Here is a 111191-nt window from a genome sequence, read left to right as displayed (position 1 = left end):
GTCGAGTCGGTTGCCATGTGCTACGAGCTTGCGCGCGCCGGCGTCGGCTACACCATGCTGCCCTATTCGTCCATTTACGAACACAAGCGCGACGACAAGGTTTCGATGGCGGTGATCCAGGGCTTCGATGTCACCTGGGCACTCGCGGTCAACCGATATCGCGTGCATTCCGCCGCCGTCAGCCAGGTGGCCGAGGACCTGCTTGTTTTTGCCCGGGGGCGCGCGGCCGATCCCGCCTGGAAGTTCGCAACGGCGATCTGAGGACGCCCACCGAAACAGCTGCCGGGCAGTCGTGACGAAGCAAATATTCATGCGCTTCGGAACAAGGCGGAGCTGCGAAAGCACGTCAGAACATTAGTCCGAACAGACGATGCAGAGCATTTGAACGCGGCCACCCTTTATTGGGCGAGGACCTATCATCTACAAAATGGGAGAGAGAAATGTTGCGTCGTGGCGCACTTCTGACATTTTTTGCATCGTCTCTTGCATCACAGACAATGGCAGCAGATTGGCGAATTCTTGCACAGTTCAACGATGCGCCCGAAGGGCTCGTCGGCGACACCAACGGCAATTTCTATGTCAGCCTGTTTCATTCCGCGCTGGTCATGAAGGTCGCAACCGACGGCACCTCGACCAAGATCGCCGATCTGAGGACGGTGATCGGAGATGCCAAAGGAAGCACCGTCGGCATCGACTGGGACGGCAAAGATCACCTCTACGTCGCCTTTTCCGAATACTCCAAACGCTTTCCGTGGCCTGCCAAGGCCGATTTGGCGGTCGAGGGGTGCGGCGATGCAACGGTCACCAAGTCCGGCCTGTACCAGGTCACGATCTCGACGGGCAAGGTCGAGCCGGTGGTGACACGGGCCGACGGATATCCGTTCTGCTTCCCCGACGACCCGGTCATAGCATCGGACGGCAAGATCTACTTGTCAGATCTCAGCCTCCAGGCCATCTGGAAAATAGACCCCGAGCAGAAATCAGCTGAGTTGTGGTCGAAGGACCCACTGTTCAGTCCGGGAGACCGCTCTCTCAGCGGCTATCCGGTGGGCGTCAATGGCATAGCGCTGGCGCCGGACGGCAAGTCGCTCTACGGCGTGACAGGCGGCATCCCGCTGCTGGTCAAGGTGCCTATCCAGGATGACGGCAGTGCCGGAAAGGCTGAAATGCTCGCCTTCGGCTACGACAACATGGATGGCCTGGAGGTCGACAAGGACGGCAATTTCTACCTGACTGAGACCACGCGCAGCGAAGTCTGGAAGGTCAGTGCCGACGCCAAGAAGCGGCAGCAGCTGGGCAACCCGCTCCAGGCGCCTCTCGGGGCACCCGCAAGCATCGCCTTCGGCAATGGCGACATCTGCGTGACCAACCTGAATTTCTTCAAGCATCTGCCTGAAAGCCAGGCAAACTCCATAGCCTGCACGAAGCTGGATAAGCCGCTCTGGTAGTCAGAGCATGACAAGCGCACTCCAGCGGGGCTGGCGCCCCCTGGCTGCGCGGGCATCGCAATTGCACCTGCAGCCGTTCCGTTGATCCGCCAGGCAGCATCGACGGGCTGGACGCAGCCTTGACTAACTTGGGCCAAGCCCGTTCGCCTCGGCCCCCGCCTGCCGACAGCGCGGTGCGAGTTCGCCTCGTATGCGTTGTCGGCTCTTTTCGCAGTGTTGATGGATACAACGGCGGTATCGCTGGTCGGAATGGGGTTGGCCTTGATCAACAGCGCCACTGCGCGGCCACCATGGGGCCGACTGCGGTATGCCCTACGATGAACGCCCGGCAGAGCAGCCTCCTTGCAGCGGCTGGCGCACACATCCAACTCTTCCTCATTTGCCGAATCTGCGCGCCCCGAAGACGCAGCAGATGACAGCGACGGTGACGACCAACATCACGGGGGTCACGGGCTCGCGGAGCAATGTGGCGGCAAGCACGAGGCCAAAGAATGGCTGCAGGAGCTGAAGTTGTCCGACCGAGGCGATGCCGCCAAGCGCAAGGCCGCGATACCAGAAGACGAAGCCGATGAGCATGCTGAACAGGGAAACGTAGGCCAGGCTTGTCCATGCCGGAATCGTCACGTTCTCAAATGTGGCAGGCCAATAGATCGCCGTGAGCATCAGCATCACCGGAAGGGATATCACCAGCGCCCAGCAGATGACCTGCCATCCACCGAGCTTGCGCGAGAGCGTCGCCCCTTCGGCGTAACCGAGCCCGCAAGCGATGATCGCGGCCAGCATGAGCGCGTCGCCGACAGGCGAGGCAGACAGCCCCTGGCTAATCGCAAACCCGGCGACCAATGCGCTTCCGAGAACCGAGAAGAGCCAGAAGATCGGCTTGGGTCGCTCATTGCCGCGGATCACGGCGAAGATCGCAGTGCAGAGCGGAAGGAGGCCGATGAACACGATCGAGTGGGCCGACGTGACATGCTGAAGGGCAAAAGCCGTCAAAAGCGGAAAACCAACCACCACGCCGAGGGCAACGACCACCAGGGAAACAAGATCGCGACGTTCCGGGCGGCGCTCCCTGAAGGCGGCTAGTAAGACAACTCCGAGAATGCCGGCAATTGCCGCACGAGCAACCGTCAGAAAAACCGGATCAAGAGACTGCACGGCAACGCGCGTGGCGGGCAGTGACCCGCTGAAGATGATCACACCTATCAATCCGTACAACCAACCGCTTGTCGACCGTTCCATGGCACCCCCTTTGTCCATGGACCTATGCAGGCAGCCGCTTGCAACCGCCAGATACGGTAAGGTACAGTTTGACATTACTGTTATGGCCACAAAGGCAATACAGATGGACACAACCCGTATCGAAATGGTGATGGAGCAGATCAGGCGTCGAATCGCCGGACGCAGCCTCTTGCCAGGCAGCAAGCTTCCGTCCGTACGGGCACACGCCAAGACGTCAGGCGTCTCGGTTTCGACAGTCGTAGAAGCCTATGACCGCCTCGTTGCCGAGGGGGTGGTGCTATCCCGTCCTGGTTCCGGTTTCTACGTGGCGACACAGACCGCCCCACTGTTGCTGTCCGAGGTTGGTCCGAAGCTCGACCGAGCTATCGATCCGTTCTGGGTGTCCCGCCAATCGCTGGAAGCCACCGACAATACCGAGAAGCCGGGCTGCGGGTGGCTGCCCCCTGACTGGCTTCCCGAGGCTGGCCTCCGGCGCGGTCTACGCGCACTTTCCAGGGCTTCGGGGATTGCCCTGGCCGAATATGGATCGCCATTGGGCTTGCCACCCCTTCGGCAATTGATCACCCGGCGAATGGCAGAGAAGGGCATTGAGGCGCCACCGGACCAGGTCATCCTGACCGAAAGCGGCACCCAGGCCATCGACCTTCTCTGTCGCTATCTCATCGACCCTGGCGATACCGTGCTTCTCGACGATCCCTGCTACTTCAACTTCCAGGCGCTGTTGAGAGCGCACCGGGTTCAGGTCGTCAGCGTTCCCTACACCCCAAATGGGCCCGATATCGAGGTGTTCGCGTCCGTGCTCGCAGAGCATCGGCCACGCCTCTACATCACGAACTCGGCGGTCCATAATCCGACGGGAGCGACGCTTTCTCCTGTTATCGCCCATCGTGTCCTGATGCTGGCCGAACAGCATGGTCTGACAATCGTCGAGGACGACATATTCGCCGACTTTGAGCACGTGCCCGGACCGCGGCTCGCCGCGTTCGACGGCTTGAACCGAGTCATCCACATCGGCAGCTTCTCGAAAACCCTCTCTGCTTCAGCCCGATGCGGGTTCATTGCCGCGAAAAAGGATTGGATAGACGGGATCGTCGACCTGAAAATTGCGACAACATTCGGCGGCGGGCGTCTCAACGCGGAGCTCGTCCTCAGCGTGCTCAGTGACGGTGGCCATCGTAAGTATCTCGAGGGACTGCGGATGCGCCTTGCTCGAGCACGCCACGAAGTCGGAGCGAAGTTGCGGGAGATAGGCATCGTGCCCTTGCTGGAACCGCAGGCGGGGATGTTTCTCTGGTGTAGAGTTCCTGGTCCTCGATCGTCGGCACAAGTGGCAAGGGCAGCACTTGTCGATGGTGTCGTCCTGGCGCCCGGGAACGCTTTCAGCCCTGCCCAGACGGCAGGAGACCTGATGAGGTTCAACGTCTCACAAATCGGCAACAGCAGGGTTTTCGAGACGATACAGCGGTCGCTATCCCAATCTTGTTCGGGGGATCGCTAGATCACGCAAGTCTCTTTCGTACTTATGTTGCTCCGCACCCCGGCTGCGATTGCTGGATGCTTGCAGGACAAGAGGACTTCGCATCGGAATGATCAGATTGGGCCGGGAGGGGACTGGAAGCTTCCATTCGAAGACCAAGCGTTAGCTGTCGTTTGAGGGCTCTGTTTGACCAACGGGAGTGCGGGTGCAAGCGCGGGAAGAAGCGATAATTGCGCCTTCTGGCGCCACGCACGCCCTCCGGCCCACTCGGCTCAGGCCAGGAGCAGTTCAGCGCTTCTGTCGGCATTGCCTGCTTTGGCGGTAACGCGGCGAGCAAGAGTGTCACCGGCAACAAGGAACTGCCCTTGCTCGACGTGGCCAGCAACAGGACGTTCCTGATCACCGACTAACGAAAACGCTCCAAGCTCTTCGGGCTCAGGCTCCTCGGCAACGCTACCTCTCGCGCTGAAGCGAAAGTAGCGCCACACGATGCGCGGATAAGACTGTGGGATGCTAGCCATCAACGGCGCACATCCCTTTCAGCCATAGACTCGGCCCCGCTCGACAGCGCGATCAGCGTGGTCAGACAGGGCTGCGCCGCACGCTGCGAGATCAGGTCGGTGCAGCGTCCGCCCCGTCACCTCTCCATCGACACGACGACGAAGGCCATAAGTGCGGCGAGCCAATGCGCGAGGCCGAAGAGGCAGGGATGGAGGGGTGTCGGCATGGGCATAAGTCGGCACCACCATGGTTACGCGATAAGCAGAAGGGAACGGCGCGTCTGTCAACGAAAAGGTTACCTTATCAAGCGATGGCGCGATGCCCTGCTTGGCGCTAATACCAGTCGGTCCGGTTGCGGCGAGTTGGGGCGCAATGCTGGCACATCAGGTAGCCGGCAGGGGCTCACTTGACCGTCGATCACCGGCGTGGGGGTCAACACGAGGCTCGCGGTCGGTCGCCCGATCGCATTTGAAGACCTCCTACCCTTGTTGGATGCGCATCCCAATTCTCCCTTCAAACGCCGCAGAATTGCGCCATCGTGCGGCTATGTCGATGAGTTGGCCGCGACGACAAGCGCATCGACAGCCACAGCCCGGTCCGGCAGCACGATAACCGGATTCAGGTCAAGCTCGGCTATCGCGGAACCGGCGGCCAGCCCCAGTTGCGCCAGCTTGAAAACCAGATCGACAAGGGCTTCCTTGTCCGAGGGTTCCGCGCTGCGGGCGCCATCGAGCAAAGGGGAGAGCCTCAGGCTGGCGATCATGTCGCTGATATCGTCCTTGTCGACAGGCAACGGTCGCGTAGCCGCATCCTTCAGGATTTCGGCATAGATGCCCCCGGCGCCGACGGTGATGGTTGGGCCAAGATCGCGATCCTGCGTCAGTCCGACGATCATCTCGACGCCGGTGCCGATCAGTTCCTGCATCAGCACACCCTCGATCCGAGCCGCCGGAAAATGGGTCTTCGCCTTTGCCACCAGGCTCTCGTAAGTGCTTGCGGCAGTCACAGCGTCACCGATGTCGAGCAGCACCAAACCCGCATCTGACTTATGGGCGATGTCGGGCGAAGCCAGCTTCATGACGACGCGCCCTCCCCAGGCCGCGAACGCTTCTGCTGCCTCGGAGGACGAGGTAACCAGGCGCTCGCCAGCACGGCAGATGCCTGAGCCGTCGAGCAATGCGGCCACCTGTCCGCTGTCGAGAATTCCATCCTGCTTCAGCGCGCCTTGCTGGCTGGCCGACAATGCTGCTGCATCCCAGGAGCGGCTGCGGAACGCCGCCTTTGCGGCCTCGTAGTCAGCGTGCGCGCGCATGGCGCGGAAGCATTTGCGGAATGAGCGGAAGATCGGCACGCCTGACTTGACCAGGTCGCGATAGCCGGGACTGTCGGTCAGCACCGACCCCCACACCGCGACCACAGGCTTGGGCGAACGTGGTGCGAAAGCCAGCACGTCGGCGGCAAAGCTGTCGGACAGCAGGCCAAGGGCCGCCGTCAGCCCGACCACGATGACATCGACGTTTGCGTCGGCGGCAATGGCTTCAAGCACCTCGATACGCTGCTGCTGCGGGGCAGCGATGACAAAGCCGCCGCCATTGTCGATCGGATTGGAGACGGTGACGTAGTTGGGCAGGTAGGCGTAGAGCTTTTCGATCGTCGCCTGCGACAGATCGGGAAAGCTCACGCCATAGCTGTCGGCCAGCTCGGCCATCAGCGTCGTCGAGCCTCCCGAAACCGAGTAGAGCGCACAGTTCGGGCCGGTGCCCGCCGGCAGCTTGGCGAGCAGGTTGGCCGTCTCGAGCAACTCGTCGAGATCGCGGACTCGGATCACCCCATACTGCCGGAACAAGCCGTTGATGACCGCATCCGCTCCAGCGAGGTGGCCTGTATGCGACGCGGCCATGCGCGCACCACGCTCGGTCGATCCCATCTTGAGCATGACCACTGGCTTCTTCATTGCATTGGCAGCCTCAAGCGCCAGCCTGAGCTTAGCGATCGACTTGAAGCCTTCGACATAGGCTGCGATGACGGACGTCTGCGGATCATGGGCAAAGTAGTTGATGAAGTCGGCAACCTCGAGATCGACCTCGTTGCCCACCGTCACCCAACGCCGGAAGGCAGCACCCATGGCGATGCCCTCGACGATGGGCCGGCCGTTGAAGCCGCTCTGGGTGACCAACCCGACGAGGCCGCCGCGATGATGCTCCGGCACGGGAAACTGCTCGAATGTGTTGTCGTTGGTGTTCGGCCCGATGACACGCACGCCATGTTCACGTGCGACCTCGGCGACCTTGGCCTCGAGCGCGGCACCCTCGGCACCCACTTCTGAAAAACCGGAGCTGAAGACGATGACATCGCGCACGCCGCGACGACCGCAATCGGCGATTACCTGCGGAACGATCGCCGGCGCCACCTTGACCACGGCGAGGTCGATATGATCAGGCACCTCCGCCATCGACGTGAAGACAGGCACACCACCGGCCTCACCGCCGCGCGGATTGACGTAGCAAAACCGCACGTCATCGCCGAAGCGGCGAAACCAGCTATGCGCTTGCGGCGACGCGTCGACACGGCCGACATAGGCAATGCCGCTCTTCTTGCGAAACATGCGCTGGAGATCGACCAGGCTGCGGTCGAGTTCTTCGCGGGCGTGCTGGATTGCCTTTGGGATGGTCTGCATGATGTCGGGTCTTTCGGTTTGTCGGATTTCCGGGCGATTGGCCTAGGCCAAATGGCCGAATTCAGCTTCTCGGCAAGGTGCCAAACTGGCGGCGAAACGCTCTGTGCCGGCACGCCGGCGCAAGGAGAGGAGAGCGCCATGGGAACCGCGGCCAACACGGCGAGACGGGCGGAGTTGGGATTCGAGGAGCCCAACGAATTGCTGCGGGGCGTCACCAATGACCGCTCTGGCGGCGTGGTGAAATCCAGCCTGCGCGTGCTGTCCGTGCTCGAATACTTCCAGGCCAATCCGCGGCCGGCGCGTACGACCGAGATCAGCCGTGCGCTTGCCATTCCCAATTCCAGCGCCGACGACATTCTGAAGACGCTGGTGCGCACCGGCTACCTCGCCTTCGACCCGCGTCAGAAGGTTTACCTGCCTTCCTACCGGATCGTCACTCTGGCCCGGCGCATCGAAGGTTCCTTCTTCGGCGGCACGGCAGTCTCCGACCTGATGGACGAAGTGCATCGCCACACCGGCCTGACGGTATGGCTGTGCATGCAGAACGATCGCTGGGTCCAGTGCTCGGCGATCATCGCCGGCTCTGACTTTCACGCCGGCGTCCATGTCGAAGGCTTCACCGACTACGACTGGTCGACAGCGGCCGGCATGGCGCTTTTGTCTGGCAAGCCGCAGGAGGTGGTGGTGGAGATTGCCAAGCGCATGTTTCGCACCGAACCGCCGGCAAGGCGCGTGGCCAGTGTGGCCACGTTGCTCGACAAGGTCAGATCGGTTCGCAAACAAGGCTATGCCACCTCCCGCGGCTTCTCGGCGGAAGGGGCTACCGCAGTGGCTGCACCCTTCCAGTCGAAGTTCATGCGTGTTCCGGTCGCCGTCGGGCTCGTCAGTGCCGATCCCGAGGAAAGTCCCGCCACGGCGGCCTTGGGATCCGCCCTCCGGCAGATAGCTTCCCGGCATCAACGCCTTGCGGAATTGCACCGGGCCAATGACGACCTGCCTATTTCGCCGGAATGGGAATTCCCGCGGCAGCAATGAAGCCTTGGTCGACGACACGGTCTTCCGGCACCAATTCGGTGTAGGACAGCACCTCGGGAATGAGCGCGTAGGTCTTCTGCAGGCGCGCGGCGAGATCGGCCGGCATGTACAGATTGGGATCGAAGGTCAGCGATACGCCCTTCTTCAGCGTCTCCTCGGGCAGTTGCAGTTCCTCGAGCATGATCTTCATGACCGCGGGATTGGCGTGGTAGTCGCCCTGCAGGTAGGTGCGCGTCGTGCGCACCAGTGCCCGCATCACCGCCTCGCCCACGTCGCGCCGCTCCTTGAGCAGGCGCGGACCGAAGCTCCACGAGCCTGCTGACATCTCAGGCCCCTGGACGAAGGCCAAAGACACTTTGGATTCGTCGGCCTTCTGCCAGATGGAATCGATCAGGTAGCCAAAATTGACGGCACCGTTTTCCAGGGCCACGAGAATGTCGGCAGAAGCCATGGTCTGGAATTTCACGTCCTTGAGCGACAGGCCGACCTTTTCCAGCTCTGTCTGCAGGAAGTAGGAGGCCGTCGAGCCGAGGCCGATGGCGCTGGCAACCGTCTGATCCTTGAACAGGTCGACGGTGAATTTGCGGCCGTTGAGAAAGGCATTATTGGCCCAGATGCCCTGTTTCGAGCCGGGCGACTGGACGAAGAGCGGCGCCACGACACGAATGTCTGCGCCACTGGCAATGGCGTTGAAGATGGCCGCACTCGGCTGGCCGCCGAGCACGTCTGCGCGCCCCGTGGACAGGAGCACGATGCCGTCGCTCGACTTGGCGAAGGTGTATTCGATGTCGATGTTCTCCTTGTCGAACTCCCCCATCCGGTCGGCAAGCAGCATCGGTATGTAGGCCTCGACCTTGGCGGTCATGGCGACGATCACCTTCTCACGCTGCGGTAGTGGCTTCGGCGCGTCGGAGCCTTCGGCACGGGCGCCGAAGCTTGCCCCGATCACGGCGGCGGCGAGTGCCAGTTTCTTCCATAGAGATTTCATTGCTTCCTCCCTGTTGCTTCTTTTCGCCGCCGGTCCTCCACCGGTCGGCAACCTCCTGGAGCGTCGTGCGTCCGAACGGACGCAAGAGGACGCCCTGATCCATTGCCCCTGCACCTCGTGCTCTCCGGAAAGCGTTCCGGATTCGGACCGATGCGCTTGTCAGCCCGCGTCGTAGACCAGCTTCCAGCTCGACCCGGCGAGTTGCCTTATGCGCGGACCACCAAACTGGAATGCCGGGTCATCAGGCGGCTCGGCGAATGAGATGACCGCGGTATCCGGAGCCGGCGGCAGTGCTGCCCAGATCCGTCTGCCCGCCGTGTCTATGTCGACGCGATTTGGAATGTTGCGCTTGAGGCTCGCCACGCGCGGATAGAGTTCGGGATCGACTTCGGCTGCCGCGCGCAGGGCCGGCGTATCGACGCCGCCCGGCCGTACCGCCACCACCCATGGCCCGGTTCCGCCGCGGCTTTCGCGTTCGCGTGCGACGACTTCGACCCAGTGTTCGACCGCAACCTTGGACGCACAGTAGGTGGCCAGCCCTTCGAGCGCTGCCACTGCGGCTCCGGAAGAGAGCATCACCAGCCCTGCCTCATAGCCGGGACGACAAGCGTCGAGAAACGCTTCAGCAAGCACGAAGGGTGCAGCGAGATTGGCAAGAACGCCCTTCTCGTATGTCTCAGAGGAGACCTTGCCGACCACGCCGATCGCTTCGGAATAGTATGCGTTGTGAATGAATATGGCGCGCTTGCCGCGAAAGGCAGCCAGCTCCCGGATGAAATGCCCACGGACGCGATCCCATGACGCGGGGTCGGTCAGGTCGAAGGTGACGCTCTCATAGTCGGGGTGCTTCCGACGCGACAGATTGATGACGCGGGCATTCTTGAACGGAACGTTGCGAGCAAGCCCGAGGCCCACACCCTGCGTCGCGCCGCTGATCCAGACAATGGTATCGTGCATCAATGCCCCCCTCTCAGTTGCGCAACACGACCGCACAGGTCGGGCCCAGATCGCTCGAGCTCACGAAGCAGCAGTCGGCTTGCTCGACCTGACCGGTGGAGGTGCCGCGCATCTGCTTCACGCCTTCGGTGATCATGTTGAAACCATGCAGATAGACCTCGGAGAGGCTGCCGCCGCCGGTGTTTACCGGCAGGCGTCCACCGAGCGCGACGCCCCCATCCTCGGTGAAGGCAGCGCCTTCACCTCGCCCACAGAAGCCGTAGCCTTCGAGGGTGAAGAACACCTCCGGCGTGAAGGCGTCGTAGAACTGCGCCACCTTGATGTCGGCAGCGCGGAAGTCGCTCTGGCGCCACAGGGACTTCGCGCAGGTCGCAGCCTGCGAGCGCATCGGATCGGCCGTGAAGTAGTTGGCAAGGATGGCGCTGCCGCCATCGAACCCCTGGGCTGCGGCGTGGACGTAGACGGGCCTGTTGCGGCAATCCCTGGCGCGATCCACTGCTGTGACGACGAAGGCGATCGCGCCGTCCGTCTCGAGGCAGCAATCGAATAGGCAAAGCGGCTCGCTGATCCAGCGCGCTGCGAAATAGTCTTCGCGGCTCATCGGCTTGGCATGCATGAAGGCCTTGGGATTGCGGTTGGCATGGCTTCGGAACGCCAATGCGACATTGGCGAGATGATCGCGGGTGGCGCCGAATTCGTGCATATAGCGGGTGTACATCACGCCGACCTCGTCGACAGGCCGGATGATGCCCCAGGGTCTCAGCCAGGTGTCACGGCTGCCCTGAATGCGCTGCTCCAGTTGCGCCCAGACACGGCTTGCACGGCCGCTCCGCTTGCGCGAGCGCCAGCCGACGACCACCTTGGCCTGGCCGGTGGCAATCGCCATGGCCGCATGGCCGACGGTACCGCAGCCGCCATGTCCGCCGGCGGGCATCTGCGAATAATAGGTCACCTCCTTCATGCCGAGATCACGCGCGATGTCGTGCTGGAAGACGTTCTCCATATTGAGCGAGCAGAGGCCGTCGACCTCCGACGGCGAGATGCCGGCGTCGTCGAGCGCCGCCTTGATCGCCATGCAGGCAAGCTGCTCCTCGCTTTGCACCATGGCCTTGCCAAAGGCGGTCTCGCCAATACCGACAATCGCAGTCCGGTCCTTGAGGGAGATCATATCGCTCATGGCTTCAGGCTCTCGGAAACGCGCGGCATCCAGCGCGGCAGGGTGATGTCGTCGGAGACGGCAGCAAAGGTGACGTCGACTGGCATGCCGATGCGGATTGCCGAAACTGGTACGCTGTTGATGGCAGCGTTGGGTGCCGCAACCAGGCTGCCGACCATGCGGATTTGCGGATGGTCTTCGAATTCGACGACGATCATTGGATACGGCACCACATCCTGGAAACCAGGCAGCGTCGGACCATGCGCAACACCGTACGACCAGACAGAACCTCGACCGGACGTTTCGGCCCATTCCGTCTCGGCATGGGCGCAGGCGGCGCAGAACGGATGTGGTGGAAATTGACAATGGCCGCAGGCCTTGCAGCGCTGGACGACGAGGCGACTCTCGCGTGCCGCGTCCCAGAAGCCCGCCGTGTCGGGATCGTCAGCATAGGGCAAAGGGATGGCTGTCATGGTCTTGTCTCTGTCGGATTGCGGGGAAACGGCAATTCAATCGCCTCAAGCACCGGATCGCCTGAAAGCGCGACCTGGACGTCGACCTGTCGGGCGCAACCGGGACAATAGAAATGGCGGATGCGGAAGCGTTCGCTGCCGGGATAGCGGTCGGTGATGGCTGATCGCTCGCCGGCGACGGCTTCATGGACGGCAAGGGATGCGTAGATGTCCTCGCCAGCGTCGCAGATACCATGGCCGCAGACGGCGCATACGACCTGCTCGCCACCGGAGACTGCGACGGCCCGGAAATGGCTGGACAGGCGACGTCCGCTGACCGGACCTTCAATCGTGCGCGGATCGCGACCGCCGAGCCGAACCTTGAGCCGTGCTTTTCGCGCGGCCTCTGACGCGTCACGGTCGATCTCTACCTGGTCGCCGTCGAGACGCAGGACCACGCCAAAGTCGCGCAAGGCATTGCCCACACTGACGAGACCATCGAGCACATCCATGGCAACCGCAGCCGGATCGCGTTCGAGCGGATCGCCAAAGCCGCCGCCCCCTTGCGAGGACGTGACCAATATCTGATCCGGATAGAGCCTGGTTGCAGCATCGGGCAGCCGAAAATCAGTGGCATCAGCAAGCTCCGCCCAGCCGCTTGAAACGGCCACCGGCACGTCACAACTCATGATGGCGAAGCCGCTGGGCAAACCGGGTTCACCGCCTGCTGCGCCCATTGTCGCCGGATGCTGCAAGCCTTGCGCCATGGACAAGAGTGCGATCGATCGGTCGGTCTGGTGCGGGCGATAGGCATGCATTGCGCCGACGCCACCGCGTCGCATGCCGGGACCGCCGGAATCGGCCAACTCGCGGCGCGTCAGATAGAGCACGGGATAGTATGCTTCGTTGGTTTCGAGGTTCGACGGCGTCGCGCCCGGCGACGTCGCCGTACCCGACGTGTCGCTCCCGTCGGCACGGACGGTGGCGCCGCCGCCGCCGCTCAGCTCATCCAGAAACAGCGTGGTGAACGGGGTGCCGTCGCGCCGGTGTCCCGAAATCGACATGCCGCCGGCGCCCGAGGACTGCGACGAGGCCATGGCCATGTGCGCATGCGCCGCCGATCCGTCGAGCAGGCGCGCGAGGCAACCGCTGACGCAGTTGCGGATCGCTTGTGCCGAGGTGCCTGTGCTCATCGCGACGCCGGCCGGCCACTCGGCATCAACGATCGAAGCCTTTCGAGTATGTATGTCGATGGTGCGCCATATGGCGCCGGGCATCCAGGGCAGGCCCTGGCAGATGTGGACGAGCACCGCCGCCATGGTGAAGTTGGCCAGCGTCGGATAGGTGGAGTTGACCGCGCCAGGAGCCTGGTCGTCGCTGGCGGTGAAGTCGAAGCTGAGCTTGTCGCCTGCCTTGGCCATGGCGAGGCGGACGGCGTAGACTTGGTTCGGCAAATAGTCGGCGCCGCTACGCTGCTCATGCTGAATGAACGAGTTCTCGCGCCAAATGCCATCTGGCAGCTCAATGAGGCGGCGCCGGAAGGCTGCCTCCGTCGAAGCAAGCAGCCTGTCCATCGCGTGCACGAGACCATCGGTGCCATAGGCGGCGCAGAGTTCCAGCACCTGACGTTCGGATGCGCGGTTCGCCGCGATCTGGCCGAGCAAATCGAGCGCGTTGAGCTCGGGTGTTCGGGTGCGGGCAAGGTAGTCGCGCTCGATGTCGCGGCGGACGCTGCCTGCCTCGACGATCTTGACCGGCGGGATCGGGATCGCTTCGTCGAAGATCGAGCGGGCTGCATAGTTGAAGCCGCCACTGACCGGGCCGCCGACATCCGGTTCGTGCACCGTCGACCCCGCCCAGGCAATCAGCCTGTCGCCGTGAAAGATCGGTGCCACCAGCGTCACATCGGGCTGATGCAGCGTCCCGAGATAGGGATCGTTGGTAAGAAACTGGTCACCGCGACCAATACCCGGGTTTTCGCCATAGCGATCGAGGATGTCGCGAACGATAAGGTTGAGCGATGTCGACTGCACCAGAATGAACTTGCTGCACGAGATCACGGTGCCGTCGGCCGTCATGATCGCGGTGTTGAAATCACTCGCCTCGGAGGCGATCTGCGAACCCGAGACACGGACCAGCGTCTCGCCTGCATCCGCGTTGATGGCTTCAAGTCGGTGGCGGATGATTTCGAGCTCGATCGGACCGATTGTCATGCGAATTCCCCGATGCTGGGCGAAGGCGAGCGCTTGTGCACCGCAGGCACGGTCATGGTTAGGTTGCCGTCCACGTCGGTCGTCACCGTCTGGCCGGGATAGATGACTGCCGTTGTCTGGTCGGATTCGATGAAGGCAGGTCCCGATATCACGACACCCACGCCAAGCTCGGCCCACAGGAAGACCGGCGTCTCCTGCTCACGCCCCCCGAACCAGGCCCGCCGTTGCCGGCTGGGCCGGAGCGCGCCGCGCATCCCCGTCGGGGCGCTGTCGGGCATGACGATCGGCATACGCGCTTCAACGACGACGGCCGCAAGTTCGATCGTGCTTTTTGCATGGGCCGAACCCCGACCAACGATCTGCTCGTAGCGGGACCGGAACGCGGCCTCGGCAGCGGCAATCTCGGCTCTACCAAGCCGTGACGACGGCACTTCGATGTCGATCCGGTGCAGCTGGCGAGAAAATTTCAGACCGATCTTGCGCCGTATCTCAACGGCACCTGCCAGGCTCGCCTCCGCCAGCCCCTCGAATTCGCCTCGGGCGCGCTGCTCAAGCCGACCGAAGGCGTCGATCTCGCCATCACGGAAGTCCTGCAGCGGCCGGGCGGGCAGCTCGATTTCATAGGAGGTCCGCATGTCGCTGGAGGCTGCCCCCCAGGCGGAGAACTCCGGCGCCAGCCGCGGTATGACGATTGCCTTCACACCGATCTCGGCGGCATAGCGCCCGACATGCTGAGGTGCTGCCCCGCCATAGGCATAAAGCACGAAGTTGCGAGGATCATGGCCGCGTTGCACGCTGGCGCGGCGGACGAGATCGGCCATCTGTGCATTGGCGACGCGCAAGATCCCCTCGGCCGCCTCTTCGATTTCAAGGCCGAGCTTGCCGGCAAGCGGCGCAAGCGCCGACCGCGCAGCGTCGCGATCCAGGATGAGCGCGCCGCCGAGGTGATCGAGATGGCCCAAAACGACAGCGGCATCCGTCACTGTAGGCTGCGTGCCGCCGCGGCCGTAGCAGGCCGGGCCGGGCATCGAACCGGCGCTTTGCGGTCCGACCCGCAACACGCCGAGTTCGGGATCGGCATAGGCAATGCTGCCTCCACCCGTTCCGATAGAGGCCAGGTCTATGACGGGAACGGCCAGGCTATGCCGGTCGATGCGTGGTCGGGAAGCGGTCGGCAGGGCACCACCGACGACGAGGCCGACATCGAAGCTCGTGCCGCCGACGTCGGTGGCAAGCACGTCGACATGCCCAAGCCGCGCGCCGATCTGGCGGGCGGCCATGATGCCGCCGACGGGTCCGGATTGAAGCAGATGTATCGGGGCGTCGTGCAGCGAACTCGCGCGACGCGCGCCGCCGCCCATGGTCACGATCAGGAACAGGCCCGAAAATCCCTCATCGCGCAACGCCTCGTCGAGCGAGGTCAGGTAGTCGCCGACAAGAGGTGCGACATAGGCATTCATGGCAACGGTCGCGGTGCGCTCATATTCGCCGATGCGCGGCGCAAGCTCGCTCGACAGCGTCACATGCAGGCCTGGGGCCTCCTCGGCGACCAGTTCGGCGAGACGGCGCTCGTGGCTGCCATTGACCGGCGACCACATCAGCGCGATGCCGATCGCCTCGGCACCGCGCGCGACCAGTTGGCGGATCGACTGCCGGGCCTGCTCTTCATCCAGCGGCACGATGATGTTGCCATCGACGTCGATGCGTTCGCGTACACCGATGATGCGGCGGCGGGGAACGAGCAGATCCGGCTTGCGCCATTTGAGCGCATTGATGCTGTCCTCGTCGGGCAGGCCGTGCACCTTGTTGGAACGCGCCATCGGCAGTGTCGCCTCAAAGCCTGAGGTCACAAGCAGGCCAACCTTGGCGCCGGCGTTGGTGAGCAGGGCATTGAGGCCGACGGTGGTGCCGTGCGACAGGATGTCGGTCACCTCGAGGATTTCGCGCAGGCTCTTGCCAAGCGAGCGGGAGGCGACAGCAAGCGAGGCGATCACACCTTCCATCAGGCGGCCGTGCGTCGTCAGTGCCTTGCCGACCCCGATCCTGCCGTCGCCGGTAAGAATGACCGTATCGGTAAAGGTGCCGCCAGTGTCGATGCCGACGATCTGCATATGCAAACTCGCAAATCACTCTTCAGGTCGCAGTCCACCGTCCGTCGAACGCATGGCGCTCGCCGTTGGTGGCCTGCCGTGAACGCCGGAAATCCGGCACGGAATTGAAACAATCCTGCGGGGAACGAAAGCCGCCGCCGCTCTCCAAGGCGGCAACGATTTCCGCCACTTGAGACACGTCGATAAGGCGTCGAACGGAACAAGCTGTCAAATGCAACCGGCACTTTTCCGGCTATCCGGAAAATCTGCGGAAGCGATTGTTTTGATTTCGCCTATCGGCCTAGCCTCCCGTCCGCGGATGCCCTTGGCGCTCGCTGGATTGTACTTCCTCACGGAGCGACAGATGAACTCATTGCGCAGAACCGACATATCAGCTGCCATGCCATTGGTCGCCGAGGCCCCTGCCAAGATAGAAGTGCGAGGGGTGCGCAAGCGTTATGACGCCAACGGCAATGTCGAAGCGCTTGCCGGTGTCGATCTCAAGGTGAGGAGTGGCGAGTTTGTCTGCCTCGTCGGTCCGTCGGGTTGCGGCAAGTCGACGGTACTCAGGATGATTGCCGGCCTGCACAGGCCGAGCGAGGGCGAGGTCCTCGTCCATGCCAGTGGCACGCGCGCGGTTCCCACCGCCATGGTGTTCCAGAGTTACAATGTGTTTCCGTGGAAGACGATCCAGGCCAATGTCCGCTTCGGTCTGGAGATGACAGGCATGTCTGGCGCCGAGGCCGACAGGCGCGCGACGGCCTGGCTCGGCAAGATGGGCCTCGCCGACTTCGCCAATGCATATCCGCCGGCTCTTTCCGGCGGCATGTTGCAACGTGTCGCCATCGCTCGCGCCATGGCGGTCGAGCCTGAAATCCTTCTGATGGATGAACCTTTCGCCGCGCTCGACGCCCAGCACCGTCGCATCCTGCAGGACGAGTTGCTGACGCTCTGGCAAGAAGACAGACGCACAGTCGTCTTCGTCACCCACAGCCTTGAAGAAGCGTTGCTGCTCGGCGACCGGGTCGTGGTGATGTCGGCGCGGCCAGGTCGCATCATCGCCGAACTCGAGGTGCCTTTCGCCCGACCACGCGCGCCGGAAATCCGCGGAGAGCCCATGTTCGCCAAGCTCGAGCAGGAAATCTGGAACCTGCTGCGAGAGCAGGTCGGCAAGCACGCTGCCTGAAACAAACATCGACGCGGAGGAAGCGACGAGCATGGAAAAGACCATCGCTATCAGACCGGGCGAAGCCGAGCGCGACCCACGTGGTTATGCGCTGCGGGCGCGAAGGCAGGAAAAGGTGCTGGCGATGGCGACGCCCGTCGTGTTCTTCATCCTGTGGGAGATCTGCGCCCGCGCCGGCCTTCTCGATTCGCGCTTTTTTCCCGCCCCGAGCGCGATCTTCCTGTCAGCGGTCGAAATGCTGCGCACAGGAATGCTGCAGCAGGATGTGATCGCGAGTGCTCTGCGTGTGCTCGCCGGCTTCGCCATCGGCGTCACATCAGGCCTTGGCGCCGCCCTGTTGCTCGGCCTGTCGCGCCTGACACGCGCCGCGCTGGAGCCGTTCCTTACCGCGCTCTACACGGTGCCAAAGCTCGCCCTGCTGCCGTTGCTACTGCTGATCTTCGGACTTGGCGAACTGCCGAGCGTGCTGCTTGTCGGCATGACCGTGTTCTTCCTGGTCTGGATCCAGTGCATGGAGGCAGTGCTTGCCATCCCCGAGAACTATCACGAGGCCGCCCGCTCCTTCGGCGCCAAGGGCTGGAATATGTTCAGGCACGTCACCTGGCCGGCACTTTTGCCACAGCTGTTCATTTCCATGCGCATCGCCATCGGCACGGCGGTGCTGGTCATCGTCGGCGTCGAGTTCGTCCAGGCAAGCCAGGGCATAGGCTATCGCATCTGGCATTCGTGGTCGCTGTTTCAGGCCAACCGGATGTATGTCGGTATCTGCACCGTAGCCCTCATGGGTTTCCTGTTCAGCTCGCTGGTCCGCTGGCTCGGACGGTTGATGCTGCCCTGGACGGCGTCCTCGACCAAAGGATCCCGCTAGATCCAACGCAGCATCCGAACTGCCCCGAAATGCGATAGCGCGCTTCGGGGGCGTTCGGCGAGATGGGCATCATTCTTCGTCTGCCCTTGTAGTGCCACCCGGCAGGGCGTGGCAGCTAGCTGACCTTTGGGAGGCCCGAATGAATCCCAAAATCTACATCCACGAATATGTCGACATCATCGGCGCCAACCGGGCCAACTATTTCAGGCACATGACGACAGGCTGGGGCCGGCACAGCGCCGAACGGCTGCAGAAATGCTTCGGCGTCTGGGGCACGCTCGGCAGCACCGGCCGTTGGCCGCAAGTGGTCAATCTGTGGGAATATGACGGCTGGGACAGCCTGGCTGCCAGCTTCGCCCATGAGACCGGCACCGAGACGATGCAGGACAAGGCGCTCGAGACGTGGTGGCAAACGGCGAGAGAATACCGCAGCGGCGGCTTCGACCGCCTGTTGATCGCAGCCCCTTACTCACCCGACATAGAGCAACTTTGTGCCGACGGCAGTGTGGTCGGCGCCAAGGTATTCCTGCACGAGACAGTCAATATCAAGCCAGGCCTGGCGCAGGATTATTTGCGGCTGGTGTCGGAGCATTGGCTTGGCCAGGCAATGGAATTGGGGCTGCAGCTTGTCGGCGCCTTTCGCACCGCCATGCGCAATGATTCCGAGGTCTTGCTGATCTGGGCCATGCGGGATTGGAGCGACTGGGCTCGCGTCGGCATGGCCGAAGACGGCGAGCCTTTCCGGACATGGCGCACCAGGACCAAAGACATTGCGATCGACTGGGTCGGCCACCTGATGTGTTCGGCACCCGCCTCTCCACTCAAGACTGGAGTCCAGCCCTAGCAGGCGGGACGCCCGGCATTCCAGCGCCACTGCGTGCTTGCCGCGTCGGCGGGATTGATTGCGAGCACTCCTAGTCTACCAAATGCTGTTGGCTTTGAACCATCCCAATGGCTGCTTTCCACACCGACCTGGTGGTGTGCCAAGGCTGTCAGCCGATGACAGGAAATTGCAGCGTCTGCCTGAACGGCGAGAATGGGCGCAGGTCATTCACGAGCTAGCCTGTGTGGATCAGTCGACAGTCTTTCTTCCCATCTCGTTCGCGGCGGCTTACCATGCCTTTTGGCATAGGAGGCTTCGATGACATCAAGCTTCAACGTGCAGGATGCGGCCGGCTATGAGCAGTTGATGGGCCGCTGGAGCCAGAAACTCGCAATCCCCTTCATCGACTTTGCCGGCCTCGCCGATGGCGAGAAAGTGCTCGACGTCGGCTGCGGTACCGGCAGCCTGACCTTCGTGCTGGCCAAGGCGGCAAATCTCGGGGAAATCGAAGCCATCGACTTCTCGCCGGTCTTTGTCGCGGCGGCTCAGGCGCGCAATACGGATCCGCGCATAACGATCAGTCAGGCCGACGCCTGCGGCCTGCCCTTCCCGGACAACAGCTTCGACCGGACGCTGGCGCTTCTGGTGCTGCATTTCGTGCCCGAGGCGCCCAAGGCGATCGCCGAGATGGCCAGGGTGACACGGCCGGGCGGGGTGGTCGCGGCCACGGTGTGGGATCATTATGGCGGCATGCCCGGCATGCGTATGGTCGTCGACACGCTGGCGGCGCTCAGTGAAACCGGCCGGCAACTGCGCGCCCGCTACTGCTTCCAGCCGATGATGCAGCAGGGCGAAATGAAAGCCGCCTTCGCCGCTCAGGGGCTGTCAGGCGTCGAGGAGACCCAGCTTTTGCTGCGCATGGACTATGCGGACTTCGACGATCTCTGGGCACCCATCGGCGCAGGCGAAGGTCCGATCGGCAAGTTTATCGCCACGCTCGACCAGGCGGACAAGGCGAGCGCCGAAGCTGCCGTCCGCGATGCCTACGAGGCCGGCCGCCCCGACGGCCCGCGCTCCTTTGCCAACATCGCCTGGGCCGTGCGCGGGATTGTGAGCTGAATCGACGCCGGCAGATACAACGGGGCGACAGAGGCTTTCCTCAGTCCTTAAAGTACTGTCGCACCACAAGGCTGCCTTGCCGACACGGAACCACCTGGTTCGGCGGACTGACCATGAGGGTAGGGCAAACACCGACGATGTGCTGGTCGCTCTTGGGAACGCAGGGCGTCGCCGCCTCCCGACCAAAGGGAGGGCGAAGCCCCTTCACCCGACATCCAGCACGATCTTGCCGATGTGCTCGCCCTCTTCCATGCGTTCATGCGCCCGCCAGGCTTCCTTGAGCGGGAAGATCATGTCCATGACAGGCGCGACGCGGCGAACGGCCAGCAGCGGCCAAACCTGGGCTTCGAGAGTTGCGGCGATGCCGGCCTTGAACTCGGTCGTGCGCGGCCTCAGCGTCGATCCGGTATGGGTCAGCCTTTTGACCATCAGTTTCGAGAAATCGGCGCTCGCCACCGCCCCGCCTTGCGTCGCGATCTGGACAATGCGGCCGTCGACGGCCGCAGCATTGTAATTGCGGCCGACATAGTCGCCACCGACCATGTCGAGGATGACGTCGGCACCCTTGCCGCCGGTGGCATCCTTCACCGCCTCGACGAAATCCTCGTTGCGGTAGTTGATCGCCCGGTCGGCCCCGAGCTTGAGGCAGGCGGCGCATTTGTCGTCAGAGCCGGCGGTGACGATGACATAAGCGCCGAAGGCCGAAGCGAGCTGGATCGCGGTGGTGCCAATGCCCGACGAGCCGCCATGGATCAAAAGCGTCTCACCCGCCTTCAGCGCACCACGCTCGAACACGTTGTGCCAGACGGTGAAGAAGGTTTCGGGCACGGCCGCAGCTTCGGTGAAGGTGAAGCCGGCAGGCACGGGCAGCGCATTGGTCTCGTGCACCCTGGCATATTCGGCATAACCACCGCCCGGCGTCAGCGCACAGACCGCGTCGCCGATGCGCCAGCGCGTGGCGCCCTCGCCAAGTGCAGCCACCTCACCCGACACTTCGAGCCCGGGCAGGTCGGAGGCGCCCGGCGGCGCGGGATAGGCGCCCTTGCGCTGCTGGACGTCGGGTCGGTTGACGCCCGCCGCATGCACCCGGATCAGAATCTCGCCGGCCGCCAATTCCGGCAGGTCGCGCTTCTCGGCCTTGAGCACGCGAGGCCCGCCCGGCTGGCTGATCGCCACGGCCAGCATCTTTTCGGGAAGTTTGGCAGGCTTGGCCATGTCTTTCGGTCTCCGCTGGTCCGGCGCGCCCCGGACTTTACATGTGGTTGAACGCACTATGTATTCTGATTGGCAAATCAGGCAAACGCCTGTCTGCGATGGAGGAGTGCGAGATGGCGCTGTTCGACGACGAGCCGGTGAAGAAAAAGACTGTGCATGAGATCGGCCAGGATCTGTCGCTGCTGTCGGTCGGCGAGCTCAACGAGCGCATATCGGCGCTGCGCGCCGAGATCGGCCGGCTCGAGGCCGAGCTCACCGTCAAGGGCTCGACCAAATCGGCCGCCGAGGCGCTGTTTAAGCGCGGCTGAACCGCGCACCGCCACCGATATGCCCCAAACGGGTTATCATCAGGTGCCAATGCCTTCTTGATTCGTGGTGGGATATCTGATGCTCGCAACCTACCGGCCGATCCTGTCTTTGCTCCGCGGCACTGCCTTCCTGCTCGCTGCCTCGGGCCTGCACGGGCTATTGCTGCCGTTGCGCGGCCAGGAAGAAGGTTTCTCCACCACCGCGCTCGGCCTGATGGGTACGGCCTGGGCCGGTGGTTTCGTCGCCGGCTGCTATTTTGCCCCGCGTGTCGTCCGCCGCGCCGGCCATGTCCGCGCCTTCGGCACCTTTGCCGCATCCGCCGCCATCATCGCGCTGCTCACCGGCCTGATCGTCAACGAATATGTCTGGATCCTGCTGCGCGCCTTTACCGGCTTCGCGATGGCCGGCGCCTTCATGGTCATCGAGAGCTGGCTCAACGAGCGCGCCACCAACGAGAACCGTGGTACCGTCTTCGGCCTCTACATGATGGTCACCTACGCCTCGATCATGGCCGGTCAGATGATGGTCGCCGGCGGCGACGTTACCAGCGCCTCGCTGTTCATGGTCACCGGCATCCTGTTCTGCCTGTCGCTGATCCCGACAGCCGTCTCCAGCGCCGCCCACCCCAAGCCGCTGCAGGACGTCTCGCTCGACATCAAGGGGCTTTACGCCAATTCGCCGGTCGCCTCCGTCGCCTGCTTCCTCATTGGCGTCGCCAATGGCGACTGGGGCACGCTCGGCGCCGTCTATGGCGCGCGCATCGGCATTTCGACGCCCGAGATCGCGCTGATGATGAGCCTGGTGGTCGTCGCCGGCGCCGCACTGCAGATCCCGATCGGCAAGGTCTCCGACCGCACCGACCGTCGCTATGTGCTGATCGGCGCCTCGCTCGCCTCGGCGGTGGCCGCCGTGCTGATCTTCCTCGTCGCGCCGCGCTCCGGCGCCTTCGTCATCGCCATGACCGCCTGCTACGGCGCGTTTGCCTATACGCTCTATTCGCTGGCGGTGGCGCATGCCAACGACCACGCCAAGCCTGAGGATTTCGTCAAGGTTTCGGGCGGACTGTTGCTACTCTACGGCTTCGGCACCATGGTCGGCCCGTTGCTTGGCGCCGGCTTGATGGATGTGATGCGGCCCGAGGCACTCTTCCTCGCCACCGCCGCAGCCCACTTCCTGCTTGCCGGCTACACCGCGCTGCGTATCAGGCGGCGCGCGCCGGTACCGATCGAGGATCGCGAAGCCTTCAAGACCCAACCGGCCGACCGCAGCGCGACCCCGGAATCGCTGCGCCTCGACCCCAGGCACGAGGACGCGGCCTGACGGGCAGAGCGCTGCGACGACGGGCCCGCATGGCGATTGCGACCGGTAGTTGAGATTTCGCTGATGTTGCGGCACAAATGGGCCATGACAACTGACGCACCCTTCCTCGCCATCTCGGATGCCAACCGGCGCCATCTGCTGGAAGAATTGCGTCGCGGTCCCAAGACGGTCAGTGAGCTTGCCGCCGGGCTGCCGGTTTCGCGGCCCGCGGTGTCGCAGCACCTCAAGGTTTTGCTCGATGCAGGCCTCGTCAGCGCCCGCGCCGAAGGCACGCGCCGCGTCTACGCGGTCAGCGTCAGCGGCTTCCGCAAGCTCAACATCTGGCTGGACCAGTTCTGGGACGCTTGAAGTCCTGACGCCGGCGACCACCTCGGGCGAAACAATGCCTAGCTGGCCCCGCTAGGCCGGATGCGCGCCGACCAAAGCCACAACATAATCACACCGCCCCCCGACGCACAAAAGCGGCCGGCTTCGGTTCAGCAATCTTGGGATCAAGCGGCTTATCCGGCTGAAAAACATCGCGCTGTCCCGGCGGCGATGTTGTTCGCCGCCGGCGTCGGACCCTTGCCGAAAATCAGGGCCTTGTTGGAGACCTCGTGACTGAGCCTAGTGCTGCGTCGGGTCACCTTTCAGCTTTTCAATCTCGTCCTTGAGAGCCAGCTTGCGACGCTTCAGCGCTACGATTTGCAGGTCGTCCATGGATGGATGATTCATTGCTTCGCCGAGCTGGCGCTCGACGTCACCATGTTTGCGCTGAAGTTCTTCAAGATGGGAAGCAAGAGACATGATTGGTTCTCCCTTTCATGGTTTCCTCGATGCTCCGGGCACAGCCCTGCCCACCGCAGACAGTGCTCTGTGACGGAACCATGACACTCTGCCATCCCCGGCCGGCGATGTCGAATAAAGCGTGGTAGCATTTCCTGACAGCTTGAAATGTGATAAGGGCTTCGCGCCGGTGACAAGGAGTCGCCGACCCCGCCTTAGGAGCGCCCCGGGTGCGCCAGTGACTTTGCAGACGGTAGACATGTCGGAACAGGAACAAGCCGAGGTTCGTCTCGAGTTTGCACGCTTGAAGCAGGACCATGCGGATTTTGATGCCGCGATCAACGCGATGATCGCGATGGGTTGCGACCCCTTGCAGATCCAGCGGATGAAGAAAAAGAAACTGGTCCTCAAGGACAAGATCGCCCAGATCGAAGACCGCATCATCCCCGACATCATCGCCTGAGAAACCGCCATTTTCGGGCGGCCTTTTGGTTGCGATGGCGGTGCATTTCGGTTAAGCGCAGGCTTATCAAGCAGGGGTGCCGCGCGTGAGCAAAGACAGGGTCGACGTCGCCATCATCATGGGGAGCCAGTCCGACTGGGCGACCATGCGCCATGCCGCCGAATTGCTCGATGTGCTCGGCATTGATTTTGAGGCGCGCATCGTCTCGGCCCACCGCACCCCCGACCGTCTCTATGAATTCGCCAAGGGCGCCAAGGCAGCCGGTTTCCGCGTCATCATTGCCGGTGCCGGCGGCGCCGCCCATCTTCCCGGCATGACGGCGGCGATGACTTCGCTGCCCGTGTTCGGCGTACCGGTCGAATCGAAGGCTCTGTCAGGCCAGGATTCGCTGCTCTCCATCGTTCAGATGCCGGCCGGCATCCCCGTCGGCACGCTGGCCATCGGCAAGGCGGGTGCTGCCAATGCAGCGCTGCTTGCCGCGGCCGTACTTGCCCTTTCCGACGACGCGCTTGCCACCCGGCTTGACGAGTGGCGCGCCGCCCAGACCGCACGGGTCGCCGAACAACCGACGGACGACGCGTGAGCGCCCCTCTTCCCCTCGGCGCCACCATCGGCATCATCGGCGGTGGCCAGCTCGGCCGCATGCTGGCCATGGCGGCGGCTCGCCTCGGCTACCAGACGATCGTCCTGGAGCCCCAAGCCGACTGCCCGGCGGCACAGGTCGCCAACCGCCAGATCGTCGCGGCCTATGACGACCCCGCCGCCCTCGACGAGTTGGCGCGCGCAAGTGCCGTCGTCACCTATGAATTCGAAAACGTGCCGGTTGTCGCTGCCGAACGGCTCGGCCGCTCGGTCGCCGTCTATCCGCCGGCGCGCGCCCTTGAGGTGGCGCAGGACCGGCTCGTCGAAAAGACGTTTCTCAATGGCATCGGGATATCCACCGCCGGCTTCCGCCCTGTGGGCAACGATGCCGAGCTGGCGGAAGCGCTGAAGGCCTTCGACGGCAGTGGCGTGTTGAAAACCTGCCGAATGGGTTATGACGGCAAGGGCCAGATGGTCTTCCGCAACATGACGACGGGCGGCTTCGACGGCGCCTGTGCCTCGCTTGGCAATGTACCGCTGGTGCTCGAATCCTTCGTCGCCTTCGAACGCGAAATCTCGATCATCGCGGCGCGCGGCACCGACGGCAGCATCGCCGTCTTCGATCCGGCCGAGAACGTACATCGCAACGGCATCCTGGCGACCTCGACCGTACCGGCGGCGATCGACAGCGACACCGCCATGGCAGCACGCGACGCGGCGCGGAAAATCCTGGCAGCACTCGATTATGTCGGCGTCATCGGCGTCGAGTTCTTCGTGCTTGCCGACGGTTCGCTTTTGGTCAACGAGATGGCGCCACGGGTGCACAATTCCGGCCACTGGACCGAAGCCGCCTGCGTGGTCTCGCAGTTCGAGCAGCACATGCGCGCCGTCGCCGGCCTGCCACTCGGCGACGCCAACCGGCACTCCGACTGCGTCATGGAAAACCTGATCGGCGACGATATCGAAAAGGTCCCGGCGCTGCTCGCCGAACCCGATGTATCGGTCCACCTCTATGGCAAGGCCGAGGCCCGCCCCGGCCGCAAGATGGGCCATTTCACCAGGCTGTTGCCGCACCGCTAGGAGACGACGGCAAGGGCGAACTGCGGCGCGGAATCAGACGGCCGACTTAACCAACGAGCCAAAGAAGCCGATGATGCGTGTTATGCGCTTCTGGTCGGCATCGACGAAGGCGATGTCCAGGCCTTCGGGCGGCGATTTCCCGTCCGGCAGCACGAATTTCCAGGCGAAGCGCGCGACGCCATGATGAATGTCCACGTCGCTGGTGCGCAGGATGCGGGCTCCGGGATACCTCGCCTGTATTCCCGCGATATGCGCAAGCAACTCCTCTGCGCCAACGGCATAGACTGTCGGATCGGTGTAGCTCGCGCCGTCGCTCCAGACTGACAGCAGCAAATCGCGCCGCTGCGCGGCGCTCTCGCTGGACCAGGCTGCGCAATAGGTGTCGACGAGAAGCGTCAGGGACATTCGGTTTCCTTCATATCAAGCGTCGGGTGTGAGGCTGACCGGCAAGGCGGCCAGCCTCCTCGTTGCCGCAGCCCTCAGGCGACCTTGCCCATAAACTGCGACAACGCCGCGAAATCTCCGTGCAACTGGTCGGCTGCAATCGCCCGCTGGAAGATGGAGCCATAGCCGTCAACCACGGCGCGGTCGATTCCGCGCGCGTCCATCAGCTCCATCAAATGCTGGAACGCACTGTGATGGATGGCGATCGACGACAGCGTCTCCGCGTCGCTGGCAAAACGCCCTGCATCGGTGCGTTTGATGAGGTCAGTGACAAGCCCTTCGACAACAGGCGCTGTCGCCGCCCACTGTCCGCCCAGTTCGCCCAGATCGATCCCTTCGGCCTGGCTCACGGCGATTGCGTTGAGCGCTCCGAACAATGCGCCCCACATCAAGGCCAGCAAAGCGCTATCAAGCGCATTGGCACGTCCTGGATCTTGTCCGACATGCTGGACGTTACCGCCCAATGCGCGAAAGACGGCGGCGTTGTCATGAAAGGCCTGGCCTTGCCCTGAGACCAGGATCGTGCCCGCATCCGTACCGATGAAGTCAGGCGTCGCCATGATCGCGCCGTCGAGATAGAAGGCGCCGTGCCGGGCGCACCATTCGGCGACGTCGCGCGCCCCGTGCGGCGTACCCGACGTCAGTTCGACGATCAGCTTGCCGCGGATGGCGGACGTGACGGCGGCGTCGCGTAGGATCGCTGCAGACGCCGCGTAGTCGCTGACATTCACTATGATGACTTCAGCTGCAGTGACGGCCTCCAGCACCGACGGCGCAACGGTGGCGCCAAGCAAGGCCAGCGGTTCGGCCTTCTCCCTTGTCCGGTTCCAGACCGTCGTGCGATGGCCTGATGCAAGCAGGGCGCGGACGAGCGCCGAACCCATGCGGCCTGTTCCGACAACCGCGATTGAACGCTTCATTCCAACTCTCCATATCCAGTGGCGACGCCACGATGCGACTTCGGTCGCGACGTCGTGGAGATATGGCGAGATGGGCGGCACACAATACGAACCGGGACGTAAGTGGTCACCTGGCGGTAAGGAGAACTGCATGGACAAGATGACGGACAATGGCTTTGCCGCGGCTGTCAGGATGACCGAAGGCAAATGGAAGATCGACATCCTTTGCCAGCTCGGAACGGCATCGCGGCGGTTTGGCCGGCTGAGGCGGTCGATCCCCGGAATCAGCGAAAAGATGCTGGCGCAGCAATTGCGCGAAATGGAGGCGGACGGCCTTGTCGACCGGAAGGTCTATTCGGAACTGCCGGCCAAGGTTGTCTATTCGCTCACCGAACGCGGCGCAGCACTCAATGCGGCAGCAGACTCGCTATGCCGCTGGGGCGCGCAATTCGGCCTTCCCTGCAATATCAAGGACAAGGCGGAATATGCCTGAGGCTTGTCTTGCTTTTCCTACTGCCCCGGCACCGGGCAGCTGAGGTCGCCCTCTTCGCATTTGAGGTAGGTGCCGAGCTGCGCCACGCGCGCGTCGGTCAGGCCCTGCAGGCAGCCGGAATGGATCATCGGCTGGACCGATCCGCCTTCGACGCCGGAGGACGCGAACTTGCACTCGGCATCGCGAAAGGCGATCCAGGCGCGCTGGGAGTCCTGCAGCAGCTTGCGCGCGCCTGAATTGTCGGACAGGCGCTTCATGATGTCGCCATAGGCGACGTTGAGCTTGGCGTCGGAGGCCGCGTAGTCTTGGGCCGCGCAGATGTTCATGCCCAACTGGGTCTGGTCGTTGCGGTTGCACTCCGCAGCCGACACTGCGGACGCGACCATCGCGCCAACCATCGAGATCAAGAGAATCGAAAGCCGCATCTGCCCCTCCGTTGCCTGGACGAAGCGGAGGATTCCAGCGAGGCTGTCGACTGGCAAGTCCCCGCTTTGGCATCGCCATGATCATTGCCGGCAAAAAAGCCGATCAATCCGTCATGCTGTGCCCTCTCGCGGTTGACTGGCCAAGACTCCTCGTCTAAGAGCCACTCACACAAATTGGGCGTGCACTTTGGGCGCGCTTTTGGTTTCGGCCCGGAAGATGGGCCCCATCTGACGGGTTAGTGACATGAAGATCAAGAATTCGCTCAAGGCGCTCAAGGGCCGCCATCGTGACTGCCAGCTGGTTCGTCGCAAGGGCCGCATCTACATCATCAACAAGACTGCGCCGCGCTACAAGGCCCGCCAGGGCTGATGCACGCACGGCCGCTCGCGGCCGGCGCATCACGGCAATTTCAGTTTGACGTTCCCATGCGGGGGTCTAGAATTTCCGCATGCGGAGCGTTTTTGCCTTTTTTGTCCTGACCATCGCGGCAACGCCGCTGCCGCTCCAGGCGTTTGCCCAGTCGAGCGGCGATACCGTCGTCGCCAAAGCCGACACCCAGCTCGATTCGCTGTTCTCCGACCTCAAGCGCGAGCGCAACGAAAAGGCCGCCGAACGCCTCGCCAACCGGATCTGGGAAGCCTGGTACAGGTCCGGCAGCACCTCCGTCGACCTCATGATGCTCTGGGCGCAGCAGGCGCTGGAAGCCAAGAAGTTCGACGTCGCCCTCGATTTCCTCGACCAGGTCGTGACCCTGCAGCCCCAATATGCCGAGGGCTGGAACCGTCGCGCCACCGTGCATTTCATGATGGGAAATTTCCGCAAGTCGATGACCGACATCGAACGCACGCTGGAGCTCGAGCCGCGCCATTTCGGCGCCCTCTCCGGCATGGCCCAGATCATGGCCGCCACCAACCACAACGAGCTGGCGCTGCAGGCCTGGCAGCGCGTTCTGGTCATCTACCCGATGCTGCGAAATGCCCAGAACGAGGTGTCGCGGCTGTCGGAAGAGCTGGCGGGCGAAGGGATTTGAGCAATTAGGGGATAAGGGATTAGGGTAATAGGTAAACATCGCCAACGTCCTGCCGCATCCCCCTTGTTTTCTTATTTTCTTGTTTTCTTACTCCCCTACTATCCCATTCCCTTACTCCCCTCCCTCCCCCCTCCCCGAGCCGCATGAACATCCTCGCCTTCGTCCTGGTCCTGCTCGTTGCGGTCGTGCTTGCGCTGGCCGGCTTTACCGGCGCGGCCGCATGGCTGATCGAGCGCCGCAACCCACCTGTTGGCAGCTTCATCGACATCAATGGCGCCAACATCCACTTTGTCCATGTGCCGGCGGCTGCCGGGGCCGACCTGCCGCCGCTGGTCTTCATCCACGGTGCGTCCGCAAACCTGAAGGATCAGATGCTGCCGCTCAGGCCGCAGTTCGAAGGCCGCGTCGAGATGCTGTTCCTCGACCGCCCCGGCCATGGTTGGTCAGAACGCGGGCCCGGCAACAACGAGACGCAGGAAGGGCAGGCCGCGACGATTGCTGCCCTGATGGACAGGCTCGGCATCAAGGACGCGATCATTGTCGGCCATTCGTTCGGCGGCTCGATCGCGGCAACCTTTGCGCTTGAGCATCCCCAGAAGACGCGCGGGCTGCTGTTCCTGTCCGCGGCAACACACCCTTGGCCAGGCGGCGAAACCTCCTGGTACTACAGCCTGAGCGCTAGGCCGGTGGCCGGGTGGCTGTTTGCCGCGACGGTTGCCAATCCGGCAGGGCTGATGCGCATCAATGCGGCGACGACCTGCGTCTTCTCGCCCAACAAGGTGCCTGATGGTTATGTCGACGAGGCCTCGATCAAGCTGGTGCTGCGGCCGCAGCCGTTTCGCGCCAATGCCATCGATGTCGAGGCCTTGTACCGGCACGCGCTGAAGACGGCGCCGCGCTATTCAGAGATCAAGGCACCGACGGTGGTGATATCGGGCGATGCCGACACGGTCGTCTATGAGGAGATCCATTCGATCGGCCTCGCCCGCGACATTCCTGGCGCCGAACTGGTCTGGATCCGCAACCTCGGCCATAAGCCGGACTGGGTGACGCCCGATCTGGTGGCGGCTGCGGTGGAAAAGCTCGCCGGCCAGCCGCACGGCCTGCAGGCCATGGCGCGACAGATCGAGGCCCGCATCGCTGGCGACGCGTTCGGCACGGACATCTGCGTGAACGAGAAGGCGCCGAGTTAAGGGAGTAGGGAGCATGGGGGAACGAGGACGGCTTGAGCCGCCTATTTCCCTACTTCCTTACTCCCCTACTCCCATAAATTACCTGCTGCCTTTGCCTTCCGGTCCGACATAGGCGATGCGCAGCATGTTGGTCGAACCGGGGGTACGCAGCGGCACGCCGGCGGTGATGATGATGCGGTCGCCGCCAGCGGCAAAGCCTTCGTTGAAGGCGACGTTGCAGGCGCGGTCGACCATGTCGTCGAGATCCACCGCATCCGGAGAGACGACGCAATGCGTGCCCCACAGCAGCGACAGGCGGCGGGCGGTGGCGAGGATCGGCGACAGCGCGATCACGGGCACCTGGGGCCGCTCACGCGCGGCGCGCAGCCCGGTGGTGCCCGAGGCGGTGTAGGTGACGATTGCCGACAGTTTCAGCGTCTCGGCGATTTCACGCGCCGCAAGCGAGATCGCGTCGGCGCCGGTGGCCTCCGGCTGCGAACGCTGGGCGTTGATGATACCGGGATAGGTCGGATCCTTTTCGACCTGCTGGGCGATCCGGTCCATGGTCGCGACCGACTCGACCGGGTACTGACCAGCAGCCGACTCGGCCGACAGCATGACGGCGTCCGCACCTTCGAACACCGCCGTCGCAACGTCGGAGACTTCGGCACGGGTCGGCACCGGTGCCGTGATCATCGATTCCAGCATCTGGGTGGCGACAACCACCGGCTTGCCGGCGCGGCGGGCCGCGCGGGTGATCTGCTTCTGGATGCCGGGCACGGATTCGATCGGCATCTCGACGCCGAGATCGCCACGGGCGACCATCAAGGCATCGGACAGCTCGATGATTTCGGCAAGACGGGCAACCGCCTGCGGCTTCTCGATCTTGGACAGCAGCAGCGCACGCCCTTGGGCGATCTTGCGCGCCTCGGCCAGATCCTCGGGACGCTGGATGAAGGACAGCGCGACCCAGTCGACGCCGGTCTCGAGCACCGCGTCGAGATCCTTGCGATCCTTTTCGGTCAGCGCGCCGACCGGCAGGTCGGTGTCGGGCAGGCTGACGCCCTTCTTGTCGGAAATCTTGGTGCCGGCAACGACCGTGCAGACGATCGACTTACCGTTGACCTTGGTTGCCCTAAGCTCCAGCTTGCCGTCGTCGATCAGCAGACGGTGGCCGGCCTGGACCGACTTGAGGATTTCAGGATGCGGCAGGTGGACGCGGCTCGACGTGCCGAGGTCGGGGTTGTCGTCGAGGGTAAAGGTCTGGCCGACTGACAGCTCTTCCTTGCCATTGGCGAACTTGCCGACGCGGAGCTTGGGTCCCTGCAGGTCGGCGAGAATGCCGATCGGCCGACCAACCGCCTCTTCAACCGCGCGGATGCGGCCAACGAGGGTGCGCATCGAATCGTGGTCGGTATGGCTCATATTGATGCGGAAGACGTCGGCGCCCGCATCGAAGAGCTTCCGGATCATGACCTCGTCGGAGGAGGCCGGACCGAGTGTGGCGAGTATTTTGACCTTGCGGCTACGTCTCATTGACCGTTCGTTCCCGAGGCGGCCGCATCGCCGCCCGTTGCGGGCTCGTCGGTGAGCTGGACCATCCAGTTCGCCTGCTCGCCCGTGTCGTATTCCTGGAAGCCGGCACGCTGGAAACCGCGCGCTACGCAGTCGGTGACCCCGGCGACCTTGAACTCTTTTTCAGCCACGCACATGTTGATGGGGCCGTCCCAGCGTCCGCCCCGCTCGGCATCTTCTGCATAGAGATAATAAAACCTCGATGACAGTGGGCCTTCGATCAGCGTCTTGCAGGTCTGCCCTTCGATGTGCCACCAGCCTTCGGTGATCCAGCCCGCCTTGGCGCGATAGCCGATGCCGACGCCGACGAGGCTCTGGGTCGCGTTGCAAACCCTGAAATCGGCGCGTGCAGGCGTAGCAGCAACGGAGGCAAACAGGGGAACCGCCAGGAAAAGGAAAAGCATTGCGAAGGCTGAGCGTGCGCGCGGCCTCCCGGCAAGTTCCATCCCCAAGCCCCTCTTCGACGTATTTTTCATTTTCTGGTGCCCTTTTCGGCAATGTGCAAGCGCATGTCAACGCATGGCACGGCGCTTATCCAATCGATTTAGATGCGCTCGGCCGCCGTGATTTGCCGCCCCATCTGGCATATTCGAAAAAAGGTTGGCAAAACAACGGCGTTAGCACATATCCCCACAGCAGCAGCGGCGTCAAAACCTAAACCGAAGCCGTGCCGAAGGACAATTTGCCTCCGATGACGCGAAACACTCTCTTTGCCCCGTTCGAAATCATCGAAGGCGACCGCGCCCAGGGGCTGGTACTTTTGTGCGACCATGCCCGGCGCGACCTGCCGCAGGAATATGGCGACCTCGGCCTGCGGCCCGCGGAATTCGAGCGCCACATCGCTTACGACATCGGCGCCGAACAGGTGACCCGCAAGCTGGCGGCGATGATGGGCGCTCCGGCAGTGTTGGCCAACTTTTCGCGCCTTCTGATCGACCCCAACCGCGGCGAGGACGACCCGACGCTGATCCGCCAGCTCTATGACGGCTCGGTCATCCCGGGCAATTATCCGATGTCCGGGGACGAGCGCGAGCGCCGCCTCGACACCTTCTACCGACCCTATCATGACGCTGTCGGCGCCATGATCGCCTCGGTGCACAAGGAGACCGGGACCACACCCTTCATCCTGTCGGTGCATTCCTTCACCCCTGTCATGCAGGGCCGTGCCAGGCCGTGGCATGCCGGCGTGCTGTGGGACATGGACCATCGCGCCGCCTGGCCGTTGATCGAGATGCTGGCCGAGGACAAGGACATCGTCGTCGGCGACAACGAGCCCTATGATGGGGCGCTGCGCGGCGACACCATGTACAAGCACTGCATCGTCAACGGCTTTGCCCATGCGCTGATCGAAATCAGGCAGGACCTGATCGGCGACGAGGCCGGAACCAGCGCCTGGGCAAATCGGCTGGCGCCAATCGTTGACGCGATCAACCGTCGTGCCGACATACACGAAGTCAGACAATTCGGCTCGCGCACCGGGCCACTGTGATGGAGGTTACCATGGCCGAACTCAGCGAAACGCAGCAGCGCGAATTCGAGGCGGCTGCCTTTCGCCGCCTGCTCGAACATTTGCGCGAGCGCTCCGACGTGCAGAACATCGACATGATGAATCTCGCCGGCTTCTGTCGCAATTGCCTGTCCAACTGGTATCGCGACGCGGCCTCAGGCGCCGGCGTCGAGTTGTCCAAGGAGGCATCGCGCGAGATCGTCTACGGCATGCCTTATGCCGAGTGGCAGGCCAAGTACCAGCGCGACGCCAGCGACGCGCAAAAGACGGCCTTCGAGGCCAGCCGACCCAAGGATCACTAGGCGATTTTACGTCGCGTCGTGTCAGCTGCGCGACTGCGTCCCCTTGACCCTCCTCCCGTCATCGGGCATCGAACCGGGCCGAAATGCCCCATGGCGCGCCGAGTCGCGCTGTTCCAATCACAATTGCGGAGTGCCCCATGGCCGACGAAATCACCGATACCAGCCAGACCGTTGCCGCCGGCCAGTTGCGCGCCTTCATCGAGCGCATCGAGCGGCTTGAGGAAGAAAAGAAGACCATCTCCGACGACATCAAGGACGTCTACGCCGAAGCCAAGGGTACCGGCTTCGACACCAAGGCGCTGCGCACCCTGATCCGCCTGCGCAAGCAGGACCAGGCCGAGCGCGACGAGGCAGAGGCGATCCTTGACCTGTACAAGGCTGCTCTCGGCATGAGCTGAGGCCAATATGGCTGCGGCGCATCCATGCGACCCCGCCGCAGCCATCGTGGCAAGCAATCTACGCCACGTTCCGGGACTGCAACGGCGCAGCCATACTGGCTTTCCCCACGCCAAACGCGTCCGCAAAGTTCAAGACCTGATTGACCATCAGCGCGATCTGGTCTCCACAATCACAGTCCGGTAGCGACGAATTGGCAATGACGCCCAACGGCGTCGGCCAACCGCGCAGGGCGTGCACGATCGAGCGCAGATGCTGCAGCGTTGAGCCGCCAGCCTGCCAGCCGGCGGCTGCGGCGATCAGCCCAACGGGCCGCCCTTCGAGATACGGCCTGATATCGCCATGCAACTCCTCGACGTAATCCAGCGCATTCTTGACCATGCCCGACACCGAGCCGTGATAGCCCGGTGATGCAACGACGACGCCGTCCGCGCGGCGCAGGGCTTCGACGAACGCCAGCTCGGCCGCGCCGGGCGTGACAGTGCCATAGATCGGAAACACCAGCCCTTCGCCGCTGAAGGCCAGCGTATCGGCACCTGCCGCCTGCGCCGCTGCCAGCGCCCGGTGCAGCAGCCGCTCCGAAGACGAGCCGTTGCGTGTCGTTCCGCCGATCCCGACGATTAGGGGTCTCGCAGCCATTCTGTCCTCCCGAGGCATCTCTGTTTCGGCCTTCAGGAGACAGGCAACGGCATTTAGCGGCAAATGACCTTTTCGGACGAGGCGATCTCGTTTCGGCATCGGCACAATCGGTACGACCAAACATTTGCGCGTGGTGCCCAGATGACCGGCAGTGCAGACGAGCCAAAGGCTCAGACCCCCAACGACAGCCTCAGCTTCGGCCGGCTCGGCATACGCCGGGCCCAGCTCCTGAAGAACCTGCAGCACTTCGTCGTCGCCGCCGAACTCGGCAGCTTCCACAAGGCGGCCGATAGGCTGGCGATCGTGCAGTCGGCGCTGTCGCGGCGCATCGGCGATCTGGAGGCGCAGCTCGGCGGCAGGCTGTTCGAACGCGAGCCGACCGGCGTGCGGCTGACCTTGGCCGGCGCAGCGCTGCTGGAAGACGCATCGCGCATCCTGCGCGAGGTCGACCTCGCCATCCGCCGCTTCGACCTCATCGACAGCGGCCAGGTGTCGCTGCTGCGCGTCGGCTTCAATGGTGCTGCGATGATGTTTGCGCCGGTCCCCGACGGTCTGCAGGCGTTCCGCAGCACCAATCCGACGGTCGAACTCCGACTGACGCCAATGCTGTCCGAGCAGGCATTCCAAGCGCTGGCGGCGGGAACAATCGACCTCGGCCTGGCCTATGATCTCGGCTACCCGCACAGCCTGAAGTCGCGACAGCTTGTGTTGGACGACCTGGCGCTCGCTTTGCCCGAGCATCATCCGCTCGCCTCACGGCCAAAGGTTGTGGTCGAAGACCTCGAGGGTGCCTACTTCATCGGCATGGACCTCGCCCAGTCTGGCCTGATGGCGGAGAAGGTCGCGCTGGCACTGCACTCACGCGGCGTCACCATCCGCGTGTTGATGGAGACCGGCAGCACCGAGGCAACGCTGAGCCTGGTCGCCGCGGGGCTCGGCATCGCCTTCGTCAACCGCTCGCAGGCAGGGCGGCATCCGCCGAATGTCATCATTCGTGACGTCGCCGGATTTTCGGTGCCGCTGCCGCTGAAGCTGTTCTGGCGGGAGGAGATCGAGACGCCGGTGCTGCTGCGTTTTGCCAAGACACTGGCGGCGCAGTTCGGGACCGCGGGAGGTGTGGCCTGATTTCGAGATCGCCTCGTCGAAAACGGTCATTTGATCCAGTCTCTCGCCTCCGGGAAGTTGTGCCACAAACGCAAGTGGAGAACACCGCCGCATGACCCGGGAAATCAGGCTCAACGCGCTCGACCAGTGCAATCCGAGCTTCCTCGCCTTCGGCCTGTGGAGCCATCCGCGCGACAAGGCCCTCGACTTCACCAGCATCGACTATTGGGCCGACTATGCCCGCCTGCTGGAACGAGGCTTGTTCGACGCGCTGTTCCTGGCCGACTCGCTTGGCGTGCCCGACACCTACAAGCAGAGTTTCGCATCGGCTTTCCGCAGCGGCGCGCTGGCGCCGAGCCTCGATCCCGCGGTGATCGTACCGGCCATGGCTCTGGTGACCAAAAACCTCGGCTTCGCCATCACCGGCAGCGCCTCCTACGAGACGCCCTATCTGTTTGCCCGGCGCATGACGACCCTGGACCACATGACACGCGGACGCATCGGCTGGAACATCGTCACCTCCTTCCTGCGCAGCGGCGCACTCGCCATGGGCCGCGACGAACTGGCCGAGCACGACGCGCGCTACGACGCCGCCGACGAATTCATGGAAGTGATGTACGGGCTGTGGGAAGGCTCGTGGGCCGACGATGCGCTGAAGCGCGACAAGGCGAGCAGCATCTATGCCGATCCGGCATTGATCTCCGAGCTCGATCACGACGGCCCGCATCACAGAATCCGGGCGGTGAGTGCTGCCGAACCCTCGCCGCAGCGCACGCCGATGCTGTTCCAGGCGGGTGGCTCGCCGCGCGGCCGCCACTTTGCAGCAACCCATGCCGAGGGCATCTTCATCAACGGGCCGAAGCTGGAGCTTGTGGCGCCGCAGGTGACCGACATGCGCAAGCGCGCCGCTGCGCTCGGCCGCGATCCCAGGAGTCTGAAATTCTTCGCCGGCGCCACCATCATCGTCGACGAAACCGAAGCGCTCGCCCGCGCCCGCTATGAGGACTACAAGCGCCACACCAGCGTCGAAGGCATGCTGAGCCAGTTGTCGGCAGCACTCGGCATCGACCTGTCTAAATATCCGTTGGACGAGCCGATCCGCTACGAAAAGACGGACGCGGCGCATTCGCAGCTGGAGATCCTGACGCGCAAGGGCAGCTGGACGGTGCGCCAGGCAGCCGAAAGCATGGTGGTCAGTGGCCGCAATCTCTTGGTGGTCGGCACACCCGGACAAGTCGTCGACGAGCTCGCCAGATGGGTCGAGCACGCCGATGTCGACGGCTTCAACATCGCCCGCATCCTGGCGCACGAGACGATGGAGAACTTCATCGGCATGGTGGTTCCCGAACTGCAGCGGCGCGGCATGTTCAAGACCGAATACGCAAAAGGCACCCTGCGCGAAAAGGTGACGGGCGCGGGTCCGCGCACGGCCCACGATCATCCAGCTTCAACGCATCGCAGATAGGATATTGGCTATGAGACGATTTTCGATGTCGTATCTGACGGCCCCAGTCGTCTCGCCGCTCGAGTCGATCCGCATCGCGTCTGACGTTGGCTACGATCATCTGGGGTTGCGCATCCATCCGACAGCGGCGGCCGACGCGCCATCGCCCTTGCTCGGCAACAAGGCGCTGGCCGCCGAGTGCAGGCGGCGGCTCGACAATAGCGGGCTGACGGTGACGGAGGTCGAAAGCTGGATGATCCGCCGAGGCTTCGACCTGTCGCACAGTGCCGGCGCCATGGAGGCTGCAGCGGAACTCGGTTCACCACGCCTGATCGCCGTAGCTGACATGCGCGGCGCGATCGAACAGGCCGAGATCGAAGATAGGTTCGCAGGTCTCGCCGAAATGGCCTCGGGCTTTGGGCTCGGCGTCGACTTCGAGCCGATTGCCCATCGCGCGGCGGGAACGCTCGACGAGGCGCTGGCGGTGATAGCGGCGGGTGCACCCCATGGTGCCGGGCTGATCCTCGACATGCTGCATATCGACCGCATGGGCATTTCGCCAGCTGAGCTGGCGATGCTCGACCGTAGCCTGCTGCACAACGTCCATCTGTGCGACGCCCCGCCCAAACCAGCAGATCTTGAAACGATGGTGCGCCATTCGGCCTTCGACCGCGACCTGCCTGGCGAAGGGGCATTGCCGCTCAGGGCCTATCTCGCCGCTCTGCCAACTGACCGGCCACTCAGCATCGAGATCCCGATGCTGCGGCTGGCGAACACGGTTTTGCCGCAGGAGAGGGCGAGGCGCGGCCTGGCCACATCGAAGCGACTGCTTGCAGAGATTGAGGCGGCCGGCTGAGGAACTTGCAGCCGTCGTACGGCGTTCACCTTGTTGTGAAACGAGACTATCGGCGCACTTGTAAACACGGCAGATTTGATGCCCTATTTGTGAGCTAGACTGTCACATCAGCGGCAATGGCGCGGGGTCACCAGCGATGACACAGACCGGGCACTTCCACCCCTCCGACAATCCCCTGGGCGGACAGAGCGGACTTTCCGCATTCTTTTCGCGCCGCTGGAACGGCGACGTGCCGCTCGGCCAGCTGTTCTGGTGGGACATGGTGGTGGTTGGCAGCATCATCAACGTCGCCACGACGATCGTCGCGCTGCTGATCCTGGCCGCAAAAATGTCAGCGCTGCTCGCAGTCGCCGTCCACCTGATCCCGCTGCCCTACAATCTGTTCCTCTATGGCAGCGTACTGAGGACGGCTGACATGGCTGGCACGCCGAATGCCAATGCTGTCAAGCTGAGCGCCACATTGTGGATCATCCTCGCCAGCCTGCTCTGAGCAGCACTGGTGCTGCCATCAGACGATCGCGCCGCGGTCAGCACCCGCGGCGTCTCTTGTCAAAAGAGCGAATTAAGCTGCCGGCTCGAAATTCAGCGCCACGCCGTTGATGCAGTAGCGCAGGCCGGTGGGCGGCGGGCCGTCGGGGAAGACGTGGCCGAGGTGGCTGCCGCAATTGGCGCAATGCACCTCGGTGCGAACCATGCCGTAACCGCGATCGACGGTGGTTTCGACCGAACCCTCGACCGGGTCGTTGAAGCTCGGCCAACCGGTGCCGCTCTCGAACTTCAGCTTGGATTCGAACAGCGGCTGATCGCAGCCGGCGCAGGCAAAGGTGCCGGCGCGCTTTTCGTAGAGGAGCGCACAACTGCCCGGCCGCTCGGTGCCGTGGTGGCGCATCACCTGGTATTGCTCGGGCGTCAGCATCGCGCGCCATTCGGCGTCGGTACGGGTAACGGGATAGGTCTTGGCATCCATTCCGGGGATCTCCCTCGATTGTTCTTCTTGTTCGCGGTCTTCGCACAGATAGTTACGAAAGGTGCCGACTGACAGGGCATCAAATCCTGTTGAAGCGGCTCAGTGCTTGCGCGACAGCTGCTTGGTCGCTGCTTCCAGACCGGCCAGCGTCAGCGGGTACATGCGGTTGGCGAAGATCTCCGAGATCATCTTGATCGAGCTGGTGTAGCCCCAGTGCTTTTCCTGGGTCGGATTGAGCCAGACGGCGTTCGGCCACTGGTCGAGCACGCGGCGCAGCCAGATAGCACCCGACTCCGGGTTCCAGTGCTCGACCGAACCGCCGGCATAAGCGATCTCGTAGGGGCTCATCGAAGCGTCGCCGACAAAGATGACCTTGTAGTCGTGGCCATATTTGTGGAGCACGTCGAGCGTTGGCATGACCTCGGCATGGCGGCGGCGGTTGTCCTTCCAGACGCCTTCGTAGAGGCAATTGTGGAAGTAGAAATATTCGAGCTGGCGAAACTCGACGCGCGCCGCCGAAAACAGCTCCTCGACCACCTTGATGTGGTCGTCCATCGAGCCGCCGACGTCGAAGAACATCAAAAGCTTCACCGCATTGCGCCGCTCGGGCCTGGTCTTGACGTCGAGATAACCGTGGTCGGCGGTGGCGTGGATAGTGCCGGGCAGGTCGAGCTCTTCTTCGGCGCCCTCGCGCACCCAACGGCGCAGGCGCTTCAGCGCCACCTTGATGTTGCGGGTGCCGAGCTCGACGCTATCGTCGAAATTGCGGAACTCGCGCTTGTCCCACACTTTCACCGCGCGGCGATGGCGGCTCGTCTCCTGGCCGATGCGCACGCCCTCGGGATTGTAGCCATAGGCGCCGAAGGGCGAAGTGCCCGCGGTACCGATCCATTTCGAGCCGCCCTGGTGGCGCCCCTTCTGCTCCTCGAGCCGCTGCTTCAGCGTCTCCATCAATTTCTCGAAGCCGCCCAGCGCCTCGACAAGTTTTTTCTCCTCGTCGGTCAGCGTCTTTTCCGCCAAGCGGCGCAGCCATTCCTCGGGGATGTTGGCAACGTCGACCCCGCCCTCGCCCGCAACGGTCTCGACGCCCTTGAAGTAGTGGGAAAAAACCCTGTCGAAACGGTCGATGTGGCGCTCGTCCTTCACCAGCGCCGCACGGGCGAGGTAATAAAAGCCCTCGACGTCATAGCTGACGAGATCGGCGTCGAGCGCCTCCAGCAGGGCCAGATATTCGCGCAGCGACACCGGAACCTTGGCCGCCTTGAGCTCGAGGAAGAAGGGTATGAACATGGCGGGCACTTTGCTTCGGCGCGCTGCCGCAGGCAAGTCCGCCGATGCCACAGCAGTGCCGACAATCAGGCGATGGGCGCATTGGCAGCGCTGCAACACCCAAAATCTAATTAAAGTAAAAATCGGATTCAGTCTTTCTTGGTAATTTCCCGTTAGCAATTGCCGTCAGTGGGGAGCGGGGCCCGAGTCTGCCTCCGATCCGAGTTTGTTTTGCGTACGGGTACCAATGCGTTTCTCAGCGGCGTCAGCGATCGTTCTCGCCAGCCTGGCTCTTGCCGGCTGCACCTCGAGCTCGGGCCTCGGCAGCCTGATGGAGCAGGCGTCGCCATCTCCTGAAACAACGAGTTCGGTGATGCGGCCGTCGGCCGACATCGCACCCGTGGTCGCGCAGGCGCCGGCGCCCCAGCCGGTCATGGCAGCGCCAGTCGAAGTGACCACGATGACGGCAGCGCCGGTACAGGTGGCGATGGCAATGCCCACGCCTATGCCAAGGACGCCGATGGAGCCTGCCATCGAGCTTGAAGACATGCCGACGCCCGACGCCAAGCCGATCGCGCTGGTGGCGCCGTCCAACCCGATGAAGGCAACGCCGTTTGCGCCGGGCAAGATCTATGGCCGCCGCTTCCGCGACGCCAAGCCGATCAATTTCGGCCGAACCATGTCGCCCAAGAACTTCGCCGTCCACGGCGTCGACGTGTCGCGCTGGCAGGGCGAGATCGACTGGCCCAAGCTGCGCACCCAGGGCGCCAACTTCGCCTACATCAAGGCCACCGACGGCGGCGACCATCTCGACCCGATGTTCCGCAAGAACTGGCGCGCGGCCGAGGCCGCCGGCCTGAGGCGTGGCGCCTATCACTTCTTCTACTGGTGCCGCACCGCCGGCGAACAGGCCGACTGGTTCATCCGCAACGTGCCCAGGGTTCCCGGCGCGCTGCCACCGGTCATCGACGTCGAATATAATGGCGAATCGAGCTGCAAGCGCCGCCACAGCCCCGAAAAGATCCGCGAGAAGATGCAGGTCTTCATGGACAAGCTGGAGCGCCATTACGGCCAGCGTCCGGTAATCTACACCGCGCCCGACTTCTACAAGGACAATCTGCGCGGCCACTTCCAGAACTATCCGTTCTGGCTACGCGCCGTGGCCGAGCCGCCATCCAAGGTCTATCCCGGCCGCAACTGGGTGTTCTGGCAGTATTCGGGCTCGGGCCTGTCGCATGGTGTCGAGGGCAAGATCGACCTCAACGTCTTCCGCGGCAGCGCAGCCCAGTGGAACCAGTGGCTGGAACGCACCGCGGGCTGATCGCCCGCGGGTCCTGGCCAGTGATTGCCTGTCGCCTCAGAGCAGGTCGTACTCGATGAACCCGGTGCGGCGAGCGACGCGATCGTAAAGCTTGCGCGCCGTGGCGTTGGTCTCGTGGGTCATCCAGTAGACATTGGTAACGCCGAGCTTGCCGGCCTCCTGCTTCACGGCTTCGATCAGGGCGGCGCCGACGCCCTTGCCGCGCGCCTCCGGGTCGGCGAACAAATCCTGCAGGTAGCAATTGTTGGCCTCGGACCAGCCCGAGCGGTGGTAGAGATAGTGCGTCAGGCCGACCGCCTTGCCGTCGACGAGAGCGATCAGACCCTTGGGCTCGAACTCGCCCTCGGTGAACAGGCGCTTCCAGGCGAGCTTGTAGATGTTTTCAGGCAGGACCGTGTTGTAGAAATCGAGATAAGCGGTCCACAGTCGGCGCCAGTCCTCGTGGTCGGCAAGCTCGAGCGGGCGGATGGTGATGTCGGTCATGAAGCTCTCTCTCCTTGGATGCACCAGCGTCCTCAGAAATCTCTGATGGGACAAGGGTCCAGGGCTGCCAAATCGCTGCTCCTGGCTTTCGGGCAACAGTTGGCTGGAAATGACTTCAAATCGCCTGGTGCCCTCCAGAGATTCCACAAACCAGGGTCGATACGTATCGACTTCCGCTATTGATCGTCCTTCCGGATCGCAGCCTTGAGACAATACGGTGCAACGCAATGTGCCGGGTTCGGATAGACGCTGGCCGCATCCAACAACTCTCCCGAAATCACTGCACATTCTTCATGGAAATGCCATTGGCGCCCAGATCGGTCGCTCAAGACGAATTCAATGATTTCCGGCTACGGTTCGTCGTCAACCCAGCGAATGATCGAGACATCGACTTCCCTCTGGTCACCGGACGATGCCGCCAAAATTTCACCCCTGCCGTCTCGCCATGAATGCCAGGCGCTCGAACAAATGCACGTCCTGCTCGTTCTTGAGCAGGGCGCCATGCAGCTTGGGCAGCGCGTTCTTGGGGTCGGCGCGCAGGTCTTCCGGTGCGATATCGTCGGCGACCAACAGGCGGATCCAGTCGAGCGCTTCCGAGGTCGACGGCTTCTTCTTGAGGCCGGCAACCTCGCGGATCTCGTAGAACTGGGTCAGTGCGGCGCGCACCAGGTTCTGCTTGATGCCGGGATAATGCACCTCGACGATTTTGTGCAGCGTGTCGACGTCGGGGAAGCGGATGTAGTGGAAGAAGCAGCGGCGCAGGAAGGCGTCGGGCAGTTCCTTCTCGTTGTTCGAGGTGATGATGACGATCGGCCTGACCTTGGCGCTGATCGTCTCGCCGGTCTCGTAGACGAAGAACTCCATGCGATCGAGTTCCTGCAACAGATCGTTGGGGAACTCGATGTCGGCCTTGTCGATCTCGTCGATCAGAAGCACGACCTTTTTGTCGGCGGCAAACGCATCCCACAGCTTGCCGCGCTTGATGTAGTTTTTGATGTCGTTGAAGCGGCCGTCGCCGAGCTGGCTGTCGCGCAGGCGCGAGACGGCATCATATTCGTAGAGACCCTGCTGTGCCTTGGTGGTGGACTTGACGTTCCACTCGATCATTTCAAGGCCGAGGCCGGATGCCACCTGGCGGGCGAGTTCGGTCTTGCCGGTACCCGGCTCGCCCTTGACCAGCAGCGGCCGCTCCAGAGCGATCGCCGCATTGACCGCCACCATCAGATCCTTGTCGGCGACATAAGCCGACGTTCCTTCAAAGCGCATGCGAAACTCCAAATTCGTCGGCGCCGACACTAGGGAGGTGTGGCCGGTGGGGCAAGCGGGACGTCCCGTCGTGATAGGCGTTCGGGGCCGCCGCGGTACAGGAGGCAGAGCTCTCGCTCGAACAGACAACAAAGCGCATGAGCATGAAAAAACCTCCACACCACAGCCCCGCAAATATCCTTGCACGAAGCGTCCCACTGCCATGGCGCATTGCGGCCACAGCGCCTATATTGGCGGTGACGGTCTGCGCTTCCCGGCAGGAGAGCATTTTCCCCGGGGCCTTAACGATCCTTAGGGAGCTGTCCCTGGGAGGACCCGTGGGTTCTTCCATACGGCGCCCACCTACTTTGTAGGTCTCCGGGATCGACTTCTTCACCGGTTGTGTGGATCGTCACCTCCCTGTCAGGATAAAACCTGCCCACCCGACGCCTGAAAGCGTCGGTTTCCGCGTTGCCGGTGCAACGGCCAATGTGCCAAACACGTGGCGAACGACAGCAGAACGGGCGAACACCGGCATGACTTCCCATCGCGAAATCAAGAAGCAGCTGCGCAAGGAAGCGCTGGCCCGGCGCGACGCGCTCGATCAGTTCTGGCGCATCGAAGCGTCGCTGGAGATGGCGGAGACGGCGCGCGACAATCTGCAGTTCGAGCCCGGCACGATCGTCTCGGGCTTCTGGCCGATGCGATCGGAGGTGGACGTCAGGCCGATGATGTTTGCCCTGCGCGAGCATGGTGCACGGCTCTGCCTGCCGGCGATCCTCGACAAGCACACGATCGTCTTCCGCGAACTGGTGCGCGGGGCACCGATGGTCGATATGGGTTTTGGCACCGTCGGGCCGCATGAGGAAGCCGAGGTGCTGGATCCCCAGATCATGTTGGTGCCGCTGGCGGCTTTCGACAAACGCGGCCACCGCATCGGCTATGGCGCCGGCTATTACGACCGGGCGATCTCCAAGCTGCAGGACAAGGGCATAGAGCCCAGGCTGATCGGCATCGCCTTCGACTGCCAGGAGGTCGAGCGCGTTCCCGACGAGAACCACGACGTCATCATCCCCGAAATACTGACGGAAAGCGGGCTGCGCCGTTTCGAGCCGGCGTGAGGTGATCGGCCAGCGCGAATCCGCTCCGGGCAAATTCGGCCGGCTCCACTTGCATGATTTCGCAATGGCCCTGTAGAAGCATTTTTCATGAGACTTCTTTTTCTTGGCGACATGGTGGGCAAGGCCGGACGCACTGCGGTGTGGAATCAGCTGCCCGGCCTGATTTCTGATTTCCGGCTCGATTTTGTCATCGTCAACGGTGAGAACGCCGCCGGCGGCTTCGGCATCACCGAGGAGATTTTCCGCGAAACGCTTGCTGCCGGCGCCGATGTGGTGACGACGGGCAATCACGTCTGGGACCAGCGCGAGGCGCTGGCGTTTGCGCCGCGTGAGGAACGCTTCTTGCGCCCGGCCAATTTCCCGAAGGGCACGCCGGGACGCGGCTCCGGCCTCTACATCGCCAGGAACGGCGCCCGCGTTCTCGTCTCGAACATCATGGGCCGGGTGTTCATGCATCCTGAACTCGACGACCCGTTCCAGGCCGGCGAGCGGGAACTGGCCGCCTGCCCATTGGGCGAACAGGCGGATGCGGTGGTGATCGACTTCCACGCCGAGGCGACGAGCGAGAAGATGTGCTTTGCACATTTCGTCGACGGCCGCGCCAGCCTGGTTGTCGGCACGCATACCCACCAGCCAACAGCCGACCACCAGATCCTCAATGGCGGCACCGCCTATCTGACCGACGCCGGCATGTGCGGTGACTACGACTCCTCGCTCGGCATGGACAAGGAAGAACCGCTCAACCGGTTCCTGTCCAAGGTGCCGAAGGGCCGCTTCGAGGCGGCCAACGGCCCGGCCACCATCTGCGGCGTCGGCGTCGACATTTCCGACCGCACCGGCCTCGCCGAACGGGTTGCGCCATTGCGTCGCGGGCCTAGGCTCGAAGAAACCGTCCCATCCTTCTGGTCCTGACATTGACGTGGGGCCAGTCGAAACCTACTTGCCCGCCGCACGTCAGCATATGTTAGAGCATGATGCATCTATCCGGATGCACCATGTCTCGGCACTGTAGCATGTGAACGAGCGGCCGCCGGCCGCTCGCATCGTATCCAGAAGAACAACGGGGACACTTAGATGATCGAATTCCTGGCGCCGTATTTCGGCTTCATCAACGACCCGACCGCCTGGGTGGCACTGCTGACCCTGATCGCGCTCGAAGTTGTGCTCGGCATCGACAATTTGATCTTCATCTCGATCCTGACCAACAAATTGCCTGAGCACCAGCGCGCCAAGGCGCGGCGGCTCGGCATCGGGGCGGCCCTGATCATGCGCCTGGTGCTTTTGGCCACCATCTCCTTCATCGTCGCGCTGACGGCACCCGTCTTCACGGCCTTCGGCCACGGCTTCTCCTGGCGCGACTTGATCCTGATCGCTGGCGGCCTGTTCCTGGTCTGGAAGGCGACCAAGGAAATCCACCACTCGGTCGATCCCGAGGACCACAAGGACGAGATGGTATCGCGTACGCTGCAGCTTTCGATGGGCGCTGCGATCTTCCAGATCCTGCTGCTCGACCTGGTGTTCTCGATTGACTCGATCATCACCGCTGTCGGCATGACCGACGAGATCGGCATCATGTACATCGCCGTGATCGTCGCCGTGACCGTGATGCTTTTGGCTGCAACGCCGCTCGCGACCTTCATCGAGAAGAACCCGACGATCGTCATGCTGGCGCTCGGCTTCCTCTTGATGATCGGCATGACGCTGATTGCTGATGGTTTCGGCTATCATGTGCCCAAGGGCTACATCTACGCCGCCATGGGCTTCTCGGCGCTGGTCGAGGGCCTCAACATGCTGCAGCGGAACCGCCGCAGGAAAAGTGGCGGCCACCGATGAACATGACGACGGCGGGCCAAAAGCCCGCCGTTTTCGTCTCGGCCAGCGATTTCACACCGACCGGAACCGGGCTATCATCTGATTCTGGCGCGGCCCACGCCTCCCCCCTCCAGCGGGAAAGTACTGATCGTGCAGGGTGCCTAAATCACCGAACCATCTGTTCGAGCACGTGCATAAGGAGGGGTTGCGACGACAGCTCGTATCTGGAGGTTCGCACAATGAAACTATCCGCGCCCATTCCTGTGCTGAAGCGCAAGGCCAGGCTTCTGGCCAGGACGAAGACGATCCCACTTCATCAGGCACTCGACGAGGTGGCAGCCAGCGAAGGCATTGCCGGCTGGAGCCTGCTTGCCGCCAAGGCCGCTGCCGTGCGCCCGGCGGCAAGACTGTTCGCACGGCTCGCTCCCGGCGACATGGTCCTGCTCGGCGCGCGGCCCGGCCAGGGCAAGACGCTGATGGGTCTCGAACTCGCCGTCGAGGCGATGAAATCGGGCCATCGCGGCAGCTTCTTCACGCTCGAATACACTGAAAAGGAAGTGCTCGATCGCTTCCGCGCCATCGGCGCCGACCGGGCGCAGTTTGGCAGCCTGTTTGAGCTCGACAGCTCCGACATCATCAGCGCGGCCCATATCGCCGGGCGCATGGCTTCGGCGCCGCGCGGCACGATGGTGGTGGTCGATTACCTGCAACTGCTCGACCAGAAGCGCGACAATCCGAAGCTGATGGAACAGGTGCGGGCGCTGAGAGCACTGGCGCGCGACAAGGGGCTGATCGTCGTGATGATCTCGCAGATCGACCGCTCCTACGACCCGGCAACGAAGACGATGCCCGAACTCGGCGACGTCAGGCTGCCCAATCCGCTGGATCTCAAGCTGTTCGACAAGGCCTGCTTCCTAGCCAATGGCGAAGTGCGAATCCACTCGGTTTGACAAGACCGGGCGGCGGGAATGCCCGCCGCCCGAACTGTTCCAGCCTCACCAGGCGTCGGGTTCGCGCACCATGTGCACGATGTTGGCCGGGTTCATGATCCAGCCGCCACGGAAGGTTTCGCCGAGCGGCTCGATCGGGTCGCAGCGCACCACACCGGCATCGCCGAGTTGCTTGAGCGTGCCGGCAAAATCGGGCGTGAACAGCTCCAGCCAGACCTCAGCCTGGCTCATGGTCGGGGCCTCGTCGATCCAGAGCTGGTTCGGGCCGAGCTTGAAGCCAACCGCGGGCAGCTTCTCCGGGATACCCTCGAGGCCGACCACGTCGCGGTAAAAGGCGATGGTCGCCTCGTACTGGTGGCTCGGCACCTTCATGGCGATGTTCATGCCGCCTTCGATCTTGGCACCCATTGTCTTTCTCCTCACTTGCGTTCGCTTGTCGTCGGCAACTCGCCGCGCATCTCTGAGGGGTAGAAACCCTCGCGCAGATTGATGCCGTATTCGAGCCAGGCCTTCATCGCCGACAGCATTTCCGCCCAGCCCTCGCAGTTGCCGTAGGACGCCTTGCGCCCGACCGCGTCCTCGACCCAGCCGGATTCGCCGATGGTAACGAAGGTCGAGCCGTCCTCGAGCACGTCGAAGCCCATCTCGATCCGGGTTTTGTAGGCCGGCTGGCCCTCGGCCACCTCGGCGTCCCAGCGCAGTACGATACGCTTGTCCAACTCGATCTCGTCGACCTCGACCGGCACCGAACCCCACCAGGTGACGGTGGTTCCGGCGACCAGCGGCGCGCTGGCGCCGTTCAGCGTGGTGAAATAGCCGCTCAGCTTCTTCGGATTGACGACCGCGTCGAACACCTCGTGGACGGGCTTGGCGATACGTCCCGAAACCTTGAACCCCAAGGACATTGTCAGCCTCCTATGCTTGCACGCGGCAACAATGTGTTATAAAATTATAACATGTCAAGCGATTCGAAAGACGACAATGTTTTCAAGGCTCTGGCGCATCCGCGCCGGCGATTGATGCTGGACGTGCTGAAGGATGGCGCGCTGACGACGGGCGCCCTGTGCGAGCGTTTCGACGACATGGACCGCTGCACCGTGATGCAGCATCTGAAGGTTCTGGAGGAGGCCGAGCTGGTGGTCGCCCGGCGCGAAGGCCGCGAACGCTGGAACCACCTCAACTCGATGCCGATCAAAGAGATTCACGACCGCTGGATCAGCGAATATGCCAGCCACGCGATGAGCATTCTCGATCGGCTGAAGCTCGACCTGGAAGGCTGAGGCGCGTCCCGTGCTTTGATGTCAGCTAGTGACCAGGCGATTTCGCCTTCCGCGCCTCGATGGCGGCGCCATGCTCCTTGCCCCAGCTGGCGAGCGGTCCGAGCGCTTCATCGAGCGACTGGCCGAGCGGCGTCGCCGAATACTCGACGCGCGGCGGCACCTCATGAAAGATCTCGCGGTGGACGAGACCGTCGGCCTCCATTTCGCGCAATTGTTGGATCAGCATCTTCTCGCTGATGTCGGGCACCAGCCGCTTGAGCTCGCCGAAGCGGCGCGGCTCGGTGTGCACCAGCCACAGGATCAACGCCTTCCATTTGCCGCCAATGACCTGGAAGGCGGGGCCGAGGCCACAACTTTCTGGCTGCGTCTTCGCCAAGAAATCCTCAATTCTCACTTTGAAGTCAGTACCTTACCGAAATGTAGGTACTTGTTGGAACGAGTTCAATGCATAGGTTCTGCGGCACGCCGCGACTGTCTCGCGGTCCGATTTCAAGAGGATATGACATGGAACCTGTGCTCTTTTACGGCGTGCCGCATGGTTGCTCGTTCGGCTCGATCGTGGCACTCGAATGGCTCGGCCAGCCCTACCGCCTGCACCGCATAGACATGACAGCCAAGCATTCCCGCACCTTCGCCAGGGTCAACCCGCTCGGCCAGACGCCGGCGATGGTCACCGAGGATGGCGGCACGCTGACCGAGAGCCTGGCGATCCTGCACAACATCGCCGCGCGCGACCTCGACAATGGCCTCGGCTTTGCCCAGGGCAGCAAGGAATTCGACCGGCTGAACTGGATGCTGTCCCACCTGCACACCACGCTGCATTCCGATCTCGGCTATGGCTGGAACGCCTTCAAGCTGGTCGAAGACGACGACGCCGGGCGCAACATGCTGCGCAAGATGGCGCGCGAAAAGGCAGCCATGGACTTCGCCTTCCTGCAGCGCGTGCTCGAAAACAGCGAATGGCTGATTGGCGACCACAGAACCGTGGCCGACGCCTACTTCATCGGCATCGCGCGCTGGGGCTCGGATCTCGACTTGTTCGACATGGCGAGCGAGTTCCCCGGCATCCACAAGCACATGCAAAAACTCGAAGCCGACCCGGCGGTGATCTTCGCCCATGCCATCGAGGAGGAGCGGGAAGCCGTGTCATTGGGCGGGTTCCGCGGTCACGCCACGGTCGAGGAGCTGGAGCCGCGCATCGCCGCTTGACCTGTCACGTCTCTCGCACCCATCGGTTGCGGAGGCATCAACGCGGCCAGCGAAATGCTTGGACGTGGCCAGCATCTCAATGTACATCAGAAGGAACTTATTAAGCTCGGATAAACGCTTGTTGGCCAACAATCCGAACAGGAACTTGCATACGGACGGGGAATGCTGACTGCCACCCGGGAACTGCCTGTCAGGCCAGACACACAACCGCAACTTGCGATTGCTCTGATCGTTGCCGGCATCGTCTTCCTCGCATCGTTCTTCGGCATACTGACGCGGCCGGTCGGCTTCCTCGCCGCGGTCTGGCCGGCGAACGCCATCCTGCTCGGCATGATGGTGCGCAACCCGAGCTACGCCACGCCACTGGGCTGGCTCGCCGCCTTCGTCGGCTACATCGTGGCTGACCTTTCAACAGGTGGAAACTTCTTCGTCACGCTGTGGCTGACGACTGCCAACATCACCGGTGCGCTGACCGGGTACCTGCTGTTCCGGCTGGTGCCGGAGAGCGACCGCTGGCTGCAACGGCCGTCATCGGTGCTGCACCTCTTCGCCATCTGCTGCGCGGTGGCACTGGCCGCCTCGATCGCCGGCGGCGGCGCGGCACGCCTTTTGTTTGGCAAGGACTTCTTCAGCGGCATCACCTTCTGGTTCATCACCGAACTGGTCAACAGCCTGATCATCCTTCCGGTGCTGCTGACCTTCCCCGGCTTCCGCAGGCTGCGCGAGCATTGGCCGGCCGGTCTTTCGCCCGCGCTCTTCCAGCATGCCTTGCCGGCGCTGGTGCTGGTGGCTTCGGTTGGGCTTGCCATCATGCTGGGCGGACCAGGTGCTCTAGCGATGCCCATCCCTGCCCTGCTCTGGTGCTCGCTGACCTACAAGACGTTCACCACCTCGGTGCTGACCATGCTGCTGAGCGTGTGGTTGCTGATCTCGATCCCGGCAAACCTCATCCCGTTGCCGGAACTGCCCGACCCGCTGCGCTCGCTCGACTCGCTGCGGCTCGGCATCGCCCTGATGGCGCTCTGCCCGCTGACTGTTGCCAGCATCAACGCCGCCCGCGTCGAGCTGATCGAACGACTGTCGCGCGCGGCCAACCACGACTCGCTGACCGGCGCGCTGTCACGCGGTGCCTTCATTGAGCGAAGCGAAGCCTGCCTGCAAGCGAACCGGGACCAAGGCACGGCGCTGCTGATGCTCGACATCGATCACTTCAAGAACATCAACGACCGATTCGGCCATGCCGGCGGCGACGCGATGCTGAAGGAATTTGTCGTCCTGATCTCCCGTCTGCTGCGCCCGGCCGACCTGTTCGGCCGCATGGGTGGCGAAGAGTTCGCCGTGGTGCTGCCGGGCCTCGACATGATCGCGGCAACCTCCGTCGCCGAGCGCATCCGCCAGGCACTTGAAATGCGGGCGATCGAGATGCCGTCGGGCGGCGAGGTGTGGGCCACCGTCAGTATCGGCGTGGCGACGCGCGCGCCGGGGGAATACACTGATTTCGACGACATGATGCTGGCCGCCGACCGCGCCCTCTACGAAGCCAAGGAAGCTGGACGCAACATGGTTCGGGTCGGCGCCCGGCAGCCCGAGGCAACATCGCCGACCTTGAACTGAACGCTGAGGTCAGACACCGTCGAGAATGACGATGGTTGGCCGCGATGGCAGCGACCTCAGTGACACGGTGAGCGAACGGCTGTTGCGGAATTCGACGGCAAAACCATCACCCATCATGCCGGTGAACTCGCCAATCGGGGTGGAATGCCGATGCATCGGAAGGATCATCGACGAATAGAGCCTGGTCGTGATCTCGGTCATCGCATCGATCGACAAGGTCATGCCGCCGTCGATCGGCACCATGACGACGTCGAGCCGGCCGATGGCACCATAATGTGCGTCCTCGAGCCGGTGATGCAGATGGCCGAGATGGCCTATGCACAGGCCGGCGACCTCGAAGATGAAGATCGAATTGCCGTCGCGCTCCATCTCGCCAAAGCGCCTGATATCGGTCGGCACGTTGCGGACATAGACATCGTCGACGACCAGCGCATGCCTGGCCGGCCCGCCCTCGGGGTTCCAGCCGCGCAGGACATGGTCGATGGCCTGGTCCGGCATGTCGGTGTAGTGGGTGCGGTGTGCCTTGTTCATGGTGACGATGCGCGGCAACGGACTCGAGCCGTAAATACCGCTGTAATCGGTGGCGATGCGGACGCCGCCAGGCGTCTCGATGACATAGGTCGAGTGGCCGGCATAGGTGATGGAGACGTCGCCATCGACGAACGTCTGGGCCTGATAGAAGCTGGCATAGGTGACGTCGGGCAGCGCCTGCGCGATAGCCATGCATTTGCTCGGCACCGGATCGTCCGCCGCCCATGTCGGGATCGACGCTAAAAGCAGGGTGGCAAGACAGGCGGCGAACAGGCGAAGGGGCATGGCGCTCTCGGGCGTTCGGGGCGAAACGCACTATCCCAGCAGCGGCGTGACGCGCGGAGTCACGTTTTCGCGAGGGCCGGGAAGCCTTGAAGTCTGGACGTATTGAGCCGATTTATCTATAAGGCGGCCCATTCAAACACTGCCGAAGCGACAAACAGGGGTCCCATGGCCGGCCATTCACAGTTCAAGAACATCATGCACCGCAAGGGCCGCCAGGATGCGGTGCGGTCCAAGATGTTCTCCAAGCTTGCACGCGAAATCACCGTTGCAGCAAAGACCGGCGTGCCCGACCCCTCGATGAACCCGCGCCTTCGCCTTGCCGTCCAGAACGCCAAGGCGGTGTCGATGCCCAAGGACAACATTGCCCGCGCCATCTCCAAGGCCTCGATGGGCGACGCCGAGAACTACGAAGAAGTGCGCTACGAAGGTTATGGCCCGGGTGGCGTGGCCCTCATCGTCGAGGCGCTGACCGACAACCGCAACCGTTCGGCGTCCAACGTGCGCGCAGCCTTCACCAAGGCCGGCGGGGCACTGGGCGAAACAGGTTCGGTGTCGTTCATGTGGGACCGCGTCGGTGAAATCGTCTATCCGGCAGGCGCCGGCGACGCCGACAAGGTCATGGACGCGGCCATCGAAGCCGGTGCCGACGACGTGCAGTCGGATGAAGACGGCCACACCATCACCTGCGCTTTCGAAAACCTCGGCGAAGTGTCCAAGGCGCTCGAAAGCTCGCTCGGCGACGCCGAGTCGGTGAAGATCATCTGGAAGCCGCAGAACAACATCCCCGTCGACGAAGAACGCGCCCAGTCGCTGATGAAGCTGGTCGGCACGCTCGAAGACGACGACGACGTGCAGAACGTCTACGCCAACTTCGAGGTCGACGAGGCGACGATGGCCAAGCTCAGCGCGGCTTGATTTTTGACACGCCCCGGCAAACCCGGGGCGTTTTCGTTTGAGGCCTTTCTCCAGCCTCCTTCGAGGCCCGCTCCGCGGGCACCTCAGGAAGAGGACCGCGGCGTCCGGCACGACTATGCGCTGCCAGTTGCCCGAACGTCGAAGAGTGGGCGGATGGCACGAACCTCCCTCATCCTGAGGTGCCGCGAAGCGGGGCTCGTAAGACGCACAACACAGCACCGGGTTGCGAATGACCGACTCCCTCCTGCCCCAGATCCGCATCACCTACTGCACCCAGTGCATGTGGCTGCTTCGTGCCGGCTGGATGGCGCAGGAGCTGTTGTCGACATTCGGCACCGAGCTTGGCGAGGTGACGCTGGTGCCGGGCACAGGCGGCGTGTTTACCATCACCTGCAATGACACGTTGGTGTGGGACCGTAAGCGCGATGGCGGCTTCCCCGATGCGGCCAAGCTGAAACAGCTGGTGCGCGACATCATCGACCCCGAGCGCGATCTCGGCCATTCCGACAGGAAGGGTCACAAGGCCAAGGACCAGGCCTGAGCGCATGCCCACGGCGAAAATCGCGCAAGAACACCGCGCCCTGAAACGGCGCCACAGATAAACTCGAATTGCTGAGCAAGCAGGGACATCGCGCCGCGGCATGGCGCGAACCTGGCGGCAGAGCGGAAAGCACCCATGACCACCAAACCACGCATCGCAGTTCTTTTCGGCGGACGCTCCTCCGAGCACGACGTCTCGCTCATGTCGGCAAGCAACGTCGTCAAGGCGATCGACGGGTCCAGATACGAGGTCGTGCCCATCGGCGTCGCCCGCGACGGCCGCTGGTTCCTGGCCCAACTCGACCGCGACGGCGCACTGCCCAAGGCCGTGCCCATCGGGGGCGCCGAGGTGGCGCTGGTGCCGGGCGGCAAAGGGCGGCTGATCGCCCTGCCAGCCGGCGAAGTGCCGTTCGAGCTGCCCAGGGTCGACGTGCTGTTTCCGGTGCTACATGGCCCGTTCGGCGAGGATGGCGCGGTCCAAGGTTTGGCCGAGGTGGCCGACATTCCTTATGTCGGCTCGGGCGTGCTCGGCTCGGCCAACGCAATGGACAAGGACGTCGCCAAACGGCTGATGAGAGAGGCCGGGGTGCCGGTGGCGCGTGGCGTGACCGTGCATTTCGGTGTCCGTCCCACGTTCGACGCCATCAAGGCCGAGCTCGGACTGCCTGTTTTCGTCAAGCCGGCACGGCAAGGCTCATCCGTCGGCGTCAGCAAGGCCGAGACGGCGGAACAGCTGGACAAGGCGCTGGCCGAGGCCTTCAGATATGACCGCAAGGTGTTGATCGAGGAGTTCGTCGACGGCCGTGAGGTCGAATTCGCCGTGCTCGAGGCGCCCGATGGATCGCTCTCCGTCTCCGTGCCGGGCGAGATCGCACCAGCGGCGAGCCACGGCTTCTACACCTATGAGGCCAAGTACATCGATGCCGACGGCGCTGCCTTGCGCATCCCGGCGGACCTGCCCGATGCGGCCAAGGCCAGGCTGCAGGAGGTTGCCCGCAGCGCCTTCCTGGCGCTCGGCTGCGAGAGCATGGCGCGCGTCGACTTCTTTGTGAAGGCGGACGGGTCGGCGCTGGTCAACGAGGTCAACACCATCCCCGGCTTCACCAACATAAGCATGTATCCGAAGACCATGGCAGCCTCCGGCGTGCCCTACCCCGATCTGGTCGGAAAGCTGATCGAACACGCCGTGGCGCGCTGGCAGCGCCAGGCTTGAAACAGCAAAGGCCGGGACACGCCCGGCCTTTTTCGTTTCCTGCTTTGCGCATTGGCGAAGATCGAACGCGAGCTCCGAGCCGATGCGTCAAGCGGTGCGGGCAAAGGCCATGACGAACGAGGCCAGCGACACCAGGCAGGCAACCGTGCGCACGTGATTCCACGGCAGCCATTCCTTGAGATAGCGCGTCCACATGGCGGCACCTTCAGCACTTGCCGGGTCGACGGCGGCGATCGCATCGTTGAGCGGCACGTTGAAGACCATCGTCACCAGGAAGCAGCCCACGAGATAGGCAACGCTGCCGGCAAGCAGCCAGGCCGCGCCCGCCTCGCTCCAGCTAAAGATCGCCTTGGCGCCGAGAACCAGCGACAGTACGACCATCCCCATGAATACCAGCATGAACAGCGGGTTGATGATGGTGACGTTGATCTGCTGCATGGCGGCGATGCCCTGGGGCACCGGCAATTTGGCAAACGACGCCATGATGGTGTTGGAGAAGATGAAGAACAGGCCGGCGGCGATGCCGCTGCCGAGCGCTGCAAGAAAGATGAGAGCGGTGAAGGCGGCAGCGATCATGTCTTGTCTCCCCAGATACCGGTTGCAGCGACAGTCTTGGCATAACAGGTGAAGTCGCGCGCGGGCCGGCCGAGCGCCCGGCTGACACCGTCCACAACATGCTGGTTGCGGCCGTCGAGCACCTCGGTGAACAGCATCATCAACAGGTCGATGAGCTCCGCGGGCAGTTGCTGTTCGGTGAGGCCGGCCTTGAAGTCGGCAGCGCTGATCTCGACGAAGCGGATCTCGCGGCCGGCGGCGGCTGATATCTCGGCGACTGCCTCGGCGAAGGTCAGCATGCGCGGCCCGGTGAGTTCATAGAGCTGGCCGATATGGCGGTCGTCCGACAAGGCGGCGACCGCGGCATCGGCGATGTCGTCGGTATCGACGAAGGGCTCGCGGACGCCGCCCACCGGCAGCGCCACCTCGCCTGAAAGCACGGCGTCGAGCAGGAAGCTCTCGCTGAAGTTCTGCATGAACCAGCTGCAGCGCAGGATCGTCCAGTCGGCGCCGGATTGCTGGACCCTTTCCTCCGCGCGCTGCGCCTCGGGTTCGCCGCGACCGGACAGAAGCACCAGGCGCTTGACACCCATGCCGACGGCGAGGTCGGCGAAGGCACCGATGGCTTCGGCAGCGCCGGGGGCCGCGAGGTCGGGATAGTAGGAGATGTAGACGGCACAGGCGCCCTCGACTGCGCCTGCCCAGCTGGCGCGGTTCTCCCAGTCGAAGGAGGCGATGGCGCCGCGCGAACCGATACGAACAGGCAGATTGCGCTGCGCAAGCTGTTCGGCAATGCGGCGGCCGGTCTTGCCGGTGCCGCCAAGGATGAGAATGGGCTTCAGGTCATGCTGAAATGCGGTCATCTTGGCCTCCTTCGTTAACGTGAGTAATCCTCACATTTGCAAATGTGATAAACCCTCATATTATGGCGGTCAAGCGGATTCGCAGCGGGCGGAAGAACCATGGAAGCGATCGAAGACAGTTCGGGCCAGGCGCTGCGGCGCGCGCCGAGCCAGAAGCGCAGCCAGGAGCGCGTCGAGCGCATGCTGCAGGCTGCGAGCGCGCTCATCTCGGAAGGCGGCAGCGACGCCATGCGCATGGGCGAGGTGGCCGAACGCGCCGGCGTGTCGATCGGCTCGCTCTACCAGTACTTTCCCGACAAGGGCGCGATCATCCGCACCCTGGCCGAGCGCTACAACGCCGAAGGCCGCGCCTGCATTTCAAACGGGCTGGCGGGCGTGGACGACATGAAGGGGCTGATCAACGCCTTCGGCGGGCTGATCGACGTCTATTACGGCATCTTCCTCGCTGAACCGGTGATGCGCGACATCTGGTCGGGCACCCAGGCCGACAAGGCGCTGCGCGACATCGACCTGCGCGATTCCAGGGCCAATGGCGCGCTGCTGGCAAAGGCGTGGCAGCGGGTCGCGCCCGCTTCAGATGCTGCCGGCATAGAGCGCAAGGCGTTCCTGATCATGTCGCTGGGCGAGGCCACGATGCGGCTGGCGATTTCGGTCGACCGCGCCGAAGGCGACACGCTGGTGGCCGACTACAAGGCGATGGCACTGCGGGAGATCGGGGCGACCTAGCCTGAGAAGACGCTGGTGGAACTGCGACTAGACCGCGCCGAACTGGTGCTGAAGCATTTCGGTTCGTTCATCGTCGTCACAAAGAGCAAGGCGTCCCAGTGACAACTGCTTGCGGTGCAACGCGACGACGGCCAGCGCGCAGGTCACGATCGTTGGCTCCGACTCGGTCCCCAAGTCGCGCAAGGCGAACTCAAAGAGACGTTGCCATGCCTCGGCATAGTCGCGTTCCAGCCATTCGGGAACCGGTGGATTTCGTGGAAAGACCAGCCGCGCTTCCTCGACCGTTGCCGCCAGACCGTAAAGCGCCCAGTGTGCAGGACGGTGTTGGGCAGAGATGCCGACAAGCTCAGGAATAGCTGCGTAGGACGCCTCCCCGACATCCCCCTGATGATGCAGCTCATTCAGAAGTTCCTCCCAGGCGGCGCTGTCGCGGTAGTTCCTGGAAAGTGCAGCGAAGGCTTGACGGGCGTCATAAGCGACTTTGTATCCGCCAGTCAGGCGAGACCATCGTTCATCACTCGACTTCAGCATGACGTTCACCCCGTGAAGCGAGATGAATATCCCGTCCGCCGGCAACAAAAAACCCGCCATGAAGGCGGGTTCAGACTGCTGACAAACCCCGTCGAATTTCGGCGGGGTTTTGTTTTGTGGGTTGATTGAGCTTTTGGATTGATGTCGGGGGGCAGATGCCAGTGCCGTTGCGAGCCGGCTTTGGCCTCATGCGAGGCTTGGTTCTGGCTTTGGCCTCATGCGAGGCTTGGTTCTGGCTTTGGCCAGAGGCTGATTGCGATCTTTTTCATGTTCTGGGCGGCGGCTGCGATCAGGCACTGGCAGGCGACGCGTGTTCGCCCTCGGAAGCGGGCATAACGATGGCCGAAGAGCTGCTTGGCATCGGCGAAGGATCGCTCGACCGTCTCCTTGCGGCGTCGATAGATCGCCTTGCCCCATGCGGTTAAGCGGTTGGCATCGACCCGCTCGCGGACATCCTGCCAGACATGGCGCGTGATGGTGCGCTCGGCCTTGGCGTTTGATGTGCAAGACGCCAGCAGCGGACAGTTGCGGCAGATCGTCGGGTCGCTCCTGTAGTGGCGATAACCGCCGCGATCGGTGGTGGCGTAAGTGAGCAACTGGCCCTGCGGGCAACGATAGCCGTCAAGGTCCGGCTCATGGACGAAAGCGCCCTTCCTCATCTTGCCAGGCTTTGGCCGGGGCGGGTTGCGATAGCCGACGACACCCTGGATGTTCCTGTCCTCCAGGCCCTTGGCGATGCCTGGCGTGGCATAGCCGGCATCCAGCCCCGCCGCCGTGACGTCGAAGCCGAAACGCTCCACCTGGCGGTCGAGCCGGTCGAGATAGACGATCGAGTCATGCACGTTGGCCGGCGTGGCAAACGTGTCGGTGATGATGCCGAAGCCGCCATCCACCGTGCGGTGATCGAGATAAAAGAAGCCCTTCGGCTTGCCCTCGCGCACCATATAGCCAGCCTCAGGATCGGTGCGCGAGACCTTCGTCTCTTTCACCGCAGGCTGCCGCTCCTGCTCCTTCAGCGCCTTCTGGCCGTGCAACGCCCGTTCGGCATCGATCGCCCGGTCGAGCTCGCCCCAGTAGTCGGCACGCGACTTGGCGACCATGGCAAGGTCGTACTTGCCCTTGTTGGCATTGGCCTTCAGGTGCGTGCTGTCGGTGTAGAGCACCGTGCCGTCGACCAAGCCTGCCCCGATCGCCTGCTCGACAATGCGGTCGAAGATCGCCTGCGCGATCGTCTCGTCCTGGTAGCGCCGGCGTCGGTTCTGCGACAATGTCGAGGCGTCGAACACCTTGTCCGTCAGCTTCAGCCGCAGGAACCACCGGTAGGCGACATTGACCTCGATCTCTCGCACCAATTGCCGCTCCGAGCGCACCCCGAACAGGTAGCCGATGAACAGCGCCTTGAACATCAAGGTCGGATCGAGTGGCGGGCGACCATTGTCGGCGCAGTAAAGCGGCGCTGTCAGATCGTGGATGAACGAGAAATCGATAACACCATCGATCTTGCGCAGAAGGTGATCAACTGGAACCAGTTGATCGAGCGTGACGATCTCAAGTGCGGTTTGTTCAGGGCCGGCTCGCTTCAACATCACCCACTGAATCACAAACCCCCAACTCTCGCCAGGGGTTTGTCAGCAGTCTGAACCCGCCATGAAGGCGGGTTCTTATATTCTTGGAAGCGGGTCGGCTTAGATGCCGAGGCCTTCGTAGCGCTTCTTGAACTTCGACAGACGGCCGCCGCGGTCGAGCAGGTTGTGCTGGCCGCCGGTCCAGGCCGGGTGCGTGGTCGGGTCGATATCGAGGTTCATCGTATCGCCTTCCTTGCCCCAGGTGGAGCGGGTCAGGTATTCGGTGCCATTGGTCATGACGACCTTGATGGTGTGGTAGTCGGGATGGATATCGGCTTTCATCGCTCTGTTCCTGCTGTCGCGGCGCGGCTTGCGCAGGTATCCTGCGGCGATGCGCCTCTTTCGAAAATTCGAAGCCACGGCTAGATAGGCCACGGCTTCAGAAACGGTCGGCGTGCCTATACATCAGCCGATTTCGAATCACAAGGCCGCGCAGCCGGCAAATGGCCCGCGGCCGAGAGGGAATTGACATGGCGAACACAACAACGGCCGCCAATGAACAGCGCCGACGTTCGCTCCGCCCGCTGAGCAGGCTTTCGCCCTACCTCTACCGCTATCCCAGGCTGGTCATCGGCGCCATCATTTCGCTTGTCGCCGCCGCCGTCACCACGCTGACCCTGCCGATCGCCGTGCGCCGGATGATCGACCACGGCTTCTCCTCCGCCGATTCGAGCTTCATTGCCAAATATTTCGCCATGCTGGTGGCGATCGCTGCACTGCTCGCGCTGGCCTCTGCCTGCCGCTACTATTTCGTCATCACGCTCGGCGAGCGTGTCGTCTCCGACATCCGCCGCGACGTCTTTTCGCACGTCACCTCGCTCTCGCCAGCCTTCTTCGACACGGCGATGTCGGGCGAGATCGTGTCGCGGCTGGCCGCCGACACGACCCAGATCAAGTCGGCCGTCGGTGCCACCGCCTCCGTCGCCCTGCGCAACATCATCCTCGGCCTGGGCGCGCTCGCCATGATGGTGGTGACGAGCCCGAAACTGTCGGGCCTTGTCATCGCCGCGATCCCGTTGATCGTGCTGCCTTTGGTCGCCTTCGGTCGCTCGGTGCGGCGCAAGTCGCGGCTGGCGCAGGACACGCTTGCCAACGCCACGGCCTTTGCCAGCGAACAGATCGGCGCCATCCGCACGCTGCAGGCCTTCACCAACGAAAAGCTGGTGACGGGCCGATTCGCTGCCGCCGTCGAGACCGCCTTCAACGCCGCCCGCGCCTCGGTGCTGGCCCGCGCCGTGCTGACCTTTTTTGCCATCTTCACCATCTTCGCCTCGGTCGTCGCCGTGTTGTGGTTCGGTTCGCGCGACGTGCTTGAGGGCACGCTGTCACCCGGCACGCTCGGCCAGTTCCTGCTTTATTCGGTGTTCGCCGCGGGCGCGCTCGGGGCGCTGTCGGAAGTGTGGGGCGAACTCAGTTCGGCCGCAGGTGCTGCCGAACGCATCACCGAGATCCTCGCCGAAAAGCCCACCGTCGCGACACCGGCAGCCCCCGTCGCCCTGCCAGCAAGGAGCAGCGGCGCGATCGAATTCCGCGACGTCACCTTCTCCTATCCGGTCAGGCCCGACCGCGCCGCCGTGCGCGGCCTGAGCTTCACCGTGAAACCGGGCGAGACTGTCGCCATCGTCGGCCCGTCGGGAGCCGGCAAGAGCACGGTGTTTTCGCTTCTGCTGCGCTTCTACGATCCCGAAGCCGGCGCTGTGCTGATCGACGGGGTCGACCTCCAGAAGGCCGACCCGCAGGCCGTGCGCGACCGCATTGCCATCGTGCCGCAGGACGTGACGATCTTTGCCAGCACGGCAGGCGAGAACATCGGCTTCGGCCGGCCCGGTGCTTCGCAGGCCGACATCGTCAAGGCAGCCGAGGCCGCGCTCGCCGTCGAGTTCATCGAGAAGCTGCAGGACGGCTATGACACCGAAGTCGGCGAACGCGGCGTCACGCTCTCCGGCGGTCAGCGCCAGCGCATCGCCATTGCCCGCGCCATCCTGCGCGACGCGCCTATCCTGTTGCTCGACGAGGCGACATCGGCGCTCGACGCCGACAGCGAGCGGCAGGTCCAGACGGCGCTCGAGCACCTGATGCAGGGGCGCACCACTATCGTCATCGCACACCGGCTGGCAACCGTGCTGAAGGCCGATCGCATCCTGGTCATGGATGGCGGCCGCATTGTCGAGGAAGGCACCCATGCCAGCCTCGTCGCAAAGGGTGGCATCTATGCCCGCCTCGCCAAGCTGCAATTCGACACCGGCGCCAGCGCCTTCCAGGGCGCCGCGGAATAACGCCTCACAGGAAGGTCGCGATCTCCGACAGCGGACGCTTCTCCGTGGCATGCACGGGGATGGTGGCGCCCTCCTTGGGATAGCCGACGACCATCAGGATGTAAGGCTTGTCGTGCGGGTCGCGGCCGCAGATCTGGTTGAGGAAGCTCATTGGGTTCGGCGTGTGTGTCAGCGTCGCCAGGCCAGCGCGGTGCAGCGCGGCGATCAGGAAGCCGGTGGCGATGCTGACCGATTCGGGCACGTAATAGTTCTTGCGCGAGACACCGTCGGCCGAGCGGCTCTTGCGCTCGCCGAAGATGCAGATCAGCCAGGGCGCCTCTTCCAGGAAGGGCTTGGAGGCATCGGTACCGAGCGGCGCCAGCGCCTTCAGCCACTCCTCGCCGGCGCGGCCCTCGTAGAAAGCACGCTCCTCGATCTCGGCCGCTTCGCGAATCTGGCGCTTGATGTCGGCGTCGCCGATGACGGTGAAATGCCAAGGCTGGTGATTGGCGCCGTTGGGTGCTGTTCCGGCAGCCATGATGCAGGTTTCGATGATGTCGCGCGGCACCGGCCGCGAGGAAAAATCGCGCACGGTGTGGCGCGTGCGGATCTCGTCGTAGAACGACTTTGCGCCGGCGCGCATCTCCTCGACCGGCTTTTCCTTGTAGTCGGGCAGCGGCAGCGTGCGGTAGGTGTGTGCGGTTGAGACGGTCATGGTTGCTCCCCAGGATTGTCGATTGCGGCGACAATCTCGAATGCCATTGCCCGCGTCAACGGGGATTGGCGACGCCTGGAGCGGCGTCGCCTTGTTCCACGACTAGAATTTGACGCCGAGGCTTGCCTTGACGCCGTGATCGCGGGCGCCGCTGGCGAGCTGGCCGTTGTAGCTGAGGGCCAGATTGGCCTTGGGCGAGACGGCGAAGTCGAGACCGGCTTCGATCAACAGTGCATCGCGGGCGATCGGCGCGCCATGGACGGTGAAGCTGTCGCCGCCGCCTGCGAAGGCGACTGTCGAGGCAGGCGTGACGTCGCCGAAGGCATGGCGCCAGCCGAGGCCGCCCCGCACCGTCGCCTTGGCGTCACCAAGGTTGAAGTCGCTTGCGGCGCGCAGGCCGAGCGTGGTCGTGGTGCTGTCGAAGCTCTTGTCGGTGCTGGTCAGCGCCGCCGCGCCGCCGGTTTCAGTGAAGCCGTCGGTCGAGGTCGAGACATAGGCAAGGCCGGCGAAAGGCTCGAAGGCGACGCGGCCCATCTCGACCTTGTAGCCCGTTTCGACGAAGGCCTGCGCCGTGCCGGCATCGTAGCTGGCCTTGAGCGTTTCGGTGAGACCGGGGAACGAGACAGTGCGGCTCGTGTCGATCGCGTGCCTGGTGTAGGACGCCCCAGCGCGCAGCGCGACGGCGCCGAAGTGACGGCCGCCATAGACACCGACATGGAAGTTGTCGCTGTCGCCCGAGGCGGCGCCGCCATCCGTGTCGAAGCTGGTGCGGCTGTAACCGCCGAGCAGGCCGAGACGCCAGCCGTCGCCGACGATGGTGTCGCCGCCGGCGACGAGGCCGCCGCTCGCGTGCTTGAAACCGCCCGAATTGCCGTTGCCGTCGAACGAACCCCAATTGCCCAGCGCCTGGCCCCAGACGACGAAGCGGTCGGTATCGGCGGCGACAAGTTCGAGACCGCCCTCGCCATAGCCCATGACGGGCAGGTCGGGTGCCGCGACATCGCCGAAGGCCGAGCGCACGCGGTCGTTGGCGAACTCGCCGAGGAACTGGCTCGTCTGCGTCGTGCCGCCGCTGACCGAAGCATGCACGTCACCGGCAAGCTGATCGAGCGCGTCGCGTGCCTCGTCCTCGTCCGTCGACATCAGCAAGGCCGAGCGCACCGGATTGCCACTCGGCAGAGTGTCGACGGCACCCGCGACGGCCGACTGGTTCGGCGACTGGGCGACCTCCTCGACCGACAGGTCGTTGCGGCTGAGCGCCAGCGTTACGTCATTGCCGTCGCCACCGGTGTAGCTGATAAGATGATTGAGGAAGAGCAGGTTGTTGAGATTACCGACTGAGGCGAAGGTTCCGGTGACGGCGTCACCGCCATCATTGGCGATGATCGTGAACGGCCCGTTGAGCGGATCCCAGCCTCCGGCCGCGCTCGGGTCGTTGGGTGTCAGTACCAGATTGAGCGTCGCACCCGATATGTCGACCGTACCGTTGACCGTCAGCTTGTCGGCTGTCGTCGGCGTCGCCTCGATCTCGAGGATGCCGTGATTGACGTAGTCGCCGTTGACGGTCTGGGTATGGACGAGGCCCGTTGTAGCCGGGTTCGCCTTGTCGCCCACAGCATGCGCTGCACCTGATGCGATTGTCACGTTGCCGACAACCGTGCCGCTGCCGCCGAACCGAGCGCCGGAGTCAACGGAGACTGGCCCAGCCAGCGTACCAATGCCCTTGTAACCGACATTCAGCATGCCGGTGTTGACGAAGGTTTCGCCGGCGAATGCGGAACTGTCGCCCCTTAATGTGATGGTGCCCGATCCCTGCTTGAAGAACTGCCCCGCGCCGGCAAGCTTAACGTTCTGCGGCAGGTAGCCCAGGCCATTGGACATGTTGGAAATCAGCTTGCTGCCAGCGTCGATGGTGATCTTGCCATCGGTCCCACCCAACCAACCGCTCGCCCCGCCGTCACCGAACTGGAGTGTACCGCCGTTAGAGATCAGCACGGTGGCCGTGCCGCTGCCGCTGTTGCCAGCGCCGGTAAGGGTCAACTTGCCACCGCCAATATGCTGGAACGAGCCTGCGCTATTGATCTGGCCGGCAACAACGAGGTCGTCGGAGCGATTGAAGACCAGCGTACCGTGATTGTTGACCGCGCCGGCAAGAGAACCTGACGTGCCACCAGATCCCAGCTGCAACGTTGCGCCGCTGGAGATGGCCGTGCTTCCGGTAAAGATGTTGTTGCCGGTGAAAATCTGTGTCCCGCCATCGATGCTGATGCCAGCGCTGCCATCGATCACGCCGGAAAAGGTGCCGCTGGCCGCTGTGATGTTGAGAATCTTGTCAGCGAGCTTGACCAGACCGCTGCCCGTCAACGCCTTGATGCTGACGCCGCCACCCTTGTTCGAGATGTCGAACGTACCGTCGACCGTCAATCCGCTGGAGGCGCTGATGCTGCTGCTGCTGCCAACCATCTGGAGTGTCGTACCGGAGCCGATCGTGGTGGCGCCTGTATAGGTGTTGACCCAATCGCTGAGCTTCAGCGTACCGCCGCCGACAATGTCGAGCCCGGCTGACCCTTTGATGACCATGCCGATCTCGGCGGAAACTCCAGGACCCACATTTATCGTCGCCGAGCCGATTGCCGGCGCCAAGGTAAGCGAGTCGGAAGCAGTAGCCGTAAGCCTGTAGCCGCTGGCCGTGAAACGAAGTGTATCGAAATTCTGGTGCCCCTGGACGTTTACCCCTCCACCAGTGCCGCCGAACACCGCTGTGCCACCAACCCATTGCTGGTTTGTTGTGCCGGTGACGTCGGTCCAGTTGGTGCTGCCAGCAACCCATGTGCCGGCACCTCCATTGACGGCACCATTGGCAACGATGTCGGCACCATCCCAATACTGGTCTGCAAGGACCGGCGACGCAGCGCCGAGCACAACCGCCACGGCCGCGAGCGTCGCCAGCGCCGTGCCGGACCGCAAGGCGGCGAGACGGGCGATTGGTCGGTTCGAGGGTTGGCTGGAAGAGGTCCTGTTGGCTTGAGCCGATTCCAAATGAGTCCGCGCAGCAGAGCTGCGGTCAAAAAAAGGCATGATATCCCCACCACTTATATGCACGCCCAAACCGGGCAAAGGCATTGTGCGGAGACCCCAATCTCCACCCAAAACTCAACAATAGATTTTGCTTAGAACAGCCAAGCTTATTCAGCAACAGAGAATATTAGGTATGAAGCATTAAACTTGCTTCAACTCGTACAACCGCCAACTCCACTCACCGACGTTTCGAGACGACTCGCGCATGCAAGTGAAATGCGCCAGCAAATGCCAAATGGGGCAGCAGGCATTTGCGACTGTTCTACTCCCTCGATATACACCACGCCTCAAATGCCCTCGAACGAACAGATGAGAAGGTCATCAGTGATGTCCTGACCACCCAGGGACCACCGATCGGCCCAGGCAGGCTGGAGCGAACCGCACAGAGCAAAAAGTGGCACACCCGAAAGAGCGCGCGTTCTGGAAAAAATGGCAGGCACTGCTTGCTCCCCACCTGCCGTCGGGAGGGGAGCTTATCCCTCAGGCAGGCCCCTAAATGATGAGCCACACCTAAGCGACAACACCGTGGTTGGGAAGATTTCGTCCCGCGCCATTTTTGGGTCTAATTCCGGAAACCGGCATTTGACAGACTAGGGCCACGCGGCTCCAGCGGGCACCATGGCTCAAAACTTCACCGCCAAGGTGGCCCTGGCCCCGTGGTCACGCGTACTGTTGCCGATCTGGCCGACATAGGCCGTGGCAAGACGCATGCGCAGCTTCTCAGCTATCGGGCGCGAGGCCGCGGTCGATACCGCAGCGCCCCCCGCCTGCGCCAAGCCGCCGAAGAGGAGGAAAGCCTGCTGCCGGGGGATATTTTGGCCGCGGCGCGGACGATCATCGACCAGCGCCACATGGATGCGGAGCCGTCGCCGGGGTGCGTTGCCGCCCGCGGTGGATGCTCGCGTTCCGAGCTTTATCGCGCATTCTCGGGACAGGCCGAGTCCGTCGCGCCTGCCATCTGGACAGCGCGGCTCGAACGATCGCGGCGCATGCTGACGCTGAGCCCGGCGCTCGACCTCAGCGTCGCCCAGATCGCTTCCAGCTGTGGCTTCCTCGATCCCTCCAACTTCAACCGCATGTTCCGCAATCGCTACGGCATGACGCCGCGCGAGATGCGCGAGCTGGACCGCGACAGGTCCGAAAACGGCTAGCGCGCCGCGTGCCGGCCGGCGTTGCGGCCGGAGAATATGCAACCGCCGAGGAAGGTGCCTTCGAGCGCGTTGTAGCCGTGATAGCCACCGCCGCCGAAGCCGGCGACCTCGCCGGCAGCATAGAGGCCGAGAATAGGCTCGCCATTGGCACCGAGCACCTGACCATTCAGATTGGTGTGCAGCCCGCCCAGCGTCTTGCGGGTGAGCACATTGAGGCGGACGGCGATCAGCGGGCCGTTGGCGGGATCGAGGATCTTGTGCGGCTTTGCCGTCCGCACCAGCCGGTCGCCGAGATAACGCCTGGCGCCATGGATGGCGGTGACCTGGGCGTCCTTGGAGTAGGGATTGTCGATCTCGCGGTCGCGCGCTGCGATCTGGGCATGCAGTCGGTTATGGTCGATGAGGTCGTTGCCGGCGAGCACATTCATGCCGGCCACAAGATCACGGAGATTGTCGCGGACGACAAAATCCTCGCCATGCTGCTTGAAAGCCTCGACCGACGGCGGCGCGCCCTTGGCGCGGCGGCTCTTCAGCACCTCGATCCAGCGCTTGGAGGTCAGGTCCGGGTTCTGCTCCGAGCCGGACAGCGCGAACTCCTTCTTGATGATCTTCTGGGTCAGCACAAACCAGGAGTATTCGTGGCCGGCGGACAGGATGCGCCGGAGTGTGCCGAGCGTGTCGAAGCCAGGCAGGAACGGCGCTTCCAGCCGCTCGCCCAGCGCGTCGAACCACAGCGACGACGGCCCCGGCAGGATGCGGATGCCGTGGTTGGGCCAGATCGGGTTCCAGTTGGTCAGGCCCTCTGTGTAGTGCCACATGCGGTCGCGGTTGATGACCGCGCCGCCGGCGGCTTCAGTGATCGCGACCATGCGGCCGTCGACATGGTGCGGCACGCCGGCGACCATCTTCTTGGGCGCCGGCCCGAGCCTGTCGGTCGGCCAAGCCGTTCGAACGAGGTCGTGATTGCCGCCGATGCCGCCCGAGGTAACGATGACGGCGTCGGCATGGAATTCGAAATCGCCTGTCACCTTGCGGCCGGATTGCTGGCCACGCTCGACGGCAGACGACTCCAGGATTTCGCCGGCGACACCGGACATTGCACCATGGGTCTTGATCAGCCGGCTGGCCTGATGACGGAATTTCAGCGCGATCCGGCCCGCCGCAGCATGATCGCGGACACGACGGACAAACGGTTCGAGCACGCCCGGGCCGGTGCCCCAGGTGACATGGAAACGCGGCACCGAATTGCCGTGGCCATGCGCCAGCGCGCCGCCACGCTCGGCCCAACCAACGACGGGAAACCAGCGCATGCCCTGGGCATGCAGCCACGGCCGCATCTCGCCGGCAGAGAAATCGATGAAGGCTTCGGCCACCTTGCGCGGCCAATGATCTTCTGGCCGGTCGAATTGCGCCGATCCCATCCAGTCCTGCAAGGCGAGCTCGCGGCTGTCCTTGATGCGCATGCGGCGCTGTTCGGGACTGTCGACGAAGAACAGCCCGCCGAGCGACCAGAACGCCTGGCCGCCGAGCGAGTTCTCGCTCTCCTGCTCGAGCATGATGACCCGCTTGCCGGCATCGGCCAGCTCTGCCGCGGCAACCAGACCGGCAAGTCCGCCACCGACAACGATCGCATCCGCCTGGTCAGCCAACTGCCCCTCCCAAGGTCCTCTGCTGTCGCGGCGAGTTTCGGGCAACGGACGGCAAGATCAAGCAGAAAGTCTGGCCGCATTGGTTCCGCTGGGGAAAGAGCGGTCAGCCGGAAGTCAGATCGTAGTGAGTCAGAGCCACGGTGAAGAAGACCCCGAAGACCATCCAAACCTTGTCCCAGCCGCTGAGCAGGGCGTTTCGAGCCAGATACTCGGGATTTCTTTCATTGATGCGATTGATCGCGACAACGAGTGGCAGCGGCGCGAGCGCGGAAATGGCCAAACCGCCGAATATCCTGAGACCATTCGCCCAGAATGCTTCGGGTGGCTCGATCGCAAAGGTGTAGACTTCACTGCCCAGCAGCAGCAATCCGGCTACTACGCCCAGCCCGGTTGCGACCTGCCGGGCGCCGAGGTCTCGGTTGACGCGGAGGAAAATCTGTACTGCGAAGAACGACAGAAAGACCCCGCGCAGAAACGACCAATAACGCGCGCCATATGCCAGGTTCTGCTGGCGGAACACGCGCCAGCCCCACAGCATGCCGTACAACCCTCCTGTCATCACCGTCATCACGACGAACTTCTGAGGCGAGATCGGCCAGTAAAGCTGGCCGGGCCGTGGTTTGAAGGTCCGCTGTTCGACCACACAGGTCGCAAGCACGGCCAACAGCCATGCGACAAATGTGATCGCCTGAAGTCCCGACATGCCCTCTTCTTCGTCGGGCTCCTCATGGGTGAAATCATAGAACCACCGTGTATTGTCGGTAATCTTGCCGACCGCCGCTACGTAGTCGCCCACGGCTGACGCCGGCACCTCAGATGCCAGCTTTTTCAGGTCCCAGTTGAGAGTGAACTCCGTTGGCGTGTTGCTCCATTCGATCCGCATGGTCATGTACGGCGTCATGACGTTCGGCGCCTCCGGCCCGGCGAACCGGGCCTTCAGGTTCTTGACCACCACGCTGTGGCGGCGAAACATCGGATTGCCAATCCATATCGGACCGACCCGGCCAATCATTGCGGGCTTGGGAAAGCTGCCGTCGTCAAGATCGGCGCGGAGTGGAAACTTCTTGGCCAGGTCGTTCGCAGCTAGAGCCTCCGGAGACAGCTCATAGGCTTCCGACAAGGTGATCACATTGCGATCGCGATCATCCACCGGTTTCAACGCCGCCACGCTGCGAATACCAGGATATTGCTGGTCATAATATTTGAGGTAGCTGTCGGCGAACTCTTGAAGCGACTGGCCCGCCAGCTTGCGCCGCATCGCATCCGCGTCGGCGCCACGGTAGGTGCTGACCGTCCTCAGGGTCAGCGGATCGCCGGCCTGCACAGGAAAACTGATCTCCTCGGCAACGGCAGTCGTCGGTTCGTGGGCCTCGGCTGCCTGCATCTTTTCCAGCTCGCCTCTCGAACTCGAGAGCGGCAGAACATAGCCGTAGTCGGGCTCGACGAGCCGGCCGCCGCGGCCCCCCTGGAGGTAATCAGTACCATCCAGCCAGAAGACGCGGGAGCCGATTTCTGCGCGCACGATCGCGTGGTCGAATGCCCGCAACGCAGGCAGGAAGCTGGCCAGGCCATAACCGCCATCAAGGTCGGCGAGCGCAACCTCGGCCTTGACCCCGAGATAGGTCAGAGCCGACGCAAGCAGCAGCGCCTTGTCCTTGCAGTCGCCAAAGCCGCTGGCGATCACGGTTGCAGGGTCACGCGGAAGGTATGACCCGGCGCCCATCGAGAGGCTGATGTAGCGAACCTCGTCCTGAACGATGCGCAAGGCCTCGACCATGCGTTCCCGCGGATCGCTCTGGTGCGCAGCAATTTCATCGAGCTTCGCCGCGAAGGCAGGAGGGAAGGTGTTGACCGGCTGATAGCTCGCGGCCACCGCATCAGCCACGTCTCGCCAGCTTGTGGTGGACGATATCTGGACATAACCCCAAGGCGCAAATGAAGCCGGCAGATTGTCTTCAACCTTGACCGGCTCCGGATTGACGATCTCCCAGAGGTAGCGCGTGTGCCCGGCAACATTCGATATCTTCGGCTTGACCGTGGTGCGCTCCTCCTTGAGCGTCAGCGGGCGCGACGTCGGCCAGATGATCTCGCGTCGCATCATGCCGATCGGCATCTCCCACTCGGTGGCAAAGCGATAGTAAAACAGATCTTCGCCGACGAGCTGTTTTCTGTCCGACGTGGTCGCATAGTCGATGGTGTCGCCGACGCGAACGTCCCTGACATCGAGGCGCGCCGTCAGCCAACCATCAAAGACACCGCGCACCGAATCGCGCTCCTGTCGATAGATATCGAAGGTGGCCTCGGCCAGCCTGTCTTGCACGACACCGTCGCGGATGACCCGCAGATGGTTCAGTTTGATGCTATGCCGCGCCGGATCGAAGTTCAGGTTGATCGTCGCAGCCTGCTCGAGCCCCGGGCGGTCGACGACCTTGTAGACCTCGCGCTCATATTCAACATAACCGCCGGGGCGATACATCACCTGCCAATCCGAAAGCAGGCTGGAAATTCCGTTGCGGATCTGGTCGGCCCGGGTCGGGTCGGCAGTCGGAATATCGACTTCAGTTACCCAGCTTTCGGCAGGTCCCTTGCCAACGTCACTGCCAGCATTGGCAAGTCGAGGATGCAAGACCATCAGAAACAGAACAAGGCTGGCGAGGAGCCAGTCCCTTGCCGAAATACTGCAACCCACAACCAAAACCCCGCCGAACAACAACAGCGATGTTGTCGGCGGGATCAATCGGGAAGTAAAGGCCAGGCCTCGAAAGAAGACCTCGCGCTTTTGTTACCTGCCGTAGCGCTTCTTCAGATGTGCCGTGAAATGCGCCGCATTGAGCCTTTCGCCGGTGGCGCGTTCGAGCAGGTCGGGGGTCGACCAGCGCGAGGCCTGCGACCAGATCTTGTCGCGACGCCAGGCGTTGACCGTTTCGAAATGACCGCGTGCGATCTCGTCGTCGACCGAAGGATGTTCCCTGCTCAGCGCTGCCCACTGCTGCGCCGCCATCATCGCGCCCAGCGTGTAGGAGGGGAAGTAGCCGAAGGCAGCACTCGGCCAGTGCACGTCCTGCATCGGACCGTCGGCCGGATTGTCGATGGTCGACAGGCCGAGATAGTCGCGCATCCTGGCGTCCCAGGCCTCGGGCAGGTCGGCGACCGCAAGACGACCCGAAATCAATTCCTGCTCGAGCTCGTAACGCAGGATGACGTGCAACGGATAGGTGACCTCGTCGGCGTCGACGCGGATCAGTCCGCGCTCGACATGGTGCACATGCGGCAGGATCTCCTCCATCGACCAGCGCTCGCCGAGATGCTGCTCGACCAGCGGCAGCGCCCATTGCCAGAAGGCCGGGTTGCGGCCGAGCTGCTTTTCGACAAACAGGCTCTGGCTCTCGTGCACTGCCATGCCCCGCGCCTTGCCGAGCGGCCAGTGCGACCAGGCTTCCGGCAAATTCTGTTCGTAGAGCGCATGGCCGGTCTCATGCAGCACGCCCATCAGCGCCGACAGGAAATCGGAAGTCTTGTAGCGCGTGGTGATGCGCACGTCGGACGGCACGCCACCGCAGAACGGGTGGTGCGACACAGACAGGCTGCCGCGGGTCAGGTCGAAGCCGACGGCGCCCATCATCGCCAGGCCAAGCTCGCGCTGGCGCTCGATGGCATAGACGCCCGACAGCGGCCGCTTCGGGCTTTTGGCCAGGCGCTCCTGCTGCACAGCCAGCGCCTCCGGCACGAAATCCCTGAGGAAGGCCTTGAGGTCGGTGAAAACGGGTGTGATGTCGGCAACGCGGTTCCCGGGGTCGTATTGCTCCATCAGCGCATCATAAGGATCGAGGCCGAGCGCTTCTGACCGCAGCGCCGCCTCCTCGCGCGCAATGGCGACGATGCCTTCAAGCGCCGGCTGGAAGCCGGCCCAGTCGTTCTTGGCCCTGAGGTCGCGCCACAGCTGTTCGCAACGCAGGCGGGCAGCGGTCTGGCGCTCGACGAATTCCGTCGGCAGGCAGGTCATGTTGGTGTACTGGCGGCGGAACTCACGCACGGCGAGGCGCTGATCGTCATTGAGCGCCTCGGTCTCGGCGGCAGCGATCCAGTCTGATATTTCGGGCGCGGTTGCCTGGCGGTGATGCATGCCGGCGAGCGCGGACAGCGCCTCGGCGCGCTTGGCGCCGCCGCCAACCGCCATATGGGTGGCTTCGTCGGCGCCGAGGATGGCGAGCGCATGTTCGAGCGCTTCGAGCTTGCGGCCGAGTTCGTCTAATCTTGCGAAGGACATGGCATTTCCTCTGTCTCAAAGTCGCGGCGAGAGGATACCAATCCGTGCGCCTTCGCAAGACCGTTCGGCTGGTCCACCACTTGCCGGAACGGCAGCCGGCATGCTCAACTTGTGCAACTGAGGTCGAAGGGGGCGACTATGGTCGCAAACATACTGGTCGGGCTCGTCGCCCTGATCCATCTCTACATCGTCTGTCTCGAAATGGTGCTGTGGGACACGCCGCGCGGCCACAAGGCGTTCGGCCTCAAGCCGGACTTCGCCACGGCGTCGAAAGTGCTGGCGGCCAACCAGGGGCTCTACAACGGCTTCCTCGTCGCCGGCCTGATCTGGGGCCTGTGGCTCGGCGAAGCGGGTTTCCAGGTCAAGGTCTTCTTCCTGCTCTGCGTCGCCATCGCCGGGCTCTACGGTGCGGCGACCGTCAGCCGCAAGATCCTCTACATCCAGACCGTGCCGGCAGCATTGGCACTGGCGGCACTCTGGCTCGGCTGGTAGCTCAAAACCCAGTCACCCCCGGGGAGCGATCCGGGGGGACTGGGTACTCGCTTCTCCTAGCGGAGAGCGGCGTCGTGGTCGAGCTGCAGGCCGAGATCGTTGACCTCCGCCATCAGTTGGTCGTACGCGCCAGCAGGAATGTTGCCGCCGTCACGGGCCGAATCACGGACAGCGGTCCTGCGGATCCTCGCCTCTTCGCCGCGCAGACTGCGAAGCTCGGCCGGGGTGATCAGCCTTGCCTTGCTGTCGCTCATGATGCGGGCATCGTCAGCCTGGAGATCCTCAAGGATGGCGCGCAACTGGCCGCCGGTCGCATAACCGTCGGACAGTGCACCGGCGCGTCCGGCTTATCGCCGCCGCTGGGGCTGTTCTGGAACGAAAACTCGCGCATCGTTCCGTGATGCTCCTTGGCGAAAGCCGTCGCCAGGGGCGTTGAAGCAAGGATTGCGGCAAGCGCCGCCTTGAATGCCATAGAGCGCGTTTTTGCGACTTGCGGACCCGCCGGACGCGACAGGACGCCACGTCAATAGCAGGCCGTCTGGAACCGTCGTGTCACGGTGGGAGGTCATCGCCGGCGGTTCCCGGACCGCCAGCGAAAACTAGGCGCGTCACCGCCAGAAACCTAGTTAAGAAAAGATGATCTTGGCCGCCACATTCGGCCTCGGCCTGCCGCAACTCCACCCCCGATGGGGCGGGCCTGTTCACACACGAAATCTTGAGAACGGCCTCACCTGAGTCCGGTGCTGCGGGCTAGCGCTCGGTCAGCTTTAGCTCGATGCGGCGGTTCCTGGAGCGCGCCTCGTCGGTGCCGCTGTCGTCGAGCGGCTGGAATTCGCCAAAGCCGGCGGCGACGAGGCGATTGGCCGGAACGCCGTTCTCGATCAGAAACTTGACCACCGAGGTCGAGCGCGCCGAGGAAAGCTCCCAATTGTCGCGATAGCGTCCGGTGCCTGACAACGGAATGTTGTCGGTGTGACCGTCGACGCGCAGCACCCAGTTAATTTCCGGCGGAATTTCCTTCTGCAGCTCGATGATGGCGTCGGCGAGCTTCTTCATCTCGCCACGGCCGGCCTCGTTGATCTGTTCTGATCCGGTCGGGAACAGCACTTCCGACTGGAACACGAAACGGTCGCCAACGATGCGGATGTTCTCGCGGTCGGACAGGATCTCGCGCAGGCGGCCGAAGAAGTCGGAGCGGTAGCGGTTGAGCTCCTGCACACGCTGGGCCAGGGCCACGTTCAGCCGGCGGCCGAGGTCGGCAATCTTGGTGTTGGATTCCTTGTCGCGCGCCTCGGACGCGTTGAGCGCCTCTTCGAGGGCGCCGATCTGGCGGCGCAGCGCCGAAATCTGCTGGTTGAGCAGCTCGACCTGGCTCAGCGCGCGCTGGCTGACCTGGCGTTCGCTCTCCAGTTCGCCCGACAGCGTGCCGATACGGGCATTGGCCTCGGCGCCGGCGCCGGCGCCCTGGGACAGCAGCTGTTCAAGGCGGCTCTTTTCGCTTTCGGCCGCATTGAGCGAGGCCTGCAGATTGGCGAGCGCATCTTCGGCGTCCTGCGAGCTGGATTTTTCGAGCGCCAGAAGCTGGGTCAGCTCGTTGATCTGCGAGTTGAGCCTGGTCAGTACCTCGTCCTTGCCGGAGATTTCGCGGCTGAGCAGGAACTGCGCCAGAACGAAGACCGAGAGCAGGAACATGATGGCCAGAAGCAGCGTCGACAAAGCGTCGACAAAGCCCGGCCAATAGTCGATCCGGCGGTCGCCGCGCCGCCCGCGCGCCAATGCCACCTTAGTGCACCCCTTCCTTCTTCAGGGCGTCAGCGATCTTTTCGAGCGTGTTGCGCATCGCCTTCTGTTCATCCGACTGCGCCTCGACCCAGTCGCGCATGATTTGCTGTTCGCTGCGCATGTTCTTGACCAGGCCGGAGATGCCATCGGCGAGATTGGCCATGGCGGCGGCGACACGCGGGTTCGAGCCGCCTTGCTCCTGCATGTTGCGCAGGCGCTCGCTGAGCACGCGGAGTTCGTCGGCCGAACCGTTCTTGGCGTCGGCGACGACCATGTCGGAGGACAGATCGGTGACCGACGACAGCCAGTTTTCCAGTTCGGTGTAGAAACGCGTCTGGGCACGTCCGGCCTGGAGGTCGAGAAAGCCGAGCACCAGCGAGCCGGACAGACCGAACAGCGACGACGAGAACGCCGTGCCCATGCCTTGCAGCGGTGCCGCGAGGCCGGCCTTCAGTGCTTCGAGCACAGCCGAGGCATCACCCGAACCGGGATCAAGCGACTGGATGGTCTCGCCGATCGAGCCGATGGTGCCGAGCAGGCCCCAGAAGGTGCCGAGCAGGCCAAGGAAGACGAGCAGGCCGACGAGGTAGCGCGAGACGTCGCGGCTTTCGTCGAGGCGCGTCGCGATGGAATCGAGCATCGTGCGCATCGAGCTGGTCGAGAATGCCATTGATGCGGAACGCCCGAGCATCGCCTTCATCGGCGCCAGCAGCACCGGTTCGGTGGCTTCGGAGCCGGCGCGGAAGGAATTGACCCAGCGCACCTCGCGGAACAGCCGGCCGACCTGGACGAAGGCCAGCCCGATGCCGACGACGAGCACGCCGAGGATCAGACCGTTGAGGCCGGGATTTGTGCCGAAAGCGCTGGAGATCTGCCGCGTCAGAATCGCGGCGATGAAGGCGACGATTGCCAGGAAGATGATCATCGTCAGCAGGAACACCTGCGGAGAGGACAGGCGGTGCGGGTCGTAGCTCAGCACATCGGAGCCTTTACCCACCCCGAGAGATTTCAACAATGCCATCGGCGCCCCGGTTCCGGTTTCCTGCGATCGGAGCCCCGCCTATCCATACGGATGCGCCCGGGCTGCTCCATCGCCGTAAAGTCTATGCACCGAGCTTTTCATGAGTTTCGGCGCGTTACGTTAGTGGACTACGACTGTAAGCGGAAATGTGACGAAAATGAAAGACGCTTGCGCGCGCTGAGCTGGGACCGGCCGTCGGTCAAAGCCGCGCCACGACCAGAAGGTCCATCATTGCGGCCAGATGCAGGCCAGCGCCGGTGACAACGAAGCCATGCCAGACCGCGCTCTGGAAGCGCAGCCGCTGCCACGCGTAGAAGAAGACGCCGCAGGAATAGACCATGCCGCCGGCAAACAGCAGCCACAACGTCGCCGCCGGCAAGGTGGCGATCAGCGGCTGCAGGATGACGATGCCGCTCCAGCCCATGGCAAGGTAGAAGGCGATCGCCAGCCGGTCGAGCCGGCCGGGCAGGAACAGCTTGATCGCCATGCCGGCTGCCGCCGCCGACCAGACGATGCCGGCCATCCAGCCTGCCGTGACGCGATCGTCGAGCTGGACAAGGAACGGCGTGTAGGTGGCGGCGATCAAAAGGTAGATGCCGGCATGGTCGAAGCGGCGCAGCACCCACTTGGCCGGCGATACCGGCCACAGATTGTAGGCACATGACACCGACAGCACGGTAAGCAGGGCGACGACGAAGACGATCGCGGCGAGATATTCGCCCGTGGCCGTAAAGAATGCGGAGACGGAGAGCAGCACAGCACCGGCGGCGACGGCGAGCACGATGCCGACCGCATGGACCACGCCGTCGGCGATCAGCTCGGCGCGCGAATGACTGTAGCGCCCGACGAAGGGCACAGCTGTGTCAGGCTTGCGCTGCGTGTCCGACATGGTCCGTCCCTGCGCCCTTCATGGTGCATGACCTCGAAAATCGGTACCGATTTCGGAAAGGATCATGCACCGCTCAAACGTTCTACAGCGTCCTTGGCGCGTCCACATGGACGCGCGGCACTGTAGATATGGGCAGGCGTAATTGACGATGGCAAGAAACCGGCGACGCGGCGGATCAGCGCGGCGTGACCGGGCGCTTCAGCGTCTTGATGAGCGCGCGGTGTATGGTCTCGTTGCCGGCGACGATCGAGCCGCCGTCGAGCATGTCCTGGCCGCCCTTGTCGTCGGAGACGAAACCGCCGGCTTCGCGCACGAGCAGGATACCCGCAGCGACGTCCCAGGGCGACAGCGACGTCTCCCAGAAACCGTCCATGCGGCCGGCAGCGACATAAGCCAGGTCGAGCGCGGCCGAGCCGAGACGACGGATGCCCGCCACTTCGCCCATGACGTTGCGCAGCTCGAGCAGGAAGTTGCCGTGATGGCCACGGCCGAGATGCGGCACGCCGCAGCCGATGACGGCATCGACCAGCTTGGTACGGCCGGAAACACGCAGGCGGCGATCATTGAGGAAGGCGCCACCGCCACGCTCGGCGGTGTAGAGCTCGTCCATCGCCGGGTTGTAGACGACGGCGGCAACGATCTGGCCCTGGCGCTCCAGCGCGATCGAGATCGAGAACACCGGAATGCCGTGCAGGAAGTTGGTGGTACCGTCGAGTGGATCGACGATCCAGCGATGCTGGTCGTCCTCGCCGGCGACGGCGCCGCGCTCTTCCATCAGGAAGCCATAGCCGGCGCGTGCCTTGGACAGCTCGGTGAAGATGATGTCTTCGGCCTTGCGATCGGCCTGGCTGACATAGTCGCCCGGGCCTTTCAGCGAGACCTGCAGATTCTGCACCTCGCCGAAATCACGCGCCAGCGAGCGGCCGGCCTTCATGGCGGCCTGCACCATAACATTTAGGATCGCTGAACGCGCCATTTCTACAACCTCAGCAGTGTCGAAATCAGTCCGCGCGGCGGACGTAGGTGATTTCGTTGGTGTCGACGATGATGCGCTCGCCCGAAGAGATGAACGGCGGAACCAGCACGCGGACGCCGTTTTCCAGCACGGCCGGCTTGTAGGACGACGCAGCCGTCTGGCCCTTCACGACAGGATCGGCTTCGGTGATCGTCAGCGTCACCTGGTCGGGCAGCGCGATGCCGATCGGGCGCTCGTCATAGAGCTCGACGGTAACCATCATGCCGTCCTGCAGGAACGCAGCGCGATCGCCGACAAAATCCTTGAGCAGTTCGAGCTGCTCGTAGCTGGCGGTGTCCATGAACACCAGGGCGTCGCCCTGCTCGTAGAGGAACGAAAAATCCTTCTGCTCCAGGCGGACCTTCTCGACGGTCTCGGCTGAGCGGAAACGCTCGTTGAGCTTGGTGCCGTTGATGAGGTTCTTCAGTTCGACCTGGTTGTAGGCGCCGCCCTTGCCGGGCTTGACGTGATTGGTCCTGACCGCCACCCAGAGGCCGCCGTCATGCTCGATGACGTTGCCGGGACGGATTTCGTTGCCGTTGATCTTGGCCATGATTGGATTCCGGAAGAGAGGTTTGCGCCGGAAGGGGCGCTATCGGCGCCTCCAAGACCACAAAATGGCTTTTTAGGCAAGAGAAGTCGAGATTTTCGCTGGATCAGCGCAGACGGTTGGCACGTTCCAGCGCCTGCTTCATCTCGGCGTCGGTCAGGCCACGCAGGAAGTCGTCCATCTCGGGATCGTTGAGCCCGGCACGGCGGGCGTTGATGTACCACGCCGCCGCCAGAATGGGATCGGGATCGACGCCGATGCCGCCCATATAGAACTTGGCGAGCCGGTTCTGCGCCGCGACATTGCCGCCATCGGCGGCAAGCTTCATCCAGCCGAAGGCGGATTTCAGGTCGCGATCGCCGCCACGGCCATCGGCCATCCATAAGCCGAGGTCGAACTGGGCCGAGTCGTAGTTCTGCCTGGCGGCACGGACGAGCAGCAGCCGCGCCTGGTTGTCGTCGCGGCGCTTGCCGCCGACGCCGTTGGCGTAGACCTGGGCCATGGCGTATTGCGCATCGGGCAGCCCGGTGGCCGCCGCGCGCTCGTAATAGGGCACGGCCTTTTCGAGGCCCTTGCCGCCCGGTTCGCGCTGCACCAGCATCTGGGCATAGTTGAACTGGGCGAAACGGTTGCCGGCTTCGGCCGCCGCCTGCATCAGCGCATTGGCGGCCTTGTCGTCGCGGGTAACGTATCTTCCATCGAGCAGCATCAGCGCATATTGGAACTGGGCTTCGGGAATGCCCTGTTCTGCGGCGCGTTCATACCATTTGGCCGCCTCGCTGTCGTTGCGGGCGACGCCCAGGCCGCGCGAAAGGATCTCGGCGACCAGCGTCTGCGCAGCGGCATCGCCGGCCTCGGCACGTGTGATGCCAAGATTGTAGGCCGTCTTGTAGAGGCCACGCTGGAAGGCGCCGTAGGCTTCGTCAGAATGCTTGCCGCCGAAACGGTTGGGGTCGATGCCGTCTGTCGTCTTGGCCGCCGGATTGGCGCCGAGGTCTGGAGTTTGAGGTGCGGGCACCGGTTCGACGACCGGCATGGGCGCGGCGTCGAGCGGCATCGGCGCCGGTCCGAAGCGATTTGGATCGATCAGGTCGAGCGGCTTGCCGAGCGAAGGAATGGCTCCCTGGTCGGACGGCGTGATCGGCGCGCTCTCGACGGCAATCGCGGGCTCGAGCCCAAAGCCCAGGCACAGCAAAGCGGCAAGAAGGCGCGAACGATCCATCGATGACTACTCCTCGAAACGCGGCGCGGTTTCGTCGAGCAGCGCATTGGCGCGGGCCACCGCCTCGCGCGGGTCGATGCCTTCGCCGAACACCGCCGACGACAGGGCAACGAATTCGACGCCGGTAGCAGCCACTGCCTCGACCGAGGCGATGTCCGAACCGGCCATGACGATGCACGGGATCTCGATCATCTCGGACCACCATTCACCGAGCGAGAGATTGCGCGAATGCGGCTCGGGCTTGTTGTCGTAACCGAAGCGACCGAAGAAGATGTAGTCTGGTCGCTCTTCGCCGAGCTCAAGCGCATCGTCGCGCGTCTTTGCGCCACCGGCACCGACCATCATGCGCTGCTGGTAGCTTTCGACGGCCTCCGCAAGCTCTTCCTTGTTGCCCTCTATATGGATGCCATCGGCATGGACACGCCCGGCGACGCGGGTGTCGCCGGCGACGACCACTGCCACCCCGGCCTTCTGCGCGGCGGCCACGACCTTTTCGGCAAAGCTCTGGAACGACGCTTCATCGACGCCCTCGCCGGGCAGGATCAGCGATGCGACGTCGCCACCGGCGAGTGCCGCCTCGACCTGTTGCGGGGCGACTGTCGGCGGCGCGATCAGCACGATACGGCAGCGATTGGGTGGCGTGGTTGGGTTCATGTGCATCGATCCGGGTGCTTGTCGCCTATGCAAGGCGATCATGTTTGCATTGGGGCATAGAACAAAGTGCTGCCGTTGAACAGGATGGGCGGCAAAGCCCAAGCATATGAAAACATGGGGAAGGCACTCGCCAACTGCCCGGCATCCCGATATTGCGGATTCGAGAGGCCCTCGATGACCGACCTTCTTCTCGACCCGTGGTTCTATGCAGCGGCAGTTCCTGCCGTGATTCTGGTTGGCCTTTCCAAGGGTGGCTTTGGCGGTGCCGTCGGCTTCGTCGGCGTTCCGCTGATGGCGCTGGTGATTTCGCCGGTGCAGGCTGCTGCAATCCTTTTGCCGATCCTGATCCTGATGGATGTGGTGTCGCTGTGGACCTGGCGCGGCGTCTTCGACCGCACGATCCTGTGGCAGATGCTGCCGGGCTCGATCATCGGCATCGGCATCGGCTGGCTGATGGCCTCTGTCGTGACTGCCGACAATGTGCGCTTCATCGTCGGCGCCATCGCCTTCATCTTCGTGGCGCGCTGGATTTACACCAGCCTGCGCCACGGCGCCGACCACAAGACCGAGCCGAACGGCGCCGCCGGCGCCTTCTGGGGATCGATCGCCGGCTTCACCAGCTTCGTCGCCCATGTCGGTGGCCCGCCATTCCAGGTCTACACCTTGCCGCTGAGGATGGATCCGAAGGTGCTGACCGGCACCAGCGTCATCTTCTTCGCCGTCACCAACGCCATCAAGCTGGTGCCCTACTTTGCGCTCGGCCAGTTCGACACAGCCAATCTGACCGCCTCGCTGGCGCTGATGCCATTGGCACCGCTGGCGACGCTGGCCGGCGCTTGGCTGGTCAGGCGGATGCGGCCGGAAATCTTCTACCCCTTCACTTACGCGACGGTGGCAATCGTCGCCCTGAAGCTGCTTTATGACGGGGTGGTCGACTTTATGTGAGGATGACCGCCTCGCGGCGGTGGAATAGGCTCGTCGCGACCAGGGAGGAGAACTGTCATGGGCAAGTACGAGGAAGACCTCGACAAGACCCCCGCCAATCACCAGCCGCTGACGCCGCTGAGCTTTCTCGAACGCGCCGCAAAGACGTTCCCAGACCATGTCGCCATCATCCATGGCAGCCAGCGCACGAGTTACCGGCAATGGTGGGAACGGTCACTGAAACTTGCCGCGGCGCTCAAGGCGAGCGGCATCGGTAAGGGCGATACGGTGACGGTGATGCTGTCCAACACCCCGCCGATGCTGGAGGCGCATTTCGGTGTGCCGATGACAAAGGCGGTGCTGCATTCGCTGAACACCAGGCTCGACGCGGCGATCATCGCCTTTCAGCTCGACCATGCCGAGACCAAGCTGCTGATCGTCGACCGCGAATTCACAGGCGTGGTCAAGGAGGCTCTGGCGCTGGCAACGGTGAAGCCGCTGGTCATCTGCTATGACGACCCTGAGTACCCCGCGGACGCCCCCTATCCCAAGGGCGAGCGTATCGGCAGCCTCGACTACGAAGACTTCGTCGCGACAGGCGACAGGGCTTTCGCATGGTCGATGCCCGACGATGAATGGGACGCGATCTCACTCAACTACACATCGGGAACGACCGGAAATCCCAAGGGTGTGGTCTACCACCATCGCGGTGCCGCGCTGATGGCCTACACCAACACCATCCACGCCGGCATGGCCAAGCACGCCGTCTATCTCTGGACGCTGCCGATGTTCCACTGCAACGGCTGGTGCTTTCCGTGGACGCTCGCCGTGCAGGCCGGCACCCATGTCTGCCTGCGCTGGGTACGCGCGAGGCAAATGTATGATGCCATCGCCGACCATGGCGTGACGCATCTGTGCGGGGCACCGATCGTCATGTCGATCCTGATCAATGCCCAGGACGAGGACAAGCGCACATTTCAGCAGCAGGTCACCTTCAACACAGCTGCCGCGCCGCCGCCGGAAGCGGTGCTGTCTGGCATGGCCGACGCCGGCTTCGCCGTCACCCATCTCTATGGCCTGACCGAGACCTACGGGCCTGCGGTCGTCAACGAATGGCACGGCGAATGGGACAAACTCGAGAAGGAACCGCGCACGGCGAAGAAGGCGCGCCAAGGTGTGCGCTATGCCGCACTCGAGGACCTGACCGTGATGGACCCCGAGACGATGCAAAGGACACCCGCCGACGGCGAGACCATCGGCGAGGTGATGTTCCGCGGCAACATCGTCATGAGGGGCTATCTCAAGAACAAGAAGGCGACCGACGAGGCCTTTGCCGGCGGCTGGTTCCATTCCGGCGACCTCGGTGTGATGCATCCGGACGGCTACATCCAGATCAAGGATCGCTCCAAGGACATCATCATTTCGGGCGGCGAAAACATCTCGTCGATCGAGGTCGAGGACGCGCTCTACAAGCACCCCTCGGTCGCTTCATGCGGAGTGGTGGCGCGGTCCGACGACAAATGGGGCGAAGTGCCCATTGCCTATGTCGAGCTGAAGCCAGGCAGGCAAGCGACGGAGGCCGAAATCATCGAGCACTGCCGCTCCCTGCTCGCGCGCTTCAAGGTGCCGAAGGCGGTGATCTTCGCCGAGATTCCCAAGACCTCGACCGGCAAGATCCAGAAGTTCCGGCTGCGCAACATGGCCAAGGGATAAGGATCGAGGGCGACGCGCCGGAAGCGCGCCCATTCCTTCAGGCCGCAACCACGGTGGACGGGTGCAGGCCATCGAAGGCTGCCCACAAGCCGGCCGCGAAAACGACAGCCATCGCCGAGAGGATCGGTAGGTCGGAAGCCGTCGGCTTGAGCACCATGTCGGCGACGATGATCAGCATCATCGCATAGTCGAATCGCGCCACCTTGAGGATGCGCCGGCCCTGATCGAGCGCTGCAGGCGTCACGCCATCGCGGGCGATGATCGCAGCCATGCGGTCGGCGGTCGGCTTGAACACCAGGGTGCCGATCAGGAAGGCCATGGCGTAACCTGCAAGCCCGAGCACGATCCAGAGATCGGTGAAGCCGACCCAGAACCAGCACATGACGAGGCCGAGCAGAAGCGTGACCAGCGATGCCGGCATGAACAGCCGGTTGCCGAGTTCGCCGACCGAACGCATGACCTGCAACATGCCGTCGGTGTCGCCGGCACGGTCGGCGCGAACCGCGAGCAGCATCAGTGCGAAGCCGCCGCCGACCCAGAGAACGGCTGCGACGACGTGAAGAAACTTGAAGAGAGAGTACCAATCCATACTCCTGACCTTTCCAATCCGGTTTTGCGAAATCGCAGCACCCACTTCAGGCCGCGCTCATTTTCGGGCCGGCTAATAGCGCCGGTGCTGTTTCGGTAGTGTGTCGATGAAAACGGCGGGATGTTTCGGCAATGGAAACGATGGTCGGGGGCCCCACAAGGTGGCAGGGGAAAACACGTCATTTCAGCTACAAGGCATGTAATGCCGACCGGGCGACGTGATATCGTCCTTCATGCGCTGGAGGGGCGCGTATCCAACCGGCCGCGGGGGGCGAATGGCCGGACACATCATCCTGACGATATCTGCAATGTAACGACCCGACATGCGCGCGGCCTGGCCGTGCGGCATGCTGCGGAAACACGGCCGGTGCACATGCGCCGTAACAGCGGTTCGTCACGGGCCGACATCAACCCATTCCCTGCTGGGGGAAAAGGCATCAGGAGACTACAATGCAAGGGGTAGCACGGAATTTCTTCACGCTCGCGGTCGTCTACGCGCTGTGCGGCATGGCGCTTGGCCTGCACATGTCGATCAGCCAGGACCACAGCCAGATGCCGGTTCACGCCCACACCATGGTGGCGGGCTGGCTGATGTCGGCGGTGTTCGCCTTCTTCTACCATCTTTTTCCTGTCGCCCGCGACAAGACGCTGGCCAAGGTCCATTTCTGGCTGACGGCGGTCAGCGGCATCGGCCTTCTGGTCGGCTTGTTCTTCCTGCTCGGCGGCAATGCGGCGATCGAACCTGTGGTGGCGATGTCGTCGATGGGCTTTTACGCAGCGATGCTGCTGTTTGCCTTCATCGCCCTGCCGACGGTGTGGAAGTCCTGAGTCGGCATAAGATCCTGCCTGCCGGCAACGCCACACCGTTGTGCCGTGCCGGCACAGTCTAACGCGCCATAAGGCGAAATCGGCACCGATCTTAAGCGCCCATTAAGCATTCCCAGTGTTTACTGTGCGTATCCAGTCATCTGGATTCTTACCGAGTGGTTGGAGCCACTTTGTTTGACGCCTCCCTGTTAAACTCCTGAGAGCCGCGCTTTTCCGCGGCTCTTTTTTTTCGCCCGCGCGCCTTCGGAAATGCCCTCCAAAAGCTATCCGATCCGGCGCGTTAACCCTTTGTTAAACATGCGCTTGCGTTCACATCGGCGGAAGCGCATTTTCATCGGGCTTGGCGTATAGGAACGGCCGCGCAGAATCCGTCGGGAAAGACGGGCAGAACGCGAACAGGGTGCAGGGTAGCGATGATGAACGAGCCTTCGAGGGAAAGCGCAAACACGATCAAGCTCGCCGAAAGGCGGGTGTTTTCGCCGTCCTTCAAGCCCCTCTACAATGAGGGCATGGGCCTGGTCGAACAGGCCGCCGAGTATCTCGACGGTGCCGGCCGCGTCGAGGCCAAGAAGCTGTCGCGGCTTGCCGCCACCCTCTACGCCGCCGAATCGATGCGGCTGACCACCCGCCTGATGCAGATCGCCTCGTGGCTGCTTTTGCAGCGCGCCGCCAACTCAGGCGAGATGACCCGCGACCAGGTCGCCTCGGAGAAGTCCAAGGTGCGGCTCGACACGGCTTCCGCCCATGACGCCGCCGGCTGGAACGAACTGCCCGCCGATTTCGTCGACCTGGTGCGCCGCTCGCTGCGCCTGCAGGCGCATGTGCGCCGCATGGACGATGAAATCTATGGCAACGGCGCAACCGTCGTGCCGGTGCAGGCGATGCGCCGCAGCAACCCGGTTTCCGACCAGATCAGCCTGCTCAACACGGCCTTTGCCCGCAACTGACGCAGCACAATCCCTGCGATGACGCGGGGATTGTTTCTGTTTTGTTCACATTTTTCTGGCGTCTTGTCTCCGTGAAGATAGAGTTCGCGGATGAGAGAGACGATTCGTATCATTGGTATCGATCCCGGCCTTCAGCGCACCGGTTGGGGCATCATCGAGAGCCTCGGCAACGCGCTGCGGTTCGTCGCCGCCGGCACCGTGCGCTCCGACAACAAGGCGGCGCTCGCCAGCCGGCTTTGCCAGTTGCATGACGGCCTAGCCGACGTGCTTCACCGCGAAATGCCGCATGAGGCGGCCGTCGAGGCGACCTTCGTCAACAAGGATGCCACTGCAACCCTGAAGCTCGGCCAGGCGCGCGGCATCGCCATGCTGGTGCCGGCCCGCGCCGGGCTCGTCGTAGCCGAGTACTCACCCAATGCGGTGAAGAAGGCGGTCATCGGTGTCGGCCACGGCGACAAGAAGCAGATCGCCATGATGGTCAAGGTGCTGTTGCCGAAGTCGGTGTTCGACACCGCCGATGCCGCTGATGCCCTCGCAATCGCCATCTGCCATGCCCACCACCGCCAGAGCCCGGCATACAGGCTGGCTGCATTGGCTGCCGCTCACGCGTGATGTTCTTGACTTGTTCTCATCGCTGCAACATTCCTTTCCGGCAAGAAGAGGAATGATTCCATGCGGGTTACCAGCAAGGGCCAAGTGACGATCCCTCGCGATCTGCGCGAGACGTTCGGCATCGGCGCCAACACCGAGGTGATTTTCGGTATCGAAGGCGGCAAGATCACCATCGTGCCCAAGGATGAGATCAACAGGCTGGCCGACCGCGACCGGCTTGACCGGTTCCTGGCCATTCTCGACCGGCTCGAAGGCGCCGGGGATCTGGCGACAAATGGTGACGAAATGCTGGCGCTGGTGAAGGGCCGGTGACGTCCAGTCAGGCGCCCCGACCGCACACCACACCCTCGCCGCGACCTACGTGTTCTTGACTTGTTCTCACATCGCCACTAAGTAATACCTACGAGGTATTACCATGCGCGTGACCACAAAGGGCCAGGTGACGATCCCCAAGGAAATCCGTGACCGGCTCGGCATCGAGGCAGGGTCGGAGGTGGATTTTGTCGAACGCGCCGACGGCGCTGTCGAACTGGTGCGCGGCACCGAGCCAGATATGCGGGCGAAGGCGCTTGACCGCAGCCTGGAGGATTGGTTCCGGCGTATCGAAGGGACGGGCGACAGCAATCTGACTGCCGATGACATCATGGCCATGACCAGGGATCGTGATGTCCGCGACAATCATTGATTCCAACGTCATCATTGATGTCGTCGAGCCCGGCTCGCAGTGGGCGAGCTGGTCCAGGCAGCAGATTCGAGAAGCACGGCGGTATGGCGACCTGATATTCAATGCCATTGTCGCAGCCGAAGTTTCGCATGAGTTCGTTTCGGCGGAGCGCTATCAAGGCGTCTTTGTCTCGACGCTATGGACCTTCGAGGACATACCTTTCGAGGCCGCGCTGGCCGCCGGTTGGGCGCACCGCGAATACCGGCAGCGGGGCGGTCGCGGTGAGCGGACCCTGCCCGACTTCCTCATCGGGGCGCATGCACTTGTGTCCGGACATCGCCTGTTGACCCGAGACGCCACCCGCTACCGCACCTATTTCCCCGAGCTCGAAATCATCGCGCCCGATACCCATCCATGACGAGGCTTGAACCATGATCGGCAAGTTGAAGGGCACCGTCGACGAGATCGGCGAGGATTTCTGCGTGCTCGACGTGCATGGCGTCGGCTACGTCGCCTATTGCTCGACGCGCACGCTCGCAGCCTTGCCCGGCCCCGGCGAAGCCGCGATCCTGTTCATCGAGACTTATGTCCGTGAAGACATGATTCGGCTCTACGGCTTCAAGACCGAGCTGGAACGCGAGTGGTTCAAGCTCTTGATGGCCAACGTCCAGGGCGTCGGCGCCAAGGTGGCGCTGGCGATCCTGTCGACGCTGGCGCCTTCCGATCTCGCCAACGCGATCGCGCTGCGCGACATCGCCATGGTCAGTCGCTCGCCCGGCGTCGGCAAGAAGGTTGCCGAGCGCATCGTCACCGAGCTCAAGAACAAGGCCCCGGCTTTCGCCGGCGAGGCAACGGGCACGATCGGGCTCAAGCAGGAACTCGGCGAAGGCGTCGCCCCTGCCCCCATCGCCGACGCGGTCTCGGCACTGGTCAATCTCGGCTATTCTCGCGACATCGCGGCCAACGCCATTGCCGCCGCCATGAAGAGCGTCGGCGAAGACGCCGATTCCTCCAAGCTGATCCGCTTCGGCCTGAAGGAGCTGGCACGGTGAGCGCCTTGCTCGCAGCCGGTCTCCGTGCGAGGACGGACGCATGAATTCGCCTGACCGTCTTATCACCCCCGACAAACGCGGCGAGGATGCCGACAACAGCCTGCGCCCGCAGACGCTGGACGATTTCGTCGGCCAGGCGGCGGCGCGCGCCAATCTCAAGATCTTCATCGAGGCGGCAAAGGGCCGTGGCGAGGCGCTCGACCATGTGCTGTTCGTCGGTCCGCCCGGCCTCGGCAAGACGACGCTCGCCCAGATCATGGCACGCGAGCTCGGCGTCAATTTCCGTTCGACCTCCGGCCCGGTCATCGCCAAGGCCGGCGACCTTGCCGCACTGCTGACCAATCTCGAAGAACGCGACGTGCTGTTCATCGACGAGATCCACCGCCTCAACCCGGCAGTCGAGGAAATCCTCTATCCGGCGATGGAGGACTACCAGCTTGACCTGATCATCGGCGAAGGTCCGGCGGCGCGCTCGGTCAAGATCGACCTGGCCAAGTTCACGCTTGTCGCCGCGACCACCCGTCTCGGTCTGCTGACGAACCCGCTGCGCGACCGCTTCGGCATCCCGACCCGGCTCAATTTCTATACGGTCGAGGAGCTCGAGCTGATCGTGCGGCGCGGCGCCCGCATCCTCGGCATGCCGCTCGCCGACGACGGCGCCATCGAGATCGCGCGCCGGGCCCGCGGCACCCCGCGCATCGCCGGCCGCCTCTTGCGCCGCGTCCGCGACTTCGCCGCCGTCGCCGGCTCCGGTCCGGTCGACCGCCGCATCGCCGATGAGGCGCTGTCGCGGCTGGAGGTCGACGCACTCGGTCTCGATTCGCTCGACCGGCGCTACCTCTCGATGATCGCGATGAATTTCGGCGGCGGCCCGGTCGGCATCGAGACCATCGCCGCCGGCCTGTCCGAGCCACGCGACGCCATCGAGGACATCATCGAGCCCTATCTGATCCAACAGGGCTTCATCCAACGCACGCCGCGCGGCCGCGTGCTGACGGCCAATGCCTGGAAGCACCTTGGCCTCGAGATCCCGCGCGACCTTGCCGTGCAGCAGATCAACCTGTTCCAAGAGGAAGACTGATACATGATCGGCTATCGCCCCGGACTGATAGCCGACATCGTTGGACTGCACGCCGTCTACTACGCCCGCGACTGGGGTTTTGGGCTGCCTTTCGAGGCCAAGGTCGCCAGCGAGCTTTCCGCCTTCATGCGCGACTTCAGACCCGGCCTCGACTTCTTCGCCGCTGAGGATGACGACAACGGCGCCCTGCTTGGCACGATCAGCCTGGAGGCTCCGACCTCGACGGAGCTGCTGGCGCATCTGCGCTGGTTCATCACCAGCGATGGCGCGCGCGGGACGGGCCTCGGGCGCCGGCTGATGTACAAGGCCATGGCGCATGTCGACGCCAAGGGTTTTCCCGGCGTCTATCTCACGACATTCGTCGGGCTCGGTCCGGCCCGGCATCTCTATGAATCGTTCGGCTTCAACCTCGTTGCCGAGGAAGAACACGACCAGTGGTCCGGCGGCGTGCGCGAGCAGCGCTTCGAGCGCCATCGCACGGGTGCCAAAGCTTGATCACTCGCCGCGGCTTCTTCCGTTTTCTCGGCGGTTCGGTCCTGGCTGCGGCGGCGCTTGGCAGCTATGCGGTCGGCATCGAACCGATGCTGCTGACACGGGTGAAACGCTACGCGCTGACCCCGCCCAACTGGCCCGATGGCTTGAAGCTGCGCGTCGTGGCGCTCGCCGACATCCACGCCTGCCGGCCATGGATGACGCCAGAGCGCATCGCTTCGTTGGCGGAAGAAGCCAACGCGCTGGAGCCCGACATTTTCCCCGACGTTCCCAGCCGCGTTGCGTTGACCCTGTCGGGCCACACCCATGGCGGCCAGGTGCGCCTGTTCGGCTATTCGCCGGTCGTTCCCTCGCGTTACGGCAACCGCTACGCCTATGGCCACGTCGTCGAAGCTGGCCGCAACCTCATCATTTCGGGCGGCCTCGGTTTCAGCATCGCACCGATCCGTTTCGGCGTGCGTCCGGAAATCCTCACGATCGACCTGGGTTGAGCTGAAGCGAAGCTACTTCAGCCCCTTCACAACCTCGAGCACGTCAGGTTCCGCCTTCCGCCCCTCGAATTCGTCGACGATGCCGAAAGCGCCGCCGTAGCCCCAGATCGACCAGGCATAACCGCGCGCCTCGGCGCGAGCGATCATGTCGTTGACATAAGCGGCGCGCCAGGCACCGGGCATGACGTAGGGATTGTTGTACTCCTGGCGGATCATGCCGAACTCGCCGAGATAGATATTGTCGGGCGAGATGTCGTGCTTCTTCGCCCAGGCGTCGACCTGGCGGAACGGCGCGTCGAGCTCGGCTTCGAGCTTTTCCTTGCTGTCGATCAGGGCGATCTGCTCATCGAGATAGGCGAGCATGCCGGCCCGGCGCAGCATCGGCGCCTCGGCCCGGATCTTGGCCCGGACCTTGTCGAGCACAGCATCAAGCTCGGCGCGAGGCACGGCATAGGGCGGATAAGGCAGCCCGGTAACATAACGAATGAAGTCGCCGGCCCAGGTGGCGCCTTGGCTGGTCAGCAGGAACGGCTGGTAGGAATGGAACGTCCAGATGACATTGTCGTCGGGAATATCCTTGGGGTCGAGCGTGGCGAGACCTTCCGCACCGGCCCAGCAACTGCCTGACAGCACAAGGGTCAGGCGGGTCGCCGTTGCGCGCGCGGCGGCATAAAGGCGCTTGAGACGTTCAGGCCAGAGCTTGGCCTCGCCTTGTTCGCAATCGACGACCGGCTCGTTCATCAGCTCAAAGGCGACCAGGCCCGGATCTTCCTTGGCCAAGGTGAGTCCCATCTGCCGGACCAGCTCGACATAGCGGTCGAAATTGGCCGGATCGTCCATCACCTCGGACATGCCGATCTGGCCATTGCCGCCTGACGGAATGAGGTGAAGGTCGACCACCGCTTTGAGCCCGGCCGCGTTGACCATGCGCGCCGACTCCAGGACGCTCTCAAGCAATTGTTCGCGCAGCGGTTCTGTCTTTTTGGACAGGAACACCGAAGGGTCGACGGGAATGCGCACGACGTCGAACCCGCCGGCCTTGAGCGTTTTCAGGTCGCCCTCACCGAGCCGTTGGCGCCATTCGGGAAACGGCAGGATGACGTTCGCGTCGTCCCATTTGTCCTCACCTGGCCAGGTTTCCCAGATGTCGAGATTGATGCCCCGCTTCATCGTGAAAGTCGCGGCGTCGGCCGTGCCGAGCGGCAACGCGAGCACAAGCAAGGCCATCATTGAGGTTCGGATCATCACCACCATCGCCACCCTCTCGGTCAGACAGAACTGGTGCCCAAAAGCCCGGAGAAAGGAAAGCCCCAAGGCCGAACATGGTGAAAGTCCAGGCCACCGACGCACTAAAGCATCCTCTAAACAACACGTCGACAGATTCGTCGGCACGATTCATCACAGAATCTGCGCGAGATCCATTTTGAATGTATCCGCATCGAACTCGATAAATGTTCAGGTTAACCGTAAACGATGATCTTCATGATTTGTCTGCTCAGCATGGATACTTGTTTGCAGATCACAGCTATTGATGGAATTTCGATCGACTGCGCAGCGGGGGTTATGCAATGACGGTGGTTGACCAATGGCGGCCTGAGACAGCAGCCGGCGGATTTACCCGGGACGATGAGGCGATCGAGTTCTACACGCGCGTCAACGCCCTTGTGGAGCCCGATATGGTGGTCGTCGACCTGGGGGCCGGGCGCGGCTCCCGTTTCGACCACGGGAGTGCGCCTTTCCGCAAGTGGTTCTGCAATTTCCATGGCCGCGTGAGGAAGGTCATCGGCATCGACGTCGACCCGGTGGTGATGACGCATCCGCATCTCGACGAGGCGCGGGTCATTGAACCTGGCGGCCGCCTGCCACTGGAAGACGCAAGCGTCGACATCATCATCTGCGAATGGGTGATCGAGCATGTCGAACATCCCCGGCAGTTCGCGCAGGAAATCCACCGGGTGCTCAAGCCCGGCGGATGGCTTTGCGCGCTCACCCCGAACCGCCTTGGCTATGTCGGGATTGGCACCACGCTGGTGCCGGAAACGGTGAAGGATCGCATCATGAGGCTGGTGTGGCCCGAGCGGCCACGGGAAGATGCGTTTCCGACATTCTACCGCATGAACACCTTGGGCAGCATTCGGCGCGCCTTCGACGAAAAGAGCTGGTCGCACCATGGCTACGTTTCCAACGGCACGCCGAAATATCATGGCGGCACGGCGGCGGGCTTTGCCTTCGTCTCGCTGCTGCAATGGCTCATGCCGCCGGCCATGCGGACCAACCTGCTGGTGTTTTCGCGCAAACGTCCGGGGCCGATAGGTACGCAGGCTCGACTGCAGAAGGCATGCCAGGACCTGAGCGTCGCACCTGCCGAAAGGCAGGGCGAAAAGGTCTGACGGAACTGCCGCAAGGCGCTGCCGTGGCCAAGGCTGCTCGGCTGTCGACAAACCCGTGCCGGCAATGCGCCAGACAGTTCTTGATCGTTGCCACCGATAATGCCATCGGACTCCCTGCCCTGTTGCCGGATCGTGCCGACAATGGACCGCAAAGAGGATGTGCAATGGCGGATGATGTGGACCAGGACTTGCTGGCGGCCGGCCTATCCGGCGCCCTGACGCCGTTCGGCCACCGGCTGATGGCGCGGGTCTATTATGCCGACACCGACTTCTCCGGCGTCGTCTACCATGCGCGTTATCTCGAATTCTTTGAACGCGGGCGCTCGGACTTCCTGCGCCTCGCCGGCGTCCACCACACCGAACTTGTCGACGGCAAGCATGGCGAAAAGATCGTCTGGGTGGTGCGCCGCATGGAGATCGATTTCCGCGGATCAGCCAAGATCGACGACATCCTGACCATCGAAACCCGGACGCAGGACGTCTCGGGCGCCCGCATCACCATGGCCCAGCAGTTGAAACGCGGTGACGAGGTGCTGGTCGAAGCCAAGGTCGAAGCGGCAATTATCGGCGAGAATGGCCGCCCCAGGCGTTTCCCAAAGGACTGGATCGAAGCCTTCATGCCCGGACGGTAATGTCGGCCGAGCGGCGGCACACCGCCGACGGCCCTGCCATGAGAGTTCACTGATCACGAGATCGTGTGACGCCGCGCAGCGATTACTGGGCTCCGGAGCGCTGCAATCCCGTCGCACCGGGTGGCAGGTTGGCGCACCATCATGTTCCTAACCCATCTTTAACCATAACGGTCCATTAAGGGGTCGGTGAAAGTCGTAAGTATTCCGAGCGGCCTTCCTTTCACCAAAATTGGCTCCGAAAAGGCCGAAAAGGCGCATTTTGGGGCACTTCCGGAAGCTTCGCGCGAACGGACCACGATGGGATGATGCGCAAGGGCTAGCTGCGAGCCGGGCCCGGAAATCTTAAGGACTGTTACAAGATGGAAAACCTACCTCTCGCCCAAACCGGCGCGGAATTGTCGATTTGGGCGCTGTTCTGGCAGGCCGGCTGGGTGGTCAAGCTGGTGATGCTGGGCCTGCTCGGCGCGTCGGTATGGACCTGGGCGATCATCGTCGACAAGCTGGTTGCCTACAACCGCATGCGCGCAGCGCTGAACCGCTTCGAACAGATCTTCTGGTCGGGCCAGTCGCTGGAAGAGCTCTATCGCAACCTTTCCGATCGCAAGACCACAGGCATGAGCGCGATCTTCGTCGCTGCCATGAAGGAGTGGAAGAAGAGTTTCGAGAAGGGCGCCAAATCGCCGCTGGCGCTGCAGACCCGTATCGACAAGGCAATGGACCTGGCGCTGACGCGCGAGATGGAGCGGCTGGAAGGCCGGCTCGGCTTCCTCGCCACCATCGGTTCGGCCGCCCCCTTCATCGGCCTGTTCGGCACCGTCGTCGGCATCATGACCTCGTTCCAGGCCATTGCCGGCTCGAAGTCGACCAACCTCGCCGTCGTCGCCCCCGGCATCGCCGAGGCACTGCTGGCAACCGCAATCGGCCTGCTCGCCGCTATTCCCGCGGTCATCGCCTACAACAAGCTGTCATCCGACGCCGGCAAGATTGGCATGCGCATGGAGGGCTTCTCGGACGAGTTCTCCGCCATACTGTCGCGCCAAATCGATGAAAAAGTCGCGCAGCGGGCCTGAGGAGTAGACCATGGGTATGTCAGTTAGCGCGGGCGGTTCGGGCCGCGGCGGGCGCGGCCACAGGCGGCGCGGCCGCCACCACGGCCTGATGTCCGAAATCAACGTCACGCCGTTCGTCGACGTGATGCTGGTGCTGCTCATCATCTTCATGGTGGCCGCACCGCTGATGACCGTCGGCGTGCCAATCGACCTGCCCGAGACCCAGGCCAAAGCGCTGAATTCGGAAACACAGCCGATCACCATCTCCATCAACGAGGCCGGCCAGATCCACATCCAGGAAACCGAGATCCCGATCGACGAGGTCGTCGCCAAGCTCGGCGCCATCGCCAAGGCCGGCTACGAGGAACGCATCTACGTGCGCGGCGACAAGACCGCCGACTACGGTACGGTGATGAAGGTCATGGCCCGTATCCAGGCCGCCGGCTACAACAAGATCGGCCTCGTTACGCTGCAGGAACAGGACCAGTAGCCCGCAAAATGAAGACCGGCATCACGACATCTGTGGTTTTGCATGCAGCGGTGCTGGGTTTCGGCCTGTTCACCCTGTCGGCACCCAGCGCCCTCGAAGTCGCCGACGTCGAGGCGTTCCCGGTCGACATCGTGCCGGTGGAATCGATCACCCAGATCCAGAAGGGCGACAAGAAGGCCCCGGCCAACGAAAAGCCGGCGCCCAAGCCGACAAGCCGTCCCGACATCGTGCCGGACGCCCAGAATGTCGGCGACAACAAGACCGACAGCGACAAGCCGCCGACGCCCGAGCCGACGCAGAAGGACGTGGATGTCGCAGCCGCACCGCCGCCCTCGCCCAAGCCCGAGCCCAAGCCGACACCGGTCGAGCAGCCCAAGCCCGAGCCGGTGAAGCAGGCCGAGCCAAAGCCTGTGCCGGTACCGGCGACCGAAGTGACGCCGCAGCCCCAGCCCAAGCAGGAAGTCAAGCCCGACCCGGTTGCCGAGACCATCGTCAACGACCAGGCTGAGGCGGAAGCCGTCAAGCTGCCCGAGAATGCGCCGGCACCCGAAGCCAAGCCGCAGCCTCCGCAGGCGCAGACGGCCAAGACGCCCGAGCGCAAGCAGGAAGACAAGCAGACCCAGCAGGCCTCGTCCAAGCCGAAGTCGGAAGAAAAGGAATTCAACGCCGACGAGGTTGCGGCCCTTCTCAACAAACAGAAGCCTTCGGGCGGCGGCGCCAAGCGCTCCACCGAACAGGCGTCGCTTGGCGGCAAGAAGGACACCGGCGGCAACAAGCTGAGCCAGAGCGAGATGGACGCCCTTCGCGGTCAGGTCCAGCGTTGCTGGAACGTGCCGGCAGGCGCCATGGACGGCGGCAACCTCAAGGTTTCCATTCAGTTCAATCTCACCCCTAGCGGCGAAGTCGAGGGACGGCCGGAGATCATCTCCGGTGGTGGTTCGGCCGGCATCGAGCGGGCGGCAGCCGAGTCGGCGCGCCGCGCGGTCCTCCAGTGTGCTCCGTACAATCTGCCGGCTGACAAATATGCCGGCGGCTGGGACCAAGTCATCGTCAATTTCGACCCGAGCGAAATGTTCTGAGCGCCCACACGCTCACCCGGAACTAAGAGGCCTGTCTAATGAAGCATGTAATCAAAGCGATCCTTCTGATCGGCGCCATGGCGAGCGGCATGACCGCGTTTGCAACCTTGCCCGCACGCGCGCTGGTCGAGATCGACGTCAACAAGGGCAATGTCGAGCCGCTGCCGATCGCCATCACCGATTTCCTGTCAGGTGATGCGATGGGTGCCGAGATCGCCGGCATCGTCGCCGCCGACCTGCAGCGCTCGGGCCTGTTCGCCCCGATCGACAAGGGCGCCTTCATCGAGAAGATCTCCAACCCCGATGTCGCACCGCGCTTCGAGGACTGGAAGGTCATCAATGCCCAGGCGCTGGTCACCGGCCGTGTCAGCCAGGAAGCGGACGGCAGGCTGAAGGCCGAGTTCCGGCTGTGGGACACCTTTGCCGGCCAGCAGCTTGCCGGCGAGCAGTTCTTCGCCAACAAGGCCAATTCGCGCCGCATCGCCCACATCATCGCCGATGCCATTTATGAGCGCCTGACCGGCGAGAAGGGTTACTTCGACACCCGCGTCGTGTTCATCGACGAGTCGGGCGCCAAGACCGCGCGCAAGAAGCGCCTCGCGATCATGGATCAGGACGGCGCCAATGTGCGCTACCTCTCCGATGGCCGCTCGATCGCCATGACCCCGCGCTTCTCGCCGACGCGCCAGGAAATCACCTACATGTCCTACGAAAGCGGTCAGCCGCAGGTCTACCTGCTGCAGATCGAGACCGGCCAGCGCGAACTCGTCGGCAACTTCCCCGGCATGACCTTTGCGCCGCGCTTTTCACCCGACGGCCAGAAGGTGATCATGAGCCTGCTGCGCGACGACGGCAATTCCAACATCTTCTCGATGGACCTGCGCAGCCGCACCACAACGCGCCTGACCAACTCCAGCGCCATCGACACCTCGCCATCCTATTCGCCCGACGGTTCCAAGGTGGTCTTCACCTCCGACCGTGGCGGCCAGCCACAGATCTACGTCATGGGCGCCGACGGCTCGGGCCAGACCCGCGTTTCCTTCGGCGGCGGCAGCTACTCGACCCCGGTGTGGTCGCCGCGCGGCGACCTGATCGCCTTCACCAAGCAGTCGGGCGGCCAGTTCCAGATCGGCGTCATGAAGACCGACGGTTCGGGCGAGCGCATCCTGTCGACCGGATTCCAGCAGGAAGGCCCGACCTGGGCGCCGAATGGCCGCGTCGTGATGTTCTTCCGCGACCAGCCCGGCGGCGGCGGTCCCAAGCTCTACTCGGTCGACCTCACCGGCCGCAACGAGCAGGCGATCCCGACCTCGGGCTTTGCCTCCGACCCGGCCTGGTCGCCGCTGCTCGACTAAGTGCACGGGCGCGAAGATCGGTTTCGAACTTCGCAACGGGGCAGTCACCCGTGTCAAAGTGTGACAGCGCCCTTTGCGCGTCCCAGCTGACACGCAGTGCCACAGGGGCCCGTTGTTAACCTTCTCCGGTGAAGGCGCGACGAATGGACCAGGCGGCGTCAATTGACCAATGACGCCGCCTTTCTGCCGTATTTTCGCCTACGGTGCGCGGCGAAGTGCATGTTCGACGGCTGCCGCATGCGGGGACACTACAGCGAGCAGCAACGATATTTTAACCACGTTTCTTGAATGCCGGTTAACCCCAACGTGGTTACTGGATGTTCAACGAAATCACTCGAATGCGAAGGAGAGGCGGGATGCGCCGTATCGCAAAATTTGCAACCAACCCCGTGGTCGTGGCCCTGATCGCCTCTCTGGCGATTGCCGGCTGCGCCTCGAAGAAGACCCCGAACAACGCGGCCGATCTCGGCCTCGGCGGCGGCGCCGGCTCGGCAACGCCGGGCTCGTCGCAGGACTTCACCGTCAATGTCGGCGACCGCATCTTCTTTGACACCGACTCTTCGTCGGTTCGTGCCGACGCCCAGGGCATCCTGAGCCGCCAGGCGCAGTGGCTGAACAAGTACGGCCAGTACGCAGTCGTTGTCGAAGGCCATGCCGACGAACGCGGCACCCGCGAATACAACCTGGCTCTCGGCGCACGTCGCGCCGCTGCCGCCCGCGACTACCTGATCTCGCAGGGCGTTGCCGCCAATCGCCTGAAGACGATCTCCTACGGCAAGGAACGTCCGGTCGCGGTTTGCGACGACATCTCCTGCTGGTCGCAGAACCGCCGCGCCGTCACGACGCTGTCGGGCGCCGGCAGCTGAGCTGCGCGAAGCCACTGAGTGAAACGAAAGGCGGTCTTCGGGCCGCCTTTTGCTTATCTGGCAGTCCGAAACAAAATTTGGCCGAAGTCTCCGGTCCTGATAAATGACGAGAGCGCATCGGCGCGAAGCAACCAAATTCTCTTCCACGGCGAGAGGCTAATGCATTTTCGATCAATCCTGAGTGGCACACTTGCCATCTTCCTTCTGTCGGGGGCCGCAGCGCACGCGCGCGACGGCATTGGCATCGACTTCCCCAAGATCGGCCTGCCGGGTGTTTTCGGCAGCAAGACGGAGAGCACCGAAGTTCCGATCCAGCTCGCCCAGGCGGGCGATCCGCGCGTCACCGCGCTCGAGGAGGAAATCCGCAAGCTCAACGGCTCCATCGAGGAGCTGAACTTCCAGATCCTGCAGATGCAGGAGCAGATGCGGAAGATGCAGGAAGACAACGAGTTCCGCTTCCAGGAGCTTGAGGGCGGCGGACAGAAGAAGTCCGACGCCTCCGGCAAGAGCAACAGCTCGATCGTTGAGGCGCCCACGGCGCCTCAACCCGGCGCGGCCCAGACGGCGACCGCTCCCGCCCCAGGCGCAAACAGCGTCGAAGACGTAATCACCGATTCCGGCACCGGTGAGCCCGGTGCAGTTGCCGGTGGCGGCACCGGCGCGCCGCCGACGACATTCGGCACCATCACCGTCGATGCCAATGGCAACGTCGTCTCGGAAAGCGCCAATCCGCAGGTCGCTGCACCGGCCCAACCGCACGCGCCTGCCGCAACGCAACCGGCGCAACCGAAGAGCAATGGCACCGCTGTTGCCGCATTGCCCGACACCAACGATCCGGACGAGCTTTACCGTAACTCCTACCAGTTCGTGCTTTCGGGCGACTACACCACCGCCGAACAGGGTTTTCGCGATCACATCTCGCGCTTTCCCGCCGATCCCAAGACGGCCGATGCGCGCTTCTGGCTGGGCGAGTCGCTTCTCGGCCAAAAGAAGTACCGCGACGCTGCCGAGATTTTCCTCAACGCCTCGAAGGAATATCCGAAGTCCAAGAAGGCGCCTGAAATGATGCTCAAGCTCGGCGTTTCGCTTGTCGGCCTGAAGCAGCGCGATGTTGCCTGCGCCACCTTCGGCGAGATTGGCAAGCGCTATCCCGACGTCTCCGGCGCCATCAAGGAACGGGTCAAGCAGGAACGGGCTCTCGCCGCGTGCTGACGCAGCCGATCGACGCTGACTTCTTTGCAGACTTTTCCGAGTTCGACTTTGCCGCGCACGCAACGATCATCGCAGCGGCATCAGGCGGCAGCGACTCGACAGCGCTTCTCCTTCTTCTCAAATCCCATCTCGACAGGCACGCGCCGACGACGCGCTTGCAGGCGGTGACCGTCGACCACGCGCTGCGCCCCGGTTCGGACGCCGAGGCCGACGCGGTTGGGCAGCTCTGCGCCCGCTTTGGTATTGCCCATCGCACGATGCACTGGACCGGCGACAAGCCGTCGACCGGCATCGCAGCCGCCGCGCGCAATGCGCGCTACGATCTGCTCGCCCAGGCAGCGCGCGAGGCGGGTGCGACGATCCTGGTCACCGGTCACACCGCCGACGACCAGGCCGAGACGGTGCTGATGCGCAGCGCGCGCGGCACGGGCCGCGGTGCCGCCGGCATGGCCTCGGCCACGCTTTTCGACGGCGACATCTGGATCGTCCGCCCGCTGCTCGGGCAGCGCCGCGAGCGGCTGCGCGACATGCTCAGGGCGCTCAGGACCAGCTGGATCGACGACCCCACCAACACCAATGACGCCTACGAGCGGCCACGCATGCGGCTGTCGCTGCAGAACGATGGCATCCAGCGGATCGAGGCCGCCCTAAGCGACGCCCGGCAGGCAGGCGCGGCGCGCACCAAACTGGGCGAGCGTGCGGCAGCGCTGATCGCCACCCATGCCAGTCGCGTCAGCCCGGGACTGAACCGTCTCGACCCGGCCTTCGCGGAGACACCTGACAGCGATGCGGCGGCCTACGCGCTACGTGTGTTGATTGCGGTGTCAGGCGGCGTGCCGCATCTGCCTGACGAGGCACGCGTCCGCGACCTGCTGGAGCGTCTCGCCGATGGGCCGGCTAACAAAAAACCGGCCCGCGCCACATTGTCGCGCGCGCTCGTCGACATCAGAAGCACAGGCATTTTCCTGCTGCGCGAGGGACGCGGATTGCCGCGGGCAACGCCATTGGCGACGGGTCTGTGGGACGGCCGCTACAGGATTGCGGCCCCACAACCAGGACAGGCTGAAATGACCGTCGCACCACTCGGTTTGACGGCCGCCATCTCGATGGCGTCGGAGGTGAATGCACCGCAAAGTCTTGTCCGGGCGGCACTTCAGGCCGAGCCCGCCTTGTGGCGCGGCGAAAGATTGGCGGGATTGGCTTTTCTAACAAATGCTGACGCGCTGGCCGGCCCTTGGGCGCGTTTCCTCCCCGGCTTCGACCTGGCTCCGGCTCAGGCAGTGTCAGAACTGATTGGCGGGCGAGCGATCCCGGTCTCGCCATGCCGTGGTCACATTGCTGTTTGACCTTAACCGAGACTTAGGGACGCGCTTGGCAATGTCCGAGGCCGTGCCTATGTTAGGGGCAAGCTTACTCTCACCATACGCGCCCCTCGTGGGCGCCAACGGGAAACTCGATGAATCCGAACTATCGCAACTTCGCGCTGTGGGCGATCATAGCCGTTCTGCTCATCGCCCTGTTCAATCTGTTCCAGACCCCGCAGACCCGCGGCGCGTCGAGCGAAGTGGCGTATTCGCAGTTCCTCCAGGATCTGGACTCTGGCCGCGTCAAGACGGTGACGATTGCCGGTGACCGCATCAGCGGTACCTATATCGACAACTCGACAGGCTTCCAGACCTACTCGCCGGGCGACGCGACGCTGGTGTCGCGCCTCGAGCAGAAGAACGTCACCATCAACGCCCGCCCTGAAAATGACGGTTCGGGCTCGATCTTCTCGGTGCTCTTGTCCTGGCTGCCGATGATCCTGATCCTCGGCGTGTGGATCTTCTTCATGCGCCAGATGCAGTCGGGTTCCGGCCGCGCCATGGGCTTCGGCAAGTCCAAGGCCAAGCTTCTGACCGAAGCACACGGCCGCGTCACCTTCGGCGATGTCGCCGGTGTCGACGAAGCCAAGGAAGACCTGGAAGAGATCGTCGAGTTCCTGCGCGACCCGCAGAAGTTCCAGCGCCTCGGCGGCAAGATCCCGCGAGGCGTGCTGCTCGTCGGCCCTCCCGGTACCGGCAAGACGCTGCTTGCCCGCTCGGTCGCCGGTGAAGCCAATGTGCCGTTTTTCACCATCTCGGGTTCTGACTTCGTCGAAATGTTCGTCGGCGTCGGTGCAAGCCGCGTCCGCGACATGTTCGAGCAGGCCAAGAAGAACGCGCCTTGCATCATCTTCATCGACGAAATCGACGCCGTCGGCCGCCATCGTGGCGCTGGCCTCGGCGGTGGCAACGACGAACGCGAGCAGACGCTGAACCAGTTGCTGGTCGAAATGGACGGCTTCGAGGCCAACGAGTCGATCATCCTGATCGCCGCGACCAACCGTCCCGACGTTCTCGATCCCGCGCTGCTGCGTCCGGGCCGCTTCGACCGCCAGGTCGTTGTGCCGAACCCGGACATCGTCGGTCGCGAGAAGATCCTCAAGGTTCACGTTCGCAACGTGCCGTTGGCGCCCAATGTCGACCTCAAGACGGTCGCACGCGGCACCCCCGGCTTCTCCGGCGCCGACCTGATGAACCTGGTCAACGAATCCGCCCTGATGGCTGCGCGCCGCAACAAGCGCCTGGTCACCATGCAGGAATTCGAGGACGCCAAGGACAAGATCATGATGGGCGCCGAGCGCCGCTCCTCGGCCATGACCCAGGCCGAGAAAGAGCTGACTGCCTATCACGAATCCGGCCACGCCATCCTGGCGCTCAACGTGCCGGCCGCCGACCCGCTGCACAAGGCGACCATCATCCCACGCGGCCGCGCATTGGGCATGGTCATGCAGCTGCCGGAAGGCGACCGCTACTCGATGAGCTACAAGTACATGATCTCGCGTCTGGCGATCATGATGGGCGGTCGCGTTGCCGAGGAGTTCAAGTTCGGCAAGGAGAACATCACGTCCGGTGCCTCCTCCGACATCGAGCAGGCGACCAAGCTGGCGCGCGCCATGGTCACCCGCTGGGGCTTCTCCGACAAGCTTGGCCACGTCGCTTACGGCGACAACCAGGAAGAGGTGTTCCTCGGCCACTCGGTGGCCCGCACCCAGAACATCTCGGAAGAGACTGCCCAGATCATCGACGCCGAAGTGCGCCGTCTGATCGATGAGGCCTATTCGACGGCCAGGACCATCCTGACCAAGAAGAAGAAGGACTGGATCGCACTCGCCGAAGGCCTGCTCGAATACGAGACGCTGTCGGGCGAAGAGATCAAGCAGTTGATCGCCGGCAGCAAGCCCGCCCGCGACATGGGTGACGACACCCCGCCGTCGCGCGGCTCGGCCGTGCCGAAGGCCGGTTCGACCCGCGGCAAGAAGAAGGGTTCGGAGCCCGAAGGCGGCATGGAACCCCAGCCGTCGAGCTGAGGCCCGGACAGCGGTACTGAATGAAAAACGCCGTCGAGGAAACTCGGCGGCGTTTTTGCATTCTGGGCGGTCGCAGACTGCCTCCAAGCAGATGACCGTTTCCGCCAAGTTTTCGCAGAGGTCATCGGCACGCTGCCGCCAATGTTCGGGCACGCATCCGAATCGCATCCAGTCGGCAGACCGAAGCGGAACAGATTATGGTCGCATCGCGTCGTTCACTGCTCAAACTGGGATTGACCGGCATGCTCATCCCTCAGCGATCCTTGGCCTTTGCGGTCGACGCAAGGAACCCGTCTTTCGAAGACTGGCGCCGCAACTTCGCAGCCGGCATTGCTGCACGGATGAAGGCGGCAAACGTCGTGGGCGCGGCCGTTGTAATCGCATCCAGGGAAAACACCACGCTCTTCGCCGAGGCCTTCGGCTTCGCCGACCTGAAACAGCAGCGAAAGCTCACCACCGACACCCCGATGCACCTGGCGTCCATAAGCAAGCTTTTCACGGCTTCCGCCCTGGTGCAGCTGTTCGAACGCAAGGGTCTCGACCTGCAGGGCGACGTCAGCGGGTTCATCGATTTTCAGGTCCGCAACCCGCACCATCCACAGTTGCCGATCACGCCGCACCACCTTTTGACCCACACATCGGGCATTTTCGACGAAGGCCATGGCGACGTTTCTTTCCCGGGCGATCCCACGCAGAGCCTGTCGGACTTCCTGCGGAACTATCTTGTGAGTGGCGGCAGCACCTATGCACCCGGGACATCCTTCCTCCAGGCGGAGCCGGGCACAAAGTGGGAATACAGCAACGTCTCCATTGCGCTCGCGAGCTACGTCGTCGAACGCGTCAGCAGGACGAGCTTCCCGGCTTACGTCAAGGAGAACATTCTCGACCCGATCGGCGTCATCAATGCCCATTGGTATCTGAGGCAATTTCAGCGCGATGTGCTTGCCAAGCCCTACAGCTTCGAGGACGGCACGTTCGTCGAACTGCCGCAGCAGGGTTATCCCGACGTTCCGGCCGGACTGCTACGCTGCTCGGTGAGCGACCTCGTCAAGTCGCTGCATGCCATGCTGTGGGGAAGCCATAATGCCGTCCTGTCCCAGCGAGCATCCGCCGAAATGCTGCGCAGGCAGGTCGACCCGAAGATCTACCCTTATCAAGGGCTCGGCTGGACCGAAGAGGAAAGTGCCAGCCGCAAAGTCGTCGGCCACACAGGCAGCGACAACCGCGCCTCCAACATCGTGGCGCTGTCGGAGGACCAGAACCACGTGGCGGCACTTCTCATGAACAACGATGGCACTCTAGAGAGCGGCGCGTTCCGGGCGTCGGTGATCGACGACCTACTGGCCGGCGCGAAACTTGCGACGTGAGTCGATAGCGTTCTCAGGGAGCCGCCGCTGAGGACACCCAGCGGCGGTTTTGCATCTTCGGTTCAGCAGCCGGCGATGCTCAGTTTCGGCTGCCCAGCGCCACCCGGCATGCCAGCCCGGCAAAGACACTGGCGAGGAAATATTGAGGAAGCCTGCCCAGCCGCACCAATCCGCCTGCCCGCTGGCGCAGGTGGCTGCTCAGCAGGATGACCGAGCCGTTGACGATGAAGCCGATCCCGTTGAGCACGGTCGCCAGCACCAGCGTCTGCACGATCATCGATCCGGTGTCGGGACGGATGAACTGCGGAAACAGCGCCAGCACGAACAACGCCATCTTGGGGTTGAGCAGGTTGGTGGCAAGCCCTGCGCCGAGGATGCGCCTTGACGAGAACCGCTTGAGACCGGACACCGGCGCAAAGGCCGATGTCTCGGAGCGCAGCGTCTTCCAGGCAAGGTAGAGCAGATAGGCGCAACCGGCCCAGCGCACGATCTCGTAGGCGACAGGCACTGCCACAAACAGCTGCGAAAGCCCGAGGGCCGCGGCCAGCGCATGGCAATAGGTGCCGAGCGCGATGCCGAGATAGGTCAGGAAACCCGCCGAGCGCCCCTGGCTGATGCTGCGCGAGGCGATGAGCAGCATGTCGGGACCGGGCGTGGCGGTCAGAACCACCGATGCGGCGGCAAAAAGCATGAGTGTGGAGAGTTCCGGCATATCGTGTTCCTTCGAGTGAGCCGGAGTTCCTGTCTAGCTGGATTCAAGGAATTGGCAAGGTGGCGCCTTCTGCATCTGCGCCCGACAGCCAAGCAACTTCTGCAACCAGTGCGATATGGATCCTGTCGGGCTCCAACAAACGGTTTGCCCAAATTGGAGCCGCGCCACGTTTGTAGCCTGGCATCAGGGGGCCGAGAAAGGCCAACCCACCTTCAAGTCGGGGAGACTGCCGCGAAAAACCCCAACCCTTTTCTAAGCTTTTGTGACATAAAATCACCAAATGTGATGCGTTGGTCGGCCCGCGTTGTGGCAAAGCAGGCGCGGGTGGACTCCACGGGGACAGGCTAACATGGCTGGACGCTATTTCGGCACCGACGGCATTCGCGGACGGGCCAACAAATTTCCGATGACCGCTGAGGTTGCGATGAAGGTCGGCATGGCTGCCGGCCTGTCGTTCCAGCGCGGCAATCACCGCCACCGCGTCGTGCTTGGCAAAGACACGCGCCTGTCGGGCTACATGATCGAGAACGCGCTGGTGTCGGGCCTGTGCGCAGCCGGCATGGACGTGTTCCTGCTCGGCCCGATCCCGACGCCGGCTGTCGCCATGCTTGTGCGTTCGCTGCGCGCCGACATCGGCGTGATGATCTCGGCATCGCACAATCCCTACCACGACAACGGCATCAAGCTGTTCGGCCCAGACGGCTACAAGCTCTCCGACGAGATCGAGGAACGCATTGAGGCGATGCTCGACCAGGATGTCGAGGCGCTGCTCGCCGATTCCGACGGGCTCGGCCGGGCAAAGCGCGTCGATGGCGTGCATGACCGCTACATCGAATTCGCCAAGCGCACCCTGCCGCGCTCGATGTCTCTGTCGGGCCTGCGCATCGTCGTCGACTGCGCCAACGGCGCAGCCTACAAGGTGGCGCCTGCCGCCCTTTGGGAACTCGGCGCCGAGGTGATCCCGATCAATGTCGAGCCCAACGGCTTCAACATCAACGCCGAATGCGGCTCGACCCATCCGGCCGGCCTGCAAAAGAAGATCCACGAGGTTCGCGCCGACATCGGCATCGCGCTTGACGGCGACGCCGACCGCGTCGTCATCGTCGACGAAAACGGCACCGTCGTCGACGGCGATCAGATCATGGCGCTGATCGCGCAATCCTGGCAGCAGAGCGGCCGTCTCGCCGGCGGCGGCGTCGTGGCGACCGTGATGTCGAACCTCGGCCTGGAGCGCTATCTCGGCGAGCTCAACCTCGAACTGCATCGCACCAAGGTCGGCGACCGCTATGTCGTCGAGCACATGCGCGCGCATGGCCTGAACATCGGCGGCGAGCAGTCGGGCCACATCGTTTTGACCGACTACTCGACCACGGGCGACGGGCTGGTGGCGGCGCTGCAGGTGCTTGCCTGCATCAAGCGCTCCAACAAGCCGATGAGCGAGCTCAGCCGCACCTTCGAGCCGGTGCCGCAGTTGCTCAAGAACGTCCGCTTCTCCGGCGGCAAGCCGCTGGAGGAGACACTGGTGAAGGCGGCGATCGAAGACGGCCGCAACCGGCTGGGCAAGACCGGTCGTCTGGTGATCCGCCCGTCGGGCACCGAGCCCCTGATCCGCGTGATGGCCGAAGGCGACGACCCGCAACTGGTCGAAACCGTGGTCAACGACATCGTCGGCGTCATATCGGAAAGCCGCTCGGCCGCCTGAGCCAAGATATCTGAGAGACACTGAAAGGCCCGCCTCTGGCGGCCCGCCTCTGGCGGGCTTTTTTTGTTGTTCAAAAGCTTGAGGCCACAACCTCGGCAACCATTGAGCGCAGGCAAACATGGTTAATCGCCAGGGTTAAGCGGGCCTTAACCTATACCAAGCATTATCCATCCCGGTTAGTGACGTCGGGCGCGTAGCGGGTCCGCAAGTATAGGGTTATGGGCAATGTTCAATATTGGAAGGAACGCATTATTCGCCGCGCTGCTCGTCGGGGTCGCCGGGCCGGCTTTCGCCGCCGACATGCCCGAGCCGATCATCGAGGTCGAGCAGCCATCCTATGGCGGCTGGTATCTGCGCGGCCACATCGGCATGAGCAACCAGCGCATCAAGCGACTGGAATCGCCGCTGTTCGACATCCCGTTCGAACATGGCTGGTACGATGACGGCAGCTTCGGCTCGGCGCCGACTTTCGGCCTCGGCGTCGGCTATCAGTTCAACGACTTCCTGCGTGGCGACATCACCGCCGAGTATCGCGGCGCGGCGGACTTCACCGCACAGGACTGGCTGAGGGCCACGGCTCCCGGTGATCCGGTAACAACCAACGACTATCGCGGCAGAAAGTCGGAATGGCTGTTCCTGGCCAACGCCTATGCCGACGTCGGCACGTTCTATGGCATCACGCCATATGTCGGTGCGGGTATCGGCGCGTCGCGCAACACGATCTCCAGCTTCACCGACACCAACCCGCAGACGGGCGGTGGCGCTTATGCCGCCGACAAGTCGCGCTGGGATCTCGCCTGGGCACTTCATGCCGGTCTCGGCATCAAGGCCACCGAGCGCATGACCATCGACCTCGGCTACAGCTTCGTCAATCTCGGCGACGGCCAGACCGGTGAGTTGAAGAACGTCGACCCGTCCTTCCCCTTCCCGCCTGCCAATGACGGCATCCGGTTCAAGGACATCACCTCGCACGACTTCAAGCTTGGTGTCCGCTACTCGCTGAACTAACCGTCCAAGCGGATTTTCCTGACACCAAACCGCCCGGCTCGCCGGGCGGTTTTTCTTTGCGGCGACGTCCGCAAACACCAGCTAACCATCTGTTATCCTTAACTGTGACTTAACCTCTATGGTTAATGATGAGCTGAACGGCTGCTGGGCTCATCGGCAACATCTGGCGCCATTTCGGGAGAATGCGATCATGACCTTGACGTCTCGCATAGCGCTGGCACTGGCCGCGACCATGCTTTGGCCACTTGCAGCCGGCGCTGCCGACTACGACCCGCCAATCGCCATCGACGAGGCCCCGGAATATGTCCCGGTCGAAGTCGGTTCCGGCTGGTACCTGCGCGGCGACGTCGGCTACAACATCACCAAGTCGCCCTACGACTTCACGCTGTTCGGTGTTGAATCCGACAGCACCAGCATCACCGGCAGCATCGGTGCGGGCTATCATTTCAGTGATTTCCTGCGCGGTGAGCTCAATGTCGGCTTCCTGGGCACCGACAGTTTCAGCGCTTCGGATGCCGACACCACCGTCTCGCTGAAGAACAGCTTCTGGAACGGCATGGCAAATGTCTATGCCGATCTCGGCACCGTCGCCGGCTTCACGCCCTATGTCGGCGCCGGCCTGGGCCTGATCTATTCAAGCCAGCGCGTGAGCATCGACGATGTCGACCCGACACTCGACTTCTATGCCCGCGACGCGCAATACAAGGTCGCATACTCGGTCGGCGCCGGTGTCGCATATCGCGTCGCCCAGAATACCTCGATCGACGTCGGCTACCAGTATCTGAGCGCGCCCGATCTGGAATACATGGATTTCAGCACGCTCACCACCAAGAAAGGCCTCGACTACCACCAGGTCAAGGTCGGCCTGCGCTACGATCTTTGGTAAGCGCCTGATCTCCCCTAAGATGATGACAGCGGCGGGCTATTGCCCGCCGTTCGCTTTCTAGAAGCGCTGCGTTCTCTCGAAGAAGCCAGCCGTGCCTCACATCCGGCTTTTTGCTGCCGGGATGCATGAGGCGCCGCGCTTGAGATCGTATATCCTGACAGTCGGCGCGACGAAGCCGTAGTCCCCATAGAGCCGGGAAATCGTTGCGACAGCATACCCGTCGAGGCAATGGAATATCGATGCCAGCTCGTAGACTTGCGAGTCTTGTGCTCTCAGCTCGCCACCGCGCAAATAGCGCTCGAATCTGAGCGACAGCAGATAGTCATACGAGGCCAGCGCTTCATAGTCCCATGTCTGCGCCACTGGATGACCGATCGGATAGTCGGAGACCACATTGGTCATCCCGTTTGCCGTCAGGAATTCGACTGCCCTCGTCCGCGTGTCCTTGCCGGGATTCATGTTCCGAACATAGGAAATCCCCGCATGTGCTGTGACCGTCAGCGCAACAAGGGCCAACACCATGGCTCCGGCTCGGCTTCGAATGGCGACCGAGCGCGAGCAGGCAATCCCAGCGGCGAGCAGGAAATAGATGACAACTGGAAGCACATAGCGCATCTGCCCCACGATCTTGAGCGGCGAGAGCTCAAGCGCGAACAACCATATGATCGCGGCCGCCGCAAAGGCTGCCACTTGCCGGTCTCGGTCCTTGACCAGCGCCAAACAGATTGCCCCGAGACCGATCAGAAACGTCATCGCCGTGATGCTTGGAAGCAGGTGGTGACGCAGATGGGTGAATCCATAGCCTGCCCAGACCCATTCCTTGAGGTCATGACCATCCTCGGCATGCCTGAGTTCCCTTGCGAGGCCAGTCAACACATCGCCAAGACCGGTTCCGCTTTCGCCCGCGAAGGAGACGAGCAGAACGGCGAGAATGGTGGCGGCGCCCGCGACGACCACCAATGCGCCCCCCCTCACGCCTAACCGGCAGTACCACAGGGCAAAGGCGAACAACCCGACGCTGTTCAGGAAACCAACATACTTGGCCGACGGCGCAAGACCGAGAGCAATGCCCAAATAGATCAGATTGTGCAGGTCGGTTCTTTCCACAAGCCGCACCAGCGCGTGGAGGCCAAGGCAAATGGCGAGCACGAGCAACGCATCTTCCTTGAAAAAATGGGCGTGCACGGCGATTGCCGGAGACGACGCGAAAACGCAACTCCAGATAACGGACTGCAGGCGATCAATGTAGCGCGCCATGACAAGGTAGAAAAGCGCGCTTGCGGCCGTCATTGCCATGACACTGACGAAGCGGCCGGCCCAAAGCCGATCCAGGTCGCTGGAAGCCGACACGAGCCACACAACGCCCCTCGCCAGAACGATCAGTAACGGTGGGTGGAAATAATTGTTGGGCTTGTCCGCGACCAGTGCCACCTTCGTTGGTTCGTCGACATGGGCGCCATAGAGGAAGTCGAGATTGTAGAATCCGAGGGCCAGAGAAATGCCGACGATTGCAGCCAGCGAAGCCACGGTCACGGCTTGCGGACGAGCGGCAATCAGCCCCTGAAACCGCAGTCCGAGTGAAAACACGTGAGCCACGAACCACCCCGCCAATGCAAGCCCTGCAAACCGATGCCCGTTCTGCGTTAATTCCAATCGCCGCACAACCGCTGACATAAACCGGTCTTCCCTGTGCCCACAAAGAGCGTTGGAGGCATTTCCGCCACCTTCCCACCAGCCACTTCGTTATTGCAATTTCATCTTTCAGAATTTACGATTCTCTAAATTAGACTTCACTTGGGGGGGCGGACTTGCGTGAACAACTTCCGAAACGAGGGCGGCGGCCGGCGGGGACCGAGGCCGTGCATATGAGGTTTCCATCGACCGTGCTGGACGCCGTGGACGAATATCGCCGCAACAAGCAGAGCGACGCCAGCCGGCAGGAAGCCATCCGGGAGTTGCTCCACGACCATCTGGTCCATGCGGGCTATCTGCCGGCAGAGTAGGTGGCGATTTGCGGGCATGCCCGGTCGGCGACCAGCGCTGCCTGCATTTCCGCACCGTCACGGCATGTCCTCTTTGCGACAGAAACTTTCCTCTTGACGCCCGAACGCTAAACGCATATCGCCGTCCGTGGGCCACCCCTCCCCAACGAGGGGCCAACTATCTGGAAGGATAGAACCACGATGACGATCGTCGCCAAACCCGGACTCCGTCCGGCAAACCCCAATTTCTCCTCAGGTCCCTGCGCAAAACGTCCCGGCTGGTCGCTCCAGGCCCTCGCTGACGCGCCGCTCGGCCGCTCGCACCGTGCCAAGATCGGCAAGACCAAGCTCGAGCAGGCCATCGCGCTGACCCGCGAAGTTCTCCAGGTCCCATCGGACTACCGCATCGGCATCGTTCCGGCTTCCGACACCGGCGCCGTCGAGATGGCGATGTGGTCGCTGCTCGGCGAACGTGGCATCGACATGGTCGCCTGGGAGAGCTTCGGCGCAGGCTGGATCACCGACGTGGTCAAGCAGCTCAGGATCGAAGACGTGCGCAAGTTCGAGGCGCCCTATGGCGAGCTGCCCGATCTCGGCAAGGTCGATTTCGACCGCGACGTCGTCTTCACCTGGAACGGCACGACCTCGGGCGTGCGCGTCGCCAATGGCGACTTCATCCCCGCCGACCGCAAGGGCCTGACCATCTGCGACGCCACATCGGCGGCGTTCGCCCAGAAGCTCGATTTCCGGAAGCTCGACGTCGTCACCTTCTCCTGGCAGAAGGTGCTCGGCGGCGAAGGCGCCCACGGCATGCTGATCCTCAGCCCGCGCGCCGTCGAACGCCTTGAGAGCTACAAGCCGGCCTGGCCGCTGCCCAAGATCTTCCGCCTGACCTCGGGCGGCAAGCTGATCGAAGGCATCTTCAAGGGCGAGACCATCAACACCCCGTCGATGCTCTGCGTCGAGGATTATCTCGACGCGCTGAACTGGGCCAAGGGCCTGGGCGGCCTCGATGCGCTTGTTGCCCGCGCCGACGCGAACTTCGCGGCCATCGACGCGTTCGTCGAAAAGTCCGGCTGGCTCGCCAACCTGGCCGTCGTTGCGGAGACGCGCTCCAACACCTCGGTCTGCCTGTCGATCGTCGACCCTGAGGTCGCCGCTCTCGACAAGGACGGTCAGGCGGCCTTCGCCAAGGGCATGGTTTCAGCGCTGGAAAAGGAAGGCGTCGCCTTCGACATCGGCGCCTATCGCGACGCGCCGCCCGGCCTGCGCATTTGGGCCGGCGCCACCGTCGAGACGTCCGATCTGGTGGCGCTGATGCCCTGGCTCGACTGGGCCTTCGCCAACCAGAAGGCAGCGCTCAAGGCTGCGGCCTGACGCCCTTGCCCTCCCCCGCGCGGGGGAGGTCGATCCGCACGGCGGATTGGGATTGGGGGCGCATCAGACTTTGCTCCCATCCCCGCGTTCAACCCATTCCCCCACCCGGTCGCTTCGCGACCGACCTCCCCACAAGGGGGAGGCAGACCAATCGCAAAGGGATTAAGACCCATGCCTCGCGTTCTCGTTTCCGACAAACTCTCCACCACCGCCGTCCAGATTTTCAAGGATCGTGGCGTCGAGGTCGACTACCTGC

116 protein-coding genes and 1 other RNA gene (2 of these 117 cut by a window edge) are annotated in these 111191 nt (G+C 63.3%); 72 read left to right on the top strand and 45 right to left on the bottom strand.

Features of this window, described 5'->3' with window-relative positions:
• On the top strand, positions 1-261 hold the end of the coding sequence (locus tag H5P29_RS08365; RefSeq protein WP_154387257.1) for a LysR family transcriptional regulator. 651 nt of this gene lie to the left of the window's left edge; only the last 261 of its 912 coding nucleotides appear in the window; the start codon falls outside the window, past its left edge; the stop codon is at positions 259-261.
• Between the two features lie 236 nt (positions 262-497).
• Positions 498-1448 carry an SMP-30/gluconolactonase/LRE family protein gene (locus tag H5P29_RS08360; protein WP_182573741.1) on the top strand — a complete coding sequence of 317 codons (951 nt, stop codon included), beginning with the start codon at positions 498-500 and terminating at the stop codon, positions 1446-1448.
• A 375-nt stretch (positions 1449-1823) separates the two neighbouring features.
• Here H5P29_RS08360 and H5P29_RS08355 read toward each other — a convergent pair whose 3' ends face one another.
• Positions 1824-2687 carry a DMT family transporter gene (locus H5P29_RS08355; protein ID WP_067966072.1) on the bottom strand — a complete coding sequence of 288 codons (864 nt, stop codon included), beginning with the start codon at positions 2685-2687 and terminating at the stop codon, positions 1824-1826.
• Positions 2688-2769: 82 nt separating this feature from the next.
• Between H5P29_RS08355 and H5P29_RS08350 the strand changes: the two genes are divergently transcribed.
• Both H5P29_RS08350 and H5P29_RS08345 read left to right on the top strand, forming a co-directional pair.
• A complete protein-coding gene (locus tag H5P29_RS08350; RefSeq protein ID WP_067966070.1) occupies positions 2770-4185 on the top strand; it encodes a PLP-dependent aminotransferase family protein in 1416 nt (471 codons plus the stop codon).
• A 209-nt stretch (positions 4186-4394) separates the two neighbouring features.
• The gene (locus H5P29_RS08345; protein WP_067957040.1) at positions 4395-4574 is read left to right on the top strand and encodes a hypothetical protein; all 180 of its coding nucleotides are present in this window, start codon (positions 4395-4397) and stop codon (positions 4572-4574) included.
• A 635-nt stretch (positions 4575-5209) separates the two neighbouring features.
• Here H5P29_RS08345 and H5P29_RS08340 read toward each other — a convergent pair.
• Positions 5210-7342 carry an acetate--CoA ligase family protein gene (locus H5P29_RS08340; protein ID WP_154387255.1) on the bottom strand — a complete coding sequence of 711 codons (2133 nt, stop codon included), beginning with the start codon at positions 7340-7342 and terminating at the stop codon, positions 5210-5212.
• 138 nt (positions 7343-7480) lie between these two features.
• Here H5P29_RS08340 and H5P29_RS08335 point away from each other — a divergent pair, with 138 nt between their 5' ends.
• Positions 7481-8377 carry an IclR family transcriptional regulator gene (locus H5P29_RS08335; RefSeq protein WP_182573739.1) on the top strand — a complete coding sequence of 299 codons (897 nt, stop codon included), beginning with the start codon at positions 7481-7483 and terminating at the stop codon, positions 8375-8377.
• On the opposite strand, the gene H5P29_RS08330 is transcribed toward H5P29_RS08335, so the two are convergent.
• From H5P29_RS08330 to H5P29_RS08305, 6 genes are all read right to left on the bottom strand, one after another.
• Entirely contained in the window at positions 8340-9365 is a 1026-nt protein-coding gene (locus H5P29_RS08330; RefSeq protein ID WP_154387253.1) for an ABC transporter substrate-binding protein, read from the bottom strand. The genes H5P29_RS08335 and H5P29_RS08330 overlap by 38 nt on opposite strands.
• Positions 9366-9524: 159 nt before the next feature.
• On the bottom strand, positions 9525-10322 hold the full coding sequence (locus tag H5P29_RS08325) for an SDR family oxidoreductase (RefSeq protein ID WP_083948464.1): 798 nt from the start codon (positions 10320-10322) through the stop codon (positions 9525-9527).
• Positions 10323-10335: 13 nt separating this feature from the next.
• Positions 10336-11499, bottom strand: coding sequence for a lipid-transfer protein (locus H5P29_RS08320; protein ID WP_208993684.1), 1164 nt, complete (start codon positions 11497-11499; stop codon positions 10336-10338).
• Entirely contained in the window at positions 11496-11951 is a 456-nt protein-coding gene (locus H5P29_RS08315) for a Zn-ribbon domain-containing OB-fold protein (RefSeq protein ID WP_154387252.1), read from the bottom strand. Before H5P29_RS08315 ends, H5P29_RS08320 begins: the two co-directional genes overlap by 4 nt.
• A complete protein-coding gene (locus H5P29_RS08310) occupies positions 11948-14143 on the bottom strand; it encodes a hydantoinase B/oxoprolinase family protein (RefSeq protein ID WP_067957026.1) in 2196 nt (731 codons plus the stop codon). The genes H5P29_RS08315 and H5P29_RS08310 overlap by 4 nt, the downstream gene beginning before the upstream one ends.
• The gene (locus tag H5P29_RS08305; protein WP_154387251.1) at positions 14140-16254 is read right to left on the bottom strand and encodes a hydantoinase/oxoprolinase family protein; all 2115 of its coding nucleotides are present in this window, start codon (positions 16252-16254) and stop codon (positions 14140-14142) included. The genes H5P29_RS08310 and H5P29_RS08305 overlap by 4 nt, the downstream gene beginning before the upstream one ends.
• Positions 16255-16597: 343 nt before the next feature.
• Between H5P29_RS08305 and H5P29_RS08300 the strand changes: the two genes are divergently transcribed.
• The 4 genes from H5P29_RS08300 to H5P29_RS08285 all read left to right on the top strand — a co-directional run bounded on the left by H5P29_RS08300 (position 16598) and on the right by H5P29_RS08285 (position 20229).
• Positions 16598-17419 carry an ABC transporter ATP-binding protein gene (locus tag H5P29_RS08300; protein WP_154387250.1) on the top strand — a complete coding sequence of 274 codons (822 nt, stop codon included), beginning with the start codon at positions 16598-16600 and terminating at the stop codon, positions 17417-17419.
• Positions 17420-17450: 31 nt separating this feature from the next.
• Positions 17451-18287, top strand: a complete 837-nt coding sequence (locus tag H5P29_RS08295; protein WP_067957017.1) for an ABC transporter permease — start codon at positions 17451-17453, stop codon at positions 18285-18287.
• Positions 18288-18426: 139 nt separating this feature from the next.
• Positions 18427-19131 (top strand): NIPSNAP family containing protein, encoded by a 705-nt coding sequence (locus H5P29_RS08290; protein ID WP_154387249.1) that lies wholly within the window; start codon positions 18427-18429, stop codon positions 19129-19131.
• 297 nt (positions 19132-19428) lie between these two features.
• Positions 19429-20229: a class I SAM-dependent methyltransferase gene (locus tag H5P29_RS08285; protein WP_154387248.1), complete on the top strand. Its 801-nt coding sequence runs from the start codon at positions 19429-19431 to the stop codon at positions 20227-20229.
• Positions 20230-20433: 204 nt separating this feature from the next.
• Here the strand turns inward: H5P29_RS08285 and H5P29_RS08280 are convergent, their stop codons facing one another.
• Positions 20434-21444 carry an NAD(P)H-quinone oxidoreductase gene (locus tag H5P29_RS08280; RefSeq protein ID WP_154387247.1) on the bottom strand — a complete coding sequence of 337 codons (1011 nt, stop codon included), beginning with the start codon at positions 21442-21444 and terminating at the stop codon, positions 20434-20436.
• 113 nt (positions 21445-21557) lie between these two features.
• On the opposite strand from H5P29_RS08280, the gene H5P29_RS08275 reads away from it, so the two are divergent.
• From H5P29_RS08275 to H5P29_RS08265, 3 genes are all read left to right on the top strand, one after another.
• On the top strand, positions 21558-21752 hold the full coding sequence (locus H5P29_RS08275; RefSeq protein ID WP_154387246.1) for a DUF1192 domain-containing protein: 195 nt from the start codon (positions 21558-21560) through the stop codon (positions 21750-21752).
• A 79-nt stretch (positions 21753-21831) separates the two neighbouring features.
• Positions 21832-23073 carry an MFS transporter gene (locus H5P29_RS08270; RefSeq protein ID WP_154387245.1) on the top strand — a complete coding sequence of 414 codons (1242 nt, stop codon included), beginning with the start codon at positions 21832-21834 and terminating at the stop codon, positions 23071-23073.
• Positions 23074-23157: 84 nt separating this feature from the next.
• Positions 23158-23421 carry a helix-turn-helix transcriptional regulator gene (locus H5P29_RS08265; protein ID WP_154387244.1) on the top strand — a complete coding sequence of 88 codons (264 nt, stop codon included), beginning with the start codon at positions 23158-23160 and terminating at the stop codon, positions 23419-23421.
• A gap of 258 nt (positions 23422-23679) precedes the next feature.
• On the opposite strand, the gene H5P29_RS08260 is transcribed toward H5P29_RS08265, so the two are convergent.
• Positions 23680-23859: a YdcH family protein gene (locus H5P29_RS08260; protein ID WP_067956999.1), complete on the bottom strand. Its 180-nt coding sequence runs from the start codon at positions 23857-23859 to the stop codon at positions 23680-23682.
• Between the two features lie 238 nt (positions 23860-24097).
• On the opposite strand from H5P29_RS08260, the gene H5P29_RS08255 reads away from it, so the two are divergent.
• From H5P29_RS08255 to H5P29_RS08245, 3 genes are all read left to right on the top strand, one after another.
• Positions 24098-24301, top strand: coding sequence for a YdcH family protein (locus H5P29_RS08255; protein ID WP_055974388.1), 204 nt, complete (start codon positions 24098-24100; stop codon positions 24299-24301).
• Positions 24302-24419: 118 nt separating this feature from the next.
• Positions 24420-24884, top strand: coding sequence for a 5-(carboxyamino)imidazole ribonucleotide mutase (gene purE, locus H5P29_RS08250; protein WP_154387264.1), 465 nt, complete (start codon positions 24420-24422; stop codon positions 24882-24884).
• A 59-nt stretch (positions 24885-24943) separates the two neighbouring features.
• Positions 24944-25963, top strand: coding sequence for a 5-(carboxyamino)imidazole ribonucleotide synthase (locus H5P29_RS08245; protein WP_246670913.1), 1020 nt, complete (start codon positions 24944-24946; stop codon positions 25961-25963).
• 33 nt (positions 25964-25996) lie between these two features.
• Here H5P29_RS08245 and H5P29_RS08240 read toward each other — a convergent pair whose 3' ends face one another.
• On the bottom strand, positions 25997-26368 hold the full coding sequence (locus tag H5P29_RS08240) for a nuclear transport factor 2 family protein (RefSeq protein WP_154387243.1): 372 nt from the start codon (positions 26366-26368) through the stop codon (positions 25997-25999).
• Between the two features lie 74 nt (positions 26369-26442).
• Positions 26443-27291 (bottom strand): NAD(P)-dependent oxidoreductase, encoded by an 849-nt coding sequence (locus H5P29_RS08235; protein ID WP_246787048.1) that lies wholly within the window; start codon positions 27289-27291, stop codon positions 26443-26445.
• A gap of 166 nt (positions 27292-27457) precedes the next feature.
• On the opposite strand from H5P29_RS08235, the gene H5P29_RS08230 reads away from it, so the two are divergent.
• Complete coding sequence (locus H5P29_RS08230) at positions 27458-27799, top strand: helix-turn-helix domain-containing protein (protein WP_154387241.1); 342 nt, start codon at positions 27458-27460, stop codon at positions 27797-27799.
• A gap of 17 nt (positions 27800-27816) precedes the next feature.
• Here H5P29_RS08230 and H5P29_RS08225 read toward each other — a convergent pair whose 3' ends face one another.
• On the bottom strand, positions 27817-28224 hold the full coding sequence (locus H5P29_RS08225; RefSeq protein ID WP_210252538.1) for a lysozyme inhibitor LprI family protein: 408 nt from the start codon (positions 28222-28224) through the stop codon (positions 27817-27819).
• A gap of 244 nt (positions 28225-28468) precedes the next feature.
• On the opposite strand from H5P29_RS08225, the gene ykgO reads away from it, so the two are divergent.
• The 3 genes from ykgO to H5P29_RS08210 all read left to right on the top strand — a co-directional run bounded on the left by ykgO (position 28469) and on the right by H5P29_RS08210 (position 30448).
• Complete coding sequence (gene ykgO, locus H5P29_RS08220; RefSeq protein WP_018429929.1) at positions 28469-28594, top strand: type B 50S ribosomal protein L36; 126 nt, start codon at positions 28469-28471, stop codon at positions 28592-28594.
• A gap of 79 nt (positions 28595-28673) precedes the next feature.
• Positions 28674-29255, top strand: coding sequence for a hypothetical protein (locus H5P29_RS08215; RefSeq protein WP_154387240.1), 582 nt, complete (start codon positions 28674-28676; stop codon positions 29253-29255).
• 143 nt (positions 29256-29398) lie between these two features.
• Positions 29399-30448: an alpha/beta fold hydrolase gene (locus tag H5P29_RS08210; protein ID WP_154387239.1), complete on the top strand. Its 1050-nt coding sequence runs from the start codon at positions 29399-29401 to the stop codon at positions 30446-30448.
• Positions 30449-30526: 78 nt separating this feature from the next.
• On the opposite strand, the gene pyk is transcribed toward H5P29_RS08210, so the two are convergent.
• Both pyk and H5P29_RS08200 read right to left on the bottom strand, forming a co-directional pair.
• A complete protein-coding gene (pyk, locus tag H5P29_RS08205) occupies positions 30527-31963 on the bottom strand; it encodes a pyruvate kinase (protein WP_154387238.1) in 1437 nt (478 codons plus the stop codon).
• Positions 31960-32448 carry a DUF1036 domain-containing protein gene (locus tag H5P29_RS08200; RefSeq protein WP_154387262.1) on the bottom strand — a complete coding sequence of 163 codons (489 nt, stop codon included), beginning with the start codon at positions 32446-32448 and terminating at the stop codon, positions 31960-31962. The genes pyk and H5P29_RS08200 overlap by 4 nt, the downstream gene beginning before the upstream one ends.
• 245 nt (positions 32449-32693) lie before the next feature.
• Between H5P29_RS08200 and H5P29_RS08195 the strand changes: the two genes are divergently transcribed.
• The 3 genes from H5P29_RS08195 (at position 32694) to H5P29_RS08185 (ending at position 34209) form a co-directional block, all read left to right on the top strand.
• Positions 32694-33491 carry an N-formylglutamate amidohydrolase gene (locus tag H5P29_RS08195; RefSeq protein ID WP_154387237.1) on the top strand — a complete coding sequence of 266 codons (798 nt, stop codon included), beginning with the start codon at positions 32694-32696 and terminating at the stop codon, positions 33489-33491.
• A gap of 11 nt (positions 33492-33502) precedes the next feature.
• On the top strand, positions 33503-33811 hold the full coding sequence (locus H5P29_RS08190; protein WP_154387236.1) for a DUF1244 domain-containing protein: 309 nt from the start codon (positions 33503-33505) through the stop codon (positions 33809-33811).
• 137 nt (positions 33812-33948) lie between these two features.
• Complete coding sequence (locus H5P29_RS08185; RefSeq protein ID WP_067956960.1) at positions 33949-34209, top strand: DUF2312 domain-containing protein; 261 nt, start codon at positions 33949-33951, stop codon at positions 34207-34209.
• A 58-nt stretch (positions 34210-34267) separates the two neighbouring features.
• Here H5P29_RS08185 and H5P29_RS08180 read toward each other — a convergent pair whose 3' ends face one another.
• Positions 34268-34945: an NADPH-dependent FMN reductase gene (locus H5P29_RS08180; RefSeq protein ID WP_246670911.1), complete on the bottom strand. Its 678-nt coding sequence runs from the start codon at positions 34943-34945 to the stop codon at positions 34268-34270.
• Between the two features lie 42 nt (positions 34946-34987).
• On the opposite strand from H5P29_RS08180, the gene H5P29_RS08175 reads away from it, so the two are divergent.
• The 4 genes from H5P29_RS08175 (at position 34988) to H5P29_RS08160 (ending at position 38740) form a co-directional block, all read left to right on the top strand.
• Positions 34988-35971: a LysR family transcriptional regulator gene (locus H5P29_RS08175; RefSeq protein WP_185910303.1), complete on the top strand. Its 984-nt coding sequence runs from the start codon at positions 34988-34990 to the stop codon at positions 35969-35971.
• A gap of 91 nt (positions 35972-36062) precedes the next feature.
• On the top strand, positions 36063-37415 hold the full coding sequence (locus H5P29_RS08170; protein ID WP_154387234.1) for an LLM class flavin-dependent oxidoreductase: 1353 nt from the start codon (positions 36063-36065) through the stop codon (positions 37413-37415).
• 10 nt (positions 37416-37425) lie between these two features.
• Positions 37426-38250, top strand: a complete 825-nt coding sequence (locus H5P29_RS08165) for a sugar phosphate isomerase/epimerase (RefSeq protein ID WP_154387233.1) — start codon at positions 37426-37428, stop codon at positions 38248-38250.
• Positions 38251-38386: 136 nt separating this feature from the next.
• Positions 38387-38740: a hypothetical protein gene (locus H5P29_RS08160; protein WP_083948455.1), complete on the top strand. Its 354-nt coding sequence runs from the start codon at positions 38387-38389 to the stop codon at positions 38738-38740.
• Positions 38741-38812: 72 nt separating this feature from the next.
• Here the strand turns inward: H5P29_RS08160 and msrB are convergent, their stop codons facing one another.
• Together msrB and H5P29_RS08150 are read right to left on the bottom strand one after the other, a co-directional pair.
• The gene (gene msrB, locus H5P29_RS08155) at positions 38813-39217 is read right to left on the bottom strand and encodes a peptide-methionine (R)-S-oxide reductase MsrB (RefSeq protein ID WP_154387232.1); all 405 of its coding nucleotides are present in this window, start codon (positions 39215-39217) and stop codon (positions 38813-38815) included.
• Positions 39218-39316: 99 nt separating this feature from the next.
• Positions 39317-40507: a VWA domain-containing protein gene (locus H5P29_RS08150; protein WP_154387231.1), complete on the bottom strand. Its 1191-nt coding sequence runs from the start codon at positions 40505-40507 to the stop codon at positions 39317-39319.
• Positions 40508-40733: 226 nt separating this feature from the next.
• Here H5P29_RS08150 and H5P29_RS08145 point away from each other — a divergent pair, with 226 nt between their 5' ends.
• Entirely contained in the window at positions 40734-41807 is a 1074-nt protein-coding gene (locus H5P29_RS08145) for a GH25 family lysozyme (RefSeq protein WP_154387230.1), read from the top strand.
• 36 nt (positions 41808-41843) lie between these two features.
• On the opposite strand, the gene H5P29_RS08140 is transcribed toward H5P29_RS08145, so the two are convergent.
• A complete protein-coding gene (locus tag H5P29_RS08140; protein ID WP_154387229.1) occupies positions 41844-42290 on the bottom strand; it encodes a GNAT family N-acetyltransferase in 447 nt (148 codons plus the stop codon).
• A 426-nt stretch (positions 42291-42716) separates the two neighbouring features.
• On the bottom strand, positions 42717-43556 hold the full coding sequence (locus tag H5P29_RS08135) for a MoxR family ATPase (RefSeq protein WP_154387228.1): 840 nt from the start codon (positions 43554-43556) through the stop codon (positions 42717-42719).
• A 238-nt stretch (positions 43557-43794) separates the two neighbouring features.
• On the opposite strand from H5P29_RS08135, the gene ssrS reads away from it, so the two are divergent.
• From ssrS to H5P29_RS08110, 5 genes are all read left to right on the top strand, one after another.
• Positions 43795-43950, top strand: a non-coding RNA gene (ssrS, locus tag H5P29_RS08130) — 6S RNA.
• 121 nt (positions 43951-44071) lie between these two features.
• On the top strand, positions 44072-44656 hold the full coding sequence (locus H5P29_RS08125) for a 5-formyltetrahydrofolate cyclo-ligase (RefSeq protein ID WP_067956928.1): 585 nt from the start codon (positions 44072-44074) through the stop codon (positions 44654-44656).
• 87 nt (positions 44657-44743) lie between these two features.
• Positions 44744-45568, top strand: coding sequence for a YmdB family metallophosphoesterase (locus H5P29_RS08120; RefSeq protein ID WP_067956925.1), 825 nt, complete (start codon positions 44744-44746; stop codon positions 45566-45568).
• A 162-nt stretch (positions 45569-45730) separates the two neighbouring features.
• A complete protein-coding gene (locus H5P29_RS08115; protein ID WP_154387227.1) occupies positions 45731-46489 on the top strand; it encodes a TerC family protein in 759 nt (252 codons plus the stop codon).
• 218 nt (positions 46490-46707) lie between these two features.
• Entirely contained in the window at positions 46708-47418 is a 711-nt protein-coding gene (locus H5P29_RS08110) for a DNA helicase (protein WP_154387226.1), read from the top strand.
• Between the two features lie 45 nt (positions 47419-47463).
• Here the strand turns inward: H5P29_RS08110 and H5P29_RS08105 are convergent, their stop codons facing one another.
• Positions 47464-47826, bottom strand: a complete 363-nt coding sequence (locus H5P29_RS08105) for a VOC family protein (protein WP_067956918.1) — start codon at positions 47824-47826, stop codon at positions 47464-47466.
• A gap of 11 nt (positions 47827-47837) precedes the next feature.
• Positions 47838-48323: an SRPBCC domain-containing protein gene (locus tag H5P29_RS08100; protein WP_067956915.1), complete on the bottom strand. Its 486-nt coding sequence runs from the start codon at positions 48321-48323 to the stop codon at positions 47838-47840.
• Between the two features lie 51 nt (positions 48324-48374).
• Between H5P29_RS08100 and H5P29_RS08095 the strand changes: the two genes are divergently transcribed.
• A complete protein-coding gene (locus H5P29_RS08095; RefSeq protein ID WP_067956912.1) occupies positions 48375-48698 on the top strand; it encodes a helix-turn-helix transcriptional regulator in 324 nt (107 codons plus the stop codon).
• A 25-nt stretch (positions 48699-48723) separates the two neighbouring features.
• Here the strand turns inward: H5P29_RS08095 and H5P29_RS08090 are convergent, their stop codons facing one another.
• Positions 48724-49074 (bottom strand): helix-turn-helix domain-containing protein, encoded by a 351-nt coding sequence (locus H5P29_RS08090; RefSeq protein ID WP_067956909.1) that lies wholly within the window; start codon positions 49072-49074, stop codon positions 48724-48726.
• A gap of 128 nt (positions 49075-49202) precedes the next feature.
• Between H5P29_RS08090 and H5P29_RS08085 the strand changes: the two genes are divergently transcribed.
• Together H5P29_RS08085 and H5P29_RS08080 are read left to right on the top strand one after the other, a co-directional pair.
• Positions 49203-49907: a glutathione S-transferase family protein gene (locus tag H5P29_RS08085; protein WP_067956906.1), complete on the top strand. Its 705-nt coding sequence runs from the start codon at positions 49203-49205 to the stop codon at positions 49905-49907.
• A gap of 162 nt (positions 49908-50069) precedes the next feature.
• Entirely contained in the window at positions 50070-51521 is a 1452-nt protein-coding gene (locus H5P29_RS08080) for a GGDEF domain-containing protein (protein ID WP_067956903.1), read from the top strand.
• Positions 51522-51530: 9 nt separating this feature from the next.
• On the opposite strand, the gene H5P29_RS08075 is transcribed toward H5P29_RS08080, so the two are convergent.
• Positions 51531-52337 (bottom strand): MBL fold metallo-hydrolase, encoded by an 807-nt coding sequence (locus H5P29_RS08075; protein WP_067956902.1) that lies wholly within the window; start codon positions 52335-52337, stop codon positions 51531-51533.
• A gap of 165 nt (positions 52338-52502) precedes the next feature.
• On the opposite strand from H5P29_RS08075, the gene H5P29_RS08070 reads away from it, so the two are divergent.
• From H5P29_RS08070 to H5P29_RS08060, 3 genes are all read left to right on the top strand, one after another.
• Positions 52503-53252, top strand: coding sequence for a YebC/PmpR family DNA-binding transcriptional regulator (locus H5P29_RS08070; RefSeq protein WP_067956900.1), 750 nt, complete (start codon positions 52503-52505; stop codon positions 53250-53252).
• Positions 53253-53481: 229 nt separating this feature from the next.
• Positions 53482-53793 carry a SelT/SelW/SelH family protein gene (locus H5P29_RS08065; RefSeq protein WP_067956897.1) on the top strand — a complete coding sequence of 104 codons (312 nt, stop codon included), beginning with the start codon at positions 53482-53484 and terminating at the stop codon, positions 53791-53793.
• A 135-nt stretch (positions 53794-53928) separates the two neighbouring features.
• Positions 53929-55005, top strand: coding sequence for a D-alanine--D-alanine ligase family protein (locus H5P29_RS08060; protein WP_154387225.1), 1077 nt, complete (start codon positions 53929-53931; stop codon positions 55003-55005).
• 87 nt (positions 55006-55092) lie between these two features.
• Here H5P29_RS08060 and H5P29_RS08055 read toward each other — a convergent pair whose 3' ends face one another.
• Positions 55093-55581 carry a DUF1772 domain-containing protein gene (locus H5P29_RS08055; protein WP_154387224.1) on the bottom strand — a complete coding sequence of 163 codons (489 nt, stop codon included), beginning with the start codon at positions 55579-55581 and terminating at the stop codon, positions 55093-55095.
• Positions 55578-56423: an NAD(P)H-binding protein gene (locus H5P29_RS08050; RefSeq protein ID WP_154387223.1), complete on the bottom strand. Its 846-nt coding sequence runs from the start codon at positions 56421-56423 to the stop codon at positions 55578-55580. Before H5P29_RS08050 ends, H5P29_RS08055 begins: the two co-directional genes overlap by 4 nt.
• A gap of 99 nt (positions 56424-56522) precedes the next feature.
• Here H5P29_RS08050 and H5P29_RS08045 point away from each other — a divergent pair, with 99 nt between their 5' ends.
• Complete coding sequence (locus H5P29_RS08045; protein WP_067956885.1) at positions 56523-57149, top strand: TetR/AcrR family transcriptional regulator; 627 nt, start codon at positions 56523-56525, stop codon at positions 57147-57149.
• Positions 57150-57176: 27 nt separating this feature from the next.
• Here H5P29_RS08045 and H5P29_RS08040 read toward each other — a convergent pair whose 3' ends face one another.
• The 3 genes from H5P29_RS08040 to rpmE all read right to left on the bottom strand — a co-directional run bounded on the left by H5P29_RS08040 (position 57177) and on the right by rpmE (position 59587).
• Positions 57177-57740 (bottom strand): hypothetical protein, encoded by a 564-nt coding sequence (locus H5P29_RS08040; protein ID WP_246340609.1) that lies wholly within the window; start codon positions 57738-57740, stop codon positions 57177-57179.
• A gap of 155 nt (positions 57741-57895) precedes the next feature.
• On the bottom strand, positions 57896-59266 hold the full coding sequence (locus H5P29_RS08035) for an IS1182 family transposase (protein ID WP_185910302.1): 1371 nt from the start codon (positions 59264-59266) through the stop codon (positions 57896-57898).
• A 99-nt stretch (positions 59267-59365) separates the two neighbouring features.
• Entirely contained in the window at positions 59366-59587 is a 222-nt protein-coding gene (gene rpmE, locus H5P29_RS08030) for a 50S ribosomal protein L31 (protein ID WP_067956883.1), read from the bottom strand.
• A gap of 188 nt (positions 59588-59775) precedes the next feature.
• Here rpmE and H5P29_RS08025 point away from each other — a divergent pair, with 188 nt between their 5' ends.
• On the top strand, positions 59776-61581 hold the full coding sequence (locus H5P29_RS08025) for an ABC transporter transmembrane domain-containing protein (protein ID WP_067956880.1): 1806 nt from the start codon (positions 59776-59778) through the stop codon (positions 61579-61581).
• Positions 61582-61585: 4 nt separating this feature from the next.
• Here H5P29_RS08025 and H5P29_RS08020 read toward each other — a convergent pair whose 3' ends face one another.
• Both H5P29_RS08020 and H5P29_RS08015 read right to left on the bottom strand, forming a co-directional pair.
• Positions 61586-62275, bottom strand: coding sequence for a nitroreductase family protein (locus H5P29_RS08020; protein WP_067956876.1), 690 nt, complete (start codon positions 62273-62275; stop codon positions 61586-61588).
• Positions 62276-62377: 102 nt separating this feature from the next.
• The gene (locus tag H5P29_RS08015) at positions 62378-65314 is read right to left on the bottom strand and encodes an autotransporter domain-containing protein (protein WP_246340719.1); all 2937 of its coding nucleotides are present in this window, start codon (positions 65312-65314) and stop codon (positions 62378-62380) included.
• 695 nt (positions 65315-66009) lie between these two features.
• On the opposite strand from H5P29_RS08015, the gene H5P29_RS08010 reads away from it, so the two are divergent.
• Positions 66010-66504, top strand: a complete 495-nt coding sequence (locus tag H5P29_RS08010; protein ID WP_067956871.1) for a helix-turn-helix transcriptional regulator — start codon at positions 66010-66012, stop codon at positions 66502-66504.
• Here the strand turns inward: H5P29_RS08010 and H5P29_RS08005 are convergent.
• From H5P29_RS08005 to H5P29_RS07995, 3 genes are all read right to left on the bottom strand, one after another.
• Positions 66501-68153: an FAD-binding dehydrogenase gene (locus tag H5P29_RS08005; protein ID WP_067956867.1), complete on the bottom strand. Its 1653-nt coding sequence runs from the start codon at positions 68151-68153 to the stop codon at positions 66501-66503. The two genes, H5P29_RS08010 and H5P29_RS08005, sit on opposite strands and share 4 nt — an antisense overlap.
• Positions 68154-68256: 103 nt before the next feature.
• Positions 68257-70890 (bottom strand): DUF3857 domain-containing transglutaminase family protein, encoded by a 2634-nt coding sequence (locus H5P29_RS08000; RefSeq protein WP_246670861.1) that lies wholly within the window; start codon positions 70888-70890, stop codon positions 68257-68259.
• A 45-nt stretch (positions 70891-70935) separates the two neighbouring features.
• Positions 70936-72420, bottom strand: a complete 1485-nt coding sequence (locus H5P29_RS07995; protein WP_154386612.1) for a carboxypeptidase M32 — start codon at positions 72418-72420, stop codon at positions 70936-70938.
• Positions 72421-72558: 138 nt separating this feature from the next.
• Here H5P29_RS07995 and H5P29_RS07990 point away from each other — a divergent pair, with 138 nt between their 5' ends.
• Entirely contained in the window at positions 72559-72912 is a 354-nt protein-coding gene (locus H5P29_RS07990) for a DUF1304 domain-containing protein (RefSeq protein ID WP_067956860.1), read from the top strand.
• 74 nt (positions 72913-72986) lie between these two features.
• Entirely contained in the window at positions 72987-73313 is a 327-nt protein-coding gene (locus H5P29_RS07985) for a hypothetical protein (RefSeq protein WP_154386613.1), read from the top strand.
• Between the two features lie 349 nt (positions 73314-73662).
• Here the strand turns inward: H5P29_RS07985 and H5P29_RS07980 are convergent, their stop codons facing one another.
• The 7 genes from H5P29_RS07980 to H5P29_RS07950 form a co-directional block, all read right to left on the bottom strand.
• Positions 73663-74694, bottom strand: a complete 1032-nt coding sequence (locus H5P29_RS07980) for a peptidoglycan -binding protein (RefSeq protein WP_067956854.1) — start codon at positions 74692-74694, stop codon at positions 73663-73665.
• A gap of 1 nt (position 74695) precedes the next feature.
• Positions 74696-75715, bottom strand: a complete 1020-nt coding sequence (locus tag H5P29_RS07975) for a MotA/TolQ/ExbB proton channel family protein (RefSeq protein WP_067956851.1) — start codon at positions 75713-75715, stop codon at positions 74696-74698.
• Between the two features lie 199 nt (positions 75716-75914).
• Positions 75915-76604 (bottom strand): hemolysin III family protein, encoded by a 690-nt coding sequence (locus tag H5P29_RS07970; RefSeq protein ID WP_067956848.1) that lies wholly within the window; start codon positions 76602-76604, stop codon positions 75915-75917.
• Between the two features lie 175 nt (positions 76605-76779).
• Positions 76780-77580, bottom strand: a complete 801-nt coding sequence (locus H5P29_RS07965; protein ID WP_067956845.1) for an inositol monophosphatase family protein — start codon at positions 77578-77580, stop codon at positions 76780-76782.
• A gap of 25 nt (positions 77581-77605) precedes the next feature.
• Positions 77606-78172, bottom strand: a complete 567-nt coding sequence (gene efp, locus H5P29_RS07960; protein ID WP_018429990.1) for an elongation factor P — start codon at positions 78170-78172, stop codon at positions 77606-77608.
• A 103-nt stretch (positions 78173-78275) separates the two neighbouring features.
• Positions 78276-79391, bottom strand: coding sequence for a tetratricopeptide repeat protein (locus H5P29_RS07955; RefSeq protein WP_067956843.1), 1116 nt, complete (start codon positions 79389-79391; stop codon positions 78276-78278).
• Positions 79392-79397: 6 nt separating this feature from the next.
• Positions 79398-80045 carry a thiamine phosphate synthase gene (locus tag H5P29_RS07950; RefSeq protein WP_154386614.1) on the bottom strand — a complete coding sequence of 216 codons (648 nt, stop codon included), beginning with the start codon at positions 80043-80045 and terminating at the stop codon, positions 79398-79400.
• A 174-nt stretch (positions 80046-80219) separates the two neighbouring features.
• On the opposite strand from H5P29_RS07950, the gene H5P29_RS07945 reads away from it, so the two are divergent.
• Both H5P29_RS07945 and H5P29_RS07940 read left to right on the top strand, forming a co-directional pair.
• Positions 80220-80990, top strand: a complete 771-nt coding sequence (locus H5P29_RS07945; RefSeq protein WP_067956835.1) for a sulfite exporter TauE/SafE family protein — start codon at positions 80220-80222, stop codon at positions 80988-80990.
• Between the two features lie 57 nt (positions 80991-81047).
• Positions 81048-82682: an acyl-CoA synthetase gene (locus tag H5P29_RS07940; RefSeq protein WP_154386615.1), complete on the top strand. Its 1635-nt coding sequence runs from the start codon at positions 81048-81050 to the stop codon at positions 82680-82682.
• A gap of 37 nt (positions 82683-82719) precedes the next feature.
• Here H5P29_RS07940 and H5P29_RS07935 read toward each other — a convergent pair whose 3' ends face one another.
• A complete protein-coding gene (locus H5P29_RS07935; protein WP_067956829.1) occupies positions 82720-83271 on the bottom strand; it encodes a DUF2269 family protein in 552 nt (183 codons plus the stop codon).
• 449 nt (positions 83272-83720) lie between these two features.
• Here H5P29_RS07935 and H5P29_RS07930 point away from each other — a divergent pair, with 449 nt between their 5' ends.
• The 10 genes from H5P29_RS07930 (at position 83721) to H5P29_RS07885 (ending at position 89437) form a co-directional block, all read left to right on the top strand.
• A complete protein-coding gene (locus H5P29_RS07930; protein WP_067956827.1) occupies positions 83721-84098 on the top strand; it encodes a hypothetical protein in 378 nt (125 codons plus the stop codon).
• Between the two features lie 416 nt (positions 84099-84514).
• Positions 84515-85045: a DUF1465 family protein gene (locus tag H5P29_RS07925; RefSeq protein ID WP_154386646.1), complete on the top strand. Its 531-nt coding sequence runs from the start codon at positions 84515-84517 to the stop codon at positions 85043-85045.
• Between the two features lie 90 nt (positions 85046-85135).
• Entirely contained in the window at positions 85136-85657 is a 522-nt protein-coding gene (gene ruvC / locus H5P29_RS07920) for a crossover junction endodeoxyribonuclease RuvC (protein WP_154386616.1), read from the top strand.
• A 60-nt stretch (positions 85658-85717) separates the two neighbouring features.
• Positions 85718-85969 (top strand): AbrB/MazE/SpoVT family DNA-binding domain-containing protein, encoded by a 252-nt coding sequence (locus H5P29_RS07915; protein ID WP_154386617.1) that lies wholly within the window; start codon positions 85718-85720, stop codon positions 85967-85969.
• Positions 85970-86072: 103 nt separating this feature from the next.
• Complete coding sequence (locus tag H5P29_RS07910) at positions 86073-86342, top strand: AbrB/MazE/SpoVT family DNA-binding domain-containing protein (RefSeq protein ID WP_154386618.1); 270 nt, start codon at positions 86073-86075, stop codon at positions 86340-86342.
• Positions 86323-86739 (top strand): type II toxin-antitoxin system VapC family toxin, encoded by a 417-nt coding sequence (locus H5P29_RS07905; protein ID WP_067956816.1) that lies wholly within the window; start codon positions 86323-86325, stop codon positions 86737-86739. Before H5P29_RS07910 ends, H5P29_RS07905 begins: the two co-directional genes overlap by 20 nt.
• Before the next feature lie 13 nt (positions 86740-86752).
• On the top strand, positions 86753-87373 hold the full coding sequence (ruvA, locus tag H5P29_RS07900) for a Holliday junction branch migration protein RuvA (RefSeq protein WP_067956814.1): 621 nt from the start codon (positions 86753-86755) through the stop codon (positions 87371-87373).
• Between the two features lie 40 nt (positions 87374-87413).
• On the top strand, positions 87414-88454 hold the full coding sequence (gene ruvB / locus H5P29_RS07895; RefSeq protein ID WP_067956812.1) for a Holliday junction branch migration DNA helicase RuvB: 1041 nt from the start codon (positions 87414-87416) through the stop codon (positions 88452-88454).
• 3 nt (positions 88455-88457) lie between these two features.
• A complete protein-coding gene (locus tag H5P29_RS07890; protein ID WP_154386619.1) occupies positions 88458-88949 on the top strand; it encodes a GNAT family N-acetyltransferase in 492 nt (163 codons plus the stop codon).
• Positions 88946-89437: a metallophosphoesterase gene (locus H5P29_RS07885; protein WP_067956806.1), complete on the top strand. Its 492-nt coding sequence runs from the start codon at positions 88946-88948 to the stop codon at positions 89435-89437. The genes H5P29_RS07890 and H5P29_RS07885 overlap by 4 nt, the downstream gene beginning before the upstream one ends.
• A gap of 12 nt (positions 89438-89449) precedes the next feature.
• Here the strand turns inward: H5P29_RS07885 and H5P29_RS07880 are convergent, their stop codons facing one another.
• Positions 89450-90682: a glycoside hydrolase family 5 protein gene (locus tag H5P29_RS07880; RefSeq protein WP_154386620.1), complete on the bottom strand. Its 1233-nt coding sequence runs from the start codon at positions 90680-90682 to the stop codon at positions 89450-89452.
• A 323-nt stretch (positions 90683-91005) separates the two neighbouring features.
• On the opposite strand from H5P29_RS07880, the gene H5P29_RS07875 reads away from it, so the two are divergent.
• The 11 genes from H5P29_RS07875 to H5P29_RS07825 all read left to right on the top strand — a co-directional run bounded on the left by H5P29_RS07875 (position 91006) and on the right by H5P29_RS07825 (position 103268).
• Positions 91006-91827: a class I SAM-dependent methyltransferase gene (locus H5P29_RS07875; RefSeq protein ID WP_083948453.1), complete on the top strand. Its 822-nt coding sequence runs from the start codon at positions 91006-91008 to the stop codon at positions 91825-91827.
• Between the two features lie 164 nt (positions 91828-91991).
• Complete coding sequence (gene ybgC, locus H5P29_RS07870) at positions 91992-92459, top strand: tol-pal system-associated acyl-CoA thioesterase (protein WP_067956802.1); 468 nt, start codon at positions 91992-91994, stop codon at positions 92457-92459.
• Positions 92460-92818: 359 nt separating this feature from the next.
• On the top strand, positions 92819-93529 hold the full coding sequence (gene tolQ / locus H5P29_RS07865; RefSeq protein WP_067956800.1) for a protein TolQ: 711 nt from the start codon (positions 92819-92821) through the stop codon (positions 93527-93529).
• A 10-nt stretch (positions 93530-93539) separates the two neighbouring features.
• A complete protein-coding gene (gene tolR / locus H5P29_RS07860) occupies positions 93540-93998 on the top strand; it encodes a protein TolR (RefSeq protein ID WP_067956797.1) in 459 nt (152 codons plus the stop codon).
• Between the two features lie 8 nt (positions 93999-94006).
• Complete coding sequence (locus tag H5P29_RS07855) at positions 94007-95077, top strand: hypothetical protein (RefSeq protein WP_067956794.1); 1071 nt, start codon at positions 94007-94009, stop codon at positions 95075-95077.
• Between the two features lie 38 nt (positions 95078-95115).
• On the top strand, positions 95116-96432 hold the full coding sequence (tolB, locus tag H5P29_RS07850; RefSeq protein WP_067956791.1) for a Tol-Pal system beta propeller repeat protein TolB: 1317 nt from the start codon (positions 95116-95118) through the stop codon (positions 96430-96432).
• A 356-nt stretch (positions 96433-96788) separates the two neighbouring features.
• Positions 96789-97298, top strand: coding sequence for a peptidoglycan-associated lipoprotein Pal (pal, locus tag H5P29_RS07845; protein ID WP_067956787.1), 510 nt, complete (start codon positions 96789-96791; stop codon positions 97296-97298).
• A 159-nt stretch (positions 97299-97457) separates the two neighbouring features.
• Positions 97458-98510 (top strand): tol-pal system protein YbgF, encoded by a 1053-nt coding sequence (gene ybgF / locus H5P29_RS07840; protein WP_067956784.1) that lies wholly within the window; start codon positions 97458-97460, stop codon positions 98508-98510.
• A complete protein-coding gene (gene tilS / locus H5P29_RS07835) occupies positions 98504-99856 on the top strand; it encodes a tRNA lysidine(34) synthetase TilS (RefSeq protein ID WP_246787032.1) in 1353 nt (450 codons plus the stop codon). Before ybgF ends, tilS begins: the two co-directional genes overlap by 7 nt.
• Before the next feature lie 110 nt (positions 99857-99966).
• Positions 99967-101901: an ATP-dependent zinc metalloprotease FtsH gene (gene ftsH / locus H5P29_RS07830; RefSeq protein WP_067956781.1), complete on the top strand. Its 1935-nt coding sequence runs from the start codon at positions 99967-99969 to the stop codon at positions 101899-101901.
• 242 nt (positions 101902-102143) lie between these two features.
• Positions 102144-103268, top strand: a complete 1125-nt coding sequence (locus H5P29_RS07825; protein ID WP_246670862.1) for a serine hydrolase — start codon at positions 102144-102146, stop codon at positions 103266-103268.
• Between the two features lie 79 nt (positions 103269-103347).
• On the opposite strand, the gene H5P29_RS07820 is transcribed toward H5P29_RS07825, so the two are convergent.
• Positions 103348-103980, bottom strand: coding sequence for a LysE family translocator (locus H5P29_RS07820; protein ID WP_154386622.1), 633 nt, complete (start codon positions 103978-103980; stop codon positions 103348-103350).
• A gap of 349 nt (positions 103981-104329) precedes the next feature.
• Here H5P29_RS07820 and glmM point away from each other — a divergent pair, with 349 nt between their 5' ends.
• The 3 genes from glmM to H5P29_RS07805 all read left to right on the top strand — a co-directional run bounded on the left by glmM (position 104330) and on the right by H5P29_RS07805 (position 107576).
• The gene (gene glmM / locus H5P29_RS07815) at positions 104330-105682 is read left to right on the top strand and encodes a phosphoglucosamine mutase (RefSeq protein ID WP_067956772.1); all 1353 of its coding nucleotides are present in this window, start codon (positions 104330-104332) and stop codon (positions 105680-105682) included.
• 225 nt (positions 105683-105907) lie between these two features.
• On the top strand, positions 105908-106690 hold the full coding sequence (locus H5P29_RS07810; RefSeq protein ID WP_067956769.1) for an outer membrane protein: 783 nt from the start codon (positions 105908-105910) through the stop codon (positions 106688-106690).
• A 190-nt stretch (positions 106691-106880) separates the two neighbouring features.
• Positions 106881-107576, top strand: coding sequence for an outer membrane protein (locus H5P29_RS07805; RefSeq protein WP_067956766.1), 696 nt, complete (start codon positions 106881-106883; stop codon positions 107574-107576).
• Between the two features lie 96 nt (positions 107577-107672).
• On the opposite strand, the gene H5P29_RS07800 is transcribed toward H5P29_RS07805, so the two are convergent.
• Entirely contained in the window at positions 107673-109250 is a 1578-nt protein-coding gene (locus tag H5P29_RS07800; RefSeq protein WP_083948450.1) for a glycosyltransferase family 39 protein, read from the bottom strand.
• Positions 109251-109441: 191 nt separating this feature from the next.
• On the opposite strand from H5P29_RS07800, the gene H5P29_RS07795 reads away from it, so the two are divergent.
• The 3 genes from H5P29_RS07795 to serA all read left to right on the top strand — a co-directional run.
• A complete protein-coding gene (locus tag H5P29_RS07795; RefSeq protein ID WP_169808307.1) occupies positions 109442-109579 on the top strand; it encodes a hypothetical protein in 138 nt (45 codons plus the stop codon).
• 180 nt (positions 109580-109759) lie between these two features.
• Positions 109760-110935, top strand: coding sequence for a phosphoserine transaminase (locus tag H5P29_RS07790; protein WP_067956760.1), 1176 nt, complete (start codon positions 109760-109762; stop codon positions 110933-110935).
• Between the two features lie 171 nt (positions 110936-111106).
• Positions 111107-111191: the 5' portion of a phosphoglycerate dehydrogenase gene (serA, locus tag H5P29_RS07785; protein ID WP_154386623.1), read on the top strand. The gene runs 1514 nt beyond the window's last position; only the first 85 of its 1599 coding nucleotides appear in the window; the start codon lies at positions 111107-111109; the stop codon falls past the right edge of the window.

Origin of the sequence: Aminobacter sp. MDW-2, assembly GCF_014250155.1 — a bacterium.
GTDB classification, from domain to species: Bacteria; Pseudomonadota; Alphaproteobacteria; order Rhizobiales; family Rhizobiaceae; genus Aminobacter; species Aminobacter ciceronei.
Note: the sequence above shows the minus strand (reverse complement) of the source record. Positions and strands in the feature narration are given on the sequence as shown.

Bases quoted from the DNA above. Each gene is read 5' to 3' on its own strand.
- H5P29_RS08070 (WP_067956900.1), top strand. From the start codon at position 52,503: ATGGCCGGCCATTCACAGTTCAAGAACATCATGCACCGCAAGGGCCGC.
- H5P29_RS07930 (WP_067956827.1), top strand. From the start codon at position 83,721: ATGCAAGGGGTAGCACGGAATTTCTTCACGCTCGCGGTCGTCTACGCG.
- H5P29_RS07790 (WP_067956760.1), top strand. From the start codon at position 109,760: ATGACGATCGTCGCCAAACCCGGACTCCGTCCGGCAAACCCCAATTTC.
- H5P29_RS08330 (WP_154387253.1), bottom strand. From the start codon at position 9,365: ATGAAATCTCTATGGAAGAAACTGGCACTCGCCGCCGCCGTGATCGGG.
- H5P29_RS08115 (WP_154387227.1), top strand. From the start codon at position 45,731: ATGATCGAATTCCTGGCGCCGTATTTCGGCTTCATCAACGACCCGACC.
- H5P29_RS08185 (WP_067956960.1), top strand. From the start codon at position 33,949: ATGGCCGACGAAATCACCGATACCAGCCAGACCGTTGCCGCCGGCCAG.
- H5P29_RS08145 (WP_154387230.1), top strand. From the start codon at position 40,734: ATGCGTTTCTCAGCGGCGTCAGCGATCGTTCTCGCCAGCCTGGCTCTT.
- H5P29_RS08140 (WP_154387229.1), bottom strand. From the start codon at position 42,290: ATGACCGACATCACCATCCGCCCGCTCGAGCTTGCCGACCACGAGGAC.
- efp (WP_018429990.1), bottom strand. From the start codon at position 78,172: ATGGCCAAGATCAACGGCAACGAAATCCGTCCCGGCAACGTCATCGAG.
- H5P29_RS08160 (WP_083948455.1), top strand. From the start codon at position 38,387: ATGACACAGACCGGGCACTTCCACCCCTCCGACAATCCCCTGGGCGGA.
- H5P29_RS07890 (WP_154386619.1), top strand. From the start codon at position 88,458: ATGATCGGCTATCGCCCCGGACTGATAGCCGACATCGTTGGACTGCAC.
- H5P29_RS07925 (WP_154386646.1), top strand. From the start codon at position 84,515: ATGAACGAGCCTTCGAGGGAAAGCGCAAACACGATCAAGCTCGCCGAA.
- ybgF (WP_067956784.1), top strand. From the start codon at position 97,458: ATGCATTTTCGATCAATCCTGAGTGGCACACTTGCCATCTTCCTTCTG.
- H5P29_RS08215 (WP_154387240.1), top strand. From the start codon at position 28,674: ATGCGGAGCGTTTTTGCCTTTTTTGTCCTGACCATCGCGGCAACGCCG.
- H5P29_RS07940 (WP_154386615.1), top strand. From the start codon at position 81,048: ATGGGCAAGTACGAGGAAGACCTCGACAAGACCCCCGCCAATCACCAG.
- H5P29_RS08230 (WP_154387241.1), top strand. From the start codon at position 27,458: ATGGACAAGATGACGGACAATGGCTTTGCCGCGGCTGTCAGGATGACC.
- H5P29_RS07910 (WP_154386618.1), top strand. From the start codon at position 86,073: ATGCGCGTGACCACAAAGGGCCAGGTGACGATCCCCAAGGAAATCCGT.
- H5P29_RS08050 (WP_154387223.1), bottom strand. From the start codon at position 56,423: ATGACCGCATTTCAGCATGACCTGAAGCCCATTCTCATCCTTGGCGGC.
- H5P29_RS08080 (WP_067956903.1), top strand. From the start codon at position 50,070: ATGCTGACTGCCACCCGGGAACTGCCTGTCAGGCCAGACACACAACCG.
- H5P29_RS08120 (WP_067956925.1), top strand. From the start codon at position 44,744: ATGAGACTTCTTTTTCTTGGCGACATGGTGGGCAAGGCCGGACGCACT.
- H5P29_RS07905 (WP_067956816.1), top strand. From the start codon at position 86,323: ATGTCCGCGACAATCATTGATTCCAACGTCATCATTGATGTCGTCGAG.
- H5P29_RS07965 (WP_067956845.1), bottom strand. From the start codon at position 77,580: ATGGCGCGTTCAGCGATCCTAAATGTTATGGTGCAGGCCGCCATGAAG.
- H5P29_RS08190 (WP_154387236.1), top strand. From the start codon at position 33,503: ATGGCCGAACTCAGCGAAACGCAGCAGCGCGAATTCGAGGCGGCTGCC.
- H5P29_RS08025 (WP_067956880.1), top strand. From the start codon at position 59,776: ATGGCGAACACAACAACGGCCGCCAATGAACAGCGCCGACGTTCGCTC.
- ruvA (WP_067956814.1), top strand. From the start codon at position 86,753: ATGATCGGCAAGTTGAAGGGCACCGTCGACGAGATCGGCGAGGATTTC.
- H5P29_RS08290 (WP_154387249.1), top strand. From the start codon at position 18,427: ATGAATCCCAAAATCTACATCCACGAATATGTCGACATCATCGGCGCC.
- H5P29_RS08110 (WP_154387226.1), top strand. From the start codon at position 46,708: ATGAAACTATCCGCGCCCATTCCTGTGCTGAAGCGCAAGGCCAGGCTT.
- tolQ (WP_067956800.1), top strand. From the start codon at position 92,819: ATGGAAAACCTACCTCTCGCCCAAACCGGCGCGGAATTGTCGATTTGG.
- rpmE (WP_067956883.1), bottom strand. From the start codon at position 59,587: ATGAAAGCCGATATCCATCCCGACTACCACACCATCAAGGTCGTCATG.
- ykgO (WP_018429929.1), top strand. From the start codon at position 28,469: ATGAAGATCAAGAATTCGCTCAAGGCGCTCAAGGGCCGCCATCGTGAC.
- H5P29_RS08100 (WP_067956915.1), bottom strand. From the start codon at position 48,323: ATGTCCTTGGGGTTCAAGGTTTCGGGACGTATCGCCAAGCCCGTCCAC.
- H5P29_RS07915 (WP_154386617.1), top strand. From the start codon at position 85,718: ATGCGGGTTACCAGCAAGGGCCAAGTGACGATCCCTCGCGATCTGCGC.
- H5P29_RS07945 (WP_067956835.1), top strand. From the start codon at position 80,220: ATGACCGACCTTCTTCTCGACCCGTGGTTCTATGCAGCGGCAGTTCCT.
- tolB (WP_067956791.1), top strand. From the start codon at position 95,116: ATGAAGCATGTAATCAAAGCGATCCTTCTGATCGGCGCCATGGCGAGC.
- H5P29_RS08150 (WP_154387231.1), bottom strand. From the start codon at position 40,507: ATGTTCATACCCTTCTTCCTCGAGCTCAAGGCGGCCAAGGTTCCGGTG.
- purE (WP_154387264.1), top strand. From the start codon at position 24,420: ATGGGGAGCCAGTCCGACTGGGCGACCATGCGCCATGCCGCCGAATTG.
- H5P29_RS08180 (WP_246670911.1), bottom strand. From the start codon at position 34,945: ATGCCGAAACGAGATCGCCTCGTCCGAAAAGGTCATTTGCCGCTAAAT.
- H5P29_RS08060 (WP_154387225.1), top strand. From the start codon at position 53,929: ATGACCACCAAACCACGCATCGCAGTTCTTTTCGGCGGACGCTCCTCC.
- H5P29_RS08095 (WP_067956912.1), top strand. From the start codon at position 48,375: ATGTCAAGCGATTCGAAAGACGACAATGTTTTCAAGGCTCTGGCGCAT.
- H5P29_RS08315 (WP_154387252.1), bottom strand. From the start codon at position 11,951: ATGACAGCCATCCCTTTGCCCTATGCTGACGATCCCGACACGGCGGGC.
- glmM (WP_067956772.1), top strand. From the start codon at position 104,330: ATGGCTGGACGCTATTTCGGCACCGACGGCATTCGCGGACGGGCCAAC.
- H5P29_RS08280 (WP_154387247.1), bottom strand. From the start codon at position 21,444: ATGGCCAAGCCTGCCAAACTTCCCGAAAAGATGCTGGCCGTGGCGATC.
- H5P29_RS08065 (WP_067956897.1), top strand. From the start codon at position 53,482: ATGACCGACTCCCTCCTGCCCCAGATCCGCATCACCTACTGCACCCAG.
- H5P29_RS07995 (WP_154386612.1), bottom strand. From the start codon at position 72,420: ATGTCCTTCGCAAGATTAGACGAACTCGGCCGCAAGCTCGAAGCGCTC.
- H5P29_RS07950 (WP_154386614.1), bottom strand. From the start codon at position 80,045: ATGAACCCAACCACGCCACCCAATCGCTGCCGTATCGTGCTGATCGCG.
- H5P29_RS07810 (WP_067956769.1), top strand. From the start codon at position 105,908: ATGTTCAATATTGGAAGGAACGCATTATTCGCCGCGCTGCTCGTCGGG.
- H5P29_RS07805 (WP_067956766.1), top strand. From the start codon at position 106,881: ATGACCTTGACGTCTCGCATAGCGCTGGCACTGGCCGCGACCATGCTT.
- H5P29_RS07795 (WP_169808307.1), top strand. From the start codon at position 109,442: ATGAGGTTTCCATCGACCGTGCTGGACGCCGTGGACGAATATCGCCGC.
- H5P29_RS08275 (WP_154387246.1), top strand. From the start codon at position 21,558: ATGGCGCTGTTCGACGACGAGCCGGTGAAGAAAAAGACTGTGCATGAG.
- H5P29_RS08165 (WP_154387233.1), top strand. From the start codon at position 37,426: ATGAGACGATTTTCGATGTCGTATCTGACGGCCCCAGTCGTCTCGCCG.
- H5P29_RS07875 (WP_083948453.1), top strand. From the start codon at position 91,006: ATGACGGTGGTTGACCAATGGCGGCCTGAGACAGCAGCCGGCGGATTT.
- H5P29_RS08040 (WP_246340609.1), bottom strand. From the start codon at position 57,740: ATGGCGGGTTTTTTGTTGCCGGCGGACGGGATATTCATCTCGCTTCAC.
- H5P29_RS08170 (WP_154387234.1), top strand. From the start codon at position 36,063: ATGACCCGGGAAATCAGGCTCAACGCGCTCGACCAGTGCAATCCGAGC.
- ruvC (WP_154386616.1), top strand. From the start codon at position 85,136: ATGAGAGAGACGATTCGTATCATTGGTATCGATCCCGGCCTTCAGCGC.
- H5P29_RS08055 (WP_154387224.1), bottom strand. From the start codon at position 55,581: ATGATCGCTGCCGCCTTCACCGCTCTCATCTTTCTTGCAGCGCTCGGC.
- msrB (WP_154387232.1), bottom strand. From the start codon at position 39,217: ATGGATGCCAAGACCTATCCCGTTACCCGTACCGACGCCGAATGGCGC.
- H5P29_RS08135 (WP_154387228.1), bottom strand. From the start codon at position 43,556: ATGCGCTTTGAAGGAACGTCGGCTTATGTCGCCGACAAGGATCTGATG.
- H5P29_RS08200 (WP_154387262.1), bottom strand. From the start codon at position 32,448: ATGGAACTTGCCGGGAGGCCGCGCGCACGCTCAGCCTTCGCAATGCTT.
- H5P29_RS08175 (WP_185910303.1), top strand. From the start codon at position 34,988: ATGACCGGCAGTGCAGACGAGCCAAAGGCTCAGACCCCCAACGACAGC.
- ybgC (WP_067956802.1), top strand. From the start codon at position 91,992: ATGGCGGATGATGTGGACCAGGACTTGCTGGCGGCCGGCCTATCCGGC.
- H5P29_RS08270 (WP_154387245.1), top strand. From the start codon at position 21,832: ATGCTCGCAACCTACCGGCCGATCCTGTCTTTGCTCCGCGGCACTGCC.
- H5P29_RS08335 (WP_182573739.1), top strand. From the start codon at position 7,481: ATGGGAACCGCGGCCAACACGGCGAGACGGGCGGAGTTGGGATTCGAG.
- H5P29_RS08240 (WP_154387243.1), bottom strand. From the start codon at position 26,368: ATGTCCCTGACGCTTCTCGTCGACACCTATTGCGCAGCCTGGTCCAGC.
- H5P29_RS08285 (WP_154387248.1), top strand. From the start codon at position 19,429: ATGACATCAAGCTTCAACGTGCAGGATGCGGCCGGCTATGAGCAGTTG.
- H5P29_RS08265 (WP_154387244.1), top strand. From the start codon at position 23,158: ATGACAACTGACGCACCCTTCCTCGCCATCTCGGATGCCAACCGGCGC.
- H5P29_RS07990 (WP_067956860.1), top strand. From the start codon at position 72,559: ATGGTCGCAAACATACTGGTCGGGCTCGTCGCCCTGATCCATCTCTAC.
- H5P29_RS08305 (WP_154387251.1), bottom strand. From the start codon at position 16,254: ATGCAGATCGTCGGCATCGACACTGGCGGCACCTTTACCGATACGGTC.
- H5P29_RS08210 (WP_154387239.1), top strand. From the start codon at position 29,399: ATGAACATCCTCGCCTTCGTCCTGGTCCTGCTCGTTGCGGTCGTGCTT.
- H5P29_RS08255 (WP_055974388.1), top strand. From the start codon at position 24,098: ATGTCGGAACAGGAACAAGCCGAGGTTCGTCTCGAGTTTGCACGCTTG.
- H5P29_RS07935 (WP_067956829.1), bottom strand. From the start codon at position 83,271: ATGGATTGGTACTCTCTCTTCAAGTTTCTTCACGTCGTCGCAGCCGTT.
- H5P29_RS07825 (WP_246670862.1), top strand. From the start codon at position 102,144: ATGCTCATCCCTCAGCGATCCTTGGCCTTTGCGGTCGACGCAAGGAAC.
- H5P29_RS08125 (WP_067956928.1), top strand. From the start codon at position 44,072: ATGACTTCCCATCGCGAAATCAAGAAGCAGCTGCGCAAGGAAGCGCTG.
- H5P29_RS07800 (WP_083948450.1), bottom strand. From the start codon at position 109,250: ATGTCAGCGGTTGTGCGGCGATTGGAATTAACGCAGAACGGGCATCGG.
- H5P29_RS08310 (WP_067957026.1), bottom strand. From the start codon at position 14,143: ATGACAATCGGTCCGATCGAGCTCGAAATCATCCGCCACCGACTTGAA.
- H5P29_RS07975 (WP_067956851.1), bottom strand. From the start codon at position 75,715: ATGGCATTGTTGAAATCTCTCGGGGTGGGTAAAGGCTCCGATGTGCTG.
- H5P29_RS08320 (WP_208993684.1), bottom strand. From the start codon at position 11,499: ATGAGCGATATGATCTCCCTCAAGGACCGGACTGCGATTGTCGGTATT.
- H5P29_RS08225 (WP_210252538.1), bottom strand. From the start codon at position 28,224: ATGCGGCTTTCGATTCTCTTGATCTCGATGGTTGGCGCGATGGTCGCG.
- H5P29_RS08355 (WP_067966072.1), bottom strand. From the start codon at position 2,687: ATGGAACGGTCGACAAGCGGTTGGTTGTACGGATTGATAGGTGTGATC.
- H5P29_RS08350 (WP_067966070.1), top strand. From the start codon at position 2,770: ATGGCCACAAAGGCAATACAGATGGACACAACCCGTATCGAAATGGTG.
- H5P29_RS08020 (WP_067956876.1), bottom strand. From the start codon at position 62,275: ATGACCGTCTCAACCGCACACACCTACCGCACGCTGCCGCTGCCCGAC.
- ftsH (WP_067956781.1), top strand. From the start codon at position 99,967: ATGAATCCGAACTATCGCAACTTCGCGCTGTGGGCGATCATAGCCGTT.
- H5P29_RS07880 (WP_154386620.1), bottom strand. From the start codon at position 90,682: ATGATCCGAACCTCAATGATGGCCTTGCTTGTGCTCGCGTTGCCGCTC.
- H5P29_RS08300 (WP_154387250.1), top strand. From the start codon at position 16,598: ATGAACTCATTGCGCAGAACCGACATATCAGCTGCCATGCCATTGGTC.
- H5P29_RS08260 (WP_067956999.1), bottom strand. From the start codon at position 23,859: ATGTCTCTTGCTTCCCATCTTGAAGAACTTCAGCGCAAACATGGTGAC.
- tolR (WP_067956797.1), top strand. From the start codon at position 93,540: ATGGGTATGTCAGTTAGCGCGGGCGGTTCGGGCCGCGGCGGGCGCGGC.
- H5P29_RS08035 (WP_185910302.1), bottom strand. From the start codon at position 59,266: ATGTTGAAGCGAGCCGGCCCTGAACAAACCGCACTTGAGATCGTCACG.
- H5P29_RS08235 (WP_246787048.1), bottom strand. From the start codon at position 27,291: ATGGGTTCGGCGCTCGTCCGCGCCCTGCTTGCATCAGGCCATCGCACG.
- pyk (WP_154387238.1), bottom strand. From the start codon at position 31,963: ATGAGACGTAGCCGCAAGGTCAAAATACTCGCCACACTCGGTCCGGCC.
- H5P29_RS08340 (WP_154387255.1), bottom strand. From the start codon at position 7,342: ATGCAGACCATCCCAAAGGCAATCCAGCACGCCCGCGAAGAACTCGAC.
- H5P29_RS07955 (WP_067956843.1), bottom strand. From the start codon at position 79,391: ATGGATCGTTCGCGCCTTCTTGCCGCTTTGCTGTGCCTGGGCTTTGGG.
- H5P29_RS08085 (WP_067956906.1), top strand. From the start codon at position 49,203: ATGGAACCTGTGCTCTTTTACGGCGTGCCGCATGGTTGCTCGTTCGGC.
- H5P29_RS08245 (WP_246670913.1), top strand. From the start codon at position 24,944: ATGCTGGCCATGGCGGCGGCTCGCCTCGGCTACCAGACGATCGTCCTG.
- ruvB (WP_067956812.1), top strand. From the start codon at position 87,414: ATGAATTCGCCTGACCGTCTTATCACCCCCGACAAACGCGGCGAGGAT.
- H5P29_RS08195 (WP_154387237.1), top strand. From the start codon at position 32,694: ATGACGCGAAACACTCTCTTTGCCCCGTTCGAAATCATCGAAGGCGAC.
- H5P29_RS08295 (WP_067957017.1), top strand. From the start codon at position 17,451: ATGGAAAAGACCATCGCTATCAGACCGGGCGAAGCCGAGCGCGACCCA.
- H5P29_RS08105 (WP_067956918.1), bottom strand. From the start codon at position 47,826: ATGGGTGCCAAGATCGAAGGCGGCATGAACATCGCCATGAAGGTGCCG.
- H5P29_RS08045 (WP_067956885.1), top strand. From the start codon at position 56,523: ATGGAAGCGATCGAAGACAGTTCGGGCCAGGCGCTGCGGCGCGCGCCG.
- H5P29_RS07820 (WP_154386622.1), bottom strand. From the start codon at position 103,980: ATGCCGGAACTCTCCACACTCATGCTTTTTGCCGCCGCATCGGTGGTT.
- H5P29_RS08360 (WP_182573741.1), top strand. From the start codon at position 498: ATGGCAGCAGATTGGCGAATTCTTGCACAGTTCAACGATGCGCCCGAA.
- H5P29_RS08325 (WP_083948464.1), bottom strand. From the start codon at position 10,322: ATGCACGATACCATTGTCTGGATCAGCGGCGCGACGCAGGGTGTGGGC.
- pal (WP_067956787.1), top strand. From the start codon at position 96,789: ATGCGCCGTATCGCAAAATTTGCAACCAACCCCGTGGTCGTGGCCCTG.
- H5P29_RS07855 (WP_067956794.1), top strand. From the start codon at position 94,007: ATGAAGACCGGCATCACGACATCTGTGGTTTTGCATGCAGCGGTGCTG.
- H5P29_RS08075 (WP_067956902.1), bottom strand. From the start codon at position 52,337: ATGCCCCTTCGCCTGTTCGCCGCCTGTCTTGCCACCCTGCTTTTAGCG.
- H5P29_RS07970 (WP_067956848.1), bottom strand. From the start codon at position 76,604: ATGTCGGACACGCAGCGCAAGCCTGACACAGCTGTGCCCTTCGTCGGG.